Source organism: Variovorax sp. UC74_104, from assembly GCF_044055375.1.
GTDB lineage: Bacteria > Pseudomonadota > Gammaproteobacteria > Burkholderiales > Burkholderiaceae_C > Variovorax.
On record NZ_CP171978.1, the window covers coordinates 5,386,113 to 5,501,455 of the forward strand.

The window sequence follows — 115,343 nt, forward strand, 5'->3', positions numbered from 1 at the left end:
TTCGTGGACGATGTTGTCCGTCACGGTCTGGCGGTACGGCGTGACGTTGTTTTCGGTCTTGCCGTAGAAGTTGATGCGCCGCACATCGAGCGGATCGCGCTTCAGCGCGCGGGCCACCGAGTCCAGGATGTTTTCGATGGCGATCGCGCCCTGCGGGCCGCCGAAGCCGCGGAAGGCCGTGTTGCTCTGCGTGTTGGTCTTGCCCGAGAAGCCGTGCATGGCCACGTTGGGCAGCCAGTAGGCGTTGTCGAAGTGGCACAGCGCACGGGTCATCACCGGGCCGGAGAGGTCCGCCGAGTGGCCAGCGCGCGAGACCATCGCGATCTCCGCGCCGAGGATGCGGCCCTCGCCGTCGTAGCCCACTTCGTACTCGTACCAGAAGCAGTGGCGCCGGCCGGTGACCATGAAGTCGTCGTCGCGGTCCAGCCGCAGCTTCACGGGGCGCTGCAGCTGGCGTGCCGCGATGGCGGCCACGCAGGCGAAGAGCGCCGACTGCGATTCCTTGCCGCCGAAGCCGCCGCCCATGCGCCGGCATTCGACGTGCACTTCGTTCGACTGCAAGTGAAGCGCGTGCGCAACCAGGTGCTGCATCTCGCTCGGATGCTGCGTGGAGCAGTGGATGTGCAGCGCGCCGCCTTCCTTCGGAATGGCGTAGCTGATCTGGCCTTCCAGGTAGAACTGCTCCTGCCCGCCCACGTCGAAGGTGGCCTTGTGGCGGTGCGGCGCCGCGGCGATGGCAGCGCGCACGGCCGCCTCGTCGCCCTCGTTGGCGGCACCGCCGCTGCGCACGATGTGCATCGGCGGCACCACGTACTGGCCGCGCTCGTGCGCGGCCTGCGGCGTGAGCACGGGCGGCTGCGCCTCGATGGTCAGCGCGTCCCTGGCCTTCGCGGCGGCGCGGCGCGCGGCGTCGCGGGTCTCGGCGATCACCGCGAACACCGGCTGGCCGAGGTAGCGGATCTCGCCGCCGTCGTTCACCGGCAGCAGGATGGGGTCGTCGTGGATGATCGAGCCGCAGTCGTTGGTGCCCGGAATGTCGTCGGCCGTGATGACCGCAACCACGCCCGGCATCGCGCGGATGGCGTCCAGCGAGATCGCCGTGACGCGCCCGTTGGCCGCCGGCGAAAGCCCCAGCGCGCAATGCAGCGTGCCGGCGAGCTCGGGAATGTCGTCGATGTAGGTGGCCTCTCCGGCCACGTGCAGATGGGCCGACTCGTGCGGGCGGCTGATGCCCACGCGCATGCCGCGCTCGTGCGCCAGCGCTTCGGCGCCCACGTCGATGCGCGCGGCGGTGTTGGCCAGGTAGTCGGCGAAGGCCTCGGCGGGCTGCAGCAGGCGGGCGTCGATGGGTTTGTTCATGGTCAGACTCCTTGCGCCGCCGCGTTGACGGCGTGGGGCATCACGCTCCAGACGCTGGTTTCCTCGATCGGCAGCGCGTCTTCGGCGCGCGTTTCGAGCCAGAGGCGCTGGATGAGGTTCTGCGCCACCAGCAGCCGGTAGTCGGCCGATGCGCGCATGTCCGACAGCGGCTTGAAGTCCTGCGCCAGCGCGAGCCTGGCGGTGGCGACGCTGGCCTGCGTCCACGGCTTGCCGACCAATGCGGCCTCGGCGTTCGCTGCACGCTTGACCGTCGCGGCCATGCCGCCGAAAGCCAGGCGCACGGCCTTCACCGTGTCGCTGCCCGCCTCGAGCTCGATCGCGAAGCCCGCGCACAGCGCCGAGATGTCGCAGTCGAAGCGCTTGCTGATCTTGTAGGCGCGCACCTGGCGCGTCATCGCGGCATGCGGAACGGCCAGCCCCAGAACGAACTCGCCCGGCTGCAGCTGGTTCTTCATGTAGTCCAGGTAGAAATCGGGCAGCGGCATCCGGCGCACCACTTCGCCGCGGCGCAGCTCAATCTGCGCGTCGAGCGACATCAGCACCGGCGGCGAATCGCCGATGGGCGAGCCGTTGGCCACGTTGCCGCCCATGGTGCCGGCATGGCGGATCGGCGGCGAGGCGAAGCGCAGCCAGACCTCGGCGAGGCTGGGCACGCGGTCCACCAGCGCGGCGAAGGCGGATTCGAGCGAGGCGCCGGCGCCGATGTAGAGCTCACCACCGTTGTCCGGGCGGTCCTCGATGGTCTTCAGCTCGGCCACGTCGCCTACGTAGATGATGTCGCCCAGGTCGCGGAACTGCTTGTTGACCCACAGGCCCACGTCGGTGGAGCCGGCCAGCAGCTGCGCGCGCGGCTTCTGCTCGCGCAGGGCGGCGAGCTGGGCCAGCGTCTTCGGGGCGTGGAAGTGGTCGATGCGCGCGCCCAGCGGGGCGGCGTAGTCGAAGCCCTCGTTCTTCAGCGCGGTGAGCGCGGCGACCACGGGTTGGGTGTCCAGGCGCACGGCGGGCAGGTCGAACATGCGCTGGCCGGCGTCGAGGATGGGGCGGTAGCCGGTGCAGCGGCACAGGTTGCCCGAGAGCTCGTCGGCCAGCTGCTGGCGGGTGGGCTGGGTGCCTTCGGCCTGGTGGTGCTCGTAGCTGGCCCACAGCGACATCACGAAGCCGGGCGTGCAGAAGCCGCACTGGGAGCCGTGGCAGTCGACCATGGCCTGCTGCACGGGGTGCAGCGTGTGAACCGCGTGCTTGCCGTTGCTGCCGGTCTGCGTCTTCGGCAGGCACTGCGCCTGCGCCTTGAGGTCTTCGACCGTGAACAGGGCCTTGCCGTGAAGCGTGGGCAGGAACTGGATGCAGGCGTTGACGGTCTGCAGGCTCAGGCCGTCGACGGTGCCGGGGGCCTGGGGGTCGGCGGCCAGCTCGCCGATGACGACGGTGCAGGCGCCGCAGTCGCCTTCGTTGCAGCCTTCCTTGGTGCCGGTGCAGCGGGCGTCCTCGCGCAGCCAGTCGAGCACGGAACGGGTCGGATGGACGCCGGTGACGTCGACGATCTTTCCGCGATGGAAGAAGCGGATCGGTTGAATCTTGCTGCTGTCGGTGCTCATGCTTTTAGGGCTCGTGGGCGACCCTTCGTGGGTCAGTCATGGACGTTAGCGGCTTGTCCGGCCTCTTGCATACGCGGGTGCCCATAACGCGTATGTGGGGGCCGGTATGCCACGTACGGGGAAACCCTTGCGTGGGGGTTGCAATTCCCGGGCCACTCGGCGATTTTCGGACGACCCCGGGGAAGGTTCAGCGTTGCGCGATGGCCACCCAGGCGGTGGCCACCAGCGTCGAGCCCGCCACCGCGAGCAGCCCGCCGACCAGCCACTTGAGCGTGCGCGGCTGCAGCTTGTTGGGCAGTCGGTGGTGCAGCCGCGTCACCCCGTAGACCACCGGCATCGCGCAGCCGGCCAGCAGTGCCGAGCGCAGCGAGAAGTGCCCCGTGGGCACCACGATCACCAGCCGCACCAGCGAGTTGAAGGCGAACATCAGCAGCAGCGCGCGCCGCACCAGCTCGCGGTCCAGCGGCTGGCGGTACATGTGGAAGACGATGGGCGGCCCCGAGCTGGAGAACAGCCCGCCCAGCACGCCCGACAGCCCGCCGATGACGGCGAAGCTCCTGCTTCCCGACACCACCGGCAGCGGCTTCGCCTGCAGCACCAGCAGCACCGCGCAGCCCAGGATCGACACGCCCAGCAGCCCGCGCAGCCAGTCGACCGCGCCGCCGCTGAGCCAGGTCAGGAGCATCAGGCCGACGATCACGCCCACCGTGCTGCCGTTGAGCGCCGGCTTCATCAGCTGCCAGGGCACCACGCCCGGCCGGGCGCGGAAATACGTCCAGGCGTTGATCAGGCTCAGCACGGTGGCCGCATTGGCGGTGTCGCTCACGCTGGCGACGTGCAGCACCGACACCAGCCCGAGCAGGATCAGGCTGAACGCGAAGCCGGTGAGGTTCTGCGCATAGGTGGCCAGCGCCACGCAGGCCATGAAGACCAGCACGGGGCCGGCCTGGGAAAGGATCGCTTGCACCGGCAGGTCGTCAGGGTGCGACGGGAAGCGCGGGGCGAGAAGGGGAGCGGGATGCGGGGAAAGGAGGGGACGGGACGGACATTCGGGAGCAATCGGGAACGCGGGAAAGCGAAGGACGCGAGAAGCGCAAGCGCCCGAGAATAACGCGCCGCGTCCCGGGCCCCGGCTCAGCGCACCAGGTCCCACCCCATCATCAGCGCCGCGAAGCCCATCAGCGCGGTGCCGCCCCAGCCCAGCCAGCGGGTGCGGCGGCCCCGAGGTGAAGACGCCCATGACCTTCTCGCGGGTCACGAGGATCATCATGGCCGCCATGATCGGCACGGCCACGACGCCGTTGATGACGGCGCTCCAGTAGAGCGCCTTCATGGGGTCGATGGGCGTGAAGTCGAGCGCCGTGCCCACCAGCGTGGCCACGGCGATGATCGCGTAGAACTCCTTGGCCTCGCGCCAGTGCCGCTCCAGCCCCTCTTCCCAGCCGAAGGCCTCGGCCACCGCATAGGCGGCGGAGGACGCGAGCACCGGAACGGCCAGCAGCCCGGTGGCGATGATGCCGCCGGCGAACAGCAGGAACGCGAAGTCGCCGGCCAGCGGGCGCAGCGCCTCGGCGGCCTGGGCGGCGGAGGTCACGTCGTGCACTCCGGCCGCGTACAGCACCGCCGCTCCCACCACCATCACGAAGAAGGCGATCAGGTTGGAGAAGGTCATGCCCATCCAGGTGTCCAGCCGCACCCGCTTCAGGTCGTGCCGCACCTCCTGCTCGGAGCCCTTGCGGCCGCCCTTGAGCCGCAGCTCCTCCACCTCCTGCGACGCCTGCCAGAAGAAGAGGTACGGCGAGATGGTGGTGCCCAGCAGCGCCACGATCATCATCCAGTAGTCCCCGCGCCACTGGAGCCGTGGCACCACCAGGTCGTGCAGCACCTGCGCCCAGGGCACCTGCACCGAGAACACCGCCGCCACGTAGGCGAACAGCGTGAGCGTGAGCCACTTGAGGATGTGGGCCAGCCTGCGGTAGGGAACGAACACCTGCAGCAGCACCGTCACCACGCCGAACACCAGCGAATGGAAGTGCGCCCCACCGCCCACCACCAGCTGCAGCGCCTCGCCCATGGCGGCGATGTCGGCCGCGATGTTGATGGTGTTGGCCACCACCAGCAGCGACACCAGCGCAATCAGCAAGCCGCGGGGCATGTGCTCGCGCAGGTTGGCCGCCACGCCCTTGCCCGTGACCCGCCCGATGCGCGCCGACACCAGCTGGATCGCCACCATGAAGGGCAGCGACAGGAACACCGTCCACAGCAGCCCGGTGCCGAACTGGGCGCCGGCCTGGGTGTAGGTGGCAATGCCCGAGGGGTCGTCGTCGGCCGCACCGGTGACGACGCCGGGGCCCACGTGTCGCAGGAATGAGGGGATGAGTTTCTTCATGTCGGGCGGATCGTGGCACGGCGAGCCTGACCAGGGAATGAACGCTCAACGTCCATTCCCGGAAAACGTTGGCCGGTGGCCCGTTTCTTTCTCGCCGGCCCGCGGCAGGCGGGGCGCCGGCTACGCCCGCTCGGAGAACAGCTCCGTGATGACCTGCCTGAGCCAGCGGTTGCCCGGGTCGGCCTCGAAGCGCTTGCTCCAGTGCAGCGACACGGTGAAGTCGCGCAGCGGAAAGGGCGGCTCCACGATGGCGTAGCCGCCCTCCTCGGCAAAGCCGCGCGCGATGTTGCGCGGCATCACCACCGCCAGGTCGGTCGCGCGCACGATGGCCGGCAGCACCATGAAGTGCTCCGTCGTCAGCCGCAGCCGGTCTTCCAGGTTGAGCAGCTGCAGGATGCGCAGCGTCTCGGCATGCGTGCGCACCGCCACGTAGTCGAGCTCCTGCAGGGCCTCCAGCAGCGCCTGCCCGCTGCGCCTGCGCTTGACGAAGGGGTGGTCCTTGCGCAGCAGCACGATGTAGCGGTCCTTCAGCAGCTGGGCGCGCTGGGTGTCCTTCACGCCGGGCAGGAAGCCGAAGGCGAAGTCGACCTTGCCGCTGTCGAGGCCGGCGGCGATGTCGCCGGGCGCCAGCGGCATCGTCTCGACCCGCACGCCGGGCGACAGTTCGCGCAGCCGCGCCATCAGGGCCGGCAGGAAGCGCCCTTCGCCGATGTCGCTCATGTGGATGCGGAAGGTCTTGCGCCGACACCTGCGGCTCGAAGCGGTCGGGCTCGTGCAGCGCCTCCTCCAGCGTGGCCAGCGCCGCCTGCACGGCCACCGCCAGGCGGTCGGCGCGCGGCGTGGGCGCCACGCCGCCGGGGGTGCGGGTGAACAGCGCATCGCCCAGCAGCAGGCGCAGCCGGGTCAGGCCGTGGCTGGCAGCCGGCTGCGTCAGGCCGAGCGCCTCGGCCGCGCGGCTCACGTTGCGCGCGCGGTAGACCGCGTCGAAGAGCCGCAGCAGGTTGAGGTCGACCGTGTCGATATGCACCGTGTTCATATTGGATAGCTGCCTCATTTTATTGAGGTATGGCGCACCGCCGACCACACTCCCGTTTCCCCACCGGCCCCCCAGAACCCCATCGGGCCCCAGAACAAAGAAGAGACAGAGACAAGATGGAAGTTTCATTCAGCAAGGAAGTGGAGATGCTGCGCCTCGGCGCGGGCGACACCTTCCACGGCGAGGGCATCCTCGCGATCACCAAGGGCCTGCTGCAGTCGGGCGTGGCCTACGTCGGCGGCTACCAGGGCGCGCCCGTGTCGCACCTGCTCGACGTGATGGTCCAGGGCAAGGCCTACATGGACGAGCTGGGCGTTCACGTCGAAGCCTGCTCCAACGAGGCCTCTGCCGCGGCGATGCTCGGCGCCTCCATCCACTACCCGCTGCGCGGTGCGGTGACGTGGAAGTCCATCGTCGGCACCAACGTGGCGGCCGACGCGCTGTCGAACCTGTCGTCGCCGGGCGTGACCGGCGGCGTGCTCATCGTGGTGGGCGAGGACTACGGCGAGGGCGCCAGCGTGATCCAGGAGCGCACGCATGCCTACGCCCTCAAGTCGAGCATGTGCCTGCTCGACCCGAGGCCCGATCTCGGCGTGATGGTGCGCATGGTCGAGGAAGGCTTCCGCCTCTCGGAAAGCTCGAACATGCCCTGCCTGATGGAGCTGCGCATCCGCACCTGCCACGTGCGCGGCAGCTTCGAGTGCAAGGACAACGTGCGGCCAGCCGTCTCCACGCGTGCGCTGATGGAAGAGCCTGCCGGCTTCGACTACATGCGCCTCGCGCATCCGCCCGTCACCTTCAGGCACGAGAAGCTCAAGGGCGATGCACGCATCCCGGCCGCGCGCAGCTACATCGCCGAACACGGCCTCAACGAACTGATGCCCGGCGGGCGCCATGCCGACCTGGGCATCGTGGTGCAGGGCGGGCTCTACAACGCGCTGATCCGCAGCCTGCAGCAGCATGGGCTGGCCGATGCCTTCGGCGAGACGGACATCCCGATCCTCGTGCTCAACGTGACCTACCCGCTGGTGCCCGAACAGGTCGCCGACTTCTGCGTGGGCAAGCGCGCGGTGCTGGTGGTGGAGGAAGGCCAGCCAGAGTACATCGAGCAGGACATCGCCACGCTGCTGCGCCGGCGCGACATCCAGACGCCGCTGCACGGCAAGGACATGCTGCCCTCCGCGGGCGAGTACGGCGTGGAGGCGCTCTCCGACGGCATCGGCGCCTTCGCCGCGAAGTACATCGAGGCGGACGAGGCATCCTCCTCTGCCCAGGCCTGGCTCGCGGGCAACCGCGAGCGCCGCGAGGCCGTGGCGCGCCGGCTGAACTCGCCGCTGCCCAACCGGCCGCCGAGCTTCTGCGTCGGCTGCCCGGAGCGGCCGGTGTTCTCCGCGCTCAAGCTCGCGCAGCAGGAGACCGGGCCGGTGCACGTGGCCGCCGACATCGGCTGCCACGCCTTCGGCACCTTCGAGCCCTTCTCGATGGGCCACTCCATCCTCGGCTACGGCATGAGCCTCGCGAGCCGCGCGGGCGTGGCGCCGATGATGAACCGGCGCACGCTTTCGATCATGGGCGACGGCGGCTTCTGGCACAACGGGCTGCTCACGGGCGTGCAGAGCGCGCTCTTCAACGGCGACGACGCGGTGCTGCTGATCTTCAAGAACGGCTACACCTCCGCCACCGGCACGCAGGACATCATCTCCACGCCCGACGACGAGATCAAGGAACGCGCCGAGGACAAGCAGCAGAGCCTGGTCGACAAGAACCAGACCATCGAGGCCACGCTCAAGGGCCTCGGCGTGCAGTGGATGCGCACCGTGACCACCTACGACGTGGAGCGCATGCGCAAGACCCTCACCGAGGCGCTCACCAGCGACTTCGACGGCCTGAAGGTGGTGATCGCCGAGGGCGAATGCCAGCTGGAGCGCCAGCGCCGCATCAAGCCGTGGATCGCCGGCCTGCTGAAGAAAGGCGAGCGCGTGGTGCGCGTGAAGTACGGCGTGGACGAGGACGTGTGCAACGGCGACCACGCCTGCATCCGCCTGTCGGGCTGCCCCACGCTCACGCTGCGCGACAACCCCGATCCGCTGAAGGTGGACCCCGTGGCCACCGTGATCGACGGGTGCGTGGGCTGCGGCCTGTGCGGCGCGAATGCGCATGCGGCCACGCTGTGCCCGAGCTTCTACCGGGCGGAGGTGGTGCAGAACCCGAAGTGGCATGAGCGGCTCTTGCATGGCCTGCGCGGCGCGTTCGTTCGAGCGCTGCAGCCTGCATGACGACCCGTCCTTCTCCCTCTCCCCGAGGAGATAGGGAGCAGCAGCCATCCGGAAATGACAAGAGCAGAAGCGACTCAATGAACCGAACCATGGACCACACCCGCCCCATCACCCTGCTCGTCTGCGCCCTGGGCGGCGAAGGCGGCGGCGTGCTCACCGAATGGCTGGTCGACACCGCGCGCCATGCGGGCTATGCGGCGCAGAGCACCTCGATTCCCGGCGTGGCGCAGCGCACCGGCGCCACCACCTACTACATCGAAGTCTTTCCGGTGCCGCTCGCGCAGCTCGGCGGCCGGCGCCCCGTGTTCAGCCTGAGCCCGGTGCCGGGCGCGCTGGACGCCATCGTCTCCTCGGAGCTGCTGGAGACCGCGCGCCAGATCGGCAACGGCATGAGCGCGCCGCAGCGCACGCTGGTCATCAGCTCGTCGGCGCGCATCTTCACGACGGCCGAGCGCATGCAGCTCGGCGATGGCCGCGCCGACGCGCAGCAGCTTCTCGACGTGGTCAAGGCCTTCAGCCGCGAGCACCATGTGTTCGACATGAACGCCATCGCGCGCGAAAGCGGCACGGTGGTGAGCGCGGTGATGCTGGGCGCCATCGCTGGCAGCGGGCTGTTCCCGTTCCCGCGCGAAGCCTACGAGCACGTGGTGCGCGGCGGCGACACCAGCGCGCCAGAGAAGCTGAGCAAGATGGCCGCAGCCAGCCTGCGCGGCTTCACCTCGGCCTTCGAGGCTGTGAATGCGCCGCGCGCGCAGGCCGCCTTCGTCAACAGCGTGATGGCGGGCGACGGCAACGACGCGCCGCCACCGGCCGCCGTCCTGCCCGCCGACCTCGCACGGCGCTTTCCGCCGGCCGTGCACGACATGCTCGCGCTGGGCCATGCCCGCGTGCTCGACTACCAGGACGCCGCCTATGCCTCGCTCTACGCCGAGCGGCTGGGCCGCGTACTCGATGCGGAGCGTGCCGCCGATCCGGCCGGCGCGCGGGGCTTCGCCGTCACCCGCGAGGCCGCGCGCTGGCTCGCGCTGTGGATGGCCTTCGACGACATCGTGCGCGTGGCCGCGCTCAAGGGCCGCGCCAGCCGTGCGCAGCGCGTTCGGCGCGAGGTGCGCGCCGGCGAGGAAGACATCGTGAAGGTCTACGACCACTTCAAGCCCGGCGCCGCCGAATTCGCGGCGCTGCTGCCACCGTCGCTCGCCAACCGCGTCACCGCGTGGGATCGCGGCCGCCAGTCGCGCGGCCTCGCGCCGTGGGCGCTGCCGCTGAAGGTGGGCAGCCATTCGGTGCTCGGCATGGCCTCGCTGCGGCTGCTGGCTTCGCTGCGCTGGCTGCGTCGGCGCGGCAGCCGCTTCGCTGAAGAGCAGGCCCTCATCGAGCGCTGGTTGGCCGCCGTGGAAGCCGGTACGCGCGAGACTTGGACGCTGGGCCACGAGCTTGCGCTGTGCGGCAGGCTCATCAAAGGCTACGGCAGCACCAACGAGCGCGGCAAGGAAAACCTGCTGCACCTGATCGGCCACCTTGCCGTGCAGCCCGGCATCGCGCCGGCCGAACGCGCGCTGTCCGTGGCCGCCGCCCGCACGGCCGCGCTCGCCGACGATGCGGGCAAGGCGCTCGATGCCACGCTGCGCGAGCACGGCGCGCCCGCGCGCCCCATCAAGGCCCAGCCCATCCGCTGGATGAAGCGCAAGCCCACCGGCGACGCCTGAGACGAGGCCCATCGCGATGACGCTGCTGCTCAACGTCGAGGACTATCGGCGCCGCGCCCGCCGCGCGCTGCCGCGGCTGGTGTTCGACTACATCGACGGCGGCGCGGAAGACGAGCGCTGCCTTCGGCGCAACCGCGACGCGCTCGAAGCGCTGCCGCTCATTCCCGAATGCCTGCGCGACACCAGCAAGGTGGACATCGGCACCGAACTCTTCGGCCGCCGCTGGCGCGCGCCCTTCGCCATCGCGCCCATCGGGCTGGCCGGCCTGGTGCGCCCGCGCGCCGATGCCCTGCTTGCCGCTGCCGCGCAGGCGGCGGGCGTGCCCTTCGTTCTTTCCACCGCCTCCAACACGCGCATCGAGGACGTGCGCAGCGCCGCGCCCGACGCCGCGCTGTGGATGCAGCTCTACGTGATGGGCGAGCGCGCCATTGCGGAGCGCATCGTGCGCCGCGCGCGCAACGCGGGCTTCGAGGCACTCGTGCTCACGGTGGACGTGCCCGTCAGCGGCCTGCGCGAACGCGACCTGCGTCACGGCTTTCGCGTGCCGATGCGCCTCACGCCCGGCACCGTGCTCGACATGGCGCGGCATCCCGCGTGGCTGCTTCGGCTGGCCGGCGGCGGCATGCCGCAGTTCGCGAACCTGCTGCCGGATGAAGACGACGGGGCACCGGTCTCCGCGCAGACGCAGGCCGCCCTTCTCTCGCGCGCCATGGACCGCACGCTCACCTGGGACAGCCTGGCCTGGCTGCGCAAGCTCTGGGACGGGCCGCTGCTCGTGAAGGGCCTGCTGGGTGCCGAAGACGCACGCCGTGCGCTGCGCCATGGCGCGGACGGCATCGTGGTCTCCAACCACGGCGGCCGCCAGCTCGATGCCGCGCCGGCCACCATGTCCGCGCTGCCAGCCATGCTCGATGCGGTCGGCGGGCGCATCCCGGTGCTGGTGGACAGCGGCATGCGGCGCGGCAGCGACATCGTCAAGGCGCTCGCGCTCGGGGCCAATGCGGCGCTGGTGGGTCGCGCACCGGTCTACGGCCTGGCGTGCGCCGGCGAACAGGGCGCGCTATCGGTGCTGCAACTGCTCGCGCAGGAGACCGAACGCACGATGACCTTGCTGGGCGCATCGCGCATCGGCGAACTCGGGCGCAGGCACGTCGAAATGCATGCACCACGTTCGCAGATCGAACAAGCCGGACACGCGGCGCATACATCCGTGCCGACGCACGGGAAAGCCTCCATTTACCCCGCGCACGCGGCTGCCTAGATTGCGGATTCGCTCGCAGAGACACACGACACAACGAAGGAGACCATGAAAGCCACTCGCCAACCCCGTCCGTCCCGCCGCATGCCCCTGGGCCTTGCAGCGGCCGCCGCAGCCCTTGCGCTGGCCGTTCCCGCCTCCCAGGCGCAGGACAAGCCGGTGCAGCTCAAGCTGTCGAGCTGGGTGCCCGCGCAGCACCCGCTCAACCCCGCGCTGCAGGCGTGGGCCGACGACATCAAGAAGGAGTCGGGTGGCACCATCACCGCGATCCTTTTCCCGTCGGAGCAGCTGGGCAAGGCTTTCGACCACTACGACATGGCGCGCGACGGAATCGCCGACTTCTCGTACGTGAACCCGGGCTACCAGCCGGGCCGCTTTCCGGTGATGGCGGGTGCCTCGCTGCCCTTCCTGTTCGCCAACGGCAAGGAAGGCTCGGCCGCCATCGACGCCTGGTACCGCAACTACGCGGCCAAGGAAATGAAGGACGTGAAGTACTGCTTCGCCTTCGTGCACGACCCGGGCACCTTCCACTCGCGCAAGAAGATCACCGTGCCCGGCGACATCAAGGGCATGAAGGTGCGCCCGGCCACCAGCACCGTGGGCCAGCTCATCACCTCGCTGGGCGGCACCAACGTGCAGGCCTCCGCGCCCGAGTCGCGCGACATGCTGGAACGCGGCGTGGCCGACGCCATCACCTTCCCCTGGGGCTCCATCGGCCTGTTCGGCATCGACAAGGTCGTGAAGTACCACATGGACGTGCCGCTGTACGTCACACCCTTCGTGTGGGTGATGAACAAGGGCAAGTACGACGCGATGTCCACCGCGCAGAAGAAGGTGATCGACGATCACTGCACCAGCGAGTGGGCGCAGAAGGTGGCGGGCCCGTGGGCCGACTTCGAGTTCGGCGGCCGCGCCAAGATGGCGGCGCTGTCGGGCCACGAGATCTACAAGCTCACGCCCGATCAGCTCGATGCATGGCGCAAGGCGGCGGCGCCTTCCGAAGCGCAGTGGGCCGACAGCGTGAAGAAGGTCGGCGAAGACCCGAAGGCGGTCATGGATGCATTGAAGGCCAGCCTCGCCAAATACAAGTCAGCCCTGTGATGTCGGGCGTCTTCTTTCAAGGGGCCGCCGCGCACGGCCGCCCGAAGCGGCCGGCCCGCCCCCCGGTAGGGGGGTTGGCGAAGCGACACGAAGTGCGCGAAGCCTGGGGGGCGAGCCAATGAAGCGAAGCGCTATGGACCGTGCGATCAATACGATTGAATGGCTTGCCGCCATCTTCGTGGGGATCGTCGCGCTCAACATCTTCGTGGCCGTGGTGCTGCGCAAGTTCTTCGACACCTCGATCCCCGACGCCTACGACTTCGGCCGCATGCTGCTGGGCATCCTGATCTTCTGGGGTATCGCGGCCACCAGCTACCGGGGCGGCCACATCACGGTCGACCTGGTGTGGACGGCAGCGGGCCCGCGCATGAAGCGCGCCATCGACGTGTTCGCCACGCTGGTGCTGCTCTTCGTGGTGGCGGTGCAGACCATCATGCTGTTCGACAAGGTGCGCGGCACCTACGTCGACAACGTGCAGACCTATGACCTCAACATCCCGACCTGGCCCTTCTACGCCGTGGCCTGGGCCGGCGACGTCTGCGCCGTGCTGCTGATCGCCATCCGCACCTACAGACTCATCTTCCATCCCGAACAACTCGAAGAAGTTCACGCAGAACAGAAGGCCGACGAATGAGCCCCGATGCAGTCGCAGTGTTGGGCTTCGTCGCCCTCTTCGTATTGATGCTGTTGCGCGTGCCGGTCGGCATGGCGATGGGCCTGGTGGGCGTGGTGGGCTACAGCTACCTCGTCGGGCCCGGGCCTGCGCTCAAGCTGGTGGGCCAGACCTCCATGCGCACCGTGACCGACTACACCTTCGGCGTGATCCCGATGTTCATGCTGATGGGGGCGCTGGTGTCGGTCTCGGGCGTGAGCCGCGAGCTCTTCAAGGCCGCCAACTCGATGATCGGCCACCTGCGCGGCGGCCTGGGCGTGGCCACCGTGGTGGCCTGCGGCGGCTTCGCGGCGATCTGCGGATCGTCGGTGGCCACGGCCGCCACCTTCTCTGCGGTGGCGTACCCGGAGATGCGGCGCTTCAACTACCCGCAGTCGTTCTCCACCGGCGTTATCGCCGCGGGCGGCACGCTGGGTGCGATATTGCCGCCATCGACCGTGCTCGCGGTGTACGCCATCCTCACGCAGCAGGACATCGGCAAGCTCTTCATGGCGGGCATCGTGCCGGGCATCCTCGCGATGGCCATGTACGTGCTGACCATCGCGGTCATCGTGAAGACGCGGCCCGGCTGGCTGCCCGGCGGCGAGGTCAAGCCGTGGTCGGAGCGCCTGAAGGACCTGAAGAACGTGTGGGCACCGCTGGTGCTGTTCGTGTTCGTCATCGGCGGCCTGTACGGCGGCTTCTTCACGCCGACCGAAGCGGGCGGCGTGGGCGCGAGCGGCGCCTTCATCCTCGGGCTGGTGCGGCGCAAGCTCGACGGCCCGAAGATCCGCGAGGCGCTGCTGTCGGCCACGCGCACGGCGGCCGCGGTGTTCACGGTGCTGATCGGCGCGCTGCTGTTCGGCTACTTCCTCACCATCACGCAGAGCCCGCAGAAGCTCACCGAATTCCTTACCGGCCTGGGCATCGGCCGCTACGGCGTGCTCGCGCTCATCATGCTCATGTACCTGGTGCTGGGCTGCCTGATGGACGCGATGGCGATGATCATCCTCACGGTGCCGATCATCTACCCGGTGATCGTGCACCTGGGCTTCGACCCCATCTGGTTCGGCGTGATCATCGTGATGACGGTGGAGCTGGGCCTGATCCACCCGCCGGTGGGCATGAACGTGTTCGTCATCAAGAGCGTGGTGAAGGACGTGAGCTTCACCACCATCTTCAAGGGCGTGCTGCCGTTCATCGTGACCGACATCATTCGGCTGGTGATCCTGATCGCGTTCCCCATCATCGCCTTGTGGCTGCCGACGAGAATGGGCTGATGAGCAATACAAGCACCACTGCAACCAGGGAAGTCGTCTACACCGTACGCGTGGAGTTCGGCGACTGCGACCCCGCCGGCATCGTCTGGTTTCCCAACTTCTTCCGCTGGATCGACGCAGCCTCGCGCCACTTCTTCGCCGAGTGCGGCGTGCCGCGCTGGGAAGAAACAACGCAGACGCTGGGCGTGATCGGCACGCCGCTGGTCGACACGCATACGCGCTTCGTGAAGTCCGCGAGCTACGGCGACACGCTGAGCGTTGCGGTGCGCATCCCCGAGTGGCGCGAGAAGAGTTTCGTGCAGACCTACCGCGTGACCCGCGGGGAAGACCTGATCCTGGAGTGCGAAGAGGTGCGCATCTTCGCGGCGAAGCGCGAGGGCGGTGGGATCCGGGCCGTGGCGATTCCGCCTTCGATACGGGTGCTCTGCGAGTAGCGCCTTCGGTTCAGCGCGCTTCGGCCTGCAGCCTTGCGAGCAAGCCATCCACGCCCAGGTCGATCAGGTCGAAGACCTCGACAAAATCCTTCTGCCCGCCGTACCACGGGTCGGGCACATCGCCTTCGATGCCGTCGGCGTATTCGGTGAACAGATGGATCTTGCCGGCCGTGCCGGCGGGCGCGAGTCTGCGCAGCGCCGCGCAATGCTGGGCGGTCATGCCGATGATCAGGTCGAAGCGATCGAAGTCGGCCTTGCGGACCTGCCGCGCGCAATGCGCGTGCATCTCGATGCCGCGCCGCCTGGCCTCGGCCACCGAGCGCGGATCGGGCGGGTTGCCGCGCTCCTCGTCGGAGATGGCGGCGCTGTCGACATCTATTTCGAAGCCGACTGCGCGGGCCTTGTGCACGAGCAGGGTGTGGGCCGTGGGGGAGCGGCAAATGTTGCCGGTGCAGATAAACAAGACGGACGATGTCTTCATCGGAACGAATGCTGATTGAAAGGTTTGCTTCAGATGCCCTGCTGCAATCGCAACAATGAGGCAATAAGCCCTCGAACCGCATCGTAGAACACCCTCTCGCGGGTTGACGCATTCGTGATGCGGTGCAACAATCCGGAAATCTTCATTTCGGAGCCCCGTGCGTGGACAGTGCCAGTTGGATCAGTGACAAGACGCGTGCCTCGGCAGGCGTGACACATCCGGCCCTCTAGCGCAGGCTTCCCGCGCTGCGTGCCGGTGTTGCACACAGCGTGACCCGTTTGCCATTCCGGCGAGCGGCTCCCCTTCCCGATTCCCGTCGTTCTCGTCACTGACTTTTTCAGTCAGCTTGCGTGCGTCCGTGCGCGAGGCCCTTCTGTGCGAAGGAGCCTTGTCATGCGTCACTTTCATCTTCGTCGTCAGCCGCACGAACAGCAGCGTGTTCGTCCGTCGGCGCACATGCCTGCGCACGCCGCCCCTGCGGCGGCGGAAGCAGCGCCTGCCGTGGATGCCAAGCTCGACCAGGCTGCGGCGCTCTGGACCACGCGGCGCATCCGCAGCTATCTGCTGCTGCAGCCGATCTGCGTGCCCCGCCGCTGAAGCGCGCGCCGACACTCTTCTCTTCGAGCAACTCGCAAGCAACCCAGGAGCACACCATGGACCCCGCCTCTTGTCGGCGCCATAGCGCGCCCCCTTCGCTCAGACCTATTCCAACAACGACGCGGTCCGCTGCCGCGCCTTGCAAAGGGTTGCTCCCGGCTGGCTGATTGATGCCGGGGTTCTCCTTGGGCGGGCGGCAGTGGCGGCCGCCCGAAGGAGAACACCATGAAGAACGTACTCAAGTCCTTTTTCGAAAGCTTCCTGCGCAGCCGCCACATGCTGCACCACTTCGAGCGCTGGCAGACGCTGCTGGGCTCGAAGCCCGTCGGAACCGGCTCCATCAGCATGCCGCCCGACATCGCGAAGGCCCTGAACGCGGCCTCGCGCACCGATGCCGGCGAGATGCTGGTCAAGCTCGGCAGTTCGCCGCGCGGCCTCAGCGAGGGCCACGCACAGGTGCTGCGCAAGCGCCTCGGAAGCAACGAGGTGCGCCACGAGCAGCCACTGCCCTGGTGGCAGCACCTGTGGCAGTGCTATCGCAATCCGTTCAACTTGCTGCTGACGGTGCTGGCGCTGGTCTCTTACGTCACCGAGGACATGAAGGCCACGCTGGTGATCGGCAGCATGGTGGTGCTGTCGACGGTGCTGCGCTTCCTGCAGGAGTCACGCTCCAACAAGGCGGCCGACCGGCTCAAGGCGATGGTGAGCAACACCTCCACCGTGCTGCGCCCCGCCCCGGGCCACAAGGAAGGCGCGGCCGGCGACGAGGGCTTCGACACCACGCACGCCGGCACGGTGCGCGTCGAGGTGCCGATGCGCGACCTGGTGCCCGGCGAGGTGATCGCGCTTTCGGCCGGCGACATGATTCCGGCCGACTGCCGGCTGATCACGGCCAAGGACCTGTTCATCAGCCAGTCGGCGCTGACGGGCGAGGCCATGCCGGTCGAGAAGTTCGTCGTCGATCGCGGCGGCCATGCAGCGGGCGTGCTGGAACGCGAGAACCTGCTCTTCATGGGCACCAACGTGATCAGCGGCACCGCCACCGCGCTCATCGTGCACACCGGCGACCGCACTTTCTTCGGCGCGCTGGCCCAGCGCGTGACGGCCACCGATCGCGGCACGAGCGCCTTCCAGGCCGGCATCAACCGCGTGAGCTGGGTGCTGATCCGCTTCATGCTGGTGATGGCGCCGCTGGTGCTGGTGATCAACGGCGTGGCCAAGGGCGACTGGTGGGAGGCCGCGCTGTTCGCGCTGTCGATCGCGGTCGGCCTCACGCCCGAGATGCTGCCGATGATCGTGACCGCCACGCTGGCCAAGGGCGCGGTGGTGATGTCGCGCCAGAAGGTGATCGTGAAGCGGCTGGAAGCCATCCACAACTTCGGTGCCATGGACGTGCTGTGCACGGACAAGACCGGCACGCTGACGCAGGACCGCATCGTGCTCGAACGCCACACCAACGCGTGGGGCGAGCAGTCCGACCACGTGCTGCAGCTGGCCTACCTCAACAGCTTCCACCAGACGGGGCTGAAGAACCTGCTCGACAAGGCCGTGCTGAGCCACGCCGAGATGCAGCTCGAGACGCGCCTGCAGACCGCCTACCGCAAGATCGACGAAGTGCCCTTCGACTTCTCGCGCCGCCGCATGTCGGTGGTGGTTGCAAACGGTGGCAGCGAGCACCTGCTGATCTGCAAGGGCGCGCTGGAAGAGATCCTCTCGGTGTGCACATCGGTCGAACGCGGCGCGGAAGTGCTGTCGCTCGAGGCCGACGTGCTCGCGCGCATCCACAGCGTCGCATCGGAGCTCAATGCCCAGGGCCTGCGCGTGGTGGCCGTGGCCAGCCGCTCGCTGAAGGTCGAGGAGCAGAAGCCGGCCTACGGCGTGGCCGACGAGTCGGGGCTCACGCTGCTCGGATACGTGGCTTTTCTCGATCCGCCGAAGGAATCGACCGCACCCGCGCTGCGTGCGCTGGCCGAGCACGGCGTGGCGGTGAAGGTGCTGACGGGCGACAACGAACTGGTCACGCGCAAGGTCTGCGCCGACGTAGGCCTCGAAGTGGGCCGCATCGTTCTCGGCGGCGAGATCGAGGAGATGGTCGATGCCGACCTGAAGCTGGTCGTCGAGGCGCACCAGGTGTTCGCGAAGCTCACACCCGCGCACAAGGAACGCATCGTGCACGCGCTGCATGCCAACGGGCATGTGGTGGGCTTCATGGGCGACGGCATCAACGACGCGCCCGCACTGCGTGCCGCGGACATCGGCATCTCGGTGGACAGCGCGGTGGACGTGGCCAAGGAGTCGGCCGACATCATCCTGCTGGAAAAGAGCCTGATGGTGCTGGAGCAAGGCGTGATCCAAGGGCGCCGCACATTCGCGAACATGCTCAAGTACATCAAGCTCACCGCGAGCTCGAACTTCGGCAACGTGTTCTCGGTGCTGGTGGCCAGCGCCTTCCTGCCCTTCCTGCCGATGCTGCCGCTGCACCTGCTGGTGCAGAACCTGCTGTACGACGTGTCGCAGATCGCCATTCCGTTCGACAACGTGGACGACGAGTTCCTCAAGAGCCCGCAGCGCTGGAACCCGGCCGACCTGGGCCGCTTCATGGTGTTCTTCGGTCCGCTGAGCTCGGTGTTCGACATCCTCACCTTCACGGTGATGTGGTTCATCTTCGCCGCCAACTCGGTGGAACACCAGACGCTCTTCCAGTCAGGCTGGTTCGTCGAGGGCCTGCTGTCGCAGACGCTGATCGTGCACCTGATCCGCACGCGCAGGATCCCGTTCCTGCAAAGCCGCGCCGCATGGCCGCTGCTCATCATGGGCGCGGCGATCGCCGCCGTGGGCATCTGGCTGCCGATGGGGCCGCTGTCGCACTACTTCAAGCTGCAGGCGCTGCCGCTGGCGTACTTCCCATGGCTCGTGGCGATGCTGCTGGGCTATGCGCTGCTGACGCAGGCGGTGAAGGGGTGGTATGCGCGCAGGTACGGGTGGCAGTGACTTCCCGTGGCCGTCCGGGCTGCATGACATGTTCATGACACCGGGCGGCTTCAAACTGCGGCACCAACATCAACAACAAGAAGGAATCGGTCGATGCAAGCCATCCACAACATCAACCTCGCCTCGCTGCTCGACACACTCGTCAGCGTGGCCGCTGCGTTCATCCTCGGCTCGGTGATCGGCCTGGAGCGCCAGATACGGCAGCGCACGGCCGGCCTGCGCACCAACACGCTGGTGGCCGTGGGCGCGGCGGTGTTCGTCGACATGGCCTACCGGCTCGACGGCAGCGGCGGCGCGGTGCGCGTGGTGGCCTACGTGGTGTCGGGCATCGGCTTCCTGGGCGCGGGCGCGATCATGAAGGAAGGCGCCAACGTCACGGGGCTGAACACGGCGGCGACGCTGTGGGGGTCGGCGGCGGTGGGCGCCTGCGCGGGCGCCGACCTGCTGGGCGAGGCGCTGATCGCGGCGCTGTTCGTGCTGGCCAGCAACACGCTGCTGCGTCCGGTGGTGAACCGCATCAACCGCCAGCCGATCAGCGAGGAGGCCAGCGAAGCGACCTATGTGGTGCGCGTGATCTGCTCGCGCGCCGCGCGGCCCGAGGTGCTCGATCAGCTGCTCTTGTTGCTCGAGGCCGCGAACTACCCGGTGCGCGATGTCGACCAGCACCCCTTCGGCCCGGCCGACACCGAGATCGGCGCGACGCTCTATGCAACGGCGGTCGAGCCCGCGGAGCTCGACCGCGTCATCGCGGATCTGGAAGCACTCGACGGTGTGCAGCAGGCCTTCTGGAATGCCACCGCCGAGGAATGAAGCTCGGGTAAGTGAGCCTCAGACGCCGAGGATCGAAACCGCCTTGGTGTTCAGGTAGGCCTCGAGCGCCTCGGGGCCGCCTTCCGAGCCGTAGCCCGAATCCTTCACGCCGCCGAAAGGCATTTCCGGCGAGGGCGTTGCGGGCTGGTTGATCCAGAGCATGCCGAGTTCGAGCTTCTGGCTCAGCAGGTGGGCGTTCTTGATCGACTTGGTGAAGGCGTAGCCGGCCAGGCCGAAAGGCAGGCGGTTGGCTTCGGTGATCGCTTCTTCCAGCGTGTCGAAGCCGCGAATGGCGGCGATGGGGCCGAAGGGCTCGTTGTTGAACACGTCGGCGTCCAGCGGCACGTCGGTCAGCACGGTGGGGGCGAAGAAGTTGCCGGCATCGCCGACGCGCTCGCCGCCGGTCGCGACGGTGGCGCCCTTCTTGCGGGCGTCTTCCAGCACGTAGGCCATGGCCGTGAGGCGGCGCGCATTGGCCAGCGGGCCGAGGTTGGTGCCTTCGGCAAGGCCGTCGCCGAGCTTCAGGCCTTCGGCGTGCTTGACCAGCAGGCTCGCGAACTCGTTGCGCAGGCTGTTGTGCACCAGGAAGCGGGTCGGCGAGATGCAGACCTGGCCCGCGTTGCGGAACTTGGCGGCACCTGCGGCCTTCACGGCCAGAGCCACGTCGGCGTCTTCGGCGACGATGACCGGGGCATGGCCGCCGAGTTCCATCGTCACGCGCTTCATGTGCTGGCCGGCCAGCGCGGCCAGCTGCTTGCCGACCGGAGTCGAGCCCGTGAAGGTGACCTTGCGAATGATCGGATGCGAAATGAGGTAGTTCGAGATCTCTGCGGGGTTGCCGAACACCAAGCCCACCACGCCGGGCGGGATGCCCGCGTCGACGAAGGCGCGCAGCAGCGCGGCGGGCGACGCCGGGGTTTCTTCAGGCGCCTTCACCAGGAACGAGCAGCCGGTGGCCAGCGCGGCGCCGAGCTTGCGCACGATCTGGTTGATCGGGAAGTTCCAGGGCGTGAACGCGGCGACGGGGCCCAGGGGCTCCTTCAGCACCAGCTGCTGTGCAGCCAGATTGCGCGAGGGCACGATGCGGCCGTAGACGCGGCGGCCTTCGTCGGCGAACCATTCGATGATGTCGGCGGCGGCCATGGTCTCGACCTTGGCCTCGCCCAGCGGCTTGCCTTGCTCCTGCGTGAGCAGCTTGGCGATTTCGGCGGCGCGTTCGCGGATCAGGCCGGCGGCGCGGCGCATGACGGCGGCGCGCTCGTTGGCGGGGGTGTTGCGCCAGGTTTCGAAGCCGCGCTGCGCGGCGGCCAGGGCGCGGTCGAGGTCGGCGATGCTGGCATGCGCCACCTTGCCGATGGCCTTGCCGGTGGCGGGGTTCACGACGTCCAGCGTCTTGCCGCCGGTGGCGTCGACCCACTCGTTGTCGATCAGCAGGCGGGTGTCGGTGTAGGTCATGGCGAGCTTTTCCTTCGAAGACTGGAGATTGAAAGGGGAATCTGGGTGTCCGGCGCGGCACCCGGGGGAGTGCGCTGTCGAAAAATGGCGGCCTTGAGGCCGCCAGGGGCATAGATTAACCCGAGTTCACAAACCTCGCCCAACGTCGACTACGGCCGGCGCCGGGTGCCGTCATGCACGCCGAACATAATCCCGCCACTCCAACACACACAGAGGACGAGGGAATCCATGCACGCGGCACTGCGCAACAACCTGTTTTTCATCAAGGAACACGTCGGCATCTTCAAGGCGGCCAACAACTACGACGTCTTCGAGCCGCACTCGCAGCAGAAGATCCTGGAGTGCCGCGAGCCCGACCTGGGCTTCTTCAGCAAGCTGCTGCGCTTCACCGACTACAAGCGCTTCACGCCCTTCAACGTGGTGGTGTCGACGCCCGAGGGGCAGAAGGTGCTGTCGGTCAAGCGCGGCGTTTCCATCTTCCTGTCGAAGGTGCAGGTGCTCGACGAGAACGACCGGGTCGTCGGCTTCTTCAAGCAGAAGCTCTTTTCCATCGGCGGCAAGTTCGACGTGCTCGACGCGCAGGAGCAGGTGGCCTGCACGCTCAGGGGCAAGTGGACCAGCTGGGATTTCCGCTTCGTGCAGGGCAGCACCGAGCTCGCCGCCGTGTCCAAGAAATGGGCGGGGCTGGGCAAGGAGCTCTTCACCACCGCCGACAACTACATGCTGTCGATCGACCCGGGCGTGCCGGCCAACGATGCCCGCCGCCTGCTGATCATGGCGGCGGTGATGTGCATCGACATGGTGCTGAAGGAGTAAGGCTCCCCTCCTCCGGTTCTTCTTACAGCACCAGCAGCGCGCGGAAGTCGTTGACGTTGGTGTTCGTGGGCCCGGTCACGAACAGGTCGCCGATGGCGTCGAAGTAGCCATAGGCGTCGTTGCGGTCGAGGTGGTCGGACAGCTTCTTTCCCGCAGCACCGGCGCGTGCCAGCGTGTCGGGCGTGACGAAGGCACCGGCGTTGTCTTCCACGCCGTCGATGCCGTCGGTATCGGCGGCGAGCGCCCACACCTGCGGCTGGCCCATGAGCGCGCCGGCCAATCCCATGCAGAACTCGCCCGCCCGACCTCCCCGGCCCTTGGCCTGGCCCGGCTGGCGGGGGCGGATCGTGACGGTGGTCTCGCCGCCCGAAAGAATCACGCAAGGCCGCGCGAAAGGCTCGCCGCGATGCGCCACCGCGCGCGCCAGCGCGGCGTGCACCTTGCCGACTTCGCGCGATTCGCCTTCGATCTCGTCGCTGAGGATGTGCGCTTCGACGCCGGCCTCGCGCGCCGCCCTGGCCGCCGCTTCAAGCGACTGCTGGGGCGTGGCGATCATGTGCGTCTCGTGGCCCTCGAAGACTGCGTCGCCCGGCTTGGGCGTCTCGAGCTCGCCGCTCTCGAGCCGGGCGCGCACCGGCGCGGGCACCTCGATGCCGTAGCGGTCGAGGATGGCGAGCGCATCGGCGCAGGTGGTGGCGTCGGGCACGGTCGGGCCGCTGGCGATGACGGCCGGGTCGTCGCCGGGCACGTCGCTGATGGTCAGCGTCACCACGCGGGCCGGCGCGCATGCCGCTGCCAGCCGGCCGCCCTTGATGCGCGACAGGTGCTTGCGCACACAGTTCATCTCGCCGATGTTCGCGCCGCTTTCGAGCAGTTGCTTGTTGATGCGCTGCTTGTCGGCCAGCGTCAGCCCCTCGGCCGGCAGCACCAGCAGCGACGAGCCGCCGCCGGAAATCAGGCACAGCACGAGGTCGTCGGCCGTGAGGCCCTTCGTCAGCGCGAGGATGCGCTCTGCCGCCTGCTGGCCTGCCGCGTCGGGCACGGGATGCGCGGCCTCGACGATCTCGATGCGCTGCGGCAGCCCTTCGGGGCGCGGCGGAATGTGGTCATAGCGCGTGACGACCAGCCCGGAGAGCGGCGCATCGGCCGGCCACAGGGCCTCCAGCGCCTGCACCATCGAGCCGCCGGCCTTGCCGGCGCCCAGCACCAGCGTGCGGCCTTTCTTCGGATCCGGCGGCGGCGGCAGATAGGCACCCAGCGTGGACAGCGGCAGCGCGCGGTCCACCGCCACGCGGTAGAGATGTTCGAGGAAGGCGCGCGGGGCTTCGCGCGGATCGGGGGCGGGGCCGAAGGCCGGGGTCGATGCGGTCGTCATTGCTGCTTTGTCTCCAATCCGGCAATTGTGCTGCGGACCGTGACCGGCCCCGCTTGCCTCCGGTCAACTTCTGTCTGACTAGTTGGTCTTTGCGCCGCCCTGGAACCAGCGGCCGATCAGGGCCCGCTCTTCGTCGGTGATGCCCGTGGCGTTGTTCATCGGCATGATCTTGGTGACCACCACCTGCTGGTAGATGGCCTGTGCATGGGCAGAAACCTGTTCGGGCGAATCGACGCGCACGTTCTTCATCTGCACGGCGGCACCGTGGCACATGAAGCAGCGCTGCTCGAGCACCTTCTGCACGTCCTTGAACTGCACGGCCGGAGCAGTGGCAGCCACAGCGGGCGCGGCGGCCGGCTCGGGCTTCATCCAGACGATGGTCAGCCCCAGCACCACGATGCCGACCATCGCGTAGGGCAGCGGATTGCCCGCGTTGCCCAGCTTGAAGCGGTGCCGCACCACGAAGAACTGGCGGATGGCCGCGCCGCCGAGCATGATCAGCAGCAGCACGATCCAGTTGTACTTGTGCGTGTAGGCGAAGCTGTAGTGGTTGCTCAGCATCGCGAACAGCACCGGCAGCGTGAAGTAGGTGTTGTGCACGCTGCGCTGCTTGCCGCGCTGGCCGTGCACCGGATCGACCGGTTTGCCTTCGCGCAGAGCCGCCACGTTCTTGCGCTGGCCGGGAATGATCCAGAAGAACACGTTGCCGCTCATGGTCGTGGCCATCATGGCGCCCACCAGCAGGAAGGCCGCGCGGCCCGCGAACCACTGGCAGGCCAGCCAGGTCGCGAAGGCGATGAAGACGGCGATCAGCACGCCGACGATGGTGTCGCCGTGCTTGCGGCGCCCGAAGATCTGGCAGATGCCGTCGTAGACCATCCAGAACACGACGAAGAAGGCCAGCGCCACGGCGATGGCGGCGCCGGGCTGCCAGTCCATCTTCGACTTGTCGATGAGGTAGGTGCTCGCGTTCCACAGGTACGACATGGTGAAGAGCGAGAAACCCGTGATCCAGGTGGAGTAGCTCTCCCAGTACGACCAGTGCAGGTGGTCCGGCAGCTTCTTGGGCGCCAAGGCGTACTTCTGCATGTTGTAGAAGCCGCCGCCGTGCACGGCCCACTGCTCGCCGCCCACGCCCTTGTCGAGCGATTCGGGGTCCTGCGGCTTCTCGAGGCTGTTGTCCAGCATCACGAAGTAGAAGGAGGCGCCGATCCAGGCGATGGCGGTGATGACGTGGACCCAGCGCAGCAGCAGGTTGGCCCAGTCGAGGTAGTAGCTTTCCATACGCTCTCTCGCAGCCCTTCAGGCGCGTGGGGCGCTCCAAAGGGATTTCAGCCTGCTCACCACCGCGGGCGCTGTAAGCAGAGAAAGTGCCGCGAACGCAGGCTCCATGGAAAGATGGGCCTCGCTCCGCTGCGGCTTGTTGTGGACCGAAAGTGTATACAGTTTTGGCAAGGGACGGGGGGCTTTTTCAGGGCGCGACCGCCGGGAAAACCCTGTTCAGCCCAGCGATTGCAACAACTGTGCCGCCACTGCCACGGCAATGACCTCGGGCTCCTTGCCCGTGATGCCGGGCACGCCGATCGGGCAGGTGATGCGGGCCAGTTCGTCCGCCGTGAAGCCGCGCGCCTCCAGGCGGTGGCTGAAGGTAGCCCACTTGGTCTTGCTGCCGATCAGGCCGACGTAGGGCAGGTCGTTTCGCTCGCGCAGGCGCTTCAGGCAGGCGATGACGATGTCCAGGTCTTCGGCGTGGCTGAAGCTCATGATGAGCACGCGGCTGCCCGGCGCGAGCGCGGCCACGGCGTCCTGCACCGGCTCGGAATGCTCGGTGTCGATCTGCGCGGGCAGCTCGTCGGGGAAGACGCCTTCGCGGCTGTCGATCCAGCGCACCGAGAACGGCAGCGTCGACAGCAGGCGGGCCAGCGCCGCGCCCACGTGCCCGCCGCCGAAGAGGGCCACGGGCTCGAGCTGCGCGAGCAGATCCTGCTGCAGCCTCGGCGCATCGGCGGCCGTGATGCGCTCGTAGGAGAGGAACATCACCCCGCCGCAGCACTGCCCCAGGCTGGGCCCGAGCGGATAGCGCTGGATGCCGTCGAAGGGCTTGCGCGTGCCGGCCAGCAGCTCGCGCGCTTCCTTGGTCGCCTGGAACTCCAGCTGCCCACCGCCGATGGTGGCGGTGAGGCCGTCGGTCCACACGGCCATCCAGGTCCCGGCCTCGCGCGGCGCCGAGCCCTGCGTGGACTCGACGCGCACCAGCACCGCGTCTTCGTGGCGCAGGCGCGCCAGCAATTGATCGACCGCACCGCTCATCGTCATCGATACCTTCGGTTGCCGGGCGCGCGACGACTCACGGTATAAACCCGGCCATGAATCGCCAGCTTACGCCTCGCCGCCTCGCACTTGCAGCTTCTGTTGTTTCGGCCCTGTGGCTCGCAGGCTGCGGTTCCACCGGGTCGGTCCCCGGCCAACTGAGCGGGGCCAGCGGCGATGTGGGGGCAGGCCCGGTGCCGCGGGCGTCGAGCGCTTCCTCCGCCCGCGACTACCGCCGCGATGCCGCGCGCCATGTCTATGAAGCCAACCGCTCGCGCGTCTACAAGGGCCAGCTGCCGCCGATGCTCTATGCGGTCGGCACGCTCGAGGTGAGCATCGATGCGGGCGGCAAGGTGCGCTCGATGCGCTGGCTGCGTGCTCCCAAGCATGCGCCCGAGGTCATCGCCGAGATCGAGCGCATGGTGCTGAAGGCATCGCCCTTCCCGCCGGCCACGCGCATGGGCACCGTCACATGGACGGACACCTGGCTGTGGGACGAAAGCGGCCGCTTCCAACTCGACACCCTGACAGAAGGCCAGCAGCAAGGGGACTGACGCCTTGCGTCAGGAGCCGCGGTACGTGGAGTAGCTCCACGGGCTCACCAGCAGCGGCACGTGGTAGTGCTGGTCGGTGTGGGCCACGCCGAAGTCCAGCGACACCTTGTTCAGGAAGTTCGGCTCCGGCAGCTTGACGCCCAGGGCCTTGAAGTAGCCGGCCACGTCGAACACCAGGCGGTAGGTGCCGACCTTCAGCGAGTTGTTGTCGTAGAGCGGCCCGTCGCTGCGGCCGTCCGAATTCAGCGTGAAGCGCTTCACCAGCGTGGCGGCGTCGCCGTCTGTGGTGTAGAGCGCGACCTCCATGCCGGCCGCGGGGCCGCCATGCATCGTGTCCAGTACGTGAGTGCTCAGGCCCATGGGGCGCTCCTTGAAAGTCCGAAAGGGTCGGATCGGGGGTGCGGGAAATTCCGGTGGACAAAAGTGTATACAGTTACCGGCTTTGGGTCTATCATGAAAAACATGGAGTCCTCCACCACCCGTTCGATCGTCGATGCCCTCACGAAGGCCATCGTCGAGCACCGGCTTCAGCCCGGCACCAAGCTGGCCGAGCAGAAGCTGGCCGATCACTTCGGTGTCTCGCGCACGCTGGTGCGCCAGGCGCTCTTCCAGCTCTCGCAGAACAAGCTCATCCGGCTGGAGCCCGCGCGCGGCGCCTTCGTGGCGGCGCCCGCGGTCGACGAGGCCAAGCAGGTGTTCGCCGTGCGCCGCATGCTCGAGGCCGAGATGACGCGCGAGTTCGTGCGCACAGTCACGCCCGCCAAGATCAAGGCGCTGAAGGAGCACGTGGCGCTGGAGAAGTCCGCCGTGTCGGGCGAAGACGTTTCCGGGCGCACCGAGCTGCTCGGCGACTTCCACGTGCGCATGGCCGAGCTCATGGGCAACCAGGTGCTGGCGCAGATCCTGGGCGAGCTCATCTCGCGCTGCGCCCTCATCACGCTGATGTACCAGAGCGCCAGCGCGGCCGAGCACTCCAACGACGAGCACGCCGACATCGTGAAGGCCCTGGCGGCACGCGACGAGGAGCGCGCCGTGCGCCTCATGACCGAACACCTCGAGCACGTCGAGGCCAACCTCACCTTCGACCGCAAGGTCCCGACCAACGACATCTCGCTGGCGCTGTCCTGATCCACACAATGACCGTCTACGACTCCACCCTGCCCTACCCGCGCGACCTGATCGGCTACGGCCGCAACCCGCCCCATGCCCGCTGGCCCGGCGGCGCCCGCGTCGCCGTGCAGTTCGTGCTGAACTACGAGGAAGGCGGCGAGAACGCCACGCTGCACGGCGACGCGGGCTCCGAGCAGTTCCTCTCCGAGATGTTCAACCCGGCGAGCTTCCCCGACCGGCACATCAGCATGGAAGGCATCTACGAGTACGGCTCGCGTGCCGGCGTGTGGCGCATCCTGCGCGAGTTCGAGAAGCGTGGCCTGCCGCTGACCGTGTTCGGTGTGGGCATGGCGCTGGAGCGCTATCCGGAGCTGACCGCCGCCTTCAAGGAGCTGGGCCACGAGATCGCCTGCCACGGCTGGCGCTGGATCCACTACCAGAACATCGACGAAGCCACCGAGCGCGAGCACATGCGACTGGGCATGGAAGCCATCGAGAAGCTCACCGGCGAGCGCGCCCTGGGCTGGTACACCGGCCGCGACAGCCCGCGCACCCGCCGCCTCGTGGCCGATTACGGCGGCTTCGAGTACGACAGCGACTACTACGGCGACGACCTCCCCTTCTGGATGAAGGTGCAGAAGACCGACGGCACCGTGGTGCCGCAGCTCATCGTGCCCTACACGCTCGACTGCAACGACATGCGCTTCGCGCTGCCGCAAGGCTACTCGCACGCCGATCCGTTCTTCCAGTACATGAAGGACACGTTCGACGCGCTCTATGCCGAAGGCGACCCGAACGGCGACGACAGCCCCAAGATGATGAGCATCGGCATGCACTGCCGCCTGCTCGGACGGCCCGGGCGCATCACCGCGCTGCAGCGCTTCCTCGACCACATCGCCAGCCACGACAAGGTGTGGGTCTGCCGCCGCGTGGACATCGCACGCCACTGGAAGCAGGCACATCCTTTCGAAGCCGGAGCCGCATCATGAGCCTCACCATCGCCCAACTCAACGCCGCGGCGCCGGCCGAAGCCGTCGCGCTGCTCGACGGCATCTACGAGCACTCGCCGTGGATCGCCGAGCGCGCACTCGCTGCCCGCCCCTTCCGCTCGCTCGCGCACCTCAAGCACGCGCTGGTGCAGGCGCTGGCCGCCTCGTCGGCCGACGAGCAGATCGGCCTGATCCGCGCTCACCCCGAGCTCGCCGGCAAGGCCATGGTCAGTAAGACGCTCACGGCCGAATCGACCAACGAGCAGAGCAAGGCCGGCCTGACCGACTGCACGCCCGAGGAGTTCGCGAAGATCCAGCAGCTCAACGCCGACTACAACGCGAAGTTCGGCTTCCCGTTCATCCTCGCGGTGCGCGGCCCGCGCGGCACGGGGCTGGCCAAGCGCGAGATCATCGAGACCTTCGCGCGCCGGCTGCACAACCACCCCGATTTCGAACTCGGCGAGGCGCTGCGCAACATCCATCGCATTGCCGAGATCCGCCTGGACGACAAGTTCGCCGCCGACATCACGCTCGGCAACGACGTGTGGGACTGGCAGGAGCAGCTCTCGGTGCACACCGACCCCGGCTATGCCGAAAAAGGCCAGCTTACCGTCACCTACCTGACCGACGCGCACCGCGCCTGCGCCGCGCAGATCTCGGGCTGGATGCGCGACGTGGGCTTCGACTCGGTGCACATCGACGCGGTCGGCAACGTGGTGGGCCGCTATGAAGCCGCAGGCTTCATCGAAGGTTCTGGCGCGACGCCCGACGCGAAGACCCTGCTCACAGGCTCCCACTACGACACCGTGCGCAACGGCGGCAAGTACGACGGCCGCCTCGGCATCTTCGTGCCGATGGCCTGCGTGCGCGAACTCAAGCGCCAGAACAGGCGCCTGCCCTTCGCCTTCGAGGTGGTGGGCTTCGCCGAGGAGGAAGGCCAGCGCTACAAGGCGACCTTCCTGGGCTCGGGCGCGCTCATCGGCCACTTCGACCAGCGCTGGCTCGACCAGAAGGACGCCGACGGCATCACCATGCGCGAGGCCATGCAGCACGCCGGCCTGAAGCTGGAAGACATTCCGAAGATCCAGCGCGACCCGGCCCGTTACCTCGGCTTCGTCGAGGTGCACATCGAACAGGGACCGGTGCTCACCGAGCTCGACCTGCCGCTGGGCATCGTCACTTCCATCAACGGCAGTGTGCGCTACGTGGGCGAGGTGGTCGGCATGGCCAGCCACGCCGGCACCACGCCGATGGACCGCCGCCGCGACGCGGCCGCGGCCGTGGCCGAGCTGATCCTCTACACAGAGCAGCGCGCGGCCAAGGACGGCGACTCGGTCGGCACCGTCGGCATGCTCGAAGTGCCCAGCGGCTCGATCAACGTGGTGCCCGGGCGCTGCAAGTTCAGCCTCGACCTGCGCGCGCCGAACAATGAGCAGCGCGATGCGCTGGCCACCGATGTGGTCAATGCGCTGAAGGACATCTGCGAACGACGCGGCGTGCGCTACGAGCTCGAGGAAACGATGCGCGCATCCGCCGCCCCCAGCGATCCTGCCTGGCAGCAGCGCTGGGAAAAGGCCGTCGACGCGCTGGGCATTCCGCTCTTCCGCATGCCCAGCGGCGCCGGCCACGACGCCATGAAGCTGCACGAGGTGATGCCGCAGGCGATGCTGTTCGTGCGCGGCATCAACTCGGGCATCAGCCACAACCCGCTCGAATCGAGCACCAACGACGACATCCAGCTTGCCGTGCAAGCCTTCCAGCTTTTGCTTGAAGGCCTCGCCACCGAGCAGGCAGCCCACTGACTCACAGAAGAACAGACATGACCGACTACGCAAAGCTCGACGCCTGGATCGACGCCCACTTCGACGAGGAAGTGAAGTTCCTGCAGCAACTGGTGCAGGTGCCCACCGACACCCCGCCGGGCAACAACGCGCCGCACGCCGAACGCACCGCCGAGTTGCTGAACGACTTCGGCCTCACGGCCGAGAAGCATGCCGTGCCCGCACAGGAAGTGAAGGACTACGGCCTCGAGTCCATCACCAACCTGATCGTGCGCCGCAAGTACGGCGACGGCGGCCGCACGGTGGCGCTGAACGCGCACGGCGACGTGGTGCCGCCCGGCGAAGGCTGGACGCACGATCCGTACGGCGGCGAGATCGTCGACGGCAGCCTCTACGGCCGTGCTGCCGCGGTGAGCAAGAGCGACTTCGCCAGCTTCACCTTCGCGCTGCGCGCGCTCGAAGCCGTGGCCAAGCCGGCCAAGGGCAGCATCGAGCTGCACTTCACCTACGACGAGGAATTCGGCGGGATCCTGGGCCCGGGCTGGCTGCTCGAGAAGAGCCTGACCAAGCCCGACCTGATGATCGCGGCCGGCTTCAGCTACGAAGTGGTCACGGCCCACAACGGCTGCCTGCAGATGGAAGTGACGGTGCACGGCAAGATGGCCCACGCCGCCGTGCCGGCCACCGGCATCGACGCGCTGCAGGGCGCAACGAAGATCCTGAACGCGCTGTACGCGCAGAACACGCTCTACAAGCAGGTCACCTCGAAGGTCGAGGGCATCACGCACCCGTACCTCAACGTCGGCCGCATCGAAGGCGGCACCAACACCAACGTGGTTCCGGGCAAGGTGGTGTTCAAGCTCGACCGCCGCATGATCCCCGAGGAGAACCCGGTCGAGGTCGAGGCCAACATCCGCAAGGTGATCGCAGACGCCGCCGCCGAGAGCGAAGGCATCACGGTGGAGATCAAGCGCCTGCTGCTGGCCAACTCGATGAAGCCGCTGGCCGGCAACAAGCCGCTGGTCGATGCGATCCAGAAGCACGGCGGCGAGCTGTTCGGCGAGCCGATCAAGGCCATGGGCACACCGCTGTACACCGACGTGCGCCTGTACGTGGAAGCCGGCATTCCCGGCGTGATCTACGGCGCCGGCCCGCGCACGGTGCTCGAATCGCACGCCAAGCGCAGCGACGAGCGCGTGGTGCTCGAAGACCTGCGCCGCGCCACCAAGGTGATCGCGCGCACGCTCAGCGACCTGCTGGCCTGATCGAACCGGCGGGCTGCTCGGCCCGCCTCAACCCGCCTTGACGGGCACTGGCGCCGAACGCGCCGTCGCCCAGGCCATCACATCAGGCAGCGGCGCGGGCCGCGCCAGGTGATAGCCCTGCACCAGGCCGCAGCCCAGGTTGCGCAACACATCGAGCTCGGCCTGCGTCTCCACGCCCTCGGCCACCACCTGGACTCCGAGCGAATGCCCGAGCTGGACGATGGAGTCCACCAGCACCTCGTTGCCCGGCGAGGACGACAGGTCGAGGATGAAGCTGCGGTCGATCTTGACCTGCCGCACGTACTCGCTGCGCAGCGAAGCCAGCGACGAGAAGCCCACGCCGAAGTCGTCCACCACGATCGCCACGCCCGCGGCCGACAGCGCGCTCAGCCGCCCGCGCGTGGCATGGGTGTCCAGCGCCACCTCCTCCGTGATTTCGATCTGCAGCCGGCGCGGCGCGATGCCGCGCAGCTTCAGCATGCCGAGCACGATGTCGTCCACCGCAAGCTGCGCCATCTCGCGCGGCGAGACGTTGATCGCCACCGGCACGCCCGCCAGGCTCGAGCCCGCCGCCTCCAGCTGGCGCATGCCCCGGCAGACCTCGTCGACCAGGTGCCGCAACAGCGGCTCGGCAACACCGGTGCTCGCGGCGGCGTGGATCACGTCTTCCGGGGCGATCTGGCCGTGGCGCGGGTGGTTCCAGCGCATCAGCGCCTCCAGGCTGTGCACCTCCCGCCCGTCGCTGGTCATGATGGGCTGGTACCACACGCCGATGTCGCGCGTCCCGATGGCCTGGAGCAGGTCGCGCTCCACGTCCCGGCGCGTGGCCAGGCGCTGGTTGAGCGCGTTGTCGAAGACCTGGTAGCGGTTGCGTCCGGTGCGCTTGGCCTCGTGCAGGGCCTCGTCGGCGAAGCTGATCATGTCGGCGAAACCCGCCTCGCCCGAGACGGAGATGCCGATGCTCACGCCAAGGTGGCCGCCGTAGTGCGAGGTGGCGAAAGAAATAGAGCGGATCAGCGCCTGCGCGATCGCCGCGGGCGCCTGCCGTTCGTCGCGCAGGCCGTAGAGCACCGCGAACTCGTCGCCGCCCCAGCGCCCGAGCACTGCCTGCATGTCCTCGGTCTCGCGCTGCAGCCAGGAGGCCACGTCCTGCAGCACGCGGTCGCCGGCCTTGTGGCCGAACGCGTCGTTCACGGCCTTGAAGCCGTCCAGGTCCAGCAGCAGCAGGCCGTGCTGGCGGCCGTCGGGAACCATGAGGTGCAGCGTTGCCGCCTCGGTGAAGCCTTCGCGGTTGAGCAGGCCGGTGAGCGAATCGTGCGATGCGCGGAAGGCCAGCTGCTGCGCCGCGTCCAGCGACTTCGCGTGGGCCATCCGCAGCTGGGTGGCCATGGCGGTGGCTTCGTTGCGGATGCGGCTTCCTTCGCGGAAGGCCCTGTCGCTGTGCAGCGCGCCGCGCATCAGCGCGCCGAGGTACAGCAGCACCATCGCGGCAAGGCTCAGGTTGTCGAAGCCGCCCGCGAAGACGAGGCAACCCGCCACCGACAGCAGCGGCGGCGTGATGAAGCTGATGGGCACCAACGCATAGGCGATGCCGTAGGTGACCGAGCCTGCGCAGATGCCGCACACCACCGTCAGGTAGAACACCGCCTGCGGCGAGGAGTAGCCGTCGCACAGCAGCGGGATGAGCGCCCAGACGCAACCCGACGCCCCGGCCATGGCGGCGGCGGCCCGCAGATGCCATCCGACCGGACGCCCGCTGGCCGAGGTGGCGACGCCGCTTTCGGCCGCGACGCCGGGCCAGGGCGCGAAAGGCCAGCGGCTGATGTAGCTGCGCACGCCGTTCAGCGCGAGCGACAGCAGCAGCCAGATCAGCCCTTCGAAGGCCCGGCCGGCGTGAAGCGCGACCAGCGCCACGGTGCAGCTGAGCACCACGTTGATGGGAATGGCCGCGAGCACGCTGCGGCGCACGGCCACCATCTGGTCGGTGCGCACCATGCGCGACAGCATCTCATCGTCGACGGACGCGGTAAGCGAAGTTGCGGGCGCGCTGGGAATCATGGGAGGGGCACAGTTTATAGAGCGCACACCTTCCCCGGCCCGGCAAGCCAGCCGGCATCTTTCCGATGGGCATGAAAACAACGAACTTTCGTTGCAATTTCATGGAAGCGTCATGGCGCCCCTCCAGACTCGGCGGCTTTCCAGGACACGCGCACTTCAGGTGCGCGTCATTTTTTGACCGCCATGCATACCGCTCCGATCGTTCGCTCGACTCCCCTTCCGTTCCGCCGCTCGCTGTTCTCCACCCTCGCCGTCGGCACGCTCATGCTGGCCGGCTGCGGCGGCGGCAGCGGAAGCTCCGGCGGCCCGGCCTTCCTTCCCGTGGCAACCGGCAACCCGCCCGCCGTCGCGCCCGCGCCCGCGCCCGCTCCTGCACCCGCCGCCGCCGATCCCGGCCCGGCCGCGCCGGCCGGCCGCTGGACCGTGGGCGACCTGCACATCCACACGATGCAGTCGGACGACACGCAGCAGGTCACCACGCTCGACCAGGTACTGTCCAAGGCCTTCGACAAGTTCGGCCTCGACTGGGCCGCGATTTCGGACCACCTGCGCCTGTCCTCGTACGACAACGACGGCAACAAGCTGGCTGCTTCGATACCCTTCTCCGAAGGCATGGCCAAGTACCAGGTGCCGCGCATCAAGGCGCTGCAGGCCAGCGGCAAGTACGCCGACAAGACCATCTTCGCGGCCTTCGAATGGGACATGCCCTCGCACGACCACGGCAACGTCGGCATCCTGACCGACAACCCCATGTCGGACGCCGCGCTCAAGGCAGCGAGCCAGTTCGAATACCTCTTCACCAACCGCGACGCGGCGCTGTTCCCGGCCGCTGACGTCGCCGCATGGGGCCCGAAGGCCGGCACCGGCTACAACACGCACGCCGAGACCATGGCCGCGATCGCCTGGCTCAAGAAGAACTACCCCGACACCAGCTACCTGCAGATCAACCATCCCTCGCGCAACCCCGGCAAGTACACGATCGCCCAGCTGCGCGAGATGAACGACCTGGCGCCGAACATCGTGTTCTCGCTCGAAGGCATGGTCGGCAACCAGATGGAGCCCGACCGCGGCGGCTACAACAGTGCCTATACCGACGCCAACCTGCCCTCGCGCACCTACGGGGGCGTCGACTACCTCGTCGCCAAGCTCGGCGGCACCTGGGACGCGCTGCTCTCCGAAGGCCGCCACATCTGGAACGTGGCCGACTCCGACTACCACTTCACCGTCTCGAAGGGCCAGTACAGCAGCGGCTATGCGCCGGGCGAGTACGCGCAGAACCACCTGTTCGGCGACATCAAGGACCCGAAGTCGCTGCTTGCTGCCATGCGCTCGGGCAAGCTCTTCGCGGTGAACGGCGGCCTGATCGACGCGCTCGACTTCAAGGTGCAAGGCGCCAAGGCTTCCGGCGAGATGGGTTCGGAAGTGGCAGCCAAGGCAGGTGAAGACCTGAAGATCACCATCCGCTTCAGGAGCCCGGAGCGCAACAACTTCGAGTACCAGCTCGGCAGCGGCATCTTCGCCAACGTGAAGCCGGTGGTCGACCACATCGACCTGATAGCAGGCGACGTGACAGGCCCGGAGCTGCCCGGCACGGCGGGCTATTCGCGCGACACCAACCCGTCGACGCGCGTGCTCAAGCGCTTCACGCGCAGCGACTGGAAGCTCGATACCGACGGCTACTTCACGGTGAGCTACACGGTGAAGGCCGGCAACAACCAGTACTTCCGCCTGCGCGGCACCAACCTGGGCACCGACGTGCCCAACGAAACCGCCGGCGGCGAGCCACTGTTCGACGCGCAGACCACGGGCACCGACAACGTGGCCCGCTTCAACGCGATCAATGCGCGCAACTACAGCGACCTGTGGTTCTATTCGAACTCGGTGTTCGTGAAGGTCGCGGCGCAGTAGCCAGGCGACCGAACGCCGCGCGGCCTGCGCTTCAATCGCCAGGCATGCGCGGCGGGTTCAGTTCCACGCGCCGGGCCGCCTTCGTACGCATGCGGATGTTGAGCATCTCCACGATCAGAGAGAACGCCATCGCGAAGTACACATAGCCCTTGGGCACGTGATGGTCGAAGCCCTCGGCCACGAGCACGACGCCCACCACCACCAGGAAAGACAGCGCCAGCATCTTGATGGTCGGATGGGCCGAGACGAAGCGGCCGATGGGGCCTGCGAACAGCATCATCAGCAGCACCGAGGCGACCACCGCTGCGATCATCACGCGCACGTCGTCCACCATGCCCACGGCGGTGATGATCGAGTCGAGCGAGAACACCAGGTCGATGATCATGATCTGCAGGATCACCGAGGCGAAGGTCGCCTTGGCGGCGCTCTGCTTGTGCTCATGCTCGCCTTCGAGCGACTGGTGGACCTCGCTGGTGCTCTTCCAGATGAGGAACAGCCCGCCCAGGATGAGGATCAGGTCGCGCCCCGAAATCTCCTTGCTGAACACGGTGAAGAGCGGCGCCACCAGGCCGACGATCCACGCGAGCACCAGGAGCAGCCCGATGCGCATGAACATGGCCATGAAAAGGCCGATGCGCCGCGCGAACTCCCGCTGGGCCACGGGCAGCTTGTCGACCAGGATCGAGATGAAGATGATGTTGTCGATACCGAGGACCAGTTCCAGCGCGGTCAGGGTGGCGAAGGCGATCCAGACCTGAGGGTCGGTAAGAAGTTCGAGCATGGAACGACGCGGTTGCAGCACGTGCGGCCGGCGGCCGCTGCGGGCGAGCGCATCTTAAGGGCCCTCGCGCGCCAGGCGCCAGCGTCCCCTCGCCTCATGGGCCATTGCGTGCCAGAGGGCTGCAATGGCGGCCAAGGCCGCGAGCGGACCCCGTCGCTGCCGCATCCGCAAAGTTCGTGAAGGCACCTCGCCAGCCATCCCGGCCCGGGCGCCAGCCGATTGCATGCAAAATTGAGGTTCTCAATTTCATTTAGACGGCTAGTGGCAAGAAGGCAAATCAGCGAGCATGCGTGCCCGGAAGCCCCGGACGGCGCATCCATCTTCCGGCATAGCCCCAAGCAGCAACGATGTGGATCGGTGCGGAAACTCAAACCATCGTTGTCGGCCCCTGATGCCGTTTTTGCTCCGCGATTCGAACATGCACGAGGAACCGGCCGGCCATCGGCCCGGAAGGCAGCCGTTCGCTCCAGCCCTCGCCATGCCCGGGCGAAAGAGCCTTGCAGCTGCGAAGTACCCCTGCCACCGCAGGTCTTGCGGGCACTGACGCATGAAGGCATCGCTTCCCGCCGCGCGCGGCGTTCGCGCCGCATGCCTCGGCTTGCTGCTCTGCGGCGCATTGGGGCTGGCCCATGCGCAGAACACCATCAAGGCGGTGTCGGGCTACGTGCAGCATGGAGCCGCGGTCGTCCAGATCGACCTGGCGCAGCCGCTCGATGAGCTGCCGGGCGGATTCGCCATACAGAACCCTGCGCGCATCGCGCTCGACTTTCCCGGCGTCGCCAGCGAAGTCGGCCGCGCAGCCGTCGAGGTGAACCAGGCCAACCTGCGTTCGATCAATGTCGTGCAGGCGGGAGAACGCAGCCGGGTCGTGCTGAACCTGTGGCAACCCGCTTCATACAAGACCGAGATACAGGGCAGTTCGCTCAAGGTCACGCTGCAGTCCGCCAGCGCTGCGGCCGCCCCGACGCCAGCTCGCACGCCCGCCAGCGCCAAGGCAGCACCCGCCGGCGGCGAGCCCATCACGCTGAACTTCTTCAACGCAGACATCGAGGCGGTGGCCCGCACCATGGCAGTGGTCACCGGCCGCGACGTGGCGATCGACCCGCGGGTGAAGGGCACGATGAACCTCGTCACCGAGCGAGCGATCCTGCCGGCCGCGGCCTTCGACCAGTTCGCCCTCGCGCTGCGCCTGCGCGGCTTCGCCCTGGTGGAAGCCGAAGGGCTCTACAAGGTGGTGCCCGAGGCCAGCGCCAAGCTGCAGAGCGGCACCGTCAATACCTCGATCGGCGCCATCCCGTCGAACGCCGGCAACCAGGTCGTCACGCAGATCTTCAGGCTCAACTACGAGTCGCCGAACAACCTGCTGCCGGTGCTGCGCCCGCTGATCGCGCCGAACAACAGCATCAACGTGAACCCGGGCACCAACTCGCTGGTGATCACCGACTACGCCGACAACATGCGCCGGCTCGCGCGCGTCATCGCGTCGCTGGATGTTCCGAACGCGTCCGACGTCGAGATCATCCAACTGCGGTACGCGCTCGCCACCGACATCGTGCCGATGCTGCAGCGGCTGATCGACGGCGGCAGCTCGGGTGCATCGGGCGGGTCGGCCATTTCAGGCATGTCGGGCACGTCGGGGTCGCCGGATGCGGCGCCCATTTCGAGCGCAGCGGACTCGTCGTTCCGCACCACCCTGATGGCCGACCCGCGCAGCAACTCGGTGCTCATGCGGGCTGCCAACCCGGCGCGCATGCAGCTCGTGCGCGCGCTGGTCGACAAACTAGACCGCGCGCCGGCGGACACCGGAAACGGCGCCGCCGGCAACATCTACGTGGTCTACCTGAAGAATGCGGATGCGGTGCGGCTCGCCGTCACGCTGCGTGCCGCGATGGCGGCGAGCCAGCAGAACGCGACCCAGGCCGCAGGCGGCGGCGTTTCCCAGCAAGGCCAGCAGCAAGCCTCGCCGACGGGCCCGAACGGCGGCGGACAGGGCGGCGGCCAGGGCGGCGCTTCGAGCGCGGCCGACGCGCCGCTGAACAACGCGAACCAGCCCTCCACCGGCGGCCAGATCCAGGCCGACCCGTCGACCAATTCGCTGATCATCACCGCCTCCGAGCCGCAATACAGGCAGATGCGCGCGGTGATCGACAGGCTCGACGGCCGGCGCGCGCAGGTGATGATCGAAGCGCTGATCGTCGAAGTGAACGCCAGCAAGGCCGCGAGCTTCGGCGTACAGTGGCAGAGCGCGCTGGGCCGCAACGCGGTCATCGGCACCAATTCCAGCCTCAACAGGAACAACATCCTGGCACTGACGCAGGCGCTGGCCACGCGCAACGCCGCTGGCGTGGCGGGCCAGATCCCGACGGGGCTGAACATCGGCGTCGGAGCCAGGATCGGCGGACAGTACGTGCTGGGCGCCATCGCCAACTTCTTCAGCAGCGACGGCGATGCCAACATCCTCTCCACGCCCAACCTGCTGACGCTGGACAACGAGGAAGCCCGCATCGTTATCGGCCAGAACGTGCCCTTCGTCACGGGCCAGTACGCGAGCGCGGCCGGTTCGGTCGGCGTCAATCCGTTCACCACCGTCGAGCGCAAGGACGTGGGCCTCACGCTGCGGGTGCGCCCGACCATCAACGAGAACGGCACGGTGAAGCTCACCATCTTCCAGGAGGCCTCGACGGTCGACCAGAACACGGTGAACAACCAGAACGGCCCGACCACCAACAAGCGCTCGATCGAGTCGAACGTGCTTGTGGAAGACGGTGGCCTGGTCATGCTCGGCGGCCTGCTGTCCGACACCTACAACAACACCATCGAGAAAGTGCCGCTGGCGGGAGACGTGCCAGTGGTGGGCAATCTGTTCAAGAACGAGAACCGGACGCGCACCAAGAGCAACCTGATGATGTTCCTGCGTCCCGCCGTGATGCGCGATGCAGACTCCGTCGAGTCCTTCTCCTACGGCCGCTACGACGAGATCCGCAGCATGCAGCAGCGCACGCAGCCGGACACCGCCAACCTCATGCTGCGCGCGGTGGATGCGGCGCCGCTGCTGCCCAACGCGCCGCCCATGCGCGCACCGGGCCGAAGCGGCAGCACGCGCATGGAAGGCACCGAGCTCATCCCGCCACCGCGGGCTGCCTCCGATGGCCGCGAACTCGCGCCGAGCCCATTGCGCGGCGCGCTGCCGCCGACGGCCGACCCCGTGAGTGCGCGCGAACTGCCGTAGGACGAACGGAGAGACTGCAGGAGGCTCGCTCAGGAGCGAGACCGGAGTTCGAGCACGTAGCCCTCGCCTCGCACCGTGTGCAGCAGCTTCACGTCGAACGGTGCGTCGACCTTGTTGCGCAGGCGCAGTATGGCCACGTTGATCGCGTTGGTGGCGGGATCGAACTCCGTGCCCCAGACTTCGCGGGCGAGCGTCTCGCGCGACATCACGCGCCCCTGGTTGCGAAGCAGGGCAAGCAACAGCACGAACTCCATCCTGGTCAGCCCGAGGTCCTTGCCGTCGCGGCGGCACGTCGCATCGCGCTCGTTGATTTCCAGGTCGCCCAGCCACAGTATCGGCTGGGGACGTGCAACGCAGTTGCGCGCCAATGCCCTGATGCGCGCCAGCAGTTGGGGCATCGTGAACGGCTTGACCAGATAGTCGCTCGCGCCAAGTTCCAGCCCCGCCAGGCGCAGGGCCACGCTGTCGCGCTCGGTAAGAACGAGCAGAGGGGCATTCGTCTTGCGCCGGATCGATCGCACGGCACTCAGTCCTGCGCTGCCGAGCTGCATGGAGTTCAACAGAACCAGCGAATAGTCCCGTGCAAGCGCAGGGGTTGCTGCCGCATTGTTGCCGCGCGCTATATCGATCATTACCCCTCGCTGCTGCAGCGCTTCATTCATCGAATCGCAAAAGCTGGAGCGATGATCGACGAGCAATATCCGGGTGACATCGATATCTTCGGCCGGCCTCTTAACCGGGCCCGTCGAGACCTCGACGAGTGAACCGCTCGATTCGGGTTCGAGAGAAAGTTGGGAATCCAGCAGCCGCACAGTTTCTCCTTCCAAAGCGCCAAGATGGAGCTACCGCGCCGTTATATGTTTGCTTCAAATCATTGATCTAATTCATTACTTAGGAAGACGATCGGTCTTTTCATCTTCCTGCATGTGGAGCGTTCGTTCCTTTCCTTGTCGAGGTGATCCAGGCTGAGCGCAGCCTGACACGGATCGACCCGAACGGGGAAATATCGTTACTGCATGAAATTCATCCCGGCGCTGTCATCGACTGTTTTCGAGAGCCCGTTAGGTCGTTCCCTGTGCCATTCGTGCACGTCATCGGGAACATCGAATGAGAAAAGCATCTTCTCTCCCCGCCTTTCAACTCGCAGGAGTTCTGGTGGTGAGCCTGACCGCAGGCTGTGTCGTTCAACCACCGGCCCCGGTAGTCCGCACCGTCGTGCAGCCCGCGCACGTAGTCGTCGCCACACCGCCGGTGGTGAGCGTCTATGTCGATCCGCCGCTGTATCAGCCTCGTCCCATCGCGGTGGCATGGGCTCCGCCACCGATGCTCGTGGAAGTGCCGCCGCCCTCGCCATTCGTGGAAGCCGTGTGGACCGGCGGCTATTGGACATGGCACGGCAACTGGGTGTGGGCCGCAGGCCGCTGGTCCGCGCCTCCACAGCCCGGCTATGGATGGGTGCAGCCCTACTACGAGCATCGCGACAACGTGGTGGTCTTCGTCGCCGGCCATTGGTCGCCGCCGGGCGTCGCGTTCGTGCCGCCGCCCCTGGGCCTGAGCCTCGCGGTGTCGGTGGCGGCAGCCGGCGTGGTGGCAGGGATCGCTCCGATCGGGCCTCCTGGCGTGTTCGTTCCCGCGCCTCCCGGTTCGCGGCTCGGCCTGATCGTGCCTGCCCCGATCGGTACGCCGCCGGCGGTGGTCGTGAGTGCGCCGCCGGTCACCAACGTCGGCATGCGCGTGCAGAGCACCACGATCAACAACGTGACGAACAACACGACGGTCAACAACATCACCAACGTCACGAACATCACCAACAACAACCAGACAGTGAAAGTTGTGGCGCCCGCGAGTGCAACGGCGAGCGGGCGGCCATTCGAAGCGGCAGTGCCGGCAAGCGCTCACCTTGCCGCCGCACTGCCGCCCGTCGTGCGTGCGATGGCGCCCGTTCCGGCGAGCGCGAAGCCGGTCGCCGCGCTGCCGGCCGATCGCCAGCCGCCGCCGCCCGCTGCACGGTCGGCGGAAGCTGTCCGCCCTGCGGCTCCCGGCACTCCTGCCGCGCAACAAGCGGCGACTCATCCGCCGTCGCAGGCGCAGCCGCAGCCACTCTTTGCGCCGCAGGCACACCCCGAGCCGCAGGGCCGTCCCGAGGCGCAGGCGCACAGCGAGCCCTCGCCGCATCCTGCACCGCAGTCGCGACCCGAGCCGCTCATGTCCGAAGCGCCCGCCAGAAGGCCCGAGCCCGCGATGGCCTCGGCACCACCGGCGCAGGCTCGCGCCGAGACGCCCCAACGGCCGAAGCCGCCGACCGAAGATCCTCGAATGGCACATCAAGGGCGCCCGGCATTCGCAGCGCACGACGGAGGCGATCAGAAGCTCCAGCGTCCGCCAAGGCCGATGCCAGCAGCGGCAGCTCCCGCGCCCAGACCGCACCCGCCAGCACCCCCGCATGGGCATCCCGAGCATCCCCCGGCTCCGCACGAACATGCCGCTCCGCCGCACAAGAAAGAGCACAGCCAGTAAGGTCGTCACGCGCGCCGCGCCGCCGCATCGGGCAGTACCGACCACGTAGCGGCGCACCTCACGAGTGCATCGCTACGCGGCCTCGCCCCATCCCGAGGCATCCGGACTCCCTGTCTCTCCAGCCCTTCTCTCCCTCGGTCCGCGCATGCCCGGGCGTTGGCGCCGCACCCGGCGCCAACGCGAGAAACCTCAGGGATTACACCGATATATGAGTTCTCGAATGACCTTGATTGCGTTCGTTTTTTGTATACAAATAACGCACCCGATAATCCGGCGCGAAATTTGCGTCAAAACCGGTTCTGATCCACCCACCCGCAAGAGGTAAGACCATGAGCACAGTCGTCAGCCAGGCCCCCACGGGGGCGAGCGAAGCCGGCATTGCGCCGCACGCAGAATCGAACGCCGTCATCAAGCCGGGCTACCACCCGCGGCTGACCAACGAAGACCTCGCTCCGCTGAAGAAGCAGACCTGGGGGCAATACAACATCTTCGCGTTCTGGATGTCCGACGTGCACAGCGTGGGCGGCTACATCACCGCGGGCAGCCTCTTCGCGCTGGGCCTTTCGAGCTGGCAGGTGCTGGTGTCGCTGCTGGTGGGCATCGTGATCGTGCAGATCTTCTGCAACCTCGTGGCCAAGCCCAGCCAGGTGACGGGCGTGCCCTACCCCGTGGTATGCCGCGCGCCCTTCGGCGTGCTGGGCGCGAACATCCCGGCCATCATCCGCGGGCTGATCGCGGTGGCCTGGTACGGCGTGCAGACCTACCTCGCCTCGGCGGCCTTCATGGTGCTGGCGCTGCACATGGCGCCGGGCCTCGCACCGTATGCCGAGGTCACGAAGTACGGCTTCGCGGGCCTCTCCGCCCTGGGCTGGGTCGCGTTCATGGTCATGTGGGTGCTGCAGGCCTTCGTGTTCTGGCACGGCATGGACGCCATCCGCAAGTTCATCGACTGGGCCGGTCCCGCCGTGTACGTGGTCATGGCGATCCTGTGCGGCTGGCTGGTGTGGAAGGCCGGCTGGAGCAGGATCGACCTGAACCTGGGCGGCATCAAGTTCCAGGGCTGGGACGCGCTGCCCGTGATGCTCTCGGCCATTGCGCTGGTGGTGAGCTACTTCAGCGGGCCGATGCTCAACTTCGGCGACTTCTCGCGCTACGGCAAGAGCTTCGAGGCGGTGAAGAAGGGCAACTTCTGGGGCCTGCCGGTGAACTTCGTGTTCTTCTCGCTGCTGACGGTCATCACCACCGCCGCCACGCTGCCGGTGTTCGGCGAGCTCATCACAGACCCTGTGCACACCGTGGGCAAGATCGACAGCACCACCGCAGTCGTGCTGGGCGCGCTGACCTTCATGATCGCCACCATCGGCATCAACATCGTCGCGAACTTCGTCTCGCCCGCGTTCGACTTCTCCAACGTGGCGCCGCAGCACATCAGCTGGCGCACGGGCGGCATGATCGCCGCGGTGGGCTCGGTGTTCCTCACGCCGTGGAACCTCTACAACAGCCCCGAAGTCATTCACTACACGCTCGACGTGCTGGGTTCCTTCATCGGCCCGCTGTTCGGCATCCTCATTGCCGACTACTACATCGTGCGCAAGCAGCGCATCGACGTGGACGCGCTCTACAGCATGAGCCCCAAGGGCGAGTACTGGTACAGCGGCGGCTACAACCCGAAGGCGATCCAGGCGCTGGTGCCGGCGGCCATCGTGCCCATTCTTTGCGTGATGGTGCCGACGCTGCGCGGCGCCGCCAACTACGCGTGGTTCATCGGCATGGGCCTGGGCTTCATCATCTATGCCGTGCTGAACCGCAGCGACAAGACTTGAATCATCGGTTAGTCAGATAGACAGAAAGAAAGGGACCGCGCCGTGCGCATCAAGATCATCAATCCGAACACCACCTGGAGCATGACCGAGAAGATCGGCGCCTGCGCCCGCGCGGTGGCGCAGGCCGGCACCGAGATCGTCGCAGTGAGCCCGGCCATGGGGCCGGTGTCCATCGAGAGCCACTACGACGAGGCGCTGGCCGTTCCGGGCCTGCTGCAGGAGATCGCCGCGGGCGAACGCGACGGCATCGACGGCTACGTGATCGCCTGCTTCGGCGACCCGGGCCTGAAGGCCGCGCGCGAACTGGCACGCGGCCCGGTGGTGGGCATTGCCGAGGCGGCCATGCACCTGGCCAGCATGATCGGCAGCCGCTTCAGCGTGGTGACCACGCTGGGCCGCACCATCGGGCAGGCCTGGCACCTGGCCGAGATCTACGGCATGGAACGCTTCTGCGCCAACGTGCGTGCCTGCGAACTGCCGGTGCTCGAACTGGAGGAGCCCGGCTCGCGCGCCCGGGAGCGCATCGTCGAGGAGTGCCGCCGCGCGCTCGAAGAAGACGGCACCGACTGCATCGTGCTCGGCTGCGCCGGCATGACCGACCTGTGCGAGCACATCGAGGGCGTGCTGGGCGTGCCGGTGATCGACGGCGTGGCCGCCGGCACCAAGCTCATCGAGTCGCTGGTGACGCTGAAGCTGCGCACCAGCAAGCGCGGGGAGCTCGCAAAGCCCCTGCCCAAGCCCATCATTGGCGCACTCGAAGGCTTCACCCTCGCGCGGTAGGCCACAATCCGCGCATGCCCCGCGCCAGTTCCAGATCTTCCGCCTCCCCTGTCGCCGCCGTCGCTCCCGAAGAGAGCGGCGCGGCCGCAGCCGACAAGAACAGCTCCATCGAAAGCATCGCCAACGACATCGCCACCGCGATCGTCGAGAAGCGCCTGCCGCCGGGCACCTGGCTGCGCGAGGAAGCGCTGGGCCGCGTGTATTCGGTGAGCCGCACCAAGGTGCGCGCGGCGCTGCTGATGCTGTCGAAGGACAAGCTCATCGAGATGATTCCCGACAAGGGCGCCTTCGTGAGCCAGCCCTCGGTGGAGGAAGCTCGCGAGGTGTTCGCGGTGCGCCGCATCCTCGAGAGCGAGGTGGTGCGCCTCTTCATCGCCGGCGCACGGCCGCGCGACTACCAGGCGCTGGAGCAGCACATCAAGTTCGAACGCACCGCGCTGCGCCAGAGCACCACCATGGGCACGGTGCGCGAGAAGCTGCTGGGCGATTTCCACGTGACGCTGGCCGAGGCCACGGGCAACCGCACGCTGGCCGAACTGGTGCGCGAACTGGTGGCGCGCAGTTCGCTGATCGCGATGCTCTACCACTCCTCGAACGACCCGCACTGCTCGTCGGACGAGCACGCGGAGTTCCTGCGCCTGTGCCGCAAGGGCGACGTCGAGGCCGCGGTGAAGAGCATGACCGAACACCTGGAGCGCATCGAGGCCAGCCTCGAGCTCGGCACCGAAAAACCCGACCGGCAGCTCGACCTGGTGAAGGCGCTGCTGGCCTGACATGCGCAGGAACCTCGGCCTCGCGCTGCGCCAGATGCGGCTGCTGCGCGGCATCAAACAGGCGCATTTCGCGCAGCTGATGGGCGTGAACCAGGCGACCGTCTCGCGCTGGGAGCGCGGACAGCTGGCGCTTTCCCCGGCACAGCAGGTCGTGGCGCACCGGCTGCTCGCCGCAGCGTGCGACTCGGCGCAGGACGCCGCGCTGAAGCGCCTGGTCGAGTCGTCCATGCGCAAGGTGCACCTGGTCTGCGACCGAACGCACCGGCTGCTGGCCGCGTCGCCCTCGCGCCAGTCCGAATGGCGCGCCGACGCCAGCGAATTCATGGGCCGCTCGCTGATCGGCTATGCCTCGCAGGAGATCCTCGAAGCCGATGCCACGCTCGACGCTCTGGGCTGGCACGCGGGCGAGCTGTCGTCGCTGGAGATCGCCACCGGGCCGAACACCGACCGCGTCGTTCCGATCCTCCGCGGACGCGTGCTGTGGGAGCGCATCGCGCTGTCCGACGGGCGCGCGGGGCGCATCGTCACCACCGTCGCCTGACCATGCCGACGGCAGGGCGGCCAGTGCACCTGTCACATAAATACGGCATGCTGTAGCCCAAAAAGGCTACTCGCTTGTTTTTCTTCCGCGCGAGAGCCGCCGACGAACAACCTCCACAGCATGCCCCGGCCCTCCCCGCCCAGCGCCCCGCCGCATCCTGCGATCGCTCCGTTCTTCCAGCCCATCGTGGACCTGCGCCAGGGAACGATCTTCGGTCACGAGGCCCTGATCCGCAGCGGCGCCGGCATCGCCCTCCCAGGCCCCGAGGCACTGCTCGCACAGGCGGCCGCCGAATCCCGGCTGACCGGCTTCGAGCTGCACTGCGTGGAGGCGGTGTTCGCACATTGGGGCCGGCTGAGCAAGCCGGGCCGGCTCTTCGTGAACATGAGCGCCGACACCCTGATCGAGGCCATGGACGCCTCCGGCGGCACCTGCCGGCTCGAACGCATGCTGGCGGACCACGGCATCGCGGTGCGCGACGTGACGGTCGAACTCACCGAGCAACGCGCCGCTGCCGATGCCGGGGCATTGCAGGAGGCGGTCAAGGCGCTGCATGCGCTGGGCGCGCGCATCGCGCTCGATGACTTCGGCGAAGGCCACTCCAACCTGCGGCGCTGGAAGGAACTCCAGCCCGACTTCGTGAAGATAGACAAGCTGCTGACCCAGGGCATCTGCGACTCCCCGCAGAGCGTGGCAATGGTGCGCGCCATCGTCGGCCTGGGCATTGCGATGGGCACCGAGCTCATCGCCGAGGGCGTGGAAAACACCCAGGACCTGCGCGTGCTGCGCGACCTCGGCATCGCCCAGGGCCAGGGCTTCCTGTTCGGCCCGCCGGCGCCGCACCTGCTGCGGGCGCTGCCCGAGCCCGTGGCGACCGCCATCTCGGACAGCCGCATCGCGGTGATGCCGCATGCATCGCAAGCCTCGCGGCCCAACGTGCTGCGCAGCCTGTCGATCATCCAGGCGCCTGCACTCCATCCGCTGACGCCGGTCGACGAGGTCGCGGCTGCTTTCCAGAAGCACCCCCCAGCTGCATGCGCTGGCTGTTGTCGAAGGCGCAACGCCGGTCGCGCTGATCAACCGGCAGTCGTTCATGAACGACTACGCGCGGCTGTATTTCCGCGAGGTGCACGGCCGGCGTCCCTGCCTGGCCTATGGCAACAGCACGCCCTTGATCGTGGAGCGCGAGGAGAACGTCGAGAGCCTGCTCGGCATCCTGATGTCGGAAGACCAGCGCTACCTGAACGAAGGCTTCATCGTGACCGAGAAGAAGCGCTATGCGGGCCTGGGCACCGGCGACCAACTCGTGCGCGCGGTCACCGAGGCGCGCATCGAGGCGGCGCGGCACGCCAATCCGCTGACCTCGCTGCCGGGCAATATCCCCATCAACATCCACATCGAACGGCTGCTCGACAGCGGCGCCGAGTTCGCGGCCTGCTATGCAGACCTCAACAGCTTCAAGGTGTTCAACGACCATTACGGCTACTGGCGCGGCGACGAGATGATCCTGCTGCTCTCGCGGCTCGCGGCGCAGCATGCGGACGCGCATCGCGACTTCGTCGGCCACATCGGCGGCGACGACTTCCTGATGCTGTTCCAGAGCCCCGACTGGCACCAGCGCTGCGCACGGCTGATCGAAGCCTTCAACCGGCAGGCACCCGGCCTCTACGACGAGGCCGACCGGCAGGCCGGCGGCATCGAGGGCGAGGACCGGCACGGCGTGGTCCGCTTCACGCCCTTCGCCACGCTGGCCATCGGCGCGGTGCGCATCCCGCCGGGCATGTTCAGGCACGCAGAAGACGTGGCCAGCGAGGCCGCCATCGCGAAGCACGACGCCAAGCAGGCAGCCTCCGGCCTCACGGTGCGCGAGGCAAGACTGCGCACCTGAGTCACGCATAACTTATGCGTGGACGGTCCAGGCGCCCGGCGATAGTCTCGCGGCCATGACCATCCTGATCACCGGCAGCGCCGGACACCTCGGCGAGGCACTGATGCGCACACTGCGCGCCACCTCGCAGGACGCGCGCGGCATCGACATCGCTTCTTCCGCCTTCACCGACCGAACCGGCTCCATCACCGACCGCGCCTTCGTGCGCGACTGCATGAAGGGCGTGCGCATCGTCATCCATGCGGCCACGCTGCACAAGCCGCATGTGGCGACGCACAGCCTGCAGGCGTTCGTCGACACCAACATCACGGGCACGCTGATGCTGCTGGAGGGGGCGGTTGCCGCGGGTGTCGAGTCGTTCGTGTTCACGAGCACGACCAGCACCTTCGGCTCCGCGCTCACGCCCGCCGAGGGCGTGCCGGCCGCATGGATCACCGAGGACGTGACGCCCGTTCCCAAGAACATCTACGGCGTGACGAAGACCTCGGCCGAGAGCCTGTGCGAGCTGTTCCACCGCAAGCAGGGCCTGCCCGTGGTGGTGCTGAAGACTTCGCGTTTCTTCCCCGAGGAAGACGACGATGCCGCGGCGCGCAGCCTGCATTCGCTGGACAACGCGCAGGCCAACGAGCTGCTCCATCGCCGAGCCGACATCGAGGACGTGGTGCAGGCGCATCTTCTCGCCGCCCGTCGCGCACCGGCCATCGGCTTCGGCCGCTACATCGTCTCGGCCACCACGCCCTTCACCCGCGAAGACCTGCCGATGCTGCGCGAGGACGCAGCCGCCGTGCTGCGGCGCCTCTTTCCCGAAGCGGAGGCGCTCTATGCGGCCAGGGGATGGGCGCTGCCCCGGCGGCTCGACCGCGTCTACGTGAACGAGCTGGCGCGGCGCGAGCTCGGATGGAAGCCGCAGCATGACTTCGCGCACGTGCTGCGCTGCCTGCGCGAAGGCCGCGATTTCCGCAGCCAGCTCGCGCGCGACGTCGGCAGCAAGGGCTACCACGCGCAAACCTTCGATGAAGGCCCCTATCCAGTCGTTACGTAGGCCCTGCACCGGATTCGGGTTTTCCTGAGTCCGGATTGTTGCATAAGTTGTATACAGTTTGGCGTACACAATGAGGTGTGCGCATGCCCAGCCCTGTCGCCCGCCTCTCCTCGATCAATCCCTCTCTCGCCGCAGCAGGAGACACACGATGACGGCCGACAGCACCCCCTCCACAGTCCATCCCGTGGACCAGCGGCTTCCCACCGGCAAGCTCGCGGCCCTCGGCCTTCAGCACGTGCTGGTGATGTATGCGGGCGCCGTCGCGGTGCCGCTGATCGTGGGCCGCGCGCTCAAGCTCAGCCCCGACGAGGTCGCGCTGCTGATCTCGGCCGACCTGTTCTGCTGCGGCATCGCCACGCTGATCCAGGCGCTGGGCGCCACGCAGTTCTTCGGCATCAAGCTGCCGGTGATGATGGGCGTGACCTTCGCCTCCGTCGCGCCGATGGTCGCCATCGCCAACGCAAACCCCGGCCAGAACGGCGCACAGCTTCTCTTCGGCGCCATCATCGGCGCGGGCGTGGTGTCGATATTGATCGCGCCGCTGGTCAGCCGCATGCTGCGCTTCTTTCCGCCGGTGGTCACCGGCACCATCATCGCGGTCATCGGCATCAGCCTCATGCGCGTGGGCATCAACTGGATCTTCGGCAACCCCGTGGGCCCGACCGCTCCGGCGCTGGTCGACCCTGTCTATGCGAAGTGGCTTGCGGAAGTGACTTCGCCCGGCAGCTCCATTCCCGCCGTGCCCAAGGGCTTCGCGATCATGCCGACGGTGCCCAATCCCAAGTACGCGGACCTCTCCGGCTTCGGCGTTGCGGCCCTGGTGCTCGTGTCGATCCTGCTGATCGTGAAGTACGCCAAGGGCTTCGTCGCCAACATCTCGGTGCTGCTGGGCATCGTGATCGGCGCTGTCGTCGCCTCGGTCACCGGGCTCATGACTTACGAGAAGGTGGGCAAGGCCGCGTGGGTGGACATCGTGCTGCCCCTCCACTTCGGCATGCCGCAGTTCGACCCCATCCTGATCCTCACGATGACGCTGATCATGATCGTGGTGATGATCGAATCCACCGGCATGTTCCTCGCGCTCGGTGAAATGACCGACCGCAGGATCAGCCAGAAGGACCTGGCGCGCGGCCTGCGCACCGACGGCCTGGGCACGCTGATCGGCGGCATCTTCAACACCTTTCCGTACACCAGCTTCTCGCAGAACGTGGGCCTGGTGGCCGTCACGGGCATCAAGAGCCGCTACGTGTGCGTGGCCGGCGGCATCATCCTGATCGTGCTGGGCCTGCTGCCGAAGATGGCGGCGCTGGTCGAATCGCTGCCCACGGTGGTGCTCGGCGGCGCGGGCTTGGTGATGTTCGGCATGGTGGCCGCCACGGGCATCCGCATCCTCTCGGGCGTGGACTTCAAGAACAACCGCCATAACGCGATGATCGTGGCGGTGTCGATCGGCATCGGCATGATTCCGCTGATCGCTCCCAACTTCAAGCAATGGATGCCGCACGCCATCCACTCGCTGATCGAGTCGGGCATCCTGCTGGCGTCGATTGCGGCAGTGCTGCTGAACCTGTTCCTCAACGGTGCGAAGCAGGACGATCAGGCGATCATCGCGGCTGCGAAGCACGCGGACGCGCACTGATACTGCAAGAGAGAGGAGTGGAAGCAGGCTGCCGCTCCCCCACGCTCAGATCATCGCGAGCGGCGTCTTCCGTCGCGGCGGCGGATGCAGGCGATCCAACTCGGCAAGGGTCGCCGCATCGAGCCGCAGATCGGCAGCAGCAAGGTTCTCCTTCAGGTGCGCGCTGCGCACCGCCTTCGGAACGGCAGCCACGCCGGGCCGCGCGATAACGGCTGCCAGTGCGAGCTGCGCGGCGGTCACGCCAAGCCTGGCAGCAAGTTCGGCCAGCCCGTCGTCCTCCGCCAGCGCCCCCTGGTCGATGGGGCTGTAGGCCATCAGCGGCATGCCGCGCTCGCGCTGCCAGGGCAGCAGGCTGAACTCGGGTCCGCGTTCACCCAGCGACAGGTAGACCTGGTTGGCCGCGCAGCCGGGGCCGTCGCCAGTCGCCTCCTCCAGCTCTTCCATGTCGTCGGTGTCGAAGTTGCTCACGCCCCAGTGGGCGATGCGCCCGTCCGCCACCAGCGAATGCATCGCCGCCACCGTCTCGCGCAGCGGGTGGCTGCCGCGCCAGTGCAGCAGGTACAGATCGATGGCGTCTAGCCCCAGCCGCTTCAGGCTGCGCTCGCAGGCGTCGCGCGTGCCGCGCCGGCTGGCGTTGTGCGGATAGACCTTGCTGACGATGAAGAGCTCCTCGCGGCGCACATCGTTCGCGCGCAACGCTTCGCCGATCGCCTGGCCGAGCACGGTCTCTGCGCCGCCCTCGCCGTACATCTCGGCGGTGTCGATGAGCCGATAGCCCAGCGCGATGGCTTCGCGCACGGCCTTGACCTCGTCGGCGCGGCGCTTCGCGTCTTCGCCCATGCGCCATGTGCCCAGGCCGAGTACCGGCATCTCGCCGCCGGTGGGGAGTGGAAGTGTTCGCATCGGCCCATCCTAAGAGGGATGCGCCCTCTTGTCAGCCAGACGACGGCAGCCACACCGTTGCGCACAGGCCGCGTCCGCCATCGCCGTCTGACAACGCGATGCGGCCACCGTGTTTTTCCAGCACCGACCTGACGATGGCCAGCCCCAGCCCGCTGCCGGACTGCGTCTGGTCCGGGTTGCGGAAGAAGCGGTCGAATACCCGCTCGCGCAGCGCGGGTGGGATGCCCGGCCCCTGGTCGGTCACCTGCAGGACGGCTTCCGATGCCTCGCGCCCGACGCGCACCTTGACCGTGCCCCCATCGGGGCTGTACTTGATCGCGTTCTCCACGAGGTTGCTCACCATCGATATGAGGCTCTCGCGCTCGCCATGCACCGGCACAGGTGCCGCCTCGTCGCGCGCGAACTCCAGCGCGATGCCGCGCGCCCGCGCGAGCGAATCGACGAGCCGGATGCGGTCCTGCACCAGCTCGTCGAAGGCCAGGGTCGCGGGCATGGCGTCCCGCGGCATCTCGTCGCTGCGCATCAGCTGCTGCAATTGGCCTACAAGCCGCGCAGCGCGGTCGTTGCTTCGCAGCACGTTGGCCATGAGTTCGCGCTGGCCGGCATCGGCGGTCTGCGCCTTCAGGGCTTCGACGTTCACGCGCATCGCATCGAGCGGCGTGCGCAGCTCGTTCGCCGCGTCCGCGATCAGCCCGCGTTCGCGCGACGCACGGTCGCGCACGCTGCGCAGCAGGCCGTTGATGCCGTTCACCAGCGGCTGCAGCTCCTTGTGCGGCGGCTCGAAGGTCAGCGGGGAAAGATCGGCCGGGCCGCGCTCCGCGGTCTCCTTCGTCACCTGCCGCCACGGCCGCAGCGCGAGCATCACCGAAAGCCAGGCGGGGAAGACGATGAAGGGCAGGCTGATGGCCAGCGGCAGCAGGTAATAGCTGCGGTGCTCGATGGTGAAGTTCAGGCGCAGCACGTCGGGCTCGGCCAGCAGCACGCGCGTGTCCAGCAGCGGTGAGGTCATCGAGCGGGCGCGCCACACGCGCTCGCCGGCACGCACCTGCTCCACCCGCCCGGGCATCTGCGTGTGCATGAGCGGCGCGCTCGGCGTGGAGTTGTAGATGAGCCGGCCCTGCTGCCACACCTGCAGCACGGGCGCCCGGTCCTGATCGGATTTGAAGTCGCTCGAAGTCTCCTGCAGCGCCATGTCGAAGGCCTTGAGCGTCTGCTGCTGCCGCGCGGGGTCGAAGGCGAGGTTCTGCGCGCAGGCCATGATGCTCTGGAAGACCCTGTCGTAGCGCACCAGCTCCGGCAGGCGGTTGGAGTCGTAGAAGAAGAACGCCAGCGTGGCGCTCCACAGCAGCCCCGCCACCGCGATCTGCGCGAACAGCAGCCGACGCACCAGCGAGGGCTGGAGCCACCGTCGGATGCGGCCTGCGATCGCCTTCGCGGCAACGGACAAGAAGTTCATGGATCTCCTGGCGAGCGGTCTCTGCGGAACGCCTCGCGAGCGCGCGGAGTATCCAGCAGGGTCGCGCTGCCTGCTTCAGAAAGCCTTCATGCAGGAGGCCCAGGAGCCTTCGGGCGGCAGCCATCAGAAGCTTCCGCCTTCTAATTATTCGAATTCGAAGCCGGTTTCGCGACGCACGATTTACCCTTCCTCATAGGGAAACGCGTCGGCATGGCCTTCTTATTTTGTCAAGTCGAACTGGGTGCGAACCCCCTGCGCAGGCCCGTTTCTCGCTTCTAGAATTTTTTCGAAAGCCCGCGTCACGAGCGCCGGTGTCCCCCGAAACGAACGAACTTTGAACAGGTTGAGTCAATGCAGAAAAAGCACAGGATTGCAGTCATTCCCGGAGACGGCATCGGCGTCGAGGTCATGCCCGAAGGGTTGCGCGTGCTCGACGCGGTCGGCCGCCGCTTCGGCATCGGCTTCTCCTACGACCACTTCGACTGGGGCTCCGACCACTACGTGCGCACCGGCCTGATGATGCCGGCCGACTGGGCCGACAAGATCCAGGGCCACGACGCCATCTACTTCGGTGCCGTGGGCGCGCCTGACAAGGTGCCCGATCACATCGCCGTGTGGGGCCTGCTGATCAAGATCCGCCGCGACTTTGACCAGTACGTCAACCTGCGCCCGGTGCGCCTGATGCCCGGCGTGCCCGGCCCGCTGGCACACCGCAAGCCCGGCGACATCGACTTCCTGGTGGTGCGCGAGAACACCGAGGGCGAATACACCTCCGTGGGCGGCCGCCTGTTCGAAGGCACGCCGCGCGAGATGGCGATCCAGGAAGCGGTCTTCACCCGCACCGGCGTGGACCGCATCATCGACTACGCGTTCCAGCTCGCCAACCGCCGCAAGCGCAAGAGCCTGACGGCCGCGACCAAGTCGAACGGCATCTCGATCACCATGCCCTACTGGGACGAGCGTCTGGCCGAGATCGCCACGCGCTACCCCGAGGTGGCGACGAACAAGTTCCACATCGACATCCTGTGCGCGCATTTCGTGCAGCACCCCGACTGGTTCGACGTGGTCGTGGCCTCCAACCTCTTCGGCGACATCCTGTCCGACCTGGGCCCGGCGTGCACCGGCACCATCGGCATCGCGCCGTCGGCCAACCTCAACCCCGAGCGCAAGTTCCCGTCGCTGTTCGAACCGGTGCACGGCTCGGCGCCAGACATCGCGGGCAAGGGCATCGCCAACCCCATCGGCCAGATCTGGTCGGCCGCGCTGATGCTCGATCACCTCGGCGGCGACGATCCCGTCTACGCGCAGGCTTCCGCCGCCGTGCTCTCGGCCATCGAGACCGTGCTGAGCGAAGGACCGCGCACCCGCGACATGGGTGGCACGGCCAACACGGTGGACGTGGGCCGCGCGATCGCCGAATGCATCTCGGCAGCATGACGCCCTGCCTTTCCCTTCGTGATCTGAGAGGCTGAGATGGGCCTGTTCCTGCTCAAGCGCACGCTGACGCTGATCGGCACCCTGATCGGCGCCTCGGTCATCGTCTTCCTCGTGCTCGAAGATCCTGCCTGGCAACGCCGCGCAGATGCTCATGGGCCCCGACGCCTCGCCCGAGGCCGTCGCCGCCCTGGCCACCAAGCTCGGCCTCGACCAGCCCGCCTGGACGCGCTACTGGCACTGGATCGGCGGCCTGCTCACCGGCAACCTCGGCGACAGCTACGCCTACAGCTCGCCGGTGCTCGACCTCATCCTCGAACGCTTGGCGCTCACTGTGCCTCTGGCCGTGCTGGCGATGGCCTTCACCGTCGTGATCGCGCTGCTCGTGGGCGTGACCGCCGCCGCCCGCCACAACAAGCTCGGCGACGTCGGCCTCATGGGCATGGCCCAGGTCGGCATCGCCATTCCGAACTTCTGGTTCGCCATCCTCTTGATCCTGGTGTTCTCGGTGCAGCTGCAGTGGTTCTCCGCCGGCGGCTTCGAGGGTTGGGGCGAAGGGATCTTTGCCGGAATCAAGTCGCTGCTGCTGCCTGCCCTTTCGCTGGCGGTGGTGCAGGCGGCGATCCTGGCGCGCATCACGCGTTCGGCGGTGCTCGAGGTGATGCGCGAGGATTTCGTGCGCACCGCGCGCGCCAAGGGCGTGTCGCAGCGCATGGTGCTTTGGACGCACGTGCTGCGCAACGCGATGATCCCTGTCATCACCGTGATGGGCATGCAGTTCTCCGAACTCCTGGCCGGCACGATCGTGGTGGAGAACGTGTTCTATCTTCCCGGCCTGGGCCGGCTTATCTTCCAGGCCATCAGCAACCGCGACCTGATCGTGGTGCGCAACTGCGTGATGCTGCTGGCGGCCATGGTGGTCATCGTGAACTTCGTGGTCGACGTGCTCTATGCCGTCATCGACCCGCGCATCAAGGCCAGCGACATATGAGCGCCATCAACCCAAGTTCCGCCGCAATGCCTGCGCCCACGAGCGCGGCACCGAAGGCTCCCGGCTTCTGGCGCCGCGCGCTGCACCATCGCAGCTTCTGCATCGGCGGCGTGCTCGCCGCGCTGCTGGTGCTCGCCGCGCTGATCTCCTATGTGTGGACGCCCTACTCGCCCTATGGCATGGACATGGCGAACAAGCTGCAGGCGCCGTCCGCATCTCATTGGCTGGGCACCGATGCCTTCGGCCGCGATGTGGCCTCGCTGCTGCTGGTGGGTGCACGCGCGTCCATCCTCGTGGGCGTGATCGCCGTGGGCATCGGTCTCGTGGTCGGTACCGCCCTGGGCCTGCTCGCAGCCGCCAAGCGCGGCTGGGTCGAAGAGGCGGTGATGCGGCTGTCCGACTTCACGCTGGCCTTTCCCGCCATTCTCTCGGCCATCATGATGACGGCCGTGTTCGGCGCGGGCATCGTGAACGCCATCGTGGCGATCGGCATCTACAACATTCCGACCTTCGCGCGCATCACGCGGGCATCGGCCAACGCCATCTGGTCGCGCGAGTACGTCGCCGCCGCGCGCGCCTGCGGCAAGGGATCGTTCTCCATCACCATGCAGCACGTGCTGCCGAACATCTCGGCCGTGCTGATCGTGCAGATCACGATCCGCTTCGCCATCGCCATCCTTGCCGAGGCCGCTCTCTCCTACCTGGGACTGGGCACGCAGCCGCCGCAACCTTCGTGGGGCCGCATGCTGAGCGAAGCACAGACCCTCATGTTCCAGCAGCCGCTGCTGGCCGTCTTCCCCGGCATGGCCATCGCGCTCGCGGTGCTCGGCCTGAACATGCTCGGCGACGGCCTGCGCGACCTGCTCGATCCGCGCCTCGCACGCGCCCGCTAAGCGATATGCCTCTACTCGAAGTCAACAACCTCCAGATCGGCCTGCAGACCCAGCGCGGGCCGGCGCAAGCCGTGCGCGGCATCTCGTTCTCGCTGGAGCGCGGCGAAACGCTGGGCATCGTCGGCGAATCCGGCTGCGGCAAGTCGATCACCGTGATGTCGCTCATGGGCCTGCTGCCGTCCACCGCCAAGGTGTCGGGCAGCATCAAGCTCGACGGGCAGGAGCTCGTGGGCCTGCCCGAGAAGAAGATGTGCGAGATCCGCGGCAACCGCATCGGCATGATCTTCCAGGAGCCGATGACGGCCCTGAACCCGGTGCACACCATTGCGCGCCAGGTCGGCGAACCGCTGCGGCTGCATCGCGGGCTGACCAAGGAACAGGCCCGCAAGGAGGCGCTGAACCTGCTGGAGCGCGTGGGCATTCCCGACGCAGCTTCGCGGCTCGACGCGTACCCGCACCAGTTCTCCGGCGGACAGCGCCAGCGCATCGGCATCGCGATGGCGCTCGCCTGCGGGCCCGACCTGCTGATCGCCGACGAGCCGACGACCGCGCTCGACGTGACCATCCAGAAGCAGGTGCTCGACCTGATCCAGGGCCTGGTCAAGGAAATGGGCATGGCGCTGATCCTGATCTCGCACGACCTCGGCGTGATCGCCAACAGCGTGAAGCGCATGCTGGTGATGTACGGCGGCAGCGCAGTGGAGAGCGGGCCGACCGACACGGTCTTCGCCGGCCGCGCGCATCCCTACACGCGCGGCCTGTTCGCGGCACGCCCGGCCATCGGCGCGGTGCGCGCGGGCCGGCTGCCCACGATCCGCGGCAGCGTGCCCGAGCTGGTCGACATGCCCGCGCGGCTGCGCATTCGCCGGCCGCTGCGCGCACACCATCGACCTGTGCCAGAGCACGAAGCCGCGCGAAACGCTGCTGCCGAACAACCACACGGTGCGCTGCCTGCGGCTGGGCGAAATCGCCGCATCGAACGCCAGGGCCGCCGCAGCATGAGCCAGCCAGCCACCGCCCGCCAGCCCCTGCTGGCCGTGAACAACCTCTATCGCCACTACGCGCTGCCGCGCGAGAAGCTCTTCGGCCCGCCGCCCACCGTGAAGGCGCTCAACGGCGTGAGCTTCGAGGTGCAGGCCGGCCAGAGCGTCGGCATCGTCGGCGAATCGGGCTCGGGCAAGTCGACCATCGCCCGGCTCGTGATGGCGCTCGATACGCCGACCTCGGGCACCGTCTCGCTGGAAGGCCGCAACCTGCATTCGCTCTCGAAGGAAGAACTGCGCGTCGCACGGCGCGACTTCCAGATGGTGTTCCAGGACCCGTACGGCTCGCTCGATCCGCGCCAGACGGTGGCGCGCATCGTCGCCGAGCCGCTCGAAGCCCTCGCGGCCACCACCCGGGCCGAACAGCGCGAACGCGCCGCCGAGACGCTCGCCGCCGTGGGCCTGCGCACCACCGACCTCGACAAGTACCCGCACGAGTTCTCCGGCGGCCAGCGCCAGCGCATCGCCATTGCGCGAGCGCTCATCACGCGCCCCAAGCTCATCGTGGCCGATGAACCCGTGAGCGCGCTCGACGTGTCGGTGCAGGCCCAGGTGCTCAACCTCATGCAGGACCTGCAGCAGCAGTTCGGCATCAGCTACCTGCTCATCAGCCACGACCTCGCGGTGGTCAACCACCTGTGCGACGAGGTCTGCGTGGTCTTCAAGGGCCGCATCGTGGAACGCGGCCGTCCGGCCGACCTGTTCGAGCACGCGCAGCACGAGTACACGCGCACCCTGCTTTCCGCCGTGCTGCACACGCCCTCCCGCTAGCCCGGGCGGGCTTTTCCTTCTTCCCTTTCCACACTCACCTCCAGGAACTATCGAATGTTGAAGCGACGCACACTCATGACTTCCGCCATGGCCGCGGCGATCCCGGGTGTCTTCCTGCCGCAGGCCCGTGCGCAGGCCGGCAAGAACACGCTCACGATCGGCATGCCGCTCGAACCGCCGGGCCTGGACCCGACCAGCGGTGCCGCATCGGCCATCGCGGAGATCACGCAGTACAACATCTTCGAGACGCTCACCAAGGTGAACGCCGACGGCTCGGTCACGCCGATGCTGGCGGAGAGCTGGTCGTCCTCGCCCGACATGAAGACGTTCGTCTTCAAGCTGCGCAAGGGCGTGCGCTTCGAGAACGGGCAGCCCTTCAACGCGAACACGGTGAAGTTCTCGTTCGACCGCGCGGGCGGCGCCAAGAGCACCAACAAGGACAAGCGCTTCTTCAGCGAGATCGGCACCGTGGTGCTCGACGAATACACGGTGGGCGTCAACAGCACGCTGTCCAACCCCGACCTGCCCTTCATGCTCGGCCAGTCGACCGCCTGCATCGTGGAGCCCAAGAGCGCCGAGACCAACGCCACCGCCCCCGTGGGCACCGGCCCGTACAAGCTGAGCGCTTGGCAGCGCGGCGCCTCGTGCACGCTGGTGAAGTCGCCGACCTATCGCGACCCGAACCTCGCGAAGACCGAGAAATTCGTCTTCCGCTTCATGTCGGACACGGCCGCTCAGACCGCCGCGCTGCTGTCGAACGACATCGACATCTTCCCGCGCGCGGGCACGCGCTCGGTGAGCCAGTTCAAGGGCAACGCGCGCTTCCAGGTGCTGGAAGTGGGCACGCGCGGCAAGGTGATCCTGACCATCAACAACCGCAAGAAGCCGCTGGACGACGTGCGCGTGCGCCGCGCGATCCTGGCGGCCATCGACCGCAACGCGATCGTCCAGGGCGCGGCGGACGGCTTCGGCAGGCCCATCGGCAGCCACTACGCGCTGGGCGCGCCGGGCTTCATCGACACCACCGCGATGAACCCGTTCGACATCGAGAAGGCCAAGAAGCTGCTGGCCGAGGCCGGCGTGAAGACGCCGCTGGAGCTGCGCCTGCAGCTGCCTCCGCCCTCCTACGCCCGCCAGGGCGGCGAGGTGATCGCCGCGCAGCTCGCGCAGATCGGCATCAACGTGAAGATCCAGAACGTGGAATGGGCCCAGTGGCTCAGCGGCACCTTCGGCGGCGCTCATGACTTCGACCTGACCATGGTCGCCCACGTGGAGCCTTTCGACCTGGTGAAGTACACCGAGCCCGACTACTACTGGGGCTACGACTCCAAGAAGTTCCGCGACCTGTTCGTGGCCATCCAGAACGAGGAGAACAAGAAGCGCCGCGCCGACCTGCTGGCAGACGCACAGCGCATGCTGGCGACCGACGCGGTCAACGGCTTCCTCTACCAGGCGGTGTTCCCGACCATCGCGCGCAAGGAAGTGAAGGGTCTGTGGCCGAGCATGCCGATCGTGGTGAACGACCTGGCCGCGATCTCGTGGGGCTGATGCGATGACGACCAGGCCTCTCTATTCCCTCAGCGTGCAGGAGCTGCACGCGGCCTATGCCTCCAAGGAACTCTCGCCGGTGGAAGTGGCACGCTCCGTGAACGAGCGCATCGCGGCGTACGAGCCCGAGCTGCATGCCACCTGGCTGTTCCGCCCCGAGCTCGCGCTCGAGCAGGCGCGCGCCTCCGAAGCGCGCTGGCTGGCCGGCAAGCCGCTGGGCACGCTCGACGGCGTGCCCGTGACCATCAAGGACAACCTCGCGACCGAGGGCGATCCGATGCCGCTGGGCACCGCCGCCTACGACCTCGTGCCGATGACCTACGACTCGCCGCCCGCGGCGCGCCTGAAGGAAGACGGCACGGTGCTGGTCGCCAAGACCACCATGCCCGACCTGGGCATGCTGTCTTCGGGGCTGTCGAGCTTTCACGAGCTCTCGCGCAATCCGTGGGACCTGTCGCGCACGCCCGGCGGCTCCAGCGCGGGCGCCGGTGCCGCAGCCGCTGCCGGCTACGGCCCGCTGCACGTCGGTACCGACATCGGCGGCTCGCTGCGCCTGCCGGCGAGCTGGTGCGGCATCTACACGCTCAAGCCCAGCTTCGGCCGCATTCCGCTGAGCTCGCCCTACATGGGCCGCTGCGCCGGTCCGATGACGCGCACCGTGGCCGACTCGGCCCTGATGATGGCCTCGGTCGCGCAGCCCGACGACCGCGACTATTCGGAACTGCCGCCCCCCGTCATCGACTGGACGGCCTTCGAGGTCGACCCGTCGTTCATCAAGGGCAAGCGCGTGGCGCTGCACATGGACGCAGGCTGCGGCCTGCCGCTCGACCCGCAGATCGCCGAAGCCGTGCGCCGCGCGGCGAAGCGCATCGAGGCGGCCGGCGCGGTGATTGAAGAGATTCCAGCCTTCATGACGCCGAAGATGCTGCAGGGCATGGACCACTTCTGGCGCATGCGCTCGTGCATTGACATCCAGGCGATGGCGCCGGAGAAGCGCGCGAAGATCCTGCCGTACATCCGCGAATGGGCCGAGAGCGCGGCCGGCTTCTCGGGCGCGCACATCTTCGATGCCTACAGCCAGTTCATTGCCGTGCGCGCAGCAGCCATCGCAGCCACCAAGGCCTACGACTTCGTGATCTCGCCGGTGTCGCCCAACATGCCCGCGCCGGCCGACCACGCGTCGCCCACCAACGACCCGATGCTGCCGCTGGAGCACATCGGCTTCACCGTGCCCTACAACATGTCGGAGCAGCCCGCTGCCTCGATCAACTGCGGCTACTCGGCCGAGGGCTTGCCCATCGGCCTGCAGATCGCCGGCCGTCGCTTCGACGACCTGGGCGTGCTGCAGTTCAGCCGCGCCTTCGAGCAGATCCGCGAAACGCAGAAACCCTGGCCGGCACCCAACTCTTCGCGCTGACCGGCCCTCAGGAGACAAGACATCATGAATGCAGCAGCCCACTACATCGACGGACGCCACGTGCAGTCCGAAGGCAACGCCACCATCGACGTGATCGACCCGAGCGATGGCAGCAAGTTCGGCGAGATCGCGCGCGGCACCGCCGCCGACGTGGACACCGCCGTGCGCGCCGCGCGCCAGGCCATGGGCGAGAACTTCGACGGCCCCTGGGGCGGCATGACCGCGCTGCAGCGCGGCCGCCTGCTGGCCAAGCTCGGCGCCGCCGTGCTGGAGCACCACGAGGAGCTGGCCCAGCTCGAAGCGCGCGACACCGGCAAGGCGCTGCGCGTGGCGCGCAACGACGCCACCGCGCTGGCCCGCTACATGGAGTACTACGCCGGTGCCTGCGACAAGCTGCACGGCGACACCCTGCCCTACGAGCGCGGCTACACCGTGCTGACGGTGCGCGTGCCGCACGGCGTGACGGGCCACATCATTCCCTGGAACTACCCGATGCAGATCGCGGGCCGCAGCGTGGGCGCCTCGCTCGCGGCGGGCAACGCCTGCGTGGTGAAGCCGGCGGAGGACGCGAGCCTCTCGCTGCTGCGCCTGGCCGAGATCGCGACCGAAGTGGGCTTTCCGGCCGGCGCACTCAACGTGGTGACCGGCTACGGCAAGGAAGCCGGTGCCGCGCTGTGCGCGCATCCGGGCATCGACCACATCTCGTTCACCGGCTCGACCGTGACCGGCCGCAGCGTAGGCCTGGCCGCGGCCGAGCGCCATTGCCCGGTGACGCTGGAGCTGGGCGGCAAGTCGCCGCAGATCGTGTTCGCGGATGCCGACCTCGACGCGGCCGAGCCGGTGCTGCTCAATGCCATCATCCAGAACGCAGGCCAGACCTGCTCGGCAGGCAGCCGCGTGCTGGTGGAACAGTCGGTCTATGAAGAAGTGGTGCAGCGCCTCGCCAGGCGCTTCACCGCCGTGCGCGCGGGCACGCCCGCCGAAGACCTGGACATGGGCCCGCTCATCAACGAAAAGCAGTTCCGCCAGGTGCGCGACATGGTCGCGACCGCCGAGGCGGCAGGCCTGAAGGTGGCCGCGCGCGGCACGGTGTCGCCCAACGCCTCTTTCACCGGCTACTACCAGGAGGCCGTGCTCTTCCGCGACGTGCCGCACGACAGCGACATCGCCCAGCGCGAGATCTTCGGCCCGGTGCTGGCCCTGACGCCCTTCGCCGACGAGGCAGAGGCGGTGCGCCTGGCCAACGGCACGGACTTCGGCCTGGTGGCTGGCGTGTGGACCCGCGACGGCGCGCGCCAGCTGCGCATGGCGCACAAGCTGCATTGCGGCCAGGTCTTCGTCAACAATTACGGTGCGGCGGGTGGTGTAGAACTGCCATTCGGCGGCGTGAAATCCAGCGGCTTCGGCCGCGAGAAGGGCTTCGAGGCCCTGCTCGGATTCACGACCCTCAAGACCATCGCCATCAAGCACGGATGAAGACAACACATGACAACCACCACTGAACAGCAGCAAGCGCCGCGCAAGGTCGGCCTCGTCGGCGTGGGCCTGATGGGCCACGGCATCGCCAGCAACATCGTCAAGCACGGCCACCAGCTCACCGTGCTGGAGCACGCGGGCAACCAGCCCATCGACGGCCTGCTGAAGGCCGGTGCCACCTCGGTGAAGGACGTGGCCGCACTGGCCTCGCAGGTCGACGTGCTGATCCTGTGCGTGACCGGCACGCCGCAGGTCGAGGCCGTGATGCTGGGCGACAACGGTGCGCTCACTACGCTGCGCCCCGGCACCGTGGTCATCGACTGCTCGACTGCAGTGCCCGCCTCCACCGCGAAGGTGGCCGAGGCTGTGGGCGCCAAGGGCGGCAAGTTCATCGACGCCCCCATGACCCGCACCGCGAAGGAAGCCGCCGAAGGCCGGCTGAACCTGCTGGTGGGCGGCGATGAAGAAGTGCTGGCGTCCTGCCTGCCGGTTTTGCGCTGCTTCGCCGAGAACATCACGCACGTGGGCGGCATCGGCGCCGGCCACGCGATGAAGCTGCTGCACAACTTCGTGTCGCTGGGCACCGTGGCGCTGCTGTGCGAGGCCGCGGCCTGCGCCGAGCGCGCCGGCGTGAAGCCCGACGTGTTCGTCGACGTGCTCGCCAAGGGCGGCGGCAACGGCGTGGCGCTGGAACGCGTCAAGCCCAAGCTGCTGACGGGCAGCACCGATTCGCTGAAGTTCTCGATGGCGAATGCGAAGAAGGACCTGGGGTACTACAACGACATGGCGGAGCAGTCGTCTTCGAGCCATGGCATCGCGCAGGCTGTGGATGCGCTGCTGACGCATGGGGTCGAGAAGTTCGGTGGAGACCGGATGGTGCTTGATCTGGTTGAGGCGTTGCGCTGATTCTTTGCTTTTTTCTCTGTGTGCCGCCGCTGTTGTTCGGGGCGCGTGCACAGGGCACCGGGTACTCCCCTCCGCGAATGTCCCCCGCCCTTCGGGCTCCTCCTTTATTTCGCTGCGGGGAGCACCCGGTACCCTGCGCACGGTGAGGGTGGCTGGGGCTTTGGTGGTGCGACCGCTGTGGCGGAGTCAGCTAAGGGCACCGCAGAACTACCGACGCGCCAACAGCCTCGAGGGCCTCAGCAACAGGCCTGAGTTCCACGTCCACCGGCCAGCCCGCTTTGATCCTGAATTTGCCGGTTTCTAGCGTTGCCTTGACTTCACTCGGGCTGCGGCCGCTGACTCGACGAATGATGCTGAACACCTTTGCTCGATTTTGGCCAACGGATGTCAGCCAAAGTTCCGGATCTGGGCAGGGGCCATGAGACAGAGGAATTTCGAAGGTTCCGTATTCCTGCTTCAAACAAGTCATGGCGTCACTCAAGGGCCTAGACGCCAAAGCTCTTGCTGCTGGCAGATGGGCAGGGCAAAACCATTCCATGGATCGAGGGTGCCCAGCCGCGCCTTCAGGCAGAGGCAAGTAATCGGAGAACTTTACGTATCCACCTCCGGCTTGGAAGTGCCACGACTCGCAGCGGCAATCCTTGTAGCAAAGGTGACAGTACTCAGACTTCACAGGGTTCTGTCCACGGTTGCTCGCAAAAGTTCGAAATTGGCAGATCCACGCTGCTGAATGCCCCAACATTCATCGAGCAATACGCGCGGCCAATGCGTTGAACACCTCGGCAAGACCACGGTCCTCCGAGCTATAGGGGTAGTCGAAGTGTTCAACTTGCAGCCACTGTGCTTCCTGGCCGGGATGAACGTACTTCTCGAAGTCGTCGACCAGCAATACCTGATGGGGATCTACGCCAGGGACAAATCGAAGGTCTTTCGTTTCGCCCTGCCAGTTGATGTACTCCATATCCGCAAACCAGGTGGGCGCGACCTTCTCATCCACCAATAGGCGAGCGATGTTTCGGAATCGCTCTTCCTTGACCGTAGTGAACATGACGATGCGGGGGAACAGCTCAGCGCAACGAGTCAGGAACTCAGCCAGGCCTGGCCGCGGTATCTGGCTCATCGCGTTTGAGATCAAGGTGCCTTCAAGATCGAGGGCAAGGACGTAGCTGTGCATGGACGGACTTGGATCGACTGTAGAAACGTCTAGTCTTGGCCGGAAGCGCTAAACATCAAGCGCTCGCTGCCTGCGAATCTGACGCTTCTGCTCTGCACTGGGCGACTTGAACGAGCCGGAAAGACGGCGCTGGAGAGACTTTATCGCGGCAGCTTTTGCACGTACAACACCAGCGTCGGCCACCGTCTGGGCCTGCGCCCATTCCAGTGACCCTTCGATAGGTGCCCCTCTTAACGCACACAGGCAAAGTGTCTGTTGAAATGGAGTGTTGGCGCCGGCGAACGTCTCGATCACCAAGTCTCTCAACTTCTCCCGCTGTTCGTGTGTCAGGACCAGCCCGTCGTCGAAGCTGGTCAAAGAGTTCAACGCGCTGAGCGCTTGCCAAAACGGATCGCCTGGCTCGTCCGAAAGGGGAGTGGTCGACAGGCAGTAGTCCAGCAGCACCGCAACACAAGGCTCGGTGCGGACTTCCGTAAGAACCGCGATGGCAAAGGTCGCGAGTGTCCGATCGGTCAGCAAACGCTGCAGCGAAGAAATGCCGCCCCGCCCGTAGGCAATGCAGGCCGCCGCCCAGCGCGCGAGCGGCGCTACTCTTTTGCCGTTTTCCAGCAAGCCGTCCTCATGCCAGCCGTGTTGCTTGCAGAGCCGTTCAATTTCGTCAGCGCCCTCAGCACCATATGCCAGCGAAAACCGAATCATGTCTTCCGGATTAACTGATCCACCGTAGGACAGTGGTGCGGGGCCTTTCGCGGCCTTGCGGGCAAGATCGTTGAACTTCATCTGATGTGCGTTTGATCGAGGCTAGCCACTTCTAGGGGCCTCTTAGCTTGCAGCACGGGCCATGGACCTGCGAATCGATTCCAAGAGCTCTTCCGTAGGCACTTCGACCGACGGACCGTCGGTGCGGAATTCTTCAAGCTTGCGCAGCAAGCTACCGACTCCTGATGGAGCGAAAGACCATCCTTCAACATCCGACCACCCTCGCGCAACTAGAAATCCCTCTTGGCGGCGAGTGCAGCGGAGCCAACCGGTGTATTGGTCCGAGAAGTCATATGGCAGGAAGGCGATCTCATCAACGTGCAACTCATTAAGAACTTCCAGCCATTGCTCCAACAGTCGCCAGAGCACTGCTCGAACCTTCGCCGCATCTTCGACCTCTGGCAGCAGGTAATCGTCTAGCGCCAGGTAATAGGAATCGCAAACCCAGTTTTTCCCTTCCCACTGCAGCACGATGTCGTTGTGCTGGGTTTCGTTGTCGATGAAATTCAAGCTCAAACTCATCCCCCCCTCCCATGCGAATCACAAAGATCGAAAGATCTATCTCGTCAAATATGCGTGCAGGTGCTGAGCGGCCGTTTCTGGCCGCACGCTGCCGCGTCTCCGAGCGACAGCCCTTGGTCGATAGTACCTATTCACTTTGCCAGAGCCAACAACAACCATCGCAAAGCAAATGATTGCGTTGCCTGTCGCCGCAGCGCACGCCTGACACCGAGGCTGCCCCTCTCAACAGAACCGAACTCCCGCTATCACGAAGACTTGAGCTTCCGCACACAAAGGACCTGTTCCCAGACGGGCCGCGACCTCGCGACCCGCAGACCAGCCCCTACCCGCCAGCCTCAGGCGCCCCACGCCGCGCCTTCTCGCTCATCTGAAACAACTCCCCCCGCCTTGCGAGCCATTTCAGCCGCAAGCCAGAGCAGGTTGTTCAATTGCCGAGGCCCATCCCCGCTGCACCAGTCGATCTCTTCCCCATGGCATACCCATAGGAGAGCCTCAAGCTGAGTGAGGGTGTTTTCAAGAAGATCCGCCGGGTCTTGGGCGGTTTCTGCGGAAGCTACCGGCGTAGTTGGCCGGGCTATAGTCTTGGTAGCCATTTTTGTGCTGTCCTTTAGAGGTTGGTGCACGAACTTGGTTAGACGGCTGGGGTGCTCGCTACACCTCGGCCGTCGCCTTTTGATACCTCGCATCTGCATCAGTGCTTTCGCACTGACAACCTGCCGCGAGGCAAGCAGCCTTCAAACATCTCGGTGGTGGCTTGGTGTGTGGGCCTTTCTGCTCCCCTTGTTGGGGTATCGAGTGACAGGGGCATTCACTCTAGAGAAGAACCAAGCAAAGTAGCCGCTCCTACGGCAGGAAGTCGCGGAGACTGCCAACAAATGCAGCTTCCGCGACACCCTGCGCGCAGACCTCACGAGCCCCGAGCCATATCAGCCCGAAGCGGCTCCAAAACGCTCACGCCGATGGGGTGCCTTGCGCAGCGAAATAAAGGAGGAGGCCGAAGGCCGGGGGACATTCGCGGAGCAAGGTACCCCGTCGGCGTGAGCGTCGCCCTGAATGAATCCAAACCCGATCAGGACCCTCAAGACATCCCGCGCGCCAGCAGGTGATCCACCAGCCGCCGCTGCGGAAAGCTCAGCGCTTCCTGCCGCGTGCACAGGTACATCCGCCGAGAGGCCCACGCATCCGTGAGATTGATGAAGCGCAGCTTCATCTCCTTGCGATAGGCCACTGCCGCGCCTTCGGGCAGGATGCCAACGCCCATGCCCGCTTCGATCATCCGGCACACGGCCTCGAAGCTCTTCACCCGCACGCGCAGGCGCAGCACCTTGCGCGCGCTCATCGCGGCGTCTTCCATGGTGCGGGAGATGGCGGAGTCGTCTTCCAGGCCGACGAAGTCGTAGTCGAGCAGTTCCTCGAAAGACACCTCGCGCCCGCGCCACGGATGCTTCTGCCGCACGATGGCCACGAGCCTGTCGGTGCGGTACGGAATGAAGTGCAGCGCCGGGTCGGCCGCCTCGCTGGTGATGACGCCGACGTCGGCCTGCCGGTCGCGAATCGCCTGCACGATGTAGACGCTGCGGTGCTCTTCGACGCTCACGCGGATCTCCGGGTAGCGCTGGCGGAAGCTCGCCACGTCGTCGGGCAGGAACTGGCCCATGGCCGATGCATTGGCATGCAGCCGCACGCGACCGGTGGCGCCCTGCGCGTAGTCCGAGAGATCGGCGCGCATGCGGTCGACGTCGCGCAGGATTTGCCGCGCATGCATGGCCAGCGACTCGCCGGCTCCCGTCGGCGTCACGCCCTTCGAGGTGCGGTTGAGCAGCACCACGCCCAGCTGCTCCTCGAGGATGGCGAGCCGGCGGCTGGCGGCCGACAGCACCATGTGGCTCTCGGCGGCGGCCTTCGACAGGCTGCCGTGCTCAATGGCGCGAAGGAAGAGCGCCAGCGAATCGAGGTCGGGTCTCATGGTGTGCGGGGGTGGGTCAGCAAGGCCGACATTGTCGGGCCGGCGGGAACCACCGCCTCTGCCGAAATACTTTCGGCGGATTGCACTCCCAAAAGACAGATCTTCCGGAATGAGCCGCTCTTTGCCAAAACGAAGAAGCACTTTCCGTGGACAAGGCGGAAGAATCGTTGCTGCCTCGGCGTCTACCCCGCCGAGGCATTCCGCGAGCCGGCCCTCTACCGGGGCCATGCCCGCATTCCGACGAGTCCTACCCGGAGTCTTTTTCAGTCATGGCATCCCCCGAACTGGCCAGCGTTGCGCTGGACGACAAATACACGGCCACCGAAGGCCGGATCTACCTCAGCGGCATCCAGGCACTGGTGCGCCTCATGCTCGTGCAGAAATGGCGCGACCAGAAGGCCGGGCTGAACACCGCGGGCTTTGTCTCGGGCTACCGCGGCTCGCCGCTCGGCGGCCTGGACGAGGCGCTGTGGAAGGCGCAGCCGCAGCTCGAGGCCAACGCGGTGAAGTTCCTGCCCGGCGTGAACGAGGAGCTCGCCGCCACCGCCGTCTGGGGCACGCAGCAGGTGCACCTGACGGGCGAATCCGCCGTCGATGGCGTCTTCGCGATGTGGTACGGCAAGGCCCCGGGCGTTGACCGCTGCGGCGACGTGTTCAAGCACATGAGCCACGCGGGCACCTCGCCCCACGGCGGAGTTCTGCTGGTGGCGGGCGACGACCACGGCGCGTCTTCTTCAACGCTGCCGAACCAGAGCGACCACCTGTTCGCCGCGTCGATGATCCCGATGCTCTATCCGCAGAGCGTGGAGGAGTACATCGAGCTCGGCCTGCACGGCTTCGCAATGTCGCGCTTCGCGGGCCTGCCGGTGGGCTTCAAGGCGCTGGCCGATACGGTCGAGTCCTCAGGCTCCATTCCGGCCAGCGTGCTCGACGTGCACACCCAGCTGCCTTCGGACTTCGTCTTCCCGCCCGGGGGCGTGCATGCGCGCCTGTCGACCGACACGCTCGGCGTGCAGGCGCGCAAGCAGGAAGCGCTGATGCAGGACTACAAGATCTACGCCGCCATCGCCTATGCACGCGCCAACCGCCTCAACCGCGTGACCATCGATTCGCCGAAAGCGCGACTTGGCATCGTGGCCTCGGGCAAGTCGTACCGCGACGTGCTCGAAGCGCTGGAGGAGCTTGGCATCGACGCCGACGAGGCCGCGCGCATCGGCATCCGGCTCTTCAAGGTGTCGATGCCATGGCCGCTGGAGCCCGATTCGATCCGCGAGTTCGCCGATGGGCTCGAAGAGATCCTGGTGGTGGAAGAGAAGCGCCAGATCGTCGAGTACCAGCTCAAGGAGCATCTCTACAACTGGCGCGAGGACGTGCGCCCGCGCGTGATCGGCAAGTTCGACGAGCAGGGCGAATGGGGGGCGCACCCGCGCGGCAAGTGGCTGCTGCCTGCCACGGCCGATTTCTCGGTGGCGCAGATCGCGCGCGTGATCGCGGGGCGCGTGGCGCGCTTCCACACCAGCGACCGCATCCGCATGCGGCTCGCGATTCTCGACGCGAAGGACGTGGTGCTGGGCAAGGCCGTGGCCACGCCCTCGCGGCCGGCCTGGTACTGCTCGGGCTGCCCGCACAACACCTCTACCAAGGTGCCCGAAGGCAGCCTCGCGCTCGCGGGCATCGGCTGCCATGTGATGGCCACCGCCATCTACCCCGAGCACAACCGCACGACCACGCACATGGGCGGCGAAGGTGCGCCTTGGCTGGGGCAGGCGTGGTTCTCCAAGCGCAGGCACGTGTTCGCGAACCTGGGCGACGGCACCTACTACCACTCGGGCTCCCTCGCCATCCGCGCGGCCGTGGCGGCGGGCGTGAACATCACCTACAAGATCCTCTACAACGATGCAGTGGCGATGACCGGCGGCCAGCCGGTGGACGGCCCCATCACCGTGCCGCGCATCGCGCACCAGATGGCGGCCGAGGGCGTGAAGCGCCTCGCGCTGGTGGCCGAAGACCCGTCGCGCTGGGCAGACCGCAGCGTGCTGCCGCCCGATCGAGACGGCTTCATGCTCACTGTGCACCACCGCGACAGCATGGACGCGGTGCAGCGCGAGCTGCGCGAGTTCGAGGGCGTCTCGGTGCTGATCTACGACCAGGTGTGCGCCGCCGAGAAGCGCCGCCGCCGCAAGAAGGGCGAGTTTCCGCAGGCCGCGCGGCGCGTGTTCATCAACGACGCGGTGTGCGAAGGCTGCGGCGACTGCGGCGAGCAGTCGAACTGCACCGCCCTGCTGCCCAAGCAGACCGAACTGGGCCTGAAGCGCGCGGTGGACCAGAGCGCCTGCAATGCCGACGAGTCGTGCATCAAGGGCTTCTGCCCGAGCTTCGTGACGGTCGAAGGCGTGAAGCCGCGCAGGCAGGCGCCGGTGGCCGCCAAGGCCGCGGCCGAAGAAGCGCCGCTGCCCGAGCCGAAGCAGCTTGCGCTCGAAGGCATGCACAACATACTGATCACCGGCATCGGCGGCACGGGCGTCATCACCATCGGCGCGCTGATCGGCATGGCGGCGCACCTCGAAGGCAAGGGCGTGAGCGTGCTCGACATGACGGGCATGTCGCAGAAGAACGGCTCGGTGACATCGCATGTGCGCATCGCGCGCGACGCAGCGCAGCTGAAGGCGCAGCGCATTCCCACGGGCGAGGCCGACCTGATCCTAGGCTGCGACATTCTCACGGCCGGCGCGCTTGACGCCATCGCGCGCATGCGGCCGGGCCGCACCTATGCGCTGGTCAACACCTTCGAGCAGCCCACGGGCCATTTCGCGCAGCAGCCCGACTGGCAGTTCCCGGCGGCGCAGGTGCGCGCGCTCATCGAGGAATCGGTGGAAGGCCGCGCCGACTTCGTCGACGCGACGCACCTGGCCACGCGGCTCATGGGCGACGCCATCGCGGCCAACCTGTTCCTGCTGGGCTTCGCCTTCCAGAAGGGCTGTGTGCCGCTGTCAGCCGAAGCGCTGGACAAGGCCATCGAGATCAACGGCGTGGCAGTGAAGGCGAACCAGGCCGCGTTCCACTGGGGCCGCAAGGCGGCGCTCGACCTCGCAGCGGTGACGCGCGAAGCTTCGCCGCAGAAGGTCGTCGCGCTGCAGCGGCCGCAGAGCCTGGAGGCGCTGGTGAAGAGCCGCGCCGAGTTCCTCGTGTCGTACCAGAACGCCGCGTATGCGCAGCGCTATGCCGAGCTGGTGGAGCGCGTGCGCGCGGTCGAGCAGCGCGCACGCGGCAGCGACGTGCTGGCGAAGGCCGTCGCCTCGGGCCTCTTCAAACTCATGGCCTACAAGGACGAGTACGAGGTTGCGCGCCTATACACCGACCGGCGCTTCATGGAAAAGCTGGGAGAGCAGTTCGAGGGCAAGCCGGTACTGCGCTTCCACCTGGCGCCGCCGGTGCTGGGCCGCCGCGACGCCGAAGGCCGCGTGCTGAAGACCAGCTTCGGGCCGTGGATGATGGGCGCATTTCGCATCCTCGCCGGTTTGCGCGGCCTGCGCGGCACCGCCTTCGACGTGTTCGGCCGCACCGCCGAGCGGCGCATGGAGCGACAGCTCATCGAGGACTATCGCACGATGGTGGAGGACGTGATCGCGCGCTTCGACGCGATCGACTTCGACACCGCCCTGTCGCTGGCGCGGCTGCCGGAGCAGATCCGCGGCTTCGGGCACGTGAAGGAAGAGAGCGTGGTGTCGGTGCGGGTGCGGTGGGCGGCGCTCGCGAAGCAGCTCGACGCGCGACCGGCGCAGCGGAGCACGCCACACACGACGACGCAGGTGCAGCCGGTGGCGGCCTGAGCGGACTGATCGGGGCAGGAGGCTCGAAGGGGCCGCCGGGCCCGTGCGGGAGGATCAAGGCAAAATCCTCCTCCCGCCGCCGGTCGGCCCCGCCCTTCCATGCCGCCCACCTCCCTGTCCACCCCCGTTCCCGCCCCGACGCACACGGCGTCGGCGCCCTCCCCGGCCCGCCAGCGCCGCCGGCATCGCGCCGTGGCCGCGTGGGTGGCCGCATGCGCGGTGGCGCTGCTGCTGATCGGCCTGGCCGGCCAGTGGGCTGCACGCCGCGAGGCGAACTTTCAGGCCGATTCGATCCGGCGCGCGATGGAAGTGCACGTGCTCGGCCTGCGCGATGCCGCCGGCAAGTACAACTACCTGCCCTTCACCACCGGGCTGCATCCGCTCGTGCTGGCCGCGCTGGACCATCCGCGCGACCAGGCGGCCAAGCAGCGCGCCAACCTCTATATCGAGGGCGTGAACCGCCGCGCCGGCTCCGACGCGCTCTATCTGATCGACATGCAGGGCGTCACGCTCGCGGCCAGCAACTGGGCGACGCCGCAGAGCTTCGTCGGCCAGTCCTACGCCAACCGGCCCTACTTCATCGACGCGCGCGAGGGACGCAACGGCCTGTTCTACGGCGTGGGCCAGACGACCGGCGAGCCAGGGCTCTTCATCTCCTCGCCGGTTCGCGGTGCCGACGGCGACGTGCGCGGCGTGATCACGGTCAAGGTGAGCCTGCGCCAGGTGCAGGAGACGTGGACCTTCGTGCGCGACCCCATCCTGCTAACCGACGCGCGCGGCGTCGTGTTCCTGAGCTCGGTGCCGTCGTGGATGTACCAGTCCACGCGCCCCCTGGCCGCCGCGGAGCTCGAGGGCATGCGGCGCGACCAGCAGTACGGCACGCGCACCAGCTTCCAGGCGGTGCCGTGGAAGGTGGAGCGCGACGAAGGCGCGCACAGCTACCTGGTGCGCGCCAGCGTCGGCGGCCGGCCTCGCCAGTTCCTCGCGGTGGACGAGCGCCTGCCCGACCTGGGCTGGACGCTGACCGTGATGGCCGACCATGCCGACGTGGACGTCGCGCGCGAGCGCGCCTGGATGCTGGGCCTGCTGTGCGCCGTGGTGCTGCTGCTGGCCGGCCTCTACTGGCAGTTGCGCGAGCGCCGCTTCGCCGAGCAGCGCGACGCGCGCCGCGACCTGGAGCTGCGCGTGCGCGAGCGCACCCACGAGCTCGACGAGGCCCACGCCTTTCGCAAGGCGATGGAAGATTCGCTGCTGGTGGGCATGCGTGCCCGCGACCTCGAAGGCCGCATCATCTACGTCAACCCGGCCTTCTGCGAGATGACCGGCTACGACGCCGACGAGCTGCTGGGCAAGCTGCCGCCCTATCCCTACTGGCACCCGAACGACGTGACGCAGCACTGGCGCCACTACGACGCCATGATGAGCGGCCAGCCCGTGCGCTCGGGCTTCGAGTCGCGCCTGCGGCACCGCGACGGGCACGAGGTCATCACCATGGTCTACACCGCCGCGCTGATCGACGCCGACGGCAAGCACGCCGGCTGGATGAGCTCGGTGGTGGACATCACCGAGCAGAAGCGCGCGGAGCTGCGCCAGCGCCAGAACGACGAGCAGCTGCAGCACGCCCAGCGCCTGGCCAGCCTGGGCGAGATGGCCTCCACGCTGGCGCATGAACTCAACCAGCCGCTGATGGCGCTGAGCAACTTCGCGAGCGCCGCCAAGGCCTTCGCCCAGCAGGGCAACCAGCAGCTGCTGGTGAGCAGCCTCGACGAAGCCATGATGCAGGCCCAGCGCAGCGCCGAGATCGTTCGGCGCATTCGCGGCTTCGTGCGCCAGCGCACCGTGGGCACGGAAGATTGCTCGGTGGCCGCGCTGGCCGGCAACGCCATCGCGCTGCTGCAGGGCGAGATCCGCATGCGCCAGGCACGTGCCGAGCTGCGCATTCCGCAGGGGCTGCCCGACGTGCGCGGCGACCGCGTGCTGCTCGAGCAGGTGCTGCTCAACCTGCTGTCGAACAGCCTGCACGCCATGCAGACCGTGCCGCCGGAGCAGCGGGTCGTGGAGGTCGAGGCCGGGCTGGAAGGAGGCCGCATGCACATCCACGTGGCCGACCGCGGCCCGGGCATCGACCCGGCAGTGGCCGACCAGGTGTTCTCGCCCTTCTTCACCACCAAGACCGGCGGGCTGGGCCTGGGCCTCAATATCTGCCGCACCATCGTCGAGGCGCACCGGGGAAGCCTGTCGTTCGCCGACCGGCCCGGCGATGGCACAGTCTTCACGCTCGAGCTGGAAATATCGCCTCCGCCATGACCAACAACACCGCCGCTGCCGCCAACAACCTGTGCATCGTGGACGACGACGAGGCCGTGCGCCGCTCGCTGGGCCTGCTGCTGCTGTCGCGCGGCTATGCGGTGCAGACTTTTGCATCGGGCGAGGCGTTTCTCGAAGGCACCGACCTGCAGCGCGCCGGCTGCGTGATCCTGGACCTGCGCCTGGGCGGCATGAGCGGCCTGCAGGTGTTCGACGCGCTGCGCGCGCAGGACAGCCCGCTGGTGGTGATCTTCCTCTCAGGCCACGGAGACATTCCCGTGGCCGTGGAGGCCGTGCAGAACGGCGCCTTCGGCTGGCTCGAGAAACCCTGCAACGACGAGCGCCTGCTCGACACCATCGCCCGCGCCCTGCAGCAGGCCGGCGAGATCGCCACCCGCCGCCAGGCCCGCCAGGCCGCGCAGGCACTGTGGGACAAGCTCACCCCGCGCGAGATGCAGGTCGCCCGCCTTGTGGCCGAAGGCAAGCCCAACAAGCAGATCGCGCAGGAACTCGCGCCGCTGGAACAGCGCACGGTGGAAACGCACCGGGCGCACGTGTTCGCGAAGCTGGGGCTGGCGAACAGCCATCAGCTGGATCGGTTTCTGCGGGAGCATGGGTTGTAGCCTGCCGGGCGCCCCGATATAGGGTTTACCCTTGCGTACCGATACGTAGACCGCCAACGGCCGGTTACGGACGACAGCGCTGCACGGGCGGGACAGACTCGCCGCAACGGCCCCCGCGTGCCTTTTCTTCTTACGCCGCGGACCGCAGCCAGAGACAAGGACCCCTTTCATGACCGCCATCGCAAGCGCGGCCGCCGGCGCATCCAGCCCCGACGCGGCCTCCGCCAACGCCCAGAACAACAGCACGCCCTACACCTTCGAGGAAAAGCGCAAGCGCATCTTCGCGATCTTCGCGGCCTCGTCCGGCAACCTGGTGGAATGGTTCGACTTCTACGTCTACGCCTTCTGCGCCATCTATTTCGCCCCGGCCTTCTTTCCCAAGTCCGACCCCACCGTCCAGCTGCTGAACACCGCCGGCGTGTTCGCCGCCGGCTTCCTGATGCGCCCGATCGGCGGCTGGCTGTTCGGCCGCATCGCCGACCGCAAGGGCCGCAAGACCTCGATGGTGACCTCGGTCGTCATGATGTGCGTGGGCTCGCTGGTCATCGCCTGCCTGCCCACCTATGCGCAGATCGGCGCGGCCGCTCCGGCGCTGCTGCTGCTGGCGCGGCTACTGCAGGGCCTGTCGGTGGGTGGCGAGTACGGCACCACCGCCACCTACATGAGCGAAGTGGCGATGCGCGGCCAGCGCGGCTTCTTCTCGTCGTTCCAGTACGTCACGCTGATCGGCGGCCAGCTGCTCGCGGTGGTGGTCGTGGTGGTGCTGCAGCAGCTGCTGGACGAGTCCGAGCTCAAGGCCTGGGGCTGGCGCATTCCCTTCGTGCTGGGTGCCGTGGCAGCCGTGGTCGCACTGCTGCTGCGCCGCACGCTGACCGAGACCGCCAGCACCAAGACCCGCGCCGCCAAGGGCGCGGGCACGATGCGCGAGCTGTTCACCCACCACAAGCGCGCCTTCTTCGTGGTGCTGGGCTATACGGCCGGCGGCTCGCTGATCTTCTACACCTTCACCACGTACATGCAGAAGTACCTGGTGAACTCGGCCGGCATGTCGATCAAGACCGCCAGCAACGTGATGACGGCCTGCCTGTTCATCTACATGTGCATGCAGCCGCTGTTCGGCGCGCTGTCGGACCGCATCGGCCGCCGCAGCAACATGCTGCTGTTCGGCGCGCTGGGCGCGCTGATGACCGTGCCGGTGCTGAGCAACCTGCAGAACGTGAGCAGCCCGCTGGCGGCCGGCCTGCTGATCACGCTGGCGCTGGCGGTGGTGAGCTTCTACACCTCGATCAGCGGCATCGTGAAGGCGGAGATGTTCCCGCCCGAGATCCGCGCACTGGGCGTCGGCCTGTCCTACGCGGTGGGCAATGCCATCTTCGGCGGCAGTGCCGAGTACGTGGCGCTGGGACTGAAGTCGATCGGGCACGAGTCGTACTTCTACTGGTACGTGACGGCCATGATGGTCGTGGCGTTCACCGTGAGCCTGCTGCTGCCGAAGCAGGCGAGCTATCTGCATCACGACAAGTAAGACAGGCAGGCAGACAGGGGCGCCATCGCCCCGCCGGGAGGCTTGCCACCTCCCGACGCGATATCCCGGGAAAGCTTTTTCGAATCGTTCGATCCACCAGAAAGCATGAGGGTAAAGCCATGGCGAAACGGATGGTCCACAACGCAACCATTACCTTGAAGCTGCCGTTCGACCTGGACACCGACGCCAGGGTCAAGGCACTTCGGGCGGCCGGTGTCCCGGTGGATGCGGAAGGCAACGCACGACAGGGATTTCTCTTCGTGCGATCGGGCGACGGCTACAGAAGCATGGTCGACATCTTCCGATGGTTTCCCGACGAGGTGAGCCCGATCTCGCGCGATGCGGCCACCATGGCGAAGCCCCTGCGCGAGCAACGCGCCGCACCGCCGCAGGGCAACACGCTCGATCACTGGCTGGCCCGGATCCTCACCCGGCCTATTCCGAGCCTTTCCAGCCAGGACGCCGCGATGCGCTACGAGCCGGAAGCTCCTTCGACCACGTTCGGTTGAGATTGCTCGCTCAGGGCATCGGCTGGAGCCGGATGCGCCCGAAGCTTCCGACGAGCACCGGCGCTGCGGTTCCGGGGCCGGCCCGGTGCGGTGTCTTGGGGATGGGGAAGAAAGGCGACAGCGGTCGGCATCGAGGCGGTTCCCTGAGCGGTTTTTTTCTCCCTGGCCTCTACCAGCGCCGAACCGCTGTCGGGACGCAGTGTGCTGGCGCCGCGTGAATTCGCAGTGAAGTTCAGGAGGGAGTTCCGTGAAACGGTACTTGCCGTCCTGCCTCATGCGACTCGCGGGCTGGAATCCGGGCAAGCAGCCCCGCTTCGAAAAGAAAAAGCGCTGTCGGCACCGCCCCGGTTTCAGGGCGATGCCGACAGCGCCGATGTGCCCTCGCGTTATTCCTGCGGCTCGAGCGCCACCGGGGCCGCCGGAACACCCTTCTTGCGGGCCTGCAGGACGAAGGAAACGACCTGCCAGGCGACGAAGATCGCGATCAGGCCCAGCAGCGTTCCGCTGATCGGGCGGCTGACGAAGGTGCCGAAGCTGCCGCGGCTCAGCAGCATCGCGCGGCGGAAGTTCTCTTCAAGCATCGGGCCGAGGATGAAGCCGAGCATCAGCGGCGCCGCGTCCAGCTCGAGGCGCATGAACATGTAGCCCATGAAGCCGAAGGCCGCGGTGATGAACACGTCTTCCAGGTTGTTGTTCACGCTGTAGGTGCCGATGCAGCAGAAGAACAGGATCGACGGGAACAGCACGGCGTACGGGATCTTGAAAACCGACAGCCAGTAGCGCACCAGCGGCACGTTCAGCACGAGCAGGAAGACGTTGCCGATCCACATGCTGGCGACCAGGCCCCAGAACAGATCGGGATGGCTGCCGATCATGTTCGGTCCAGGCTGGATGCCCTTGATGATGAAGGCGGCCAGCATCAGCGCCATGACGGCGTTCTCCGGAATGCCGATGCTCATCAGCGGAATGAAGCTCGTGCGCGCTGCAGCTTCGTCGGCAGCGGCCTGTCCGGCCACGCCTTCGATGCAGCCGGTGCCGATCTCGTCCTTGTATTTGCTGACCTTCTTGTCGATCGCGTAGGCCGCGAACTGCGCAATGGTCGGGCCGCCGCCGGGCAGGATGCCCAGGAAGGAACCGATCACGCTGCCGCGCAGCGCGCTGGGAATGATCCGCTTGAACTCCGCCCAGGTGGGAATCAGGTTGATCTTGCCGTTGAAGGGCGAGCGCTCCTCGCGCGAGTCGAGGTTCTTGGTGATCTCGGCAATGCCGAAGCAGCCCAGCGCAATGCTCACGATGCCGACGCCGTCCACCAGGAAAGGCAGGTCGAGGGTGAAGCGCTGCATGCCGCTGTTCACGTCGGTGCCGATCGTTCCGAGCAGCACGCCGATCATGCACATGGCCAGGCCGTTGAGCAGGCTGCCCGTGGTGACGAAGCTCACGCAAACGAAACCCACCAGCATCATCGCGACGTAGTCGGCGGGGCCGAACAGGAAGGCGACCTCGCCGAGCACCGGTGCCAGGAACGTCAGCACCAGGATGGCGACCGTACCGCCGATGAAGCTGGAGAAGCCCGCAGTGAACAGCGCCAGCCCCGTCTGCCCCTTGAGCGTCATGGCGTACCCGTCGATACAGGCCACGATGCTGCTGGCATGCGGGATCTTCATGGTGATGGCGCTCACGCTGTCGCCGTACTGCGCACCGTAGTAGATGCCGGCCAGCATGATGAGCGCGCCGGTCGTGGGAATGGAATACGTCAGTGGCAGCAGCAGGCTGATGGTGGCCAGAGGGCCCAGGCCGGGCAGCAGGCCGACCAGTGTGCCCACGGTGCAGCCAATGGCGCAGAACATCAGGTTCTGCCAAGTCAGGGCGTGCGAAAAACCAAACGCCAGGTTGTTCAGGACTTCCATCGTCGTCTCCTCAGTACAGCGGCAGGTTCAGGCCGAGGAGCTTCTGGAGGGCCAGCGCCATCACGATCAGGCCCGCGGAGACCTTGACGTTGCGCACCCACGAGTACGAAGTGCCGGCGAACGCCGAACAGAACACCATGAAGACGATGCCGGCGATCATGTTCAGGAAGGTGGAGATCAGCGCGAACCCGCAGAGGCTTGCGAGGATGAGCGAGATGTTCTTGTAGTTGAAGTCCAGCCGCACCGGCGCGACGAAGAACGACCGGATCACGGTCGACACTGCGATCACCAGCAGCATGGCGCTGACGAGCGCGGGGAACAGTCCCGGCCCCGCGCGGCTCAGGTCTCCAATGGGGTAGCGAAGCGCAGTGAGGCCGAAGGCCAGCGCGATTGCCATGAGGAAGAGTCCCCTGACAAGATTTCTGTTTCTCATACGTTCCCGATGTACTGGGTAGTTGAATGCCACCGGAGCGAGTGAATCCGCCCGGTTCCGTCTCCATCCGGATGGGAATCCGGACGATGCGATGCTCTTGGGGCTAGCTGATCGCTGTCTGACGAAGGCGTGAGGGGAACTACGTACCCATCGCGCGGGCCGGCCGCGCGAGGCGCCGGCCCACGGGCGCGGGTTGAGCAAGGAGCCGCGGGCGCATGAAGCGCAGCGCGTGCAGACAAGGGTTTTCACCTATCTCGCGGCGTGTCGATTCTCCTCACGCTCGCCCGACGTGCTGCTGAGGGTCATCCTCGGTTCTTCAGGAGTAATCAACCATGGCTACCAACACCCACACCAATACCGTCCGCCTGCACCGCGTCCTGCGCGCCCCGCCGGAGCGCATCTATCGCGCATTCACCCAGCCCGGCGCCTTCGAACGCTGGCTGCCCCCGTTCGGCTACACCGGCAAGGTCCACGCGATGGAGCCGGTGGCGGGCGGCGCCTGGCGCATGTCCTTCACCAACTTCGGCACCGGCCACGGCCACTCGTTCGGCGGCAAGTACCTGGAACTCGTTCCACACAGCCGCATCGCCTACGACGCGAGCTTCGACGACCCTAACCTTCCGGGCACCATGAAGACGACCGTGAGCCTGGCGGCGGTGTCCTGCGGCACGGACGTCTCGATCGTGCAGGAAGGCATTCCCGCCGTGATTCCCGCCGAGATGTGCTACCTGGGCTGGCAGGAGTCGCTGGTCTCGCTGGCCCAACTGGTCGAGCCGAACATCCCGGGCTGAGTCCTGCGGGGCTTCGCTCCGGCACCAGATACCAATCCCCCTCAAGGCGGCCCCGCGCCGCCGTCCCCCGGCCCACGCCCGGGAATACCCTCTGACGCCTCCCTGTTCGCCTTGCCTACATTTCTTGCATGCAAGAGATGGCATTGCTTGCATGCAAACCCAAGCACGACAGATAGACAGACAGGAGACTCCATGCCCCGCTTCGCCAAATCGCTGTTCGGTCAGGTGGTCATCGCGCTGGTGCTCGGCGTGCTCGCGGGGCTTCTTGCGCCCGAGTACGCCGTCAAGCTCAAGCCGCTCGGTGACGGTTTCATCAAGCTGATCAAGATGATCATCCCGGTGCTGGTCTTCTGCGTGGTGGTGCACGGCATCGCCGGCGCGGGAGACCTGAAGCGCGTGGGCCGGGTGGGCGTGAAGTCGCTCATCTACTTCGAGGTGCTGACCACCATCGCGCTCGCCATGGGCCTGGTGCTGGCCTTCGTGTTCCAGCCCGGCGCCGGCATGAACGTCGATCCGTCGAAGCTCGACCCGGCCGCGATGAGCGCCTATGCCTCGAACGCCGACAAGCTCACGAGCGGCGGCACGGTCGAGTTCCTGATGAAGCTGATCCCGACCACGGTGGTGAACGCCTTCGCCACCGGCGACGTGCTGCAGGTGCTGCTGTTCGCGGTGCTTTTCGGCTGCGCGCTCACGCTGCTGGGCGAGCGCGGCAAGCCGGTGGCCGTGGTGGTGGACGCGCTCTCGCTGGTGCTCTTCAAGATCATGGGCATCATCATCAAGCTGGCGCCGCTGGGCGTGCTGGGCGCGATTGCGTTCACGGTGGGCCAGTACGGCATCGGCTCGCTCAAGCAACTGGGCATGCTGGTGGCGCTCTTCTACGGCGCGGTGATGGTCTTCGTGTTCGTGGTGCTGGGGGTGGTGATGCGCATGTCGGGCTTCAGCCTGATCAAGCTGCTGCGCTACCTGCGCGAGGAGCTCACCATCGTCTTCGCCACCACCTCTTCCGACAGCGTGCTGCCGCAGGTCATGGCCAAGCTGCGCCGCATGGGCATCCGCGATTCGACGGTGGGCCTGGTGATTCCCACGGGCTACTCGTTCAACCTCGACGCGTTCTCGATCTACATCACCCTGGCGGCCGTGTTCATCGCGCAGGCCACCAACACGCCGATCTCGATGGCCGACCTGCTGACGATCCTGGCGATCGCGCTGGTCACCTCCAAGGGCGCGCACGGCGTGCCGGGCTCGGCCATCGTGGTGCTGGCGGCCACGCTGCACGCCATTCCGGCGATTCCCGCCATCGGGCTGGTGCTGGTGCTGTCGGTCGACTGGTTCATGGGCATCGCCCGCGCGCTGGGCAACCTGATCGGCAACTGCGTGGCGACCGTGGCCATCGCCGCATGGGAAGGCGACATCGACCGCGAACGCGCCCATGCAGTGCTCGACGGCACCTACTCGCCCGACGACGAGCCGCTGGCCGAGGCTGAGGGCGACGGCGTGGTGAGCACCACGGCCACCGCCACCGCCTCCGCATCGCGCGCCCACTGAACAGGGAACAGAAGAGAAAAAACATGCCTGCCGACGTCAGCCCCACCGTCATCGCCGAACGCGTCGTCGAGGCCATCCTCGCGCAGAAGCTCGCGCCGGGCGAACGGCTCGGCGAGCAGGCGCTGGCAGAGAACTTCTCGGTGAGCCGCACGATGGTGCGCGAGGCGCTGATGCAGCTGCAGGCGCGCGGTTTTGTCGAAGTGCAGTCGCGCCGCGGCTGGTACGTGGTGGAGCCTTCGGCCGAAGAGGCACGCGACGCCTTCTCGGCACGACGCATCGTCGAAGCCGGCATCCTGGAGGCCAGCGAAGGCCGGCCGCTCGCGAAGGTGATCCGCAAGCTGCGCGACCACATCGCCGACGAACAGCGCGCCATCGAGGGCGCCGACGCAGCGACGCGCGCCTTCCTGCTGGCCGACTTCCACGTCTGCCTGGCCGAGCAGATGGGGCACCAACTGCTCGTCGACGTGCTGCGCGACCTCACGGCTCGCACCACGCTGGCGGCCACGCTTTACCAGTCGAAGCACGAGGCCGGGCAGTCTTGTGCGGAGCATGGCGCGATCGTGGCGGCGCTGGAGGCTGGGGATACGGCCGGGGCGCGGCGGCTGATGCTGGAGCACATCGGCAATGTCGAGCTCGCGCTGGAAGTCGATGCTGCGGCGGAGCCGGATGCGCCGAGCAGGCTCAAGGCCACGCTGGCGCCTGTGGCGCTGCCGCGCGCGCGGCGCTGAGGGTCTCGGGGGCTTGTGCCGTCGCAACGCTAGTGCGGCCGGCAGTGACGCCGGATTCCATTGGTCCATGGCTTGCGCCATGCAATGCGCCTCTCGCGCATCGTCACTTCCCAGGAACGGTGATCGGACATAGGTCCGCCAAAGCGATTAGCGCGATGGGGAAGGCCTGGAGTTCGCCCCCAGTGAATTTGCACTTTGGATTTCTATTGCCTGACGTCGATGCCATGCGGTCCGATGGCATCGACAAGCTCAACTGCAAAGCCAAGTCTCTTAGCCGTGCTACTCGCGTATGTCGATGCCGGGTGGGCTGATGGTGGAAACCAACTCCACATCAGGGCCGAAGTCGCAAATCGGCGGCGCGTGGCCCGACAGCCTCTCGTACAGGGCACGAAGGTAGCCGGGCTTATCTTCGACTTCGTCCAAGGGTACTGATTGTGGGACCACGTAACCCCAGAACTGTTCGAATTGGCCGGACGACAAGATGAACTCGATGGCTTCCAGCACCCTCTGCTTGCTCACCGGGCCGAAACGGTCAAAGTCTGCTTTCATTGAATCAAAGAGTCTGGCACGACAGCTCTCTTCGTTGATGTGAAACTCATCTAGATCATCATCACTCATGGCCAGAAGAAAGTAGTCCAGTTCACGGATGTAGCGAGGGAAAATTTTCTTTTCCATCAAGGTCGAATTTCAAGAAAATGGCATTGCCAGAAAATTAAATTTTCAACCGCATTCATTACCAATCGGAATTGAAATTAACACTCAAACCTTAACTCGGCGACGCCATTTTAAAAGAAATATCACCCTTCATAATTTGAAGATCGAAAACCGCACGCGCTGCATCTTCATGACTCCCAGAAACCACAAAGAATTTCATACTTGCAATATTCGACTCCATCTCATCAACCGCAGAAAATTGCTGAGATTCAACAAGCACTTCATACTCCAAGAATATAGCCTTATATTCTTCAAACCGCCTGCTTGGTGAAAATTTTCCTCTATATATTTCATTCTTCAAGGAGTTAATCGACACCATCCCCAAGTTTGCGAGACTAGAATCCAGGAGATCGAAGATCATTTCTTTAGAGGACATGATGTTTGAATCCCAAGTGCGACAGAAAGATGCCGAAGATTTCCATCGTTAAATCATTCAATCCCATTTGGATGTGCGATTCGTGCATGATTTGGAAATTTTTCTGTTGAGACAGAGATAACATTGAAACCGGAATTTCCTAATCCATTCGAGCGGATTCGGCGCGTAGTGCTGGAGATTGAATCGAATTCCGACACCTCGTTTTCCTGCTCGCCTAGCTAGTAATTGCCTCGCCTCAGTTCAAGTCTTGTGGCTCACCAACCCACGTTACGTAAACCCGATCACCTTCGTTAGCCCTATCATTTTCCGATACGACCCGACGTGGTGCCGCTACGGACTTCCGATGCTTCCGGGAACAACGCTGTCAATCGAAATCCAGTCGCAATCGAAGGAAATCGATAATCCATTTTCACAAGATACCCGCACCGCCATCAGGCCACCCACCTCTTCCAATTCAAATTGATCCACGACGTTTGCGCGCCCCCAATTGCTCGCGGCCATTTTCTTAATTCCAATAAAAGACAGCCCCAAATAAACCACATCGTAATCTTCAGGCCATCTGACCGGCGCATATTTTGGCTTGCCTTCCGTCATAATTTTTATTAAAGCATTGGGTTCGTCGCGCTTTAGCGCAAACTCAGTTATCTCAGAGCCGATCAAAGAGGGGAACTCCCCATAAAGGGAAATTAGTGCCTGCGGATTTAGTATCTTTTGGGGAGAAATCATTTTTTATTCCGGCAATTAAAATAATAATGATCATCCATCATGGCAACCTTCCCGGTCCGGGTGTTTTCCTCAGGGCGAACATTGTGATGCGAGGGTTGATCGCCAACTCCATCTTCGCCGTAGTAGTGCCCAGCAGAATGATCTTGAATAACAATGTTTTTTCCATTGACCTGATAAGTTAGCTCTCGGGTCATAACTGGTTTCTTGTCGCCTCCCAAAATCCAACCACCTGCTGAGTCGGTCAGCGGAATCATTTTTTGTTTTATAGGTTGCTGAGACATCGGAATGCCAAGCTGCCTGCGGATCTCCCTCAAACTAGCACGCCTGGTGGGGTGGCAGGTCAACCCAAATGGGTCAACCCATTGCACAGGATTTGGCGCAAACAGATGGAGGTTTGTCCCCCCTGCCAGACCAATAGGGTCATTTGAGGCGAACCGTCCACCATGCGGATCGAAGTACCGATACCGGTTGTAATGCAGCCCCGTCTCTTCATCCCAATACTGCCCCTGGAACCGGATCGGATTCCGGAACCCCGCTTTCCTCCCCGCCTCACTGATCGCTTGCCGCGCTTCTCCCCAGGCCTTGTAGCTCGCCGACCAAGCCACACGCCCCTCATGATCCGTCAGCTCCTGCGGCGTGCCCAGATGGTCGCACTGGTAGAAGCCGATCTCTTCCTTCGCGAATGGCACAGGCGCTCGGCTCTGTTCCCCATTCCATAGCGGGTCCAGTTCGATGTCGTAGCGTCCGCCGTTGTCGGCCATCAGTGCCTTCACATCCGTCGTCTGGCTCAACACGACTGCCTGAGCCTGCTTCCTCTGCACCTAGCACGAACAATCCAAGCCTTCCCGAGAATTTATGCTCTGCAGGATTCTCTCTAGACTGATTAACCGGCTGCCGGCCAAACCAAGCGGTCAACACACTCGCGCATTTGGCGCGAGAAATCAATCAAAATTTCCATCTTCGAAATGCATATGTTCTTGCGCTGCACTCGAGAATTTCCCTATGAACTCCGGCGTTGAATCCCTCTCCGACTTGATTTTGAAATTACCACTTTCAATCGCCCAATCATAAGCCGAAACACCCAGTGGATACTTAGTTAAAACTCCAGTTAATTGATGCTTTTTTATCCAATCCAAAGCATCCTCCTTGATCGCGAATACTGCCGAAGGGAATTTCGCATTAACCCCATTAAAAACCCAAACTTCCTTAATATCAGTCATTCACATTCCTCAGGCAAATTTCCATATCGATGCCATCGCTGGATCTTATCAACAGACGATCTTAATTTAGGTTTATTGTTTTGAATAAAATCCCGCTGCACAGCGGTCAACTCTTCGGATCGATTAATTGGCTTTCCATTTTGTCCAATCTGGATATTCAAACCTCCCTCACCTCTCAAATGAAAATGAGCGGGCGCATGATCGCCGCTTCGAACGTAATGCTCCAAACGTAGCGCGCCATCTTGTGCAATGACTTTTTCAGGCAACTTCGGTTCAGTAGAATTTTTCTTGCTTTGACATGGTTTTTGTTTTTTCTGATCATTTCTGGCTAGGCCGAGCGGATCCACCCATTGACAGGGGTTCGGCGCATATTGGTAAATATTATTCCCGCCATCCAGCCCAATCGGATCTCGACTTACGTACCTGCCGCTGAAGGGGTCGTAGTAGCGGTAACGGTTGTAGTGCAGCCCCGTCTCTTCGTCCCAGTACTGGCCTTGAAGGCGGATTGAGTTTCGGAAGCCAGCCCGTCGTCCCGCCTCACTGATCGCCTGCTTCGCCTCCCCCCAAGCCTTGTAGCTCGCCGACCAAGCCACACGCCCCTCATGATCCGTCAGCTCCTGCGGCGTGCCCAGATGGTCGCACTGGTAGAAGCCGATCTCTTCCTTGGCGAACGGCGCAGGCGCTCGGCTCTGTTCCCCATTCCATAGCGGGTCCAGCTCGATGTCGTAGCGTCCGCCGTTGTCGGCCATCAGCGCCTTCACATCCGTCGTCTGGCTCAACACGACTGCCTGTGCCTGCCGGATCTGCACCAGCGGCACGAACGAGCCGGGTTCGTGGATGTAGTGGACGCTGTCGCCGCGCCATGCCTGTTCCTGCTGGCCCTCTATGCTTTGCGTGCTCTCGAACGCCAGCGTGTCGCCGTCCCAGCCAAACAAGGTGCAGGCATGCCGCGTGCGCTTGGCGATGCGCCGGCCCAGCGGGTCGTAGCTGAAGCTCGTGGTTTCGCCGAAGGTTTCGGCGCTGCGCATGCGGTTGTAGCCGTCCCAGGTGAATACCGTCTTTTCGCCGTTGCGGCTGCGCTCGATCAGGTTGCCGCGCTCGTCCCACTTGTAGTGGGTGCCGGCGTAGTCCTTCAGCAGGTTGTCCATCAGCTTGCCGGCCATGCTGCGGCCGTCACCGCCTGAGCGAACGGCGACGCGGTGGGTGATGCGGCCCGCAGCCTGCGCACCGCCTTCCACGTCTGAAGACGGGTCGCCGATGTTCCCCGCCGGATCGAACGCGAAGGTCTCCCGTCCCAGTCGGCTGTTGGCTTCGAGCAGTCGCCCTACCGGGTCATAGCGGTAGCTGAGGTTGCCGCGCCGGCTGTCGCCGATGGCGATCAACTGGCCCGCCTTGTCGTATTGGTAGCTGCGGCGGATGCCGGTGGATTGCAGCGCGCCGCGCCTGGTCTGGGAGATCTGCTGCTCCAGCAATCGGCCGGCCGGGTCGTAGCTCTGTTTCTGTAGGAGCCCGTTGCCCTGCTCGCGCGCAATCTCGCGATGCAGGTCGTCGCGCTCGAAGCCCAGGATGTCCTGCCCGTCGACGAGCAATCCGTGCACGTGGCCGGAGCCGTAGGTGAGCCACTGGGTCGCATGGCCATCAGGGCGGATGGTCGCTATGCGCTGGTTGAGTTCGTCGTAGCGATGCTGCCAGACCGCGGTACGCGCGCTCTCCACGTAGTGCTGATGCTCGCGCGTCAGGTTGCCCGCGGGGTCGTAGAACCATTGCAGCTTCGCGTCGCTATTGCCGGCTTCGACCAACCGGCCGTTGCGGTCGTAGGCAAAGCTCTCGGCAACACCGCCGGCGCTGCGCTCGATCAGGCGGCCGATCGGGTCGAATTGCAGCAGCGTGGTGTGACCGCCTTCGACCACTTCCGACAGCACCCCCGTGGACCCTTCATAGCCGTACCGTGTGATCTTGCGGTCGAAGCCGGCTTCTTCCAGCAAACGGCCCACGGGGTCATAGCGGAAGTCGTACCGGCTGCCGTTCTCGTTGTGCAGTTCGCTCAAACGTCCCAGCAGATCCCAGCGATACTTGAGCGTGTGCCCTGCCGCGTCGGTGCGCTCGGAGACTAGGCCGGAGCGCGTGTAGTCGTAGCTCGTCCTGCGCCCGAGCGCGTCGGTGTGCGCAAGCAGGCGCCCCTCGGCGTCGTGCACGAAATGCTCGCCGGTGTCGTCAGGCAGGGTGATTTCTTCGAGCTGTCCTGGACGGTTGGCATTCGCCGCAGTCGCGCCCTGCCCTTTTTCGTTCGCCTTGGTGTAGCGATAGCGGGTGCTCTGGCCCATTGCATCGGTCGCTTTGACCAATCGCCCCTGCTCGTCGTATTCCCACCGCGTGGTCTTGCCCGAGCAGTCGGTGTGGCTGGCGAGTTGACCAGCTTGTGTGTAAGCCAGCGCCTTGACGCCGCCTTTCGCATCGGTAACGCGCACCGGCCGGCCAGCCTTGTCGTAGGCGTATTCGGTCTTGTGCCCCAGCGGATCGATTTCTTCGACGAGGTTGCCCTCGGCGTCGTAGCCGCGCTTCCAGACGCCGCCCTCGGCGTCGCGCAGGCCCGTCAGGCGCCCGCGCTTGTCGTGCGCGAAGTGCACCTGGCTGCCGTCGGCCCGGGTGTGGGTCCGCAGGTTGCCGTCGCCGTCGTAGCTGAAGTCGTCCGTGCTGCCGTCGGTGTGGACATGGCGCGTGATGTTCTTTGCTTCATCGCGAAAGAACCATTCCTGGCGCTTGTCGGGATGGATGATCCGGTAGGTGTAGCCGAGGATGTCGTAGTAGTACCAGGTCTCGCCGCCAAGCGCGTCGGTCACATAGGTCAGGCGGATGTTCCTGTCCCACTCCAGCTTGAGGGCGAAGCTCCCGTCATCGCTCCATTCGCGCACCGCCCTGGCATCGACGCCAGTGCCGTCGTATTCAAGGTTGATGCCCCGGCCCGTGCGGTCGGTGTATCGGGTCACGAGGTGGTGGCTGTAGCTGTAGTTCCAGGTTTCGCCGTTCTCGTCCTGGGCCGAGACGAGGTCGCCTTCGGCGTCATGCACATAGGCGGCGAGTTGGCGCACGACCTTGCCGCCCTTGATCTCCCACAGGCTGGCGATCAATCCGCTTCGCGCATCGGGGCGAGTGCCCACATGGGCAATCGTGAGATCGCCTTGCTTGCTGATGATGTCGCTCAAGACCTGTTCGCCCGTGGTTGCAATCACGTGGTCGTAGCGCAAGCCGATGCTGACTTCCTTGCCGGCATGCAACGCGACAAGACGGAAGTGCTGCTTGCCTTGCGCAGCGACCTTGCGAGCCGCGGTATTCACCAGCTCGTAGACCTCGCGCCAGTCGCTGGCCTCGCTCGCCTCAACCGCCGGCGTGGCCTTGCCGAAATCCACGGTCAACAGCGTCTCGCTCAGCCGTGTGAGCGTCGCTTCTTCGATGGCATCGCGGTAGCTCTGGCCCACGGCCAGCAGCGGGTAGGCATGGCTGCGGCCGTCCGCGCCGTGATAGATCAGGCTGAGCTGGCCGGCCCGCGGACCCTGGGCCGGGGTGGCGATATCCACGCGAGTGCTGTAGGGCGTGAGCCACCTCGCACCGAGGCTGCCCTGGTCGAACGCGCCGAGATTGCTGCGGTAGGTGCGCGCCCAGGCGATGGGCAGCGGCGCAGCCAGCGTGAAGTCGACGTGGGTGAAGCTTTCGCAGCCGGTCGCAAGGCTGATGGCGAACTTGCTTGCCGAGGGAACCGGTGCGCCGGAAACCGGACAGTTCTTGCAACCGGGGTCGCCGTTGACCGGCGCCTGCACACGCATGTGCTCGACCCGGCTGTCGGGCCTGTTTTTTGTTGCCTCGGCGCCGGCAACGGGTGGCACGATGGCCGCGCGCGGGCTCTTCCTGTGCGCAATGGCCGCCAGCAGCTTGTGCAGCAGCCACATGATGCTGCCCTGCAGTTCCTGGCTGGCGAGGTCCGTCAGTTGCTTGCGGAAATCGGCCTTCAAGGTGCCAAGACTCTCGATCACCTCGTTGACCTTGCCCTTGACGCTCTCGGGCAGGTAGCCGGCTGCCTTCCTGGCAGCGTAGTTGGCGGCCCGCTTGGCCGTGCCTTCGGAGTACTTCACCGCCCGGCGCCACATGCCGCTCCACGTGCTCTGGGTCTTGGGGTCGTAGTCGTTGGTTTCCGCGGCTCCCGGCTTGGCGACGGTGAAGAGGTCTTGCCCGCCGACCACGCGCTGCAGGATGCCGATCAGGTTGTCCAGGATGCTGTCGGAGAGCTTCGCGCAGTCTTCCAGAATGCCCGAGAGCCTTGCGATGGCCCCGTCGATGAAGGTCTCCAGTTCACCGACGATGGATGCGTTCAGATGCCCCACCAGCGTGGTGACGATGGTCTCGCCGAGATTCCTGGCTCCATGCATGAGCTCCTGCCTGACCAGGTGCAGCGTGGGCCGCAGGCTCATGCGCGCCGCCGCCATGGTGGGCGGCGCCGGAATCAGGCCGATGAGGTTGATGCCCAGGCTGGCCCAGTTCAGGAACCGGGTGACGGCATCGGTGGACTTCTTCTCGATGATGGTGATGACGTCCAGGAACACATCCACCAGCGCCATGATGTTGCCCACGATGGGGATGCTGCCCAGCACCGTGGTCAGCCGATCGAGCGTGACGTAGCCTCCGGTGAAGGACCGCAGCCATTCGTCCACCACCTTGCTCGCGGCGGCGATGTCTTCCTTGGCGATGGTGTTCAGCGGGGCGACGGCCGTCTGAGGCTCGCGTTCGGTGGTCGATGCCGGTGCGGGCTGGCCTTGAGGTGTGCCCGATGGTGGCCGCTGCGGCGTGCCTGGTCCCATTGTCCAGTCTCCCTGACTGTGTTTGTGCTGTCGCGAAAATCAATTGGGGGAAAGAAAAAGGCTTTACCGCAACTCGCGGAATTGCAGCGCTTCTGCCCGACGGCGTCGAAATCCGAAGGCGCCAGGCCCTTGCTGGAGCACGGCTGGCAAATAAGAAAAACCGCCTGGTGACAATTCGTTCAATACGAATATTGTTTGCAAATTGAGCTTCACGCCCACCTCCCTTTTATTTCTTGCGAACCATTCTAGAGAGCAATTCGACGCAGGTACGGGTGCAAATAAGCGAATGGCTTTTGGCGCGTGATTTATCTCTATATGCGTAACGCAAAAAAGACCTCTGCGTGAACCAATCGCCGAAAGACAGCCGGTGACCGGATCGCGCCGGCACTGCGCTCGGCTAAAGTCCGGGACACCTATGAACTCACCCCAACTCCAGCGCGGCGTGTTCCTCGCCCTTCTCGCCGTCGTGACCGTCGCCTTCCTCTGGGTGCTGATGCCGTTCTTCGGCGCGGTGCTGTGGGGCGTGGCGCTGGCGATCCTGTTCACGCCGCTCTACAAGTGGCTGCTGAAGAAGATGCGCGGCAAGCCCAACGCCGCCGCGCTCTCGACGCTGGCGATCTGCCTGTTCATCGTGATCCTGCCGCTGGCCATGGTGGGCGTGTCGCTGGTGCAGGAGATCGCGCTGGTCACGCAGAACATCCGCTCCGGGCAGATCAACTTCGCGGCCTACTTCCAGCAGATCCTGGACGCTTCGCCGCAGTGGCTGCTCAACCTGGTGGAGCGCTTCAACCTCGGCGACATGGCGGCCTGGCAGGCGCGCATCTCGGCCGCCGCCGGGCAGGCCAGCCAGATCATCGCGAGCCAGGCGCTCGCCATCGGCCAGAACACCTTCGACTTCATCGTCAGCTTCTTCGTGATGCTGTACCTGCTGTACTTCCTGGTGCGCGACGGTGCGACGCTGTCGAAGACGATGCGCGACGCCGTGCCGCTGGCCAAGCCGCACACGCACTATCTGCTCAACAAGTTCACCACCGTGATCCGTGCCACCGTCAAGGGCAACGTGGCGGTGGCGATCGCGCAGGGCTCGCTCGGCGGGCTGGCGTTCTGGTTCCTCGGCGTACAGGGCGCGCTGCTGTGGGCGGTGCTGATGGCCTTCCTGTCGCTGCTGCCGGCCGTAGGCGCGGCGCTGATCTGGGGGCCGGTGGCCATCTACTTCCTGGCCACGGGGCATTTCTGGCAGGGCGGCGTGCTGATCTTCGTGGGCGTGTTCGTGATCGGCCTGGTCGACAACATCCTGCGCCCCGTGCTGGTGGGCAAGGACACGCAGATGCCCGACTACATCGTGCTGATGTCGACCATCGGCGGCATGGCGATCTTCGGCATCAACGGCTTCGTGATCGGGCCGGTGATCGCGGCGCTGTTCATGGCGGCGTGGAGCCTCTTTGCCGATTCGGGGCACGTGGGCAACGGCCACGAAGCGGCCGAAGGGGCGGAAGCCGCCGAGAGCAACGGCAAGAAGAAGAGCTGAGGCCGACCGGGCGGGGTACCGGCCCGTTCCTTCGTCCGGCCCCGTTCCGCTCTTCGTTCCTCGCTCCTCATTCCACCCCCCGCTCGCGCGCATTTCGCGCGCGCAATCCCGCGTTTCGTCACATGGCGCTGGGCACCGTGCCCGGCCTGCGGGATCGTCGGGCCTCCAACTTCCAACGAGGCCCGCCATGCAACTTCCCGCATTCATGTCCCGCCCGGTTGCGCACGCCCTGTGCGCCGCCGCGATCCTCCTGCCCGCCGGCGCTTTCGCCGCCGACCTGAGCCTGAGCGTCGCCGACGGCCCCGCCGCGGACGCGACGCTCTACGTCGCCCTGTACAAGGACGCCGCCGGCTACGCCGACAGCAAGGCCGTGGCGTCGCAGACCGCGCCGATGCAGGGCGGCAAGGCCCGCCTGGTGTTCGCGGGGCTCGCGCCCGGGCGCTACGCTCTGCGGGTATTCGCCGACGAGAACGGCAACGGCAAGCTCGACACCAACCTCATGGGCATGCCCATCGAGCGCTACGGCTTCTCGAACGACGCCAAGGGCAACCGCGCCGCGCCCGACTTCGAGGCCGCCGCGATCGCCATCGACGCGGACATGCAGACCGTCATCCACCTGCGCTGAGGAGCACGACGCCATGGAACGACGCGAACTCCTGCGCATGCTGGCCTCGGCCGGCGCCCTGCCCCTGCTGGCACCGCTGGCGCGCGCTGCCGGCACGGACGACTGGCAGACCCAGTTCGAGGCTGCCGGTGCCGCCTGGAAGGCCGGCTTCGCCACGCCCGCGGGCGACTTCCCGCTCACCCGCGCCACGGTGCGCGGGCGCTTTCCCGACGCCGTGGCGGGCACGCTGTTCCGCATCGGCCCGGCCGGCCACGACCTGGGCGGCGAGCGCTACCACCACTGGTTCGACGGCGACGGCATGGTGCACCGCTTCGCGATCGAGGGCTCCGACGTGCGGCACCAGGGCCGCTACGTGGCCACGCCCAAGCGCGTGGCCGAGACGAAAGCCGGCCGACGCCTGTTCGAGGCCTTCGGCACCATGCCGCCGGGCGTGGAGCCGCCGACTTCCGCCGACAGCATCAACGTCGCCAACACCAGCGTGCTGCCGATGCGCGGCGAGGTGCTGGCGCTGTGGGAGGGCGGCTCGGCCACGCGCGTCGATGCGCTCACGCTCGACACGCTGGGCGTGAAGACCTGGCGCGCCGATCTCGCGGGCATGCCGTTCTCGGCCCATCCCAAGATCGATCCGGACGGCACGGTGTGGAACTTCGGCGTGAGCTCGGGCCAGGGCCTGCTGGCGCTGTACGAAATCGCGCCCGAGGGCGCGCTGCGCCGCGCAGCCGTGGTGCCTGTGGCCGACATGCCGATGGTCCACGACTTCGCCGTGACCGAGCGGCACCTGGTATTCCTGCTGCCGCCTCTGGTCTACGACGGCAAGCGCAAGGAAGCCGGCGCCAGCTTTCTCGATGCGCACGTGTGGCGGCCGGAATTGGGCATGCGCGCGCTGGTCATCGACAAGCGGAACTGGGAGCGCCGCCAGATGCTCGCGCTGCCGGCGGGCTTCCTGTTCCACGTCGGCAACGCCTGGGAGGAAGACACGCCTCGCGGTACGCAGATCCACGTCGACTACGTGCGCTCGGACAACGCCGATTCGGTGTTCGTCAGCAACCGCGAAGTGATGCGTGCGCGCCGCGTGAAGACCACCGAACCGCACCTGACAGTCGCCACGCTGAACCTGTCCACGGAGCGGGCCACGCAGGCCACGCTGGCGCAGGAGGCCGAATTCCCGCGCATCGATCCGCGCCGCGTCGGCCTGCGGCATCGCCAGGTGGTGCACGCCACGCAGATCCGGCGCGACCTGCCCGGCTTCGGCGCAATCGCGCGCACCGACGTCGAGACCGGCCGCAGCCAGCGTTTCAGCTACGGCGCGCAGGCCATGGTGGAAGAACACGTCTTCGTGCCCGACGGCTCGAAGCCGGGCTGGGTGCTCGGTACGGCGTTCGACTTCGGGAAGGGCAAGACGGTGCTGTCGTGCTTCGCGGCCGACAACCTGGCGGCCGGCCCGGTAGCCCAGGCCACGCTGCCCTACGCCCTGCCGCTGGGGCTGCACGGGGCCTTCGTGCCGGCCTGACCCACGAGGTCAGGCGGTCAGGCCTCCCACCAGCCTTCGTCGAATCGCCCCTGCAGGAAGGCCACGAAGCCCGACACCTTGCCCGGCACCAGCTTGGGCGACGGAAAGACGGCGTGGATCTCCTGCTCGGGCAGCGCGTGGTCGCCGAGCACCTCTCGCACCTTGCCGACCGCCAGCGAGTCGCTGGCCACGTAGCGCGGCATGAGCGCGATGCCCAGGCCGTCGCGCGCCGCCGCCAGCACGGCCGAGAGGTTGTTCGAGCGGAAGCGGCCCGACACGGGCACCGTGACCGGCTCGCCGCGCGGCGTGTGCATGCGCCAGAACTCGTCGCCCACCACGCTGCTGTAGATCAGCGCCACGTGCGCGCTCAGGTCCTGCGCGCGCTTCGGCGTGCCATGCTTCTTCAGGTAGGCGGGCGAGGCGACCATGACCCACGGATTGGCGCCCAGGTAGCGCGCGCCCAGTGACGAGTCGGCCAGCTTGCCCATGCGGATGGCGACGTCGATGCCCTGCGCGATGAGATCGACGTAGCGGTCCTCGAAGCTCAGGTCGAGCTGCACCTGCGGGTGCCTGCGCATGTACTCGAGCGCCAGCGGCACCACCACGCGCCGCCCGAAGGCCACCGAGGTGCCCACGCGCAGCAGGCCCTGCGCCTGGTTCTGCCGCAGCTGCACGATGCTGTCGGCTTCCTCGGCCTCGCGCACGATGGTCTTGCACTTCTCGTAGTAGAGCGCGCCCGGCTCGGTGAGGCTCACGCCGCGCGTGTTGCGGTTGAGCAGGCGCACCTTCAGCCGCTCCTCGGTGGCGGCGATCTGCTTGGTCACCGTGGGCTGCGTGGTGTTGAACTCGCGCGCGGCCTTCGAGAAGCTGCCCGTCTCGACCACGCGCACGAACATTTCCATTGCCAGCAATCTGTCCATGGGCGGGATGGTAGTCACTTATTCCAGCGCGGAATAGGTTTTATGGTCCGCAGCCGTCTTCTTGGAATCCGCCCTGCTTCCTACAGTGGGACCACCTCTAGGAGACTTCAAATGGCAAAGATGACAGCGGTCCAGGCCGCGGTTCTGGTGATGGAAAAAGAAGGCGTCACACAGGCCTTCGGCGTGCCCGGCGCGGCGATCAACCCGATGTACTCGGCCTTGCGCCAGCGCGGCAGCATCGCGCACATCCTCGCGCGGCACGTGGAAGGCGCCTCGCACATGGCCGAGGGCTACACCCGCGCGGTGGCCGGCAACATCGGCGTTTGCATCGGCACCTCGGGCCCGGCGGGCACGGACATGATCACGGGCCTGTACTCGGCCTGGGCCGATTCGATTCCCATCCTCTGCATCACCGGCCAGGCGCCACGCGCCCGGCTCTACAAGGAAGACTTCCAGGCGGTGGACATCGAGTCGATCTCCAAGCCCGTCACCAAGTGGTCGGTCACGGTGCGCGAGCCGGGCCAGGTGCCGCAGGTGTTCCAGCAGGCCTTCCACCTGATGCGCTCGGGCCGCCCGGGCCCGGTGCTGATCGACCTGCCCTTCGACGTGCAGATGGCGCAGATCGAGTTCGACATCGACAGCTACGAGCCGCTCAAGCCCTACAAGCCGGCCGCCACGCGCGCCCAGATCGAGAAGGCCATTGCCATGCTCAACGCGGCCGAGCGCCCGCTGATCGTGGCCGGCGGCGGCATCATCAACGCCGACGCGTCCGACCTGCTGGTGCGCTTTGCCGAAGCCACCGGCGTGCCGGTGATTCCCACGCTCATGGGCTGGGGCTCCATTCCCGACAACCATCCGCTGATGGCCGGCATGTGCGGCCTGCAGACCAGCCATCGCTACGGCAACGCCACGATGCTGGCCAGCGACTTCGTGCTGGGCATCGGCAACCGCTGGGCCAACCGCCACACCGGCTCCGTCGACGTCTACACCAAGGGCCGCACCTTCGTGCACGTGGACATCGAGCCCACGCAGATCGGCCGCGTGTTCACGCCCGACTTCGGCATCGTGTCGGACGCCAAGGCCGCGCTCGAACTCTTCGTCGAGGTGGCCGAGGAGATGAAGGCCGCCGGCCGCCTGACCGATCGCCGCGGCTGGGCCAAGCAATGCATCGAGCGCAAGAAGACCATGCTGCGCAAGACGAACTTCGATGAAGTGCCGATGAAGCCGCAGCGCGTGTACCAGTGCATGAACAACAACTTCGGCAACGACACCTGCTACGTGAGCACCATCGGGCTTTCGCAGATCGCGGCCGCGCAGTTCCTGCACGTGTACAACCCGCGCCACTGGATCAACTGCGGCCAGGCCGGCCCGCTGGGCTGGACCATTCCCGCGGCGCTGGGTGTACGCGCCGCGGACCCCACGCGCAAGATCGTCGCGCTGTCGGGCGACTACGACTTCCAGTTCATGATCGAGGAACTGGCCGTGGGCGCGCAGTTCAAGCTGCCGTACATCCACATCGTGGTCAACAACTCCTACCTCGGCCTGATCCGCCAGGCGCAGCGCGGCTTCGAGATGGACTACTGCGTGCAGCTCGCGTTCGACAACATCAACGCGGCGCCGGACGCGGGCATCGAGAGCAGCTACGGCGTGGACCACATGAAGGTGGTCGAGGGCCTGGGCTGCAAGGCGATCCGCGTGAACCGCCAGGAAGAGATCGCGCCGGCCATTCGCCGCGCCGAAGCGCTGATGTCGGAGTTCAGCGTGCCGGTGGTGATCGAGGTGATGCTGGAGCGCGTGACCAACATCGCGATGGGCACCGAGATCGACAACATCACCGAGTTCGAGCCGCTGGCCGAGACGCCGGCCGATGCGCCCACCGCAGTCGCGGCGCTGCTCGACTGAGACCAAGAAAGAGACAAGACATGCCCAAGTTCGCAGCCAACCTCACGATGCTCTTCACCGAGCTGCCCTTCATGCAACGCTTCGAGGCCGCCGCCAAGGCCGGCTTCGAGGCTGTGGAGTACCTCTTCCCCTACCCCTTCGAGAAGAAGGAGCTTGCCGCCGCACTGCGCGCCAACGGCCTGCAGCAGGTGCTCCACAACCTGCCCGCCGGCGATTGGGACAAGGGTGAGCGCGGCATCGCCTGCCATCCGGACCGCACCGGAGAGTTCGCCGAAGGCATCGGCGTGGCGATCGATTACGCCACCGCGCTGGGCTGCCCGCAGGTCAACTGCCTCGTGGGCAAGGTGCCCGCTGGCGTCGACAGGGACGCGGCGCACAGGACCGTGGTCGCCAACCTGCGCCTCGCCGCGCGCGAACTGGAGGCGGCGGGCCTGCGCCTGCTGATCGAGCCCATCAACACCTTCGACATTCCGGGCTTCTTCCTCACGCGCACCGACCAGGCGCTGGCGCTGATCGACGAGGTCGGCTCCGACAACCTGCGCGTGCAATACGACATCTACCACGCGCAGCGCATGGAAGGCGAGCTGGGCAACACGCTCACGAAGAACCTGGCGCGCATCGGCCACATCCAGCTGGCCGACAACCCGGGGCGCGGCGAGCCGGGCACGGGCGAGATCAACTACCCATGGCTCTTCAGGCACATCGACTCGCTGGGCTACGACGGCTGGATCGGCTGCGAATACAAGCCCCGCGCCACGACTGTCGAGGGCCTCGGATGGCGCCAGGCGCTCACGCAGCAGCAATGAATGAACGACATCGGACAAGGAAATAGAGACATGACGACCCAGCAACAGAAAATCGGATTCATCGGCCTCGGCATCATGGGCGCGCCCATGGCGGGCCACCTGCTCGAGGCGGGCTACCAGCTGTTCGTGAACACGCACGGCAACACGCCCGAGCCCTTCGTGTCGAAGGCCACCATCTGCGCCTCGGCGGCGGAAGTAACGCGCCAGTCGGACATCGTCTTCATCATGGTGCCGGACACACCCGACGTGGAGAAGGTGCTCTTCGGCGCGCCCGGCGCCGAAGGCGTGGCCGCGGGCCTGAAGGGCGCGAGCGGCAAGATCGTGGTCGACTGCAGCTCCATCGACCCGATCGCCACCAAGGACTTCGCGCGCCGCATCACCGCGCTGGGCGCCGGCTACATCGACGCACCGGTCTCCGGCGGCGAGGTGGGCGCCAAGGCCGCGAGCCTCACGATCATGTGCGGCGGCGACGAGGGCACCTTCGAGCGCGTGAAGCCGCTGCTCGACAGGATGGGCAAGAACGTCACGCTCGTGGGCGGCGCCGGCGACGGCCAGGTCTGCAAGGTGGCCAACCAGATCATCGTGGCGCTGAATATCGCGGCCGTGAGCGAGGCGCTGGTGTTCGCCTCGAAGGCCGGCGCCGATCCGGCCAAGGTGCGCCAGGCGCTGATGGGCGGCTTCGCGAGCTCGCGCATCCTCGAAGTGCACGGCGAACGCATGATCAAGCGCACCTTCGCGCCGGGCTTTCGCATCGCGCTGCACCAGAAGGACCTGAACCTCGCGATGCAGAGCGCCCGTTCACTGGGCGTGTCGCTGCCGCAGACGGCCGGCGCGGCGCAGCTCATGAACGCCTGCGCGGCGCTGGGCTACGGCCAGCTCGACCACTCGGCGCTGGTGCGTGCGCTCGAAGCGCTCGCGCAGCACACAGTGACCCCCGACTGAAGCCAGGAACACCGTGGAACCGGCTTCGCCGGGCCACCGGTGTTGCCCCCGGCAGGGGGTTGGCGAAGCGACACGAAGTGCGCGAAGCCTGGGGGCGAGCTAAGTTTTCGCGGCTTCCAGCGACTCCTTGAGGTTGCGCCGGCGCCAGGCCCAGGTCTTGATGGCCTGCGGCAGGATGCCCAGGCACGAGGCGTAGTAGGTCACCTTGAAGCCCCAGAAGCGCGGGCCGATCGGCGTGTTGCGGAACAGGTCGCCGGCCAGGATGGACAGCAGCGCCTCCTGCATGCGCCAGATGTTGCGCGGGTTCATGAACAGGCGCCGGATGGCCGGCGAAGTGATGCGGTAGATGAACCACGAGAACATCTTCGGTCCGTGCTTCATCACCTTCTCGTAGTGGCGGAAGGCCTTCTCGGCCTCCTTCGCCTCGCCCTTGAGCCAGTGGTCGGCACAGGTCGCGGCCTCGAAGCCGCTGTTCATCGCCAGGTACACGCCCGAAGAGAACATCGGGTCGACGAAGGCGTAGGCGTCGCCCACCATCATGAAGCGGTCGCCGCGGCAGAACTTGGAGTCGTAGGCGTAGTTGCCGGTGGAGGTGGCGCCTTCCATCAGCGTGGCGTTCTTCAGCCGCGCGGCCAGCTTGGGCGCGAGCGCGATGGTCTCCATCAGGAATTCTTCCAGCGAGCCCTTGCGGTTCTTGAAGTACGCGGGCGATGCCACCGCGCCGACGCTCACCGTGCCGTCCTTCAGCGGGATGTACCAGAACCAGCCATGGTCGAACCAGAACAGCGTGATGTTGCCCTCGAAGCGGCCCGGCTTGCGCTCGGCGTTGGCGAAGTGGCCGAAGAGCGCCGCGCTGGCGTGCTTGCGGTTGCGGCGCTTGGCGTCGAACTGGTTCGACAGCAGGGTGTCGCGCCCGCTGGCGTCGATCACGAAGCGCGGGCGCCAGGTGGTCTCGGTGCCGTCGTCGGCCTTGACCTTCACCGCCGGCCGGCTGTCGGGCGTCCCCTTGCCGGCGTCCATGTCCACGCCGGTGACGCGCTGTCCCTCGAAGGTACGCGCGCCGCGCTTGCCGGCGTGGCGGAACAGCAGCTCGTCGAATTCGGAGCGGCGCACGTGCACCGCATAGGGAAAGCTCTTGTCCATCGCCTCGCCGAAATGGAACTGGCTGGAGTGGTCGTGCCAGGGCGAGACGAACTCGGCCCCATGCTTGCGGATGCCGATGGCCTCGACCTCGGTGCGCACGCCCAGGCGGTCGAACAGCGGCATGTTCATCGGCAGCAGCGATTCGCCGATGTGGAAGCGCGGGTGCTGCGCCTTCTCGATCAGCACCACGTCGTGCCCCTTGTCCGCGAGCAGCGCGGCCACCGTGGAGCCCGAGGGGCCGCCTCCGATGACGACGACATCGGGGTCGTTGCTGGTGAAAGGTCCGGAAGTCATGCGCTGTTGCCCCTCTTGTCGTGGTGTTGTCGTTGTCGGCGATACCCCCGGCTCGATTCCCGGCTGGACGGCCGGTCTGTTAACCAGTTGGTAACGATCGGCAGTTTAGCGAACCCGCCAGCCCGCTCCCATCCGCCGGAACCCCGTCTTGTCAGGCAGAAGCTATGGATTCAGGCGTTTTCGGCATTTCCCCAGTAATAGGAGGCCCTGCTTTTGCGGTAGCCTCATTGCCCGTCAGAAACAAGGAGACTTTCATGGCTGCACCCCTTTCCCCCGCAGAAGAAGCACTTCGCGAAGCAGCGCGCGAATACCACCGATCGCCCGTCAAGGGCAAGATCTCGATCACCCCGACCAAGCCCCTGCTGAACCAGCGCGACCTGTCGCTGGCCTACTCGCCGGGCGTGGCCTATCCCTGTCTCGACATCGCCGCCGATCCGGCAACGGCCTCCGAATACACCGCCCGCGGCAACCTCGTGGGCGTGGTCACCAACGGCACCGCCGTGCTGGGCCTGGGCGACATCGGCCCGCTGGCCGCCAAGCCGGTGATGGAAGGCAAGGGCTGCCTGTTCAAGAAATTCGCCGGCATCGACGTGTTCGACATCGAGCTGGCAGAGCGCGACCCCGACAAGCTGGTCGACATCATCGCGGCGCTGGAGCCCACGCTGGGTGGCATCAACCTGGAAGACATCAAGGCGCCCGAGTGCTTCTACATCGAGAAGAAGCTGCGCGAGCGCATGAACATCCCGGTGTTCCACGACGACCAGCATGGCACGGCCATCATCTCGGCCGCCGCGCTCATCAACGGCCTGGAGCTGGTAGGCAAGAAGATCGAGGACGTGAAGATCGCCGTCTCGGGCGCGGGCGCAGCCGCCATCGCCTGCCTGGACGTGATGGTCGGGCTGGGCGCCAAGCCCGCCAACATCCACGCCTGCGATTCCAAGGGCCTGATCTACATGGGCCGCGCGGGCGGCTTCGACGAATCCAAGGCACGCTACGCCCAGAAAGACACCGGCGCCCGCACCCTGGCCGACGTGGTGAAGGACGCCGATGTGTTCCTGGGCTGCTCGGCCCCGGGCGTGATGACCGCCGAGATGGTCAAGACCATGGGCACGCAGCCCATCATCCTGGCGCTGGCCAACCCCGAGCCTGAAATTCGCCCCGAGCTGGCCAAGGCCGTGCGGCCCGACTGCATCATCGCCACAGGCCGTTCGGACTACCCGAACCAGGTCAACAACGTGCTGTGCTTCCCCTACATCTTCCGCGGCGCGCTCGACTGCGGCGCGAGCAAGATCACGGAAGAGATGAAGCTGGCCTGCGTGCGCGAGATCGCCGACCTGACCAAGGCCGACATCAGCGAAGAGGTGGCCACCGCCTATGCCGGCCAGGAGCTGGCCTTCGGCCCCGACTACATCATTCCCAAGCCCTTCGACTCGCGCCTGATCCTGCGCATCGCGCCGGCCGTGGCCAAGGCGGCCGCCGCCTCGGGCGTGGCCACGCGCCCGATCGAGGACATGGACGCCTACCGCCAGCACCTGACGCGCTTCGTCTACCAGACCGGCATGTTCATGCGCCCGGTGTTCAGCGCCGCCAAGATCGCCACCGCCAAGCGCGTTGCCTACGCCGAGGGCGAGGACGAGCGCGTTCTGCGCGCCGCGCAGTGGGCAGTCGACGAGGGCCTGGCCAAGCCGATCCTGGTGGGCCGCCCCGCCGTGATCGAGGCGCGCATCCAGAAGGCCGGCCTGCACATCCGCGCGGGCGTCGACTTCGAGATCGTCAACCCCGAGGACGATCCGCGCTTCCGCACCTACTGGGAGAGCTTCCACAAGATCATGGGCCGCCGCGGCGTGACGCCGGAAGCCGCCAAGACCATGGTGCGCCGCTCGAACACCACCATCGCCGCGCTCATGATGCACCTGGGCGACGCCGACGCCATGATCTGCGGCCTGGTCGGGCGCTTCGACGTGCACCTGGAGCACATCCGCAACCTGATCGGCCTGAAGCGCGGCGCGCCGGGTTTCGCGACGCTGAACGCGCTCACGCTCGACAAGCGCACGGTGTTCATTACCGACACCAACGTCAACGAAGACCCCAGCGCCGAGCTGCTCGCCAGCATCGCCGTGATGGCCGCCGAGGAAGTACGCCGTTTCGGCCTGCCGCCGAAGGTGGCGTTTCTCTCGCACTCGAACTACGGCACGTCGAGCCGTTCGTCGGCCCGCAAGATGCGGCTGGCGCGCGACCTGTTCGCGCAGATGGCACCCGACATCGAATGCGACGGCGAGATGCACGGCGACGCGGCGCTGTCGGAGGAAATCCGCCGCACAGCCCTGCCCGAGACCACGCTCAGCGGCGAGGCCAACCTGCTGGTGTGCCCGAACCTCGACTCGGCCCACATCCTCTACAACGTGCTGAAGATGACCGGCGCGAACGGCATCACGGTGGGCCCGGTGCTGCTGGGCGCCGCGAGTTCGGCCCATGTGCTCACGCCTTCGTCGACGGTGCGCCGCATCATCAACATGACGGCGCTGGCGGTGGCGAAGGTCACGGTCGACAAGTAAGCAGGAAGACAGTCCAGCGGGACGAAATCCCGCTTTCGGTGCTTCAAAACGCGGCCAGGCCGCGTTTTTGCATCGAGTGGGTGCAGATCGCACCGCCCACGCACTGCTTCGATCCATGAGGAAGGGTTCGCACCAATCACGTGCGGGCACCGTTTTTGCTTGAATCCAGAAGCATTCAATCCCCTTTCATCCAACGGATCGATCTCCGCATGAACAAGCGCCAACTGCTCCAGTCCTTCCTCGCCGCCTCGGCCATCAGCTTCGGCCTCGCACCGGCCTTTGCGCAGAGCCCGACGCCGATCAAGTTCCAGCTCGACTGGCGCTTCGAGGGACCGGCGGCGCTGTTCCTGCACCCTGCCGCCAAGGGCTACTTCAAGGCCGCGGGCCTCGACGTGACGATCGATGCGGGCAACGGTTCCGGCGGCACGGTCACGCGCGTGGCCTCGGGTGCCTACGACATGGGCTTCGCCGACCTCGCGGCGCTGATGGAGTTCCACGCCAACAACCCCGACAGCCCCAACAAGCCGGTCGCGGTGATGATGGTCTACAACAACACGCCGGCCTCGGTCATGGCGCTCAAGAAGAGCGGCATCGCCAAGCCGGCCGACCTCGCCGGCAAGAAGCTGGGTGCACCGGTGTTCGACGCGGGCCGCCGTGCCTTCCCGATCTTCGCCAAGGCCAACAACATCGGCGCCGTCAACTGGACCGCCATGGACCCGACGCTGCGCGAGACCATGCTGATGCGCGGCGACATCGACGCCATCACCGGCTTCACCTTCACCTCGCTGCTCAACCTGGAAGCGCGCGGCGCCAAGGCGGCCGACGTGGTGATCCTGCCCTACCCCGACTACGGCGTGAAGCTGTACGGCAACGTCATCATCGCCTCGCCCAAGCTCATCAAGGAGAACCCGGCGGCGGTGAAGAAATTCCTCTCGGCCTTCGCCAAGGGCGCGAAGGAAGTCATTGCCAACCCGGCCGTGGCCATCGAGTCGGTGAAGGCGCGCGACGGCATCATCGACAGCAAGCTCGAAACACGCCGCCTGCAGCTGGCCATCGACACCGTCATCAACAGCGCCGACGCGCGCGCCGAGGGCTTCGGCGCGGTCAACGCGGGCCGCATGTCGCTGATGGCCTCGCAGGTGTCGGACGCCTTCAACACCAAGACGCGCGTGAGCCCCGACGCGGTGTGGACCGCCGCGCTGCTGCCGCCGGCCGCCGAACTGAACATCCTGAAGAAGTGATGGCAGCCGCATCGCAGGACGCGGCCGCAGCTCCTTTCGTCGATTTCCAGGACGTCTGGCTCGCCTACAACGAGGAGCTGCTGCGCGCCAACCACTTCGCGGTCGAGGCCATCGACCTGAAGGTGAAGCGCGGCGAGTTCATCGCCATCGTCGGGCCCTCGGGCTGCGGCAAGTCGACCTTCATGAAGCTCACCACCGGGCTGAAGATGCCGTCGATGGGCAAGATCCGCATCGACGGCCAGCCGGTGACAGGGCCGCTGAAGATCTCGGGCATGGCCTTCCAGGCGCCCTCGCTGCTGCCGTGGCGCACCACGGTCGACAACGTGCTGCTGCCGCTGGAGATCGTCGAACCCTATCGCTCCAGCTTCAAGTCCAAACGCAAGGAGTACGAGGAACGCGCCCGTCGCCTGCTGCAGAAGGTGGGCCTCGGCGGCTACGAGGACAAGTTCCCCTGGCAGCTCTCGGGCGGCATGCAGCAGCGCGCGAGCATCTGCCGCGCGCTCATCCACGAGCCCAAGATGCTGCTGCTCGACGAGCCCTTCGGCGCGCTCGACGCGTTCACGCGCGAGGAGCTGTGGTGCATCCTGCGCGACCTCTGGACCGAGCAGCAGTTCAACGTGATCCTGGTGACGCACGACCTGCGCGAATCGGTGTTCCTGGCCGACACGGTGTACGTGATGAGCAAGAGCCCGGGGCGCTTCGTGGTGAAGCGCGAGATCGACCTGCCGCGCCCGCGCGACCTCGAACTCACCTACACCAAGGAATTCACCGACATCGTGCTGGAGCTGCGCGGCCACATCGGCGCCATCCGCAATACCGGCGCGAGCGCCGCACAGTCGGCCGCGGCTGTTTCCCACTGAGGCGCAGGATCTCATGAGAAACACCAAGCAAATCGAACGCTGGTCGCCCTGGCTGCTGCTCGTGGCGGTGATCCTGCTGTGGCAGATCATCTGCTCGGCCTTCGAGGTGTCGGACTTCATCTTCCCGAGCCCGTGGCGCATCTGGAACCAGTTCTGGGAATTCAAGGAAGTCATCGCGGGCCACGCATGGCGCACCTTCTGGGTCACCATGGCGGGCTTCGGCCTCGCGATCGTGGTGGGCGTGCTGCTGGGCTTCGTCATCGGCAGCTCGCGCATCGCGTACGCGGCGATCTACCCGCTGATGACGGCCTTCAACGCACTGCCCAAGGCGGCCTTCGTGCCGATCCTGGTCGTGTGGTTCGGCATCGGCATCGGGCCGGCGATCCTCACGGCCTTCCTGATCAGCTTCTTTCCCATCATGGTCAACATCGCGACCGGCCTCGCCACGCTCGAACCCGAGCTGGAAGACGTGCTGCGCGTGCTCGGTGCCAAGCGCTGGGACGTGCTCATGAAGATCGGCCTGCCGCGCTCCATGCCCTACTTCTTCGGCTCGCTGAAGGTTGCCATCACGCTGGCCTTCGTCGGCACCACCGTCAGCGAGATGACGGCCGCCAACGAAGGCATCGGCTACCTGCTGATCTCGGCAGGCTCGGCCATGCAGATGGGCCTGGCCTTCGCGGGACTGATGGTGGTGGGTGCGATGGCGATGCTGATGTATGAACTCTTCAGCGTGGTCGAGAAGCACACCACGGGCTGGGCGCACCGGGGTTCGCAGAACCAGTGAGCCACCGCGTCGATGCAGGCGATGCAGGCGATGCAGGCGATGCGGGCTGCGGCTACGAGGCCGAGCGCTGCAGCCGCATCGACACCGAGAACCGGTCCGCCGGGTGGACCGACACCGAGACCTCGAAGGCCAGCCCCTCGGCATCGAGATAGCGGCGCACGATCTTCAGCGCCGCCGCGCCCTGCTCCACCTGCAGGGCCTTAGCCATCGCCGCGTCCCTGACGATGTCGGCACGCACGTCCTGATGAATCTCCACGATCTGCCGGCCATAGCGCTCGGCGATCAGTGAGCTGACGAGGGTGCCTGGCGACTCTCGCACCAGGTCGCGAACTTCCGAATACGCCGGGTCGACGTACAGGTCGGTCCATCCGATGGGACCGCTTTCCCCGCCGGTGTCGAGCCGCAGGCTGGAGATGCGCAGCCAACGCGTGCCGGGCGCGCAGTCCAGGTCCCTGGCCACCGGGGCCGCCACGGCCACCTCCTCGATCGACTGCACCTGCCGCAGGTACTCGGTGCCGAAGTGCACGAGATCGTCCACCGACGCGATCGAGGGGCGGAAGGTGTCGCGCGGCTTGGTCGCCTCGACGCGGGTTCCCGCGTTCTTGCGCCGCGACACGAGGCCCAGTCGCTGGAGTTCGGCCAGCGCCGCCCTCACGGTATGGCGGCTGGTCTTGTAGTGGTCGCAGAGCTCGAGTTCCGTCGGGAGCACCGAGCCGACGGCGAAATGACCGCTGGCGATGGCTTCGGTGAGGTGGCGCGAGATGTCGCTGTGGTGAGGCTTGGATGGCGAAGACATGTTGCCCCCGAGGATCGCATTCATGGCGTCAAGGGTAAACCCCGATTCGTCGAATATGTTCGGACATATTAAAGTTGAATATGTCCGAACATATTTGCGTTCGCTGCTTCCACTTTCAACGGCTCCCATGAACTTCACCCGCCCACCCATCCCGACGGCCAGCACCGTCGTCGACTCCATCCTGTTCCGCGACGCCTTCGGCACGCAGAAGATGCGGCAGCTCTTCTCCGACGGAGCGCTGGTCCAGCGCTACATCGATGCGGAGATCGCGCTTGCCAAGGCGGAAGCGCGCACGGGCGTGATCCCGGTCGAGGCGGCGGAAGTGATAGCGCGCGAATCGAGGATCGAGCGCATCGACTTCGACCACATGCGCGAGGAGACGGACATCGTCGGCTACCCTATCCTCCCGCTGGTGCACCAGCTGGTCGGGATGTGCGGCGAGGCCGGCCGCTACGTGCACTGGGGCGCGACCACGCAGGACATCATGGACACGGCGGTCGCCCTGCAGGTGCGCGACGCGCTCGACAGCATCGGCGAGGACATCCGCGAGCTGCGCGGCGTCCTCGCCTCGCTCGCAAAGAAGCACCGCGACACGCCGATGGCCGGCCGCACCCACCTGCAGCAGGCGCTGCCCGTGACCTTCGGCTACAAGGTCGCGATCTGGCTCGCGATGTTCGACAGGCACCAGCAGCGCATCGCCGAGCTTCGCCCGCGCGTGGCGGTGGTCGAGTTCGCCGGTGCCGCGGGCACGCTGGCCTCGCTCGGCGACAAGGGCTTCGAGGTGCAGAAGGCCATGGCCGAGGAACTGGGGCTGCGCGTGCCCGCCACCACCTGGCATGTGGCGCGGGACGGCTTCGCCGAGGCGGTGAACCTGCTCGCGCTGGTCACCGGCTCGCTGGGAAAGATCGCGCTCGACATCATGATCATGGCTTCGACGGAGTTCGCCGAGGTCTACGAGCCCTTCGTCAAGGGGCGCGGCGCATCGAGCACGATGCCGCAGAAGCGCAACCCGATCTCCAGCGAGCTGATGCTGGCCGCCTCCAAGGCCGTGCGGCAGCACGCGGGGCTGATGGTCGACGCGATGGTGCAGGACTTCGAGCGGGCCACGGGCCCCTGGCATGCCGAGTGGATCGCCATTCCCGAGAGCTTCATCCTCACCTCCGGCGCGCTGCATCAGGCGAAGTTCGCGCTCGGCGGGCTGATCGTGGACGAGGCGCGCATGAAGCACAACCTCGGCATCAGCCGCGGCCTCATCGTGGCCGAGGCCGTGATGATGGGCATGGCGCCCCACATCGGCCGCCAGCAGGCGCACGACGTGGTCTACGACGCCTGCCGCACCGTCAACGAGAAGGGCGGCACGCTGGCCGAGGCGCTGTCGGCGCTGCCCGAGGTCACGAAGCACTTCGACCGCGCGGCCATCGATCGCATGACCGATCCGGCGAACTATCTCGGCCTCGCGCCGCAGATGGTGGACCGCGCGCTGGCCCTGTCCGCCGAAGTGGCGGCCTGAGCCGCGACGACGAACCACCAACCCCGAGGAGACAAGACAGATGATCGACATCAAGAAGCTGGCCGCGCGCGCCCTGCTGGCAGTGACATTCGCAACTGCGGCGCACGGCGCGAGCGCGCAGGCCTATCCGGCCCGCCCCGTGACCTGGATCGTTCCGTTCGCGGCGGGCGGCCCCACCGATGCGCTCGCACGGGCCGTGGCGGAGCGGGTCGCGCGCGAACTGGGCCAGCCCATCGTCATCGACAACGCACCGGGCGCCGGCGGCACCGTGGGTGCCGGCAAGGCATCCCGCGCGCCGGCCGACGGCTACACCATGCTGGTCGGGCACATGGGCTACATGGGCGCCGCGCCGGCGCTGTACAAGAAGCTCGCGTACGACCCGGTCAAGGACTTCGCTCCGGTGTTCCGCTTTCCCGACACGCCGCTGGTGCTGATGGTGCGCAAGGAGCATCCGGCGAAGGACATCAAGGCGCTGGTCGACTTCGGCAAGGCCAACCCCGACAAGCTCTTCATCAGCAACGCCGGCGTGGGCTCCAGCTCGCACCTCATCGCGGCCCTGTTCGCCGCCTCGGCGGGCATCAGGATCTCGCAGGTTCCGTACAAGGGCGCGGGGCCGGCGCTGATCGACGTGATCGGCGGCCAGGTCGACGGCATCTTCGACCAGACCAACACGGCCCTGCCGCAGATCAAGGAAGCGAAGGTCCGTGCGCTGGCCGTCACCTCGAAGGTGCGGCTGCCGCAGCTCAAGGACGTGCCCACGCTCGCCGAGACGGTGCTGCCCGGCTTCGAGGCCTCGACCTGGTACGGCATCTACGCGCCCAAGGGAACGCCGCAGCCGGTGCTCGACAAGGTGCAGCAGGCCTACCTGAAGGTGATGGGCGACAAGGCCTTCACCGACCGCCTGGCCGAGCAGGCGATCCAGATGCTGCCGCCGGAGCAGTACACCGGCGCCGCGCTGGGCAGGCACACCGAAGCGGAAGTGGCCCGCTGGAGGGCCGTTGCGGCCAAGGCCAGCATCTCGCTGGACTGACGCGATGACGGCCACGCGCATCGAGCACGATGCCTTCGGGCCGGTGGAGATCCCGGCCGGCCGGTACTGGGGAGCACAGACACAACGCGCGCTGGGCGTGTTCGACGTGGGAACCGAGCGCTTCCCTGTATGCCTGCTGCACGCCTTCGGGCTGCAGAAGATCGCGGCGGCAAGAGCCAATGCCCGCTGCGCGGCGCTCGACGCGGCACTGGCGGAAAGTATCGCCACGGCCGCCGGGGAGCTTTCGCGCGGCCTGTTCGACGACCACTTCCCGCTCACGATCTGGCAGACCGGCTCGGGAACCCAGACGAACATGAACGCCAACGAGGTGATCGCGAACCGGGCCAACGAACTGCTCGGACAGCCCCTCGGCACGAAGTCGCCGGTGCATCCCAACGACCATGTGAACGCATCGCAGTCGTCGAACGACAGCTTTCCGACGGTGATGCACATCGCGGCCGCGATGGAGCTGACGCAGCGACTGATCCCCTCGCTCACCGTTCTGAAGGACGCGCTCGAAGACCGCGCACGCGCATTCGCCGACGCGGCCAAGGTGGCGCGCACGCACCTGATGGACGCCGTGCCGATGACGATGGGCCAGGCGTTCGAGGCATTCGCGTGGCAGGCGAACAGCGGCATCGCGCGACTGAAGGACGCATTGCCGCGGCTGCTGCTGCTCGCCCAAGGGGGAACGGCGGCGGGAACCGGGCTCAATGCGCCCGAGAACTTCGACGTGTTCTTCTGCGAGGAAATCGGCAAGCTCACGGGCCTGCCATTCGAGCCTCATCCGTGCAAGTTCGAAGGCATGTCGGGCCACGATGCGCTGGTGGAGCTGTCCGGGGCCCTGAACGTGATCGCCGCCTCGCTGATGAAGATGGCCAACGACATCCGCTGGATGGGATCGGGCCCGCGCTGCGGCATCGGCGAGCTGGTGGTGCCAAACGACGGGCTGACCTCGTCGATCATGCCGGGCAAGCGCAACCCGACCATCGCGGAAGTGGTTGCCCAGGCGGCCATGCAGGTGGCGGGCAACCACGTGACGGTGACGATGGCCGGCGCCTCGGGCAACTTCGAACTCAACGTGGCCAAGCCGGTGCTGATCCATGGCGTGCTGCAGTCGATCCGCATACTGGCGGACAGCGCGCGCGTCTTCGCGAGCAGGCTGGTTGCCGGCCTCGAGGTCGATCGCGAGCGGCTCGAAGCGAACCTGGGCAACGCGCTGCTGTCGGTGACGGCGCTCAATCCGGTGCTCGGCTACGACAAGGTGGCGCGCATCACGCGCACTGCCGTGGAGCGCCGCATTGCGCCAAGAGAAGCGGCCGTCGAACTGGGCTACCTGAGCGCCGAGGCGTACGACCGGCTGGTCAACCCGCTTCGCATGGCGAAGGGAAAGAGCTAGCGGCAGCGCCGGATCAGACCAGATGCCGGCGCCGGCTGTGCTGTCCCTGCTTCGCGAACACGTGCTCGAGATGCTTCTTGTATGTCCCGCGCAATCGCCAGATGGATATGGAGCGCCAGGTCACGGAATCGAGCACCTTCATTGCCGAACTCCTCGGCAACATGGGCCGGGCCCGACGTTCGGTCGCGGAGCTTCGCCAGCGTGCCATTGCCAGGCAGCAGGAGTACCACAAGGAAGTGGAGACACAGCAGGCGGAGGTCAGCCGCGAGGTGCTCGGAGACTTCGAAAAGTTCGTCGCCTTGCGGGACGAACTGGGCCGCACCGAGATCCGCTCGCCCGCTTCGGGCCAAGTGGTGGCACTGGTGGCGCAGACCGTGAAGCGTTCGCTGCAGCCGGGCATGCCGGTCGAAGTGGTCTTCAAGACGGGAGAGCGCTCGCTGCTCGCCTATCTCCTGCACCCGCTCACCAAGCGCATCGCTGCCTCCATGACGGAGGAATGACCGGTGAAGAGAACCGCGCTGGTATTCGCTACCGCCGGCCTTCTCTGGGGGCCGGCCTGGTCGCTCGACCTGTCCCAGGCCTACCGGGAAGCACTGGAACAGGACTCAACGATCCGATCCGTGCGGGCGGCAACGGACGCCCGGCGCGAACGCCTGCCGCAGGCCCGCGCGCAACTGCTTCCCAGCTTGTCGGCAAGCGACTCGCGCTATCGGAACTGGCTGGAAAGAACTTCGCCGGACACCTCCGGGCAACTTGTCACGGCCAACCTGCGCTACACCAGCAGCAGCGAAGTGCTGAGCTTGAGGCAGCCCATCTTCCGCATGTACCAGATGGCCGACTACCGCCAAGCCCAGGCGCAGGTCGACGATGCCGAGGCGACTCTCGAGCGCGAACTGCAGAACCTCGGCGTCCGGGTGAGCGGCGCCTATTTCGAGGCGCTGCTGGCCGAGGAACATCTCGCGCTGGTGCTCTCGCAGAAGACGGCCTGCACGACCCAGCTCGATGCCGCGCAGAAGCGGCTCGGCGCGGGTTTCGGCACACGCACCGACATCGACGAGGCACGCGCGGCCCTGGACCTCAACGTGGCGCAGGAACTGGAAGCGCGCCAGAACCTGGACTTCACGCGCAGGCAGCTCCAGAGCCTGGTCAATCGCCCGATCGACAGGCTGGCGCCGCTGGACCCGTCCCGGATGCAGCTCGTCCGGCCGACGCTCGACCGGGTGGAGGACTGGATCGAGCGGGCCGAACTCGAAAGCCCGGAGCTTCGGTCGCTCGGCGCCCAGGTCGAAGCAGCCAGACACGAGCTGGCGAAAGCACAGGCCGGCCGCTATCCGCCCCTGAACGCCATCGCCCAGCGGTCCCGCAACGACAGCGACACGATCACCAGCATCAAGACCCGCTACAGCAACAAGTTCATCGGACTGCTGCTCAACATTCCGTTGTATTCGGGCGGCCATGTGAGCTCCCCCGTGAGGCAGGCGGTCGCGGGCCAGCAGCGGGCCGCAGAGGCCCTCGAGGCCCTGCGCCGCGACCTCGGGGTGCGGCTGCACCGCGAATTCCGCGGCGTGACCGAAGGCCCCCTGAGGGCCAAGGCCCTGGAGCAGGCAGTGCGTTCCGCGGAGCAGGTCGTCCTCTCGAACCGGCGCTCGTTCGAGGCCGGCAGCCGCACCTTGCCCGACGTGCTGAACGCGGAACAGCAGAAGGTCTCCGCCCAGCGCGACCTGGCGCAGGCCCGGTTCGTCTACCTGGTGTCTCGCATACGCCTGCAGGCACTCTCGGGCGGCGCCAAGACCGAAGTCATTGAGGAGATCAACGGCTGGCTCGCGCGCTGACGACGGCGGCGATCCGGATCGGCAGGCCGGGGACTCATGGGCGCTGCACGCCCGCGAAGCGCGCCGGCCCGCCCACCTGCCAGCCGCTGCCGGCGGCCGGATCGAGGTCGCGAACGCAGCGCGTGAGTCCGTCGTCCAGGTCGAGCGTGACACCGATCCGCCAATGGCCGGTGGCGCCGCGCTCCACCTGCAGCACCGCGAAGCCGTTGCCGGTGCCCGTGGCCGCCGTAACCATGGTGCCGCCGAAGGCTCCCGGCATGGGGCCGGGATCGACATGGCCGTCGAGCCAGAACGTGTCGGGCCGGGCATTGACGAAGGGCCAGGGCGCATACAGGCCCGAGGACACGACCGAGATCACCTCCACCGGCCCGTCCGCCCCCTGCAGCCAGAGGCTCGACACGCTCGACATGTGGCGGTCGCCAGACAGCATCACCACATGGCGCGCGGTGGTGTCGCGCAGCAGCTCGAGCAGCGCTCTCTGCGAGGCCGGGTACCCGCTCCAGTCGTCCAGCCCCAGGCGCTGCGCCGGGTCGCCGAAGACGGCAGCGCGCGGCATCGGGAACAGCGTCACCGGCGACACGATGAACTTGGGCAGTCCGGCGGGCGCGGCTTCCAGCCACTTCTTCAGGTCGCCCATGCCGGCCTCGGCACGGATCGCCGCCCGGTCCAGCGGTGCGGCGACGGCCGCGGCTTGCGCGACGGTGCGCAGCACCCGCTGCTGGCGCGTGCTGCGCGTGTCGAGCATGTAGAACGGAAAGCCAGCCGGCGCGATGCGGTAGTCGAAGGGCCGCTGGTCGCGGCGCGGACCGGCGTCGCGCACCAGCTTGTGCTGCTGCGCGTAATAGGCGTCGAGCGCGGCGCGCACGGCCGGCGTTGCATAGGGGTCGGGGCCGGGCTCCCAATCGTCCATCACCTCGTGGTCGTCGAGCAGCGGATAGGTCGGCTGCGAGGCCACCACCTGGCGCAGCGCCTCCAGCCTGAAGGTGAGCGCATAGGCCTGGCCGACGTCGTCGCCGCCCGCGGGTACGAAGAGCCCCGCGGTCTGGTCGACATAGACCTGGTCCCCGACCAGCAACAGCAACTGCGGCTTGTGCGGCGGCTCGAGCACCTCCAGCCGCTGCGCGAGCCGCCGGTACGACGCCTGCGCGGGCACCCGGTCGACCAGGCCCGGCACGTACTGGCAGCTGGCGAGCGCAAGGCACAGAGAGTCCTGCGCGGGCTCGCCCTCGGGCTGCACCGCGCCGGTCCATGCGGGGTCGAGGCGCACCACGGCACGCTCGAGCTGCGCGTCGGTGGCCGCCTCCAGCGTTCTCGTCACCTGGCGGCGGATGGGCTCGACCGGTTCGTCCTGCGGCTGCGCAAACAGCCCGGCCTCCAGCCGCCGGCCCAGCACATCGACGGGGCCGCGCGCCATGGGCAGGTCGTCGTGCGCCGTCAGCATCGCGAAGCCCTGGTACTCGGCGAGCCGGTCGTCGAAGAGGTCGATCTCCACCGCCTCCTGCAGGAGCTTTTCGCGCGTGGTCTGCAGGCCGACCATCCATTCGAAGTCGAAGCACCATCGCCCGCCACGGCGCCACGCGGGCACGAAGACCACGGCGCGCGCCGACACATGCGCGGGCGGCGGGCGCAGCGCCAGCCGGCAATGCAGCCGGCCCACGTTACCGGCCTCGCGGCTCGCATGGCCGAGCCAGGGGCCGGTCCACGGCAGGCTGGCCCGCCAGTCCGGCGGCACCGGCGCCTCGGGGCCGGGCTTCGTGTCGAAGGCCTCGAGGAACCGCACGATGTGCGGGAACACGTCGCGACAGGCCTTCTCGCCGATCAGCGTGTCCTGGTGGCCGTAGGCGCCGAGCACCAGCAGCTGGTGCGGGGTGCCTTCGCCGAGGAACAGGTCGCCGCCGGAAAGGTTCGCCGAGTCCGATAGGGTCGATGGGTCCGGCAGCTCCGGCGGCTGGCGAGGCAGGCCACCGTCCTTGCCGAACACGCGCTTCAGCAGCCAGAAGCTGTCGTACGAGCCCCGCCAGTCGAACACCGCGTTGCGCTGGCCGTGGAGCATGAACACCGGGAATCCGAAGCGCTCGCCGATCTGCTCGAAGCCCACCGCGTGGCCCTGTCCGCCGGCGTCGGTCAGCACCTCTTCGCGGGCGTAGTTGCCGACCTGGGCGAGGCCGCGCAGCTTCACGAAGCCGTAGATCGAATCGAGCGCTTCGAGCGTGTCCTTGCCGATGTTGTGCAGCCGCATGGTCTGGCCGAAGATGGCGTCGGCCCGGTGCCGCACCGCCGCGAAGCCCGGCGCCTCGCGCAGGCGCTGCGCCTCGCCGTCGCCGTCGGGGTAGGGAAAGGTCGCCAGCAGGCCGTCGACGAGCAGGCGCTTCATGTGCGTAAGCGCAGGTCGCGTGTCGAACTCGTCGACGCCGATGAACTGCTGCAGGTAGCCCGCCACATAGCCCCGGAAGCGGTTGAAAGCCGTGGCGCGCAGCAACGGCCCCACCTGCGACAGCACCACCGCGCCGATGGACGCATGCAGTCCCGGCAGGCGCAGCACCGCCACGCTGAACATGGCAGCGCCGATGCAATGCGCCACCACGTCGATCTGCACAGGCTCTGCTTCGTCAGGCATCGCGTACGCCGCCTGCACGGTGCGCAAGGCATCCGGAATGTCGGTCTCGGCGACTTCGTCGAACGACCAGTAGGGCCGCGGCCGGTTCGAAAAGCCGATGCTGGTGCGCAGGTCGAGCACCCACACTTCGCGCCCGGCCGCGAGCAGGCTGTGCACCAGGTTGCCGGGAATGCTCCGGTGCGCGAAGGTGGAACCGCTCGCGCCATAGCCGTGGATCAGCATCACGGGCCTCGTGCCCGCGCGGCGCACCGGCGGGCGATAGCGCGACAGCAGCCGCGGCGGCGCGCTGCCCGGGCCAGCCGCGGCGTCGAGCTCGACCGGCTCCGGCCGCACGCCGAACACCTCGCCGGGCAGGCGCTCCCAGTCGCGCCGAGGCGAGTCGGGCGGCGGCACGAAGTCCAGCAGGTGGACGTGCAGAACGATGCGCAGCACCCACAGCGCCAGTTCGGCCAGGTCGCCCAGCTGGTTGGGCATGTCCTGCTGATGCTCCACGCGCAGCAGCGGCTGCAGCTTCTCGACGAAGTAGGAAGGGTCCAGCACCATCCGGCCCAGCCGCTGCGCGCCGAGGTGATCGATCCGCTGCAGTTCGCCCTCGCTGAGCTGCCGCCACGGGTTGCCGCCCTCGACGAACGCGATGCGCTTGGTGAGCCGCAGCCGGTCGCCCTCCTTCAACGGCGCGCCGTGCTGCACCCGCGCCACCGTCCAGTCGTATTCGATGAGGCGCGCCTGCCCCAGGTGCGAGCACAGCGCCATCAGGTCGGCCATGACCGGGCCGTCGAAGGCCAGGCCTTCTTCGCCTTCACCTTCGTCGTTGCCGTTGCCGCCGTTCGGCCCCGCCATGGACGCGCGCGAAGGCAGCAGCACCTCCGCCAGCGCCCGCAGCTTCTTGCGCGCCAGCGCGTGGCTGCGCAGGATGCGCTCGATGCTGTCGCTCTTCTCGCGCACCAGCATCGATGCGGTGCCGGTGCAATGCGCGACGGGCGCGTCGTCGCCCTTGCCGAAACGCAGCACCACCATCGGCTGGGCCAGTGCGCGCGGTGTCGCGCGCAGGGCCGGTACGTCGAAGGGCTCGAATTCCACCTCGGC

The 115,343-nt window shown here is 66.8% G+C and carries 84 protein-coding genes and 6 pseudogenes (2 of these 90 cut by a window edge); 58 read left to right on the forward strand and 32 right to left on the reverse strand.

Features of this window, described 5'->3' with window-relative positions:
- The 5 genes and pseudogenes from xdhB to ACHMXA_RS25310 form a co-directional block, all read right to left on the reverse strand.
- On the reverse strand, positions 1–1,359 hold the 5' portion of the coding sequence (gene xdhB, locus ACHMXA_RS25290) for a xanthine dehydrogenase molybdopterin binding subunit (RefSeq protein WP_395316780.1). The gene continues 1,107 nt to the left of window position 1, outside the view; only the first 1,359 of its 2,466 coding nucleotides appear in the window; it begins with the start codon at positions 1,357–1,359; the stop codon falls past the left edge of the window.
- A 2-nt stretch (positions 1,360–1,361) separates the two neighbouring features.
- A complete protein-coding gene (gene xdhA / locus ACHMXA_RS25295; RefSeq protein WP_395316781.1) occupies positions 1,362–2,975 on the reverse strand; it encodes a xanthine dehydrogenase small subunit in 1,614 nt (537 codons plus the stop codon).
- A gap of 187 nt (positions 2,976–3,162) precedes the next feature.
- A complete protein-coding gene (locus ACHMXA_RS25300; RefSeq protein ID WP_395321371.1) occupies positions 3,163–3,900 on the reverse strand; it encodes a TSUP family transporter in 738 nt (245 codons plus the stop codon).
- Between the two features lie 209 nt (positions 3,901–4,109).
- Positions 4,110–5,364: pseudogene (locus tag ACHMXA_RS25305) on the reverse strand (NRAMP family divalent metal transporter).
- A 120-nt stretch (positions 5,365–5,484) separates the two neighbouring features.
- Positions 5,485–6,400 (reverse strand): annotated as a pseudogene (locus ACHMXA_RS25310) (LysR family transcriptional regulator).
- 116 nt (positions 6,401–6,516) lie between these two features.
- Here ACHMXA_RS25310 and ACHMXA_RS25315 point away from each other — a divergent pair.
- From ACHMXA_RS25315 to ACHMXA_RS25345, 7 genes are all read left to right on the forward strand, one after another.
- Positions 6,517–8,676 carry a thiamine pyrophosphate-dependent enzyme gene (locus tag ACHMXA_RS25315; RefSeq protein ID WP_395316782.1) on the forward strand — a complete coding sequence of 720 codons (2,160 nt, stop codon included), beginning with the start codon at positions 6,517–6,519 and terminating at the stop codon, positions 8,674–8,676.
- Positions 8,677–8,765: 89 nt separating this feature from the next.
- Complete coding sequence (locus ACHMXA_RS25320) at positions 8,766–10,382, forward strand: indolepyruvate oxidoreductase subunit beta family protein (RefSeq protein WP_395321373.1); 1,617 nt, start codon at positions 8,766–8,768, stop codon at positions 10,380–10,382.
- Positions 10,383–10,398: 16 nt separating this feature from the next.
- The gene (locus ACHMXA_RS25325; RefSeq protein WP_395316783.1) at positions 10,399–11,643 is read left to right on the forward strand and encodes an alpha-hydroxy acid oxidase; all 1,245 of its coding nucleotides are present in this window, start codon (positions 10,399–10,401) and stop codon (positions 11,641–11,643) included.
- A gap of 45 nt (positions 11,644–11,688) precedes the next feature.
- Positions 11,689–12,741 carry a TRAP transporter substrate-binding protein gene (locus ACHMXA_RS25330; RefSeq protein ID WP_395316784.1) on the forward strand — a complete coding sequence of 351 codons (1,053 nt, stop codon included), beginning with the start codon at positions 11,689–11,691 and terminating at the stop codon, positions 12,739–12,741.
- Between the two features lie 133 nt (positions 12,742–12,874).
- Positions 12,875–13,375 carry a TRAP transporter small permease gene (locus ACHMXA_RS25335; protein WP_019655094.1) on the forward strand — a complete coding sequence of 167 codons (501 nt, stop codon included), beginning with the start codon at positions 12,875–12,877 and terminating at the stop codon, positions 13,373–13,375.
- Positions 13,372–14,673: a TRAP transporter large permease gene (locus ACHMXA_RS25340; RefSeq protein ID WP_295976904.1), complete on the forward strand. Its 1,302-nt coding sequence runs from the start codon at positions 13,372–13,374 to the stop codon at positions 14,671–14,673. The genes ACHMXA_RS25335 and ACHMXA_RS25340 overlap by 4 nt, the downstream gene beginning before the upstream one ends.
- Entirely contained in the window at positions 14,673–15,107 is a 435-nt protein-coding gene (locus ACHMXA_RS25345) for a thioesterase family protein (RefSeq protein ID WP_176662765.1), read from the forward strand. Before ACHMXA_RS25340 ends, ACHMXA_RS25345 begins: the two co-directional genes overlap by 1 nt.
- A 10-nt stretch (positions 15,108–15,117) precedes the next feature.
- On the opposite strand, the gene ACHMXA_RS25350 is transcribed toward ACHMXA_RS25345, so the two are convergent.
- The gene (locus ACHMXA_RS25350) at positions 15,118–15,588 is read right to left on the reverse strand and encodes a low molecular weight protein-tyrosine-phosphatase (protein ID WP_395316785.1); all 471 of its coding nucleotides are present in this window, start codon (positions 15,586–15,588) and stop codon (positions 15,118–15,120) included.
- Positions 15,589–16,410: 822 nt separating this feature from the next.
- Here ACHMXA_RS25350 and mgtA point away from each other — a divergent pair.
- Both mgtA and ACHMXA_RS25360 read left to right on the forward strand, forming a co-directional pair.
- Positions 16,411–19,176, forward strand: a complete 2,766-nt coding sequence (gene mgtA / locus ACHMXA_RS25355) for a magnesium-translocating P-type ATPase (RefSeq protein ID WP_395316786.1) — start codon at positions 16,411–16,413, stop codon at positions 19,174–19,176.
- A 93-nt stretch (positions 19,177–19,269) separates the two neighbouring features.
- Positions 19,270–19,986, forward strand: coding sequence for an MgtC/SapB family protein (locus ACHMXA_RS25360; RefSeq protein WP_395316787.1), 717 nt, complete (start codon positions 19,270–19,272; stop codon positions 19,984–19,986).
- 18 nt (positions 19,987–20,004) lie between these two features.
- Here ACHMXA_RS25360 and ACHMXA_RS25365 read toward each other — a convergent pair whose 3' ends face one another.
- Positions 20,005–21,441 (reverse strand): NAD-dependent succinate-semialdehyde dehydrogenase, encoded by a 1,437-nt coding sequence (locus ACHMXA_RS25365; protein ID WP_395316788.1) that lies wholly within the window; start codon positions 21,439–21,441, stop codon positions 20,005–20,007.
- Between the two features lie 228 nt (positions 21,442–21,669).
- Here ACHMXA_RS25365 and ACHMXA_RS25370 point away from each other — a divergent pair, with 228 nt between their 5' ends.
- A complete protein-coding gene (locus tag ACHMXA_RS25370; protein WP_395316789.1) occupies positions 21,670–22,257 on the forward strand; it encodes a phospholipid scramblase-related protein in 588 nt (195 codons plus the stop codon).
- 22 nt (positions 22,258–22,279) lie between these two features.
- Here ACHMXA_RS25370 and ACHMXA_RS25375 read toward each other — a convergent pair whose 3' ends face one another.
- The 3 genes from ACHMXA_RS25375 to xdhC all read right to left on the reverse strand — a co-directional run bounded on the left by ACHMXA_RS25375 (position 22,280) and on the right by xdhC (position 25,942).
- Positions 22,280–23,632: a glycerate kinase gene (locus tag ACHMXA_RS25375; protein WP_395316790.1), complete on the reverse strand. Its 1,353-nt coding sequence runs from the start codon at positions 23,630–23,632 to the stop codon at positions 22,280–22,282.
- Between the two features lie 78 nt (positions 23,633–23,710).
- The gene (locus ACHMXA_RS25380) at positions 23,711–24,916 is read right to left on the reverse strand and encodes a urate hydroxylase PuuD (RefSeq protein WP_395316791.1); all 1,206 of its coding nucleotides are present in this window, start codon (positions 24,914–24,916) and stop codon (positions 23,711–23,713) included.
- 216 nt (positions 24,917–25,132) lie between these two features.
- The gene (xdhC, locus tag ACHMXA_RS25385; protein WP_395316792.1) at positions 25,133–25,942 is read right to left on the reverse strand and encodes a xanthine dehydrogenase accessory protein XdhC; all 810 of its coding nucleotides are present in this window, start codon (positions 25,940–25,942) and stop codon (positions 25,133–25,135) included.
- A gap of 56 nt (positions 25,943–25,998) precedes the next feature.
- On the opposite strand from xdhC, the gene ACHMXA_RS25390 reads away from it, so the two are divergent.
- Positions 25,999–26,496 (forward strand): hypothetical protein, encoded by a 498-nt coding sequence (locus tag ACHMXA_RS25390; RefSeq protein WP_176662777.1) that lies wholly within the window; start codon positions 25,999–26,001, stop codon positions 26,494–26,496.
- A gap of 9 nt (positions 26,497–26,505) precedes the next feature.
- On the opposite strand, the gene uraH is transcribed toward ACHMXA_RS25390, so the two are convergent.
- Positions 26,506–26,856 carry a hydroxyisourate hydrolase gene (gene uraH, locus ACHMXA_RS25395; protein WP_126024297.1) on the reverse strand — a complete coding sequence of 117 codons (351 nt, stop codon included), beginning with the start codon at positions 26,854–26,856 and terminating at the stop codon, positions 26,506–26,508.
- A gap of 93 nt (positions 26,857–26,949) precedes the next feature.
- Between uraH and ACHMXA_RS25400 the strand changes: the two genes are divergently transcribed.
- Genes ACHMXA_RS25400 through ACHMXA_RS25415 form a run of 4 tightly spaced genes read left to right on the forward strand, consistent with a single transcriptional unit; the run spans position 26,950 to position 31,641 of the window.
- Complete coding sequence (locus ACHMXA_RS25400; protein WP_019655080.1) at positions 26,950–27,624, forward strand: GntR family transcriptional regulator; 675 nt, start codon at positions 26,950–26,952, stop codon at positions 27,622–27,624.
- An 8-nt stretch (positions 27,625–27,632) separates the two neighbouring features.
- Positions 27,633–28,595 carry an allantoinase PuuE gene (gene puuE / locus ACHMXA_RS25405; RefSeq protein ID WP_395316793.1) on the forward strand — a complete coding sequence of 321 codons (963 nt, stop codon included), beginning with the start codon at positions 27,633–27,635 and terminating at the stop codon, positions 28,593–28,595.
- Positions 28,592–30,397 carry a 2-oxo-4-hydroxy-4-carboxy-5-ureidoimidazoline decarboxylase gene (gene uraD / locus ACHMXA_RS25410; RefSeq protein WP_395316794.1) on the forward strand — a complete coding sequence of 602 codons (1,806 nt, stop codon included), beginning with the start codon at positions 28,592–28,594 and terminating at the stop codon, positions 30,395–30,397. Before puuE ends, uraD begins: the two co-directional genes overlap by 4 nt.
- Before the next feature lie 17 nt (positions 30,398–30,414).
- A complete protein-coding gene (locus ACHMXA_RS25415) occupies positions 30,415–31,641 on the forward strand; it encodes a M20 family metallopeptidase (protein WP_395316795.1) in 1,227 nt (408 codons plus the stop codon).
- Between the two features lie 27 nt (positions 31,642–31,668).
- Here the strand turns inward: ACHMXA_RS25415 and ACHMXA_RS25420 are convergent, their stop codons facing one another.
- On the reverse strand, positions 31,669–33,699 hold the full coding sequence (locus tag ACHMXA_RS25420; protein ID WP_395316796.1) for a putative bifunctional diguanylate cyclase/phosphodiesterase: 2,031 nt from the start codon (positions 33,697–33,699) through the stop codon (positions 31,669–31,671).
- Positions 33,700–33,882: 183 nt separating this feature from the next.
- Between ACHMXA_RS25420 and ACHMXA_RS25425 the strand changes: the two genes are divergently transcribed.
- The gene (locus ACHMXA_RS25425) at positions 33,883–35,607 is read left to right on the forward strand and encodes an S-layer protein (protein ID WP_395316797.1); all 1,725 of its coding nucleotides are present in this window, start codon (positions 33,883–33,885) and stop codon (positions 35,605–35,607) included.
- A gap of 31 nt (positions 35,608–35,638) precedes the next feature.
- On the opposite strand, the gene ACHMXA_RS25430 is transcribed toward ACHMXA_RS25425, so the two are convergent.
- Positions 35,639–36,388, reverse strand: a complete 750-nt coding sequence (locus ACHMXA_RS25430; RefSeq protein ID WP_395316798.1) for a TerC family protein — start codon at positions 36,386–36,388, stop codon at positions 35,639–35,641.
- Between the two features lie 547 nt (positions 36,389–36,935).
- On the opposite strand from ACHMXA_RS25430, the gene gspD reads away from it, so the two are divergent.
- Positions 36,936–39,617: a type II secretion system secretin GspD gene (gene gspD, locus ACHMXA_RS25435; protein WP_395316799.1), complete on the forward strand. Its 2,682-nt coding sequence runs from the start codon at positions 36,936–36,938 to the stop codon at positions 39,615–39,617.
- 29 nt (positions 39,618–39,646) lie between these two features.
- On the opposite strand, the gene ACHMXA_RS25440 is transcribed toward gspD, so the two are convergent.
- Positions 39,647–40,429: a winged helix-turn-helix domain-containing protein gene (locus ACHMXA_RS25440; protein WP_395316800.1), complete on the reverse strand. Its 783-nt coding sequence runs from the start codon at positions 40,427–40,429 to the stop codon at positions 39,647–39,649.
- A 346-nt stretch (positions 40,430–40,775) separates the two neighbouring features.
- Here ACHMXA_RS25440 and ACHMXA_RS25445 point away from each other — a divergent pair, with 346 nt between their 5' ends.
- The 9 genes and pseudogenes from ACHMXA_RS25445 (at position 40,776) to ACHMXA_RS25485 (ending at position 50,620) form a co-directional block, all read left to right on the forward strand.
- Positions 40,776–42,134 carry a hypothetical protein gene (locus ACHMXA_RS25445; protein WP_395316801.1) on the forward strand — a complete coding sequence of 453 codons (1,359 nt, stop codon included), beginning with the start codon at positions 40,776–40,778 and terminating at the stop codon, positions 42,132–42,134.
- Between the two features lie 329 nt (positions 42,135–42,463).
- On the forward strand, positions 42,464–43,957 hold the full coding sequence (locus ACHMXA_RS25450) for an NCS1 family nucleobase:cation symporter-1 (protein ID WP_176662786.1): 1,494 nt from the start codon (positions 42,464–42,466) through the stop codon (positions 43,955–43,957).
- 42 nt (positions 43,958–43,999) lie between these two features.
- Positions 44,000–44,737, forward strand: a complete 738-nt coding sequence (locus ACHMXA_RS25455) for an aspartate/glutamate racemase family protein (protein ID WP_395316802.1) — start codon at positions 44,000–44,002, stop codon at positions 44,735–44,737.
- A gap of 14 nt (positions 44,738–44,751) precedes the next feature.
- On the forward strand, positions 44,752–45,510 hold the full coding sequence (locus ACHMXA_RS25460; protein WP_395316803.1) for a GntR family transcriptional regulator: 759 nt from the start codon (positions 44,752–44,754) through the stop codon (positions 45,508–45,510).
- 1 nt (position 45,511) lies between these two features.
- Positions 45,512–46,051 (forward strand): helix-turn-helix transcriptional regulator, encoded by a 540-nt coding sequence (locus ACHMXA_RS25465; RefSeq protein WP_395316804.1) that lies wholly within the window; start codon positions 45,512–45,514, stop codon positions 46,049–46,051.
- 120 nt (positions 46,052–46,171) lie between these two features.
- Positions 46,172–46,825: pseudogene (locus ACHMXA_RS25470) on the forward strand (EAL domain-containing protein); the annotation flags it as partial.
- Between the two features lie 319 nt (positions 46,826–47,144).
- Positions 47,145–47,939 carry a diguanylate cyclase domain-containing protein gene (locus ACHMXA_RS25475; protein WP_395316805.1) on the forward strand — a complete coding sequence of 265 codons (795 nt, stop codon included), beginning with the start codon at positions 47,145–47,147 and terminating at the stop codon, positions 47,937–47,939.
- A gap of 55 nt (positions 47,940–47,994) precedes the next feature.
- On the forward strand, positions 47,995–48,981 hold the full coding sequence (locus ACHMXA_RS25480) for an NAD-dependent epimerase/dehydratase family protein (RefSeq protein WP_395316806.1): 987 nt from the start codon (positions 47,995–47,997) through the stop codon (positions 48,979–48,981).
- Positions 48,982–49,129: 148 nt separating this feature from the next.
- Positions 49,130–50,620 (forward strand): nucleobase:cation symporter-2 family protein, encoded by a 1,491-nt coding sequence (locus ACHMXA_RS25485; protein ID WP_395316807.1) that lies wholly within the window; start codon positions 49,130–49,132, stop codon positions 50,618–50,620.
- A 45-nt stretch (positions 50,621–50,665) separates the two neighbouring features.
- Here ACHMXA_RS25485 and ACHMXA_RS25490 read toward each other — a convergent pair whose 3' ends face one another.
- Together ACHMXA_RS25490 and ACHMXA_RS25495 are read right to left on the reverse strand one after the other, a co-directional pair.
- Positions 50,666–51,523, reverse strand: a complete 858-nt coding sequence (locus ACHMXA_RS25490) for an aldo/keto reductase (RefSeq protein WP_395316808.1) — start codon at positions 51,521–51,523, stop codon at positions 50,666–50,668.
- 31 nt (positions 51,524–51,554) lie between these two features.
- Complete coding sequence (locus tag ACHMXA_RS25495; protein WP_395316809.1) at positions 51,555–52,979, reverse strand: sensor histidine kinase; 1,425 nt, start codon at positions 52,977–52,979, stop codon at positions 51,555–51,557.
- Between the two features lie 351 nt (positions 52,980–53,330).
- Here ACHMXA_RS25495 and ACHMXA_RS25500 point away from each other — a divergent pair, with 351 nt between their 5' ends.
- From ACHMXA_RS25500 to ACHMXA_RS25540, 9 genes and pseudogenes are all read left to right on the forward strand, one after another.
- Positions 53,331–54,416 carry a tartrate dehydrogenase gene (locus ACHMXA_RS25500; RefSeq protein WP_395316810.1) on the forward strand — a complete coding sequence of 362 codons (1,086 nt, stop codon included), beginning with the start codon at positions 53,331–53,333 and terminating at the stop codon, positions 54,414–54,416.
- 36 nt (positions 54,417–54,452) lie between these two features.
- Positions 54,453–55,404, forward strand: a pseudogene (locus tag ACHMXA_RS25505) (ABC transporter permease).
- 26 nt (positions 55,405–55,430) lie between these two features.
- Positions 55,431–56,297, forward strand: coding sequence for an ABC transporter permease (locus tag ACHMXA_RS25510; RefSeq protein ID WP_395316811.1), 867 nt, complete (start codon positions 55,431–55,433; stop codon positions 56,295–56,297).
- A 5-nt stretch (positions 56,298–56,302) separates the two neighbouring features.
- Positions 56,303–57,299, forward strand: a pseudogene (locus ACHMXA_RS25515) (ABC transporter ATP-binding protein).
- A gap of 14 nt (positions 57,300–57,313) precedes the next feature.
- Positions 57,314–58,111: pseudogene (locus tag ACHMXA_RS25520) on the forward strand (ATP-binding cassette domain-containing protein); the annotation flags it as partial.
- A gap of 54 nt (positions 58,112–58,165) precedes the next feature.
- A complete protein-coding gene (locus ACHMXA_RS25525; RefSeq protein WP_395316812.1) occupies positions 58,166–59,659 on the forward strand; it encodes an ABC transporter substrate-binding protein in 1,494 nt (497 codons plus the stop codon).
- A gap of 4 nt (positions 59,660–59,663) precedes the next feature.
- Positions 59,664–61,076 carry an amidase gene (locus tag ACHMXA_RS25530; protein WP_395316813.1) on the forward strand — a complete coding sequence of 471 codons (1,413 nt, stop codon included), beginning with the start codon at positions 59,664–59,666 and terminating at the stop codon, positions 61,074–61,076.
- A gap of 24 nt (positions 61,077–61,100) precedes the next feature.
- Positions 61,101–62,552 carry an aldehyde dehydrogenase family protein gene (locus ACHMXA_RS25535; protein ID WP_395316814.1) on the forward strand — a complete coding sequence of 484 codons (1,452 nt, stop codon included), beginning with the start codon at positions 61,101–61,103 and terminating at the stop codon, positions 62,550–62,552.
- 9 nt (positions 62,553–62,561) lie between these two features.
- Positions 62,562–63,458 (forward strand): NAD(P)-dependent oxidoreductase, encoded by an 897-nt coding sequence (locus tag ACHMXA_RS25540; protein WP_395316815.1) that lies wholly within the window; start codon positions 62,562–62,564, stop codon positions 63,456–63,458.
- 742 nt (positions 63,459–64,200) lie between these two features.
- Here ACHMXA_RS25540 and ACHMXA_RS25545 read toward each other — a convergent pair.
- The 4 genes from ACHMXA_RS25545 to ACHMXA_RS25560 form a co-directional block, all read right to left on the reverse strand.
- Complete coding sequence (locus tag ACHMXA_RS25545; protein WP_395316816.1) at positions 64,201–64,632, reverse strand: NIF family HAD-type phosphatase; 432 nt, start codon at positions 64,630–64,632, stop codon at positions 64,201–64,203.
- Positions 64,633–64,680: 48 nt separating this feature from the next.
- Positions 64,681–65,412: a hypothetical protein gene (locus tag ACHMXA_RS25550; protein ID WP_395316817.1), complete on the reverse strand. Its 732-nt coding sequence runs from the start codon at positions 65,410–65,412 to the stop codon at positions 64,681–64,683.
- Between the two features lie 42 nt (positions 65,413–65,454).
- Positions 65,455–65,901 carry a hypothetical protein gene (locus ACHMXA_RS25555; RefSeq protein ID WP_395316818.1) on the reverse strand — a complete coding sequence of 149 codons (447 nt, stop codon included), beginning with the start codon at positions 65,899–65,901 and terminating at the stop codon, positions 65,455–65,457.
- Positions 65,902–66,991: 1,090 nt separating this feature from the next.
- Positions 66,992–67,879 (reverse strand): LysR family transcriptional regulator, encoded by an 888-nt coding sequence (locus tag ACHMXA_RS25560; protein WP_126023502.1) that lies wholly within the window; start codon positions 67,877–67,879, stop codon positions 66,992–66,994.
- A gap of 269 nt (positions 67,880–68,148) precedes the next feature.
- On the opposite strand from ACHMXA_RS25560, the gene ACHMXA_RS25565 reads away from it, so the two are divergent.
- The 5 genes from ACHMXA_RS25565 (at position 68,149) to ACHMXA_RS25585 (ending at position 76,673) form a co-directional block, all read left to right on the forward strand.
- Positions 68,149–71,709, forward strand: coding sequence for an indolepyruvate ferredoxin oxidoreductase family protein (locus ACHMXA_RS25565; RefSeq protein ID WP_395316819.1), 3,561 nt, complete (start codon positions 68,149–68,151; stop codon positions 71,707–71,709).
- Positions 71,710–71,808: 99 nt separating this feature from the next.
- Positions 71,809–74,016, forward strand: coding sequence for an ATP-binding protein (locus tag ACHMXA_RS25570; protein ID WP_395316820.1), 2,208 nt, complete (start codon positions 71,809–71,811; stop codon positions 74,014–74,016).
- Positions 74,013–74,639, forward strand: a complete 627-nt coding sequence (locus ACHMXA_RS25575) for a response regulator transcription factor (RefSeq protein ID WP_176662810.1) — start codon at positions 74,013–74,015, stop codon at positions 74,637–74,639. The genes ACHMXA_RS25570 and ACHMXA_RS25575 overlap by 4 nt, the downstream gene beginning before the upstream one ends.
- A 169-nt stretch (positions 74,640–74,808) precedes the next feature.
- The gene (locus ACHMXA_RS25580; protein ID WP_395316821.1) at positions 74,809–76,164 is read left to right on the forward strand and encodes an MFS family transporter; all 1,356 of its coding nucleotides are present in this window, start codon (positions 74,809–74,811) and stop codon (positions 76,162–76,164) included.
- Between the two features lie 119 nt (positions 76,165–76,283).
- Complete coding sequence (locus tag ACHMXA_RS25585) at positions 76,284–76,673, forward strand: hypothetical protein (protein ID WP_395316822.1); 390 nt, start codon at positions 76,284–76,286, stop codon at positions 76,671–76,673.
- Between the two features lie 386 nt (positions 76,674–77,059).
- Here ACHMXA_RS25585 and ACHMXA_RS25590 read toward each other — a convergent pair whose 3' ends face one another.
- Both ACHMXA_RS25590 and ACHMXA_RS25595 read right to left on the reverse strand, forming a co-directional pair.
- Positions 77,060–78,580, reverse strand: a complete 1,521-nt coding sequence (locus ACHMXA_RS25590) for a tripartite tricarboxylate transporter permease (RefSeq protein ID WP_176662813.1) — start codon at positions 78,578–78,580, stop codon at positions 77,060–77,062.
- Positions 78,581–78,590: 10 nt separating this feature from the next.
- Complete coding sequence (locus tag ACHMXA_RS25595; protein WP_176662814.1) at positions 78,591–78,977, reverse strand: tripartite tricarboxylate transporter TctB family protein; 387 nt, start codon at positions 78,975–78,977, stop codon at positions 78,591–78,593.
- A 368-nt stretch (positions 78,978–79,345) separates the two neighbouring features.
- Between ACHMXA_RS25595 and ACHMXA_RS25600 the strand changes: the two genes are divergently transcribed.
- The 3 genes from ACHMXA_RS25600 (at position 79,346) to ACHMXA_RS25610 (ending at position 82,077) form a co-directional block, all read left to right on the forward strand.
- A complete protein-coding gene (locus ACHMXA_RS25600; protein ID WP_395316823.1) occupies positions 79,346–79,804 on the forward strand; it encodes an SRPBCC family protein in 459 nt (152 codons plus the stop codon).
- Positions 79,805–79,996: 192 nt separating this feature from the next.
- The gene (locus tag ACHMXA_RS25605) at positions 79,997–81,349 is read left to right on the forward strand and encodes a C4-dicarboxylate transporter DctA (protein WP_395316824.1); all 1,353 of its coding nucleotides are present in this window, start codon (positions 79,997–79,999) and stop codon (positions 81,347–81,349) included.
- Between the two features lie 23 nt (positions 81,350–81,372).
- Positions 81,373–82,077, forward strand: a complete 705-nt coding sequence (locus tag ACHMXA_RS25610; protein ID WP_395316825.1) for a GntR family transcriptional regulator — start codon at positions 81,373–81,375, stop codon at positions 82,075–82,077.
- A 279-nt stretch (positions 82,078–82,356) separates the two neighbouring features.
- On the opposite strand, the gene ACHMXA_RS25615 is transcribed toward ACHMXA_RS25610, so the two are convergent.
- From ACHMXA_RS25615 to ACHMXA_RS25640, 6 genes are all read right to left on the reverse strand, one after another.
- Complete coding sequence (locus ACHMXA_RS25615) at positions 82,357–82,752, reverse strand: hypothetical protein (RefSeq protein ID WP_395316826.1); 396 nt, start codon at positions 82,750–82,752, stop codon at positions 82,357–82,359.
- Positions 82,753–82,843: 91 nt separating this feature from the next.
- Positions 82,844–83,167, reverse strand: coding sequence for a hypothetical protein (locus ACHMXA_RS25620; protein ID WP_395316827.1), 324 nt, complete (start codon positions 83,165–83,167; stop codon positions 82,844–82,846).
- A 330-nt stretch (positions 83,168–83,497) separates the two neighbouring features.
- Complete coding sequence (locus tag ACHMXA_RS25625; RefSeq protein ID WP_395316828.1) at positions 83,498–83,893, reverse strand: immunity 50 family protein; 396 nt, start codon at positions 83,891–83,893, stop codon at positions 83,498–83,500.
- Positions 83,890–84,684: an RHS repeat-associated core domain-containing protein gene (locus ACHMXA_RS25630; protein WP_395316829.1), complete on the reverse strand. Its 795-nt coding sequence runs from the start codon at positions 84,682–84,684 to the stop codon at positions 83,890–83,892. The genes ACHMXA_RS25625 and ACHMXA_RS25630 overlap by 4 nt, the downstream gene beginning before the upstream one ends.
- A 150-nt stretch (positions 84,685–84,834) precedes the next feature.
- A complete protein-coding gene (locus tag ACHMXA_RS25635; protein WP_395316830.1) occupies positions 84,835–85,113 on the reverse strand; it encodes a hypothetical protein in 279 nt (92 codons plus the stop codon).
- Positions 85,110–89,963, reverse strand: a complete 4,854-nt coding sequence (locus ACHMXA_RS25640; RefSeq protein ID WP_395316831.1) for an RHS repeat-associated core domain-containing protein — start codon at positions 89,961–89,963, stop codon at positions 85,110–85,112. Before ACHMXA_RS25640 ends, ACHMXA_RS25635 begins: the two co-directional genes overlap by 4 nt.
- A gap of 415 nt (positions 89,964–90,378) precedes the next feature.
- On the opposite strand from ACHMXA_RS25640, the gene ACHMXA_RS25645 reads away from it, so the two are divergent.
- The 3 genes from ACHMXA_RS25645 to ACHMXA_RS25655 all read left to right on the forward strand — a co-directional run bounded on the left by ACHMXA_RS25645 (position 90,379) and on the right by ACHMXA_RS25655 (position 93,626).
- A complete protein-coding gene (locus ACHMXA_RS25645; protein WP_395316832.1) occupies positions 90,379–91,491 on the forward strand; it encodes an AI-2E family transporter in 1,113 nt (370 codons plus the stop codon).
- 187 nt (positions 91,492–91,678) lie between these two features.
- Entirely contained in the window at positions 91,679–92,116 is a 438-nt protein-coding gene (locus ACHMXA_RS25650; RefSeq protein WP_395316833.1) for a DUF2141 domain-containing protein, read from the forward strand.
- A 13-nt stretch (positions 92,117–92,129) separates the two neighbouring features.
- On the forward strand, positions 92,130–93,626 hold the full coding sequence (locus ACHMXA_RS25655) for a carotenoid oxygenase family protein (RefSeq protein ID WP_395316834.1): 1,497 nt from the start codon (positions 92,130–92,132) through the stop codon (positions 93,624–93,626).
- A gap of 17 nt (positions 93,627–93,643) precedes the next feature.
- Here ACHMXA_RS25655 and ACHMXA_RS25660 read toward each other — a convergent pair whose 3' ends face one another.
- Positions 93,644–94,546, reverse strand: a complete 903-nt coding sequence (locus tag ACHMXA_RS25660) for a LysR substrate-binding domain-containing protein (RefSeq protein WP_395316835.1) — start codon at positions 94,544–94,546, stop codon at positions 93,644–93,646.
- A gap of 111 nt (positions 94,547–94,657) precedes the next feature.
- Between ACHMXA_RS25660 and gcl the strand changes: the two genes are divergently transcribed.
- Genes gcl through ACHMXA_RS25675 form a run of 3 tightly spaced genes read left to right on the forward strand, consistent with a single transcriptional unit; the run spans position 94,658 to position 98,196 of the window.
- Positions 94,658–96,448: a glyoxylate carboligase gene (gene gcl / locus ACHMXA_RS25665; protein WP_395316836.1), complete on the forward strand. Its 1,791-nt coding sequence runs from the start codon at positions 94,658–94,660 to the stop codon at positions 96,446–96,448.
- Positions 96,449–96,468: 20 nt separating this feature from the next.
- The gene (gene hyi, locus ACHMXA_RS25670; RefSeq protein ID WP_395316837.1) at positions 96,469–97,254 is read left to right on the forward strand and encodes a hydroxypyruvate isomerase; all 786 of its coding nucleotides are present in this window, start codon (positions 96,469–96,471) and stop codon (positions 97,252–97,254) included.
- Between the two features lie 30 nt (positions 97,255–97,284).
- Entirely contained in the window at positions 97,285–98,196 is a 912-nt protein-coding gene (locus ACHMXA_RS25675; protein ID WP_395316838.1) for a 2-hydroxy-3-oxopropionate reductase, read from the forward strand.
- A gap of 99 nt (positions 98,197–98,295) precedes the next feature.
- Here ACHMXA_RS25675 and ACHMXA_RS25680 read toward each other — a convergent pair whose 3' ends face one another.
- The gene (locus tag ACHMXA_RS25680) at positions 98,296–99,633 is read right to left on the reverse strand and encodes an NAD(P)/FAD-dependent oxidoreductase (protein WP_395316839.1); all 1,338 of its coding nucleotides are present in this window, start codon (positions 99,631–99,633) and stop codon (positions 98,296–98,298) included.
- A gap of 254 nt (positions 99,634–99,887) precedes the next feature.
- On the opposite strand from ACHMXA_RS25680, the gene ACHMXA_RS25685 reads away from it, so the two are divergent.
- The 4 genes from ACHMXA_RS25685 (at position 99,888) to ACHMXA_RS25700 (ending at position 105,073) form a co-directional block, all read left to right on the forward strand.
- The gene (locus ACHMXA_RS25685) at positions 99,888–102,188 is read left to right on the forward strand and encodes an NADP-dependent malic enzyme (RefSeq protein ID WP_395316840.1); all 2,301 of its coding nucleotides are present in this window, start codon (positions 99,888–99,890) and stop codon (positions 102,186–102,188) included.
- Between the two features lie 209 nt (positions 102,189–102,397).
- Complete coding sequence (locus ACHMXA_RS25690; protein WP_176662830.1) at positions 102,398–103,429, forward strand: ABC transporter substrate-binding protein; 1,032 nt, start codon at positions 102,398–102,400, stop codon at positions 103,427–103,429.
- Positions 103,429–104,289 (forward strand): ABC transporter ATP-binding protein, encoded by an 861-nt coding sequence (locus ACHMXA_RS25695; RefSeq protein ID WP_395316841.1) that lies wholly within the window; start codon positions 103,429–103,431, stop codon positions 104,287–104,289. The genes ACHMXA_RS25690 and ACHMXA_RS25695 overlap by 1 nt, the downstream gene beginning before the upstream one ends.
- Positions 104,290–104,302: 13 nt before the next feature.
- Positions 104,303–105,073, forward strand: coding sequence for an ABC transporter permease (locus ACHMXA_RS25700; RefSeq protein ID WP_019656996.1), 771 nt, complete (start codon positions 104,303–104,305; stop codon positions 105,071–105,073).
- Between the two features lie 52 nt (positions 105,074–105,125).
- Here the strand turns inward: ACHMXA_RS25700 and ACHMXA_RS25705 are convergent, their stop codons facing one another.
- Complete coding sequence (locus ACHMXA_RS25705; protein ID WP_176662832.1) at positions 105,126–105,869, reverse strand: GntR family transcriptional regulator; 744 nt, start codon at positions 105,867–105,869, stop codon at positions 105,126–105,128.
- 127 nt (positions 105,870–105,996) lie between these two features.
- Here ACHMXA_RS25705 and ACHMXA_RS25710 point away from each other — a divergent pair, with 127 nt between their 5' ends.
- From ACHMXA_RS25710 to ACHMXA_RS25730, 5 genes are all read left to right on the forward strand, one after another.
- The gene (locus tag ACHMXA_RS25710) at positions 105,997–107,379 is read left to right on the forward strand and encodes an adenylosuccinate lyase family protein (RefSeq protein WP_176662833.1); all 1,383 of its coding nucleotides are present in this window, start codon (positions 105,997–105,999) and stop codon (positions 107,377–107,379) included.
- A gap of 40 nt (positions 107,380–107,419) precedes the next feature.
- Positions 107,420–108,409 (forward strand): tripartite tricarboxylate transporter substrate binding protein BugD, encoded by a 990-nt coding sequence (locus ACHMXA_RS25715; RefSeq protein ID WP_176662834.1) that lies wholly within the window; start codon positions 107,420–107,422, stop codon positions 108,407–108,409.
- 4 nt (positions 108,410–108,413) lie between these two features.
- Positions 108,414–109,808, forward strand: a complete 1,395-nt coding sequence (locus ACHMXA_RS25720; RefSeq protein WP_176662835.1) for a lyase family protein — start codon at positions 108,414–108,416, stop codon at positions 109,806–109,808.
- Positions 109,809–109,885: 77 nt separating this feature from the next.
- A complete protein-coding gene (locus ACHMXA_RS25725) occupies positions 109,886–110,308 on the forward strand; it encodes a hypothetical protein (RefSeq protein WP_256098831.1) in 423 nt (140 codons plus the stop codon).
- Between the two features lie 3 nt (positions 110,309–110,311).
- Positions 110,312–111,640: a TolC family outer membrane protein gene (locus ACHMXA_RS25730; RefSeq protein WP_395316842.1), complete on the forward strand. Its 1,329-nt coding sequence runs from the start codon at positions 110,312–110,314 to the stop codon at positions 111,638–111,640.
- 34 nt (positions 111,641–111,674) lie between these two features.
- Here ACHMXA_RS25730 and ACHMXA_RS25735 read toward each other — a convergent pair whose 3' ends face one another.
- Positions 111,675–115,343, reverse strand: partial view of an alkaline phosphatase D family protein gene (locus ACHMXA_RS25735; protein WP_395316843.1) — the 3' portion only. Its footprint extends 1,995 nt past the window's final position; only the last 3,669 of its 5,664 coding nucleotides appear in the window; its start codon lies off the right edge, out of view; it ends in the stop codon at positions 111,675–111,677.

Bases quoted from the DNA above. Each gene is read 5' to 3' on its own strand.
- ACHMXA_RS25625 (WP_395316828.1), bottom strand. From the start codon at position 83,893: ATGATTTCTCCCCAAAAGATACTAAATCCGCAGGCACTAATTTCCCTT.
- ACHMXA_RS25510 (WP_395316811.1), top strand. From the start codon at position 55,431: ATGCCTGCGCCCACGAGCGCGGCACCGAAGGCTCCCGGCTTCTGGCGC.
- ACHMXA_RS25635 (WP_395316830.1), bottom strand. From the start codon at position 85,113: ATGACTGATATTAAGGAAGTTTGGGTTTTTAATGGGGTTAATGCGAAA.
- ACHMXA_RS25615 (WP_395316826.1), bottom strand. From the start codon at position 82,752: ATGGAAAAGAAAATTTTCCCTCGCTACATCCGTGAACTGGACTACTTT.
- ACHMXA_RS25650 (WP_395316833.1), top strand. From the start codon at position 91,679: ATGCAACTTCCCGCATTCATGTCCCGCCCGGTTGCGCACGCCCTGTGC.
- ACHMXA_RS25315 (WP_395316782.1), top strand. From the start codon at position 6,517: ATGGAAGTTTCATTCAGCAAGGAAGTGGAGATGCTGCGCCTCGGCGCG.
- mgtA (WP_395316786.1), top strand. From the start codon at position 16,411: ATGAAGAACGTACTCAAGTCCTTTTTCGAAAGCTTCCTGCGCAGCCGC.
- ACHMXA_RS25360 (WP_395316787.1), top strand. From the start codon at position 19,270: ATGCAAGCCATCCACAACATCAACCTCGCCTCGCTGCTCGACACACTC.
- ACHMXA_RS25675 (WP_395316838.1), top strand. From the start codon at position 97,285: ATGACGACCCAGCAACAGAAAATCGGATTCATCGGCCTCGGCATCATG.
- ACHMXA_RS25335 (WP_019655094.1), top strand. From the start codon at position 12,875: ATGGACCGTGCGATCAATACGATTGAATGGCTTGCCGCCATCTTCGTG.
- ACHMXA_RS25560 (WP_126023502.1), bottom strand. From the start codon at position 67,879: ATGAGACCCGACCTCGATTCGCTGGCGCTCTTCCTTCGCGCCATTGAG.
- ACHMXA_RS25620 (WP_395316827.1), bottom strand. From the start codon at position 83,167: ATGTCCTCTAAAGAAATGATCTTCGATCTCCTGGATTCTAGTCTCGCA.
- gcl (WP_395316836.1), top strand. From the start codon at position 94,658: ATGGCAAAGATGACAGCGGTCCAGGCCGCGGTTCTGGTGATGGAAAAA.
- ACHMXA_RS25660 (WP_395316835.1), bottom strand. From the start codon at position 94,546: ATGGACAGATTGCTGGCAATGGAAATGTTCGTGCGCGTGGTCGAGACG.
- ACHMXA_RS25600 (WP_395316823.1), top strand. From the start codon at position 79,346: ATGGCTACCAACACCCACACCAATACCGTCCGCCTGCACCGCGTCCTG.
- ACHMXA_RS25330 (WP_395316784.1), top strand. From the start codon at position 11,689: ATGAAAGCCACTCGCCAACCCCGTCCGTCCCGCCGCATGCCCCTGGGC.
- ACHMXA_RS25715 (WP_176662834.1), top strand. From the start codon at position 107,420: ATGATCGACATCAAGAAGCTGGCCGCGCGCGCCCTGCTGGCAGTGACA.
- xdhA (WP_395316781.1), bottom strand. From the start codon at position 2,975: ATGAGCACCGACAGCAGCAAGATTCAACCGATCCGCTTCTTCCATCGC.
- ACHMXA_RS25430 (WP_395316798.1), bottom strand. From the start codon at position 36,388: ATGCTCGAACTTCTTACCGACCCTCAGGTCTGGATCGCCTTCGCCACC.
- ACHMXA_RS25705 (WP_176662832.1), bottom strand. From the start codon at position 105,869: ATGTCTTCGCCATCCAAGCCTCACCACAGCGACATCTCGCGCCACCTC.
- ACHMXA_RS25565 (WP_395316819.1), top strand. From the start codon at position 68,149: ATGGCATCCCCCGAACTGGCCAGCGTTGCGCTGGACGACAAATACACG.
- ACHMXA_RS25500 (WP_395316810.1), top strand. From the start codon at position 53,331: ATGCAGAAAAAGCACAGGATTGCAGTCATTCCCGGAGACGGCATCGGC.
- ACHMXA_RS25370 (WP_395316789.1), top strand. From the start codon at position 21,670: ATGCACGCGGCACTGCGCAACAACCTGTTTTTCATCAAGGAACACGTC.
- ACHMXA_RS25525 (WP_395316812.1), top strand. From the start codon at position 58,166: ATGTTGAAGCGACGCACACTCATGACTTCCGCCATGGCCGCGGCGATC.
- ACHMXA_RS25690 (WP_176662830.1), top strand. From the start codon at position 102,398: ATGAACAAGCGCCAACTGCTCCAGTCCTTCCTCGCCGCCTCGGCCATC.
- ACHMXA_RS25415 (WP_395316795.1), top strand. From the start codon at position 30,415: ATGACCGACTACGCAAAGCTCGACGCCTGGATCGACGCCCACTTCGAC.
- ACHMXA_RS25340 (WP_295976904.1), top strand. From the start codon at position 13,372: ATGAGCCCCGATGCAGTCGCAGTGTTGGGCTTCGTCGCCCTCTTCGTA.
- ACHMXA_RS25570 (WP_395316820.1), top strand. From the start codon at position 71,809: ATGCCGCCCACCTCCCTGTCCACCCCCGTTCCCGCCCCGACGCACACG.
- ACHMXA_RS25350 (WP_395316785.1), bottom strand. From the start codon at position 15,588: ATGAAGACATCGTCCGTCTTGTTTATCTGCACCGGCAACATTTGCCGC.
- ACHMXA_RS25490 (WP_395316808.1), bottom strand. From the start codon at position 51,523: ATGCGAACACTTCCACTCCCCACCGGCGGCGAGATGCCGGTACTCGGC.
- ACHMXA_RS25680 (WP_395316839.1), bottom strand. From the start codon at position 99,633: ATGACTTCCGGACCTTTCACCAGCAACGACCCCGATGTCGTCGTCATC.
- ACHMXA_RS25375 (WP_395316790.1), bottom strand. From the start codon at position 23,632: ATGACGACCGCATCGACCCCGGCCTTCGGCCCCGCCCCCGATCCGCGC.
- ACHMXA_RS25590 (WP_176662813.1), bottom strand. From the start codon at position 78,580: ATGGAAGTCCTGAACAACCTGGCGTTTGGTTTTTCGCACGCCCTGACT.
- ACHMXA_RS25645 (WP_395316832.1), top strand. From the start codon at position 90,379: ATGAACTCACCCCAACTCCAGCGCGGCGTGTTCCTCGCCCTTCTCGCC.
- ACHMXA_RS25580 (WP_395316821.1), top strand. From the start codon at position 74,809: ATGACCGCCATCGCAAGCGCGGCCGCCGGCGCATCCAGCCCCGACGCG.
- ACHMXA_RS25595 (WP_176662814.1), bottom strand. From the start codon at position 78,977: ATGGCAATCGCGCTGGCCTTCGGCCTCACTGCGCTTCGCTACCCCATT.
- ACHMXA_RS25485 (WP_395316807.1), top strand. From the start codon at position 49,130: ATGACGGCCGACAGCACCCCCTCCACAGTCCATCCCGTGGACCAGCGG.
- ACHMXA_RS25545 (WP_395316816.1), bottom strand. From the start codon at position 64,632: ATGCACAGCTACGTCCTTGCCCTCGATCTTGAAGGCACCTTGATCTCA.
- ACHMXA_RS25390 (WP_176662777.1), top strand. From the start codon at position 25,999: ATGAATCGCCAGCTTACGCCTCGCCGCCTCGCACTTGCAGCTTCTGTT.
- ACHMXA_RS25380 (WP_395316791.1), bottom strand. From the start codon at position 24,916: ATGGAAAGCTACTACCTCGACTGGGCCAACCTGCTGCTGCGCTGGGTC.
- ACHMXA_RS25605 (WP_395316824.1), top strand. From the start codon at position 79,997: ATGCCCCGCTTCGCCAAATCGCTGTTCGGTCAGGTGGTCATCGCGCTG.
- ACHMXA_RS25450 (WP_176662786.1), top strand. From the start codon at position 42,464: ATGAGCACAGTCGTCAGCCAGGCCCCCACGGGGGCGAGCGAAGCCGGC.
- puuE (WP_395316793.1), top strand. From the start codon at position 27,633: ATGACCGTCTACGACTCCACCCTGCCCTACCCGCGCGACCTGATCGGC.
- ACHMXA_RS25320 (WP_395321373.1), top strand. From the start codon at position 8,766: ATGGACCACACCCGCCCCATCACCCTGCTCGTCTGCGCCCTGGGCGGC.
- xdhC (WP_395316792.1), bottom strand. From the start codon at position 25,942: ATGAGCGGTGCGGTCGATCAATTGCTGGCGCGCCTGCGCCACGAAGAC.
- ACHMXA_RS25685 (WP_395316840.1), top strand. From the start codon at position 99,888: ATGGCTGCACCCCTTTCCCCCGCAGAAGAAGCACTTCGCGAAGCAGCG.
- ACHMXA_RS25465 (WP_395316804.1), top strand. From the start codon at position 45,512: ATGCGCAGGAACCTCGGCCTCGCGCTGCGCCAGATGCGGCTGCTGCGC.
- ACHMXA_RS25540 (WP_395316815.1), top strand. From the start codon at position 62,562: ATGACAACCACCACTGAACAGCAGCAAGCGCCGCGCAAGGTCGGCCTC.
- ACHMXA_RS25495 (WP_395316809.1), bottom strand. From the start codon at position 52,979: ATGAACTTCTTGTCCGTTGCCGCGAAGGCGATCGCAGGCCGCATCCGA.
- ACHMXA_RS25300 (WP_395321371.1), bottom strand. From the start codon at position 3,900: ATGGCCTGCGTGGCGCTGGCCACCTATGCGCAGAACCTCACCGGCTTC.
- uraD (WP_395316794.1), top strand. From the start codon at position 28,592: ATGAGCCTCACCATCGCCCAACTCAACGCCGCGGCGCCGGCCGAAGCC.
- ACHMXA_RS25710 (WP_176662833.1), top strand. From the start codon at position 105,997: ATGAACTTCACCCGCCCACCCATCCCGACGGCCAGCACCGTCGTCGAC.
- ACHMXA_RS25700 (WP_019656996.1), top strand. From the start codon at position 104,303: ATGAGAAACACCAAGCAAATCGAACGCTGGTCGCCCTGGCTGCTGCTC.
- ACHMXA_RS25575 (WP_176662810.1), top strand. From the start codon at position 74,013: ATGACCAACAACACCGCCGCTGCCGCCAACAACCTGTGCATCGTGGAC.
- ACHMXA_RS25530 (WP_395316813.1), top strand. From the start codon at position 59,664: ATGACGACCAGGCCTCTCTATTCCCTCAGCGTGCAGGAGCTGCACGCG.
- ACHMXA_RS25585 (WP_395316822.1), top strand. From the start codon at position 76,284: ATGGCGAAACGGATGGTCCACAACGCAACCATTACCTTGAAGCTGCCG.
- ACHMXA_RS25550 (WP_395316817.1), bottom strand. From the start codon at position 65,412: ATGAAGTTCAACGATCTTGCCCGCAAGGCCGCGAAAGGCCCCGCACCA.
- ACHMXA_RS25475 (WP_395316805.1), top strand. From the start codon at position 47,145: ATGAACGACTACGCGCGGCTGTATTTCCGCGAGGTGCACGGCCGGCGT.
- ACHMXA_RS25420 (WP_395316796.1), bottom strand. From the start codon at position 33,699: ATGATTCCCAGCGCGCCCGCAACTTCGCTTACCGCGTCCGTCGACGAT.
- hyi (WP_395316837.1), top strand. From the start codon at position 96,469: ATGCCCAAGTTCGCAGCCAACCTCACGATGCTCTTCACCGAGCTGCCC.
- ACHMXA_RS25695 (WP_395316841.1), top strand. From the start codon at position 103,429: ATGGCAGCCGCATCGCAGGACGCGGCCGCAGCTCCTTTCGTCGATTTC.
- ACHMXA_RS25345 (WP_176662765.1), top strand. From the start codon at position 14,673: ATGAGCAATACAAGCACCACTGCAACCAGGGAAGTCGTCTACACCGTA.
- ACHMXA_RS25365 (WP_395316788.1), bottom strand. From the start codon at position 21,441: ATGACCTACACCGACACCCGCCTGCTGATCGACAACGAGTGGGTCGAC.
- ACHMXA_RS25460 (WP_395316803.1), top strand. From the start codon at position 44,752: ATGCCCCGCGCCAGTTCCAGATCTTCCGCCTCCCCTGTCGCCGCCGTC.
- uraH (WP_126024297.1), bottom strand. From the start codon at position 26,856: ATGGGCCTGAGCACTCACGTACTGGACACGATGCATGGCGGCCCCGCG.
- ACHMXA_RS25640 (WP_395316831.1), bottom strand. From the start codon at position 89,963: ATGGGACCAGGCACGCCGCAGCGGCCACCATCGGGCACACCTCAAGGC.
- gspD (WP_395316799.1), top strand. From the start codon at position 36,936: ATGAAGGCATCGCTTCCCGCCGCGCGCGGCGTTCGCGCCGCATGCCTC.
- ACHMXA_RS25655 (WP_395316834.1), top strand. From the start codon at position 92,130: ATGGAACGACGCGAACTCCTGCGCATGCTGGCCTCGGCCGGCGCCCTG.
- ACHMXA_RS25325 (WP_395316783.1), top strand. From the start codon at position 10,399: ATGACGCTGCTGCTCAACGTCGAGGACTATCGGCGCCGCGCCCGCCGC.
- ACHMXA_RS25400 (WP_019655080.1), top strand. From the start codon at position 26,950: ATGAAAAACATGGAGTCCTCCACCACCCGTTCGATCGTCGATGCCCTC.
- ACHMXA_RS25425 (WP_395316797.1), top strand. From the start codon at position 33,883: ATGCATACCGCTCCGATCGTTCGCTCGACTCCCCTTCCGTTCCGCCGC.
- ACHMXA_RS25610 (WP_395316825.1), top strand. From the start codon at position 81,373: ATGCCTGCCGACGTCAGCCCCACCGTCATCGCCGAACGCGTCGTCGAG.
- ACHMXA_RS25720 (WP_176662835.1), top strand. From the start codon at position 108,414: ATGACGGCCACGCGCATCGAGCACGATGCCTTCGGGCCGGTGGAGATC.
- ACHMXA_RS25535 (WP_395316814.1), top strand. From the start codon at position 61,101: ATGAATGCAGCAGCCCACTACATCGACGGACGCCACGTGCAGTCCGAA.
- ACHMXA_RS25480 (WP_395316806.1), top strand. From the start codon at position 47,995: ATGACCATCCTGATCACCGGCAGCGCCGGACACCTCGGCGAGGCACTG.